We start from the raw sequence: 115343 nt of genomic DNA, 5'->3' as shown, positions 1-115343 counted from the left end.
CCAGATTTTCACCAATAAAATAGGAGCCATGTTTTTCTTTGATTGAATAACATGACTCCTGAACTTTTACTTGATTGTGTCAAAATCGATGATAAAATACCAATAAAAAACGGTTGAAATTTCCCTCTGAAAAATGGTACACTCTTTCCGAAAGGAGAGAGCTATGGAACAGACAGAGGAGATGTTTATGATAAAAGATATGAGAAGTAAAGGGATGTATATTAAAGATATTGCAAAGCTTACTGGTAGAGATCCTAAAACCATTAGAAAATATATAGATTCAAAGGACCTGCCTGAATATAAACGAAGTGTCAACAAAGAATCAAAACTAGATCCATTTAAAGAATATATCTTAAACAGAATGCAGGAAGGCTGCGTTAATGCAGTAGTGACTCAAGAAGAAATAGAAGACCTGGGCTATACAGGAAAGACTACAATTCTACGGGAATTTATGAAACCCCATAGAGAAAAGAGTTTGGCGAAAGCCAGCATTCGGTATGAAACCCCGCCAAGGAAGCAAGCCCAAGTAGATTGGGGTGAATTCACTGTTGAAGATATCAATGGGAAATTAAAAAAAGTACATGGATTTCTAATGATCATGGGCTACTCAAGACAAAAGTATCTGGAGTTTACGGAAGATGAGAAGATAGATACCCTCATCGGGTGCCATGAAAGAGCTTTTGGGTTCTTCGGTGGTGTTCCTGATACAATTCTCTATGATAACATGAAAACCGTTGTAAGATATGCCCATCAAAAGGGAGAAAACAAATGGAATGAGAAGTTTTTAGCCTTTGCTAAGCATCAAAGATTTTCCCCCATTAGATGTAGACCCTACGCTCCGCGGACCAAGGGAAAAGTAGAAAATGGTATTAAGTACATAAAGAAAAACTTCTGGGTAAGGATTAAGTCCATTAGCAGCATAGCAGACCTTAATCATATGGCACTTAACTGGATTGTTGAGAAGGCAAACAGGCGAGTCCATGGTACAACAAAGGAAGTACCTGAAGAAAGATTTAAAAGAGAAGTCTTAAATCCTTACAATCCTGCACCTTTCCTACTGGAGTATCATGAGAAAAGAAAGGTAATGAATGATTGCATGATCTCCTACGAGAGTAATCGTTACTCCGTACCCTATCAATATGTGGGGAGCTACATTGGTGTAAGGGACTTAAGAAATGGAATATTGGAGTTTTACGATGGTTCTGGAAAGTGTATTGCAAGGCATGAAAAGCTAGTAGGTAAAAACAAAAGCAGCTACAATAAAAAACACTTTGAGAATATTGTGTCAGGGAGTCAGAAAAAGGTTGCCGGCACAGCACCAAAACTCAATCCTGATACAACACCCAAAGTGCAAGAACGCCCGCTTGAAGTGTACGATAAGTTTCTTTGTCGGGAGGTGATCTAATGCTCATCGAACGACTTAAAAGTGCCTTTGATGAACTAGGATTTATTCATATTCCTCAAGTATATGATCATCTTGCAGAAGAAGCATCTAAAGGAAGTATACCTTATTTGGAGTTTCTAGACAAGCTTTTATGGGAAGAAATTGATGCAAAACAGCAGCGAGCAATTAAGACCAATATGAAGCTGGCAAAGTTGCCCTATGTTAAAACCATAGAAGAATTTGAATTTGATTTTCAGCCAAGTGTAGATGAAAAGCGTATAAAAGAGCTTATGACCCTGGCATTTGTGAATCGTAGTGAGAATGTGATACTGTTAGGTCCTCCCGGTGTAGGGAAAACTCACTTAGCCGTAGGCTTGGCAGTCCATGCCATAAAGAACAGACACACGGCTTACTTTCTTAGTGCCCATGAGCTGATTGGAATGATTAAGGACAGCATACGAAGTGGTAGAATCAGTAGAAAGATCAAGACCCTTCAAAAGCCTGATGTACTAATTATTGATGAGGTCGGTTATCAAGCTATGGAGGCTGAAGTCGCCCATTACTTTTTTCAAATCGTTTCCGAGCGATATGAAAAAGGCTCCATCATACTGACTTCTAATAAGTCCTACGGACAATGGGGTGAGGTGTTCGGAGATCATGGTGGCAACAGCCATCCTTGATCGACTCCTCCACCGCTCCACAACCATCAATATCAAAGGAGACAGCTATCGAATCAGAGAAAAGAAAAAAGGATGATTTAAAGGAATTTTAAAACGTAATAGACACAACCTGGAACTGCTCCATCCTGACGCCACCAAGGGAGCTGCCCTTCAGTGGATCACAGAAACCATCGGGATCTCCCGGGAAGCAGTGATGGCGGTGGGTGATCAGTTAAACGACCTTTCTATGATCAAATTTGCAGGCCTGGGGGTAGCCCTGGGCAACGGTGCAGCACCAGTGATTCAAATTGCTGATTTATCGTTAAGACCAATGAGGAGCACGGCGTTGGCCATCTTATTCAAGAAAAAATTTTATCCCCCAGAAAAGAATTCATCTAACACAGAAAATGCCCCTACGGTAGTGGAAAGTTCCCTTTACCGCGGGGCATTTATCTAATTAGTCATAAAACTATTACTAATTAATTCACTTTTCTGTATTATTTTCAAAGCTGTTTCTTGGTCTAATCTTCTCCAATGACCCTCTACTTCTTGTGAATATACCTCAAACTCAATTAGTTCTCCATCATTAAAAGCAGGTTTACATATGATGTATCTTTGTTCATCTTCCTCTAAAATTAATAGCACATCCTTTGACCCATCTTCACTTAAAAATAATCTATTTTCCTCAGTAATATTATTTACAGATGCTACACCATCGATAAAAAAATAATTGCTTCTGATCATATAGGGCCATCTTAAACTTTTACTTACTTGTAATATTATCTCCCTTGGCTTGTCATCAGCATATAAGGTATTTAATTGATTTATTAATCCTGCTCGATAGAAGGATTTTACACCTAAGAATAATACTAATACAGCAATTAAAGAAGCCACTATTTTATAAGGCTTTTTAAACAATAGGATTGAAAGCACGGAAAACATTAAAGGCATTAGTATCCATAATTCAAATGTGTTGATTATGTGATATGATAATTCAGATTGAGTAATAGGGTAGATAAGGGCAACGCCATTGTGAAGAAAATCTAATAATATATGGCCAAAGACTACTGAAAGTAAGTAACTTAACCACAAAATTCTAAATCGAAACTCTTTTAGCAATAAATTACTTAAATAAGCTATTGGCAACACAATTATAGGTGCTATCAGAAGGGAATGGCCCAATAAATCGCCGAAATATTTGGTTATGTCAGGTGTAATTGCAGCAAAAGCACCTGAGACTAGAAGAACCGATTTCTCCTTTATCGTTAAACTGTTTCTTTTGTATCCTGCAACCATATACGTAATGCATATCCCCGCAGTTGCATGGGTAATTATGTCCATAATTATGTTCATCCCTTTCGTCATGATGGAATACCATAGAAAATACTATCTAAATTACTTTTAAGTATATAAGACATGTACAACAAATCTTATCTTTGACTAACAATCCTATACGTTAAAGTCCATATATTTAGTCTAATATTATAACTTACAAATGGTGTACAAAAATTATTATTATATTAATATACAAAGAATCCTTATTTTTCATTTCAAACAAATTTTAAAGGAATTAACTCTTTCTTCAAGAATCTCACCACGTATTTAGTTTATAGTTTTTGTTAATTCATTCTTCACAAATTCAAAATAATTATCAATTGATAAATCATTAAATATATAATCATATGTGTATTTAGATACTATTTCATTAAACTCATATAATTTTTCTGCATTGACTATTGGAAGAGTCTGCTCAATTACATTACCCTTACCATAGAAAACACTAAAATCAAACTCATAATGTTTATTCATAATACTTTTAGAACCATCTTTGTACACAGGAAACCATCCATAAGTACCCGAATCATACCTTTTGTAATAATTTCTTACTACATAATCAATAAATCTCCATGCTGCTTCTTTTTCATTACTATAATGAGAAATACATAGCATATCACCTGGTAATATATATGTATTAGTTTTTGCCTCATCAAAAAATGGTGCTTGGATAATATTGTAGTCAATTTCTGCAAAACTCTTCTTATCCCATGAATTGTTATAGAGGTCAAAGTCATAAAGTCCAACAAACGCCATTGCTGTATTGCCTTTGAAAAAATCTACCACTGAGGGTGCAATATATTTTCCTCGTATACCATCTTTCAAATAATAAATAAATGGTATAGCTCTATTTTCATTAATTACAAAAGAATTGTCCTTTATAATATAGAAAGAATCTTGTAATGGATATGTTAATATATTTAAAGTTTTAGCTAAATTGTTAACTTCTTGATTACTTAATGCTATTCCAAAATATTGCGATTTTTCTTTTATTTGCTTAGACAAAATCATAACTTCATCCCATGTTATTCCTTCATGAGGATACTGTATATTTAGCTCGTTAAAAATATCAGTATTATACGCAAGTCCATAGGAATAAAAACCCATAGGTATGGCATAAATATGATTATTTTTTTGTAAGGAATTATATATAGGTTCGAATATTAATGATGGATCAAAATCAGTAGTACTAAATAATTTATCTAGAGGAAATAACTTGTTCGAATCATATAGTGAAAAATATTGACTGAAAGTAATACCTAAATATACATCACTATTAGGTAAATTTTCTAAGATGCTTTCATTATAATCTAACTCAAAGTCATCTTTGAAATCATCATATAAATAATTAATCTGTATATCAATATCTTTATTATTTTTCTTAAAATCTTCTATTACATAAAATTCCAAATCTTCCTTATACTCTTTATATGGAACTGTAATAATTAGTGATTTCCTATTATTTTGAGCTTTGCTATAAGAAATGAAACATATTAAAAAGAATATTAAAACAATACCAATAATTAAAATATTCTTTTTATTTTTTGTAAATAATTGCATAATGTGTTACCCCTTTTTTATATTTATTTCATTAACTGAACAGAATATCATTTAATCCACAACTCAACACGAACTATAATACTATATTATTAATTAATAGTCCGTGTTGAGTATTAATGAAACTATTTAATTAACTATTTAATACAACTATTGTTTATAAACATCACCCGTAACTTTGATCATTGTTGGAGATGGAGTTAAGCGTCCGTCATAGTTATTTAAATTCCACATACGTAAATGAGCATCAATTCCAGTACCTGCATTGCTCCCAACTTCTAATACAGCTGTTTTCAATGAATAATCTATCCCAGATGTATTTTTAAATTCCAAAAACTGCGATACATTTATATCATCTTTTGGATCATTAGCTTTATCGCCTTTATTCACGAAAACATATTCTACATATAAGTTAGGGTAATCTTTGTTATTTGTTTTCTGTTTAGCTCTAAGGTCTATCTTATCCCCTTGTTTAACTCGTATACTACTTGATGTATAGATTAAATGATTAAAGTTACCAGAATAACTAAACATATAAGTTGACTGAGTAGAATTTTGAGATGTAGTATTCATCGACTGTAAATCATTATTGGCTTTGCTTATATCATAATAATCTGTTGTATACTGAATATCATAAATATCAACTTTTTCTTGTGCATATGAAAAGTTAAATAAATTAAAACTTAAAATTAAAGTTAAAGTTAGACTTAAAATTACTATTTTTTTCATTATATAATCTCCTTTTTTAGTATTTAGGCTCCGACGTCGATTCAACCTATATCCATATTAACATCATAAACCTAATATGTCAATAAATTAAATATAAGTAAAAAAAAAGCAAATACAAAAACAAAGCAGTCTATAAAACTATCCTTATATTTGTTGCATTTGTAATTTTTAGCAGATACGAGTTACCTAACATTGTAATGAGTAGTCCTTATTCTGCTATACCCATTCGTTTATCGAAAAGAAATCATTAGAAACCGTTGCAAACCTTGTTTTGAATTCTTTTTTTATTTTTGCCATGGGCGGTAGTCCTCCTTGATAAAAAAATACACCTGCTTCTCTTGGAAACAAGTGTATTGAAAATCATTATTCAGTTATGGTTATATATCTACGCACTCTACCTCGATTACTACGGACACTTCGATTGAATTATTAACCCTCTTTTGCTTGCTATTTTCACCAGTTTGTATAAAGGTAGCATACCTCTCAACATATTGAAAACAAAGGATTTCTAGGTATCTTTCCTTTGCATTCCTATTACGCACTCCACATGCGGTGTATGCGGGAACATATCAACACACCTCCCCTGCTTAATTTCATAGCCTCCCTTCACCAGCTCCTTTAGATCATTAACCAGCGTTTTGGGGTTGCAGGAAACATACACAATTCGCTCTGCTCCAAAGCTAATAACATCCTGCAGGGCCTGGGGATGAATACCGGCCCTGGGAGGGTCGAGAATAATTAAATCTGGCCTCTGGGGTAGCTCCTTTACCTTTTCTCGAACATCACCAGCAATAAAGTGACAATTTGTTAAGCCATTCAGTTTGGCATTTTCTTCGGCGGCGGCCACAGCCTCCGTTACAATCTCGATGCCTATGACCTCCTTAGCCTTGGGAGCCACCAACTGTCCAATGGTGCCTGTACCGCAGTAAAGATCAAATACCCTTTGGTCCTGGGCATTGCCGACGAAGTCCCTCACTACCTCATAGAGCCTTTCTGCCCCCAGGGTATTGGTTTGAAAAAAGGAGAAGGCAGAGATTTTAAAAACCATACCCAGCAGCCTTTCCATAATATAATCCCGGCCAAAGAGAACTTCGGTTCGGTCACTTTGAACGGTATCAGACAAATTGTCATTCAAAGTATGTAAAAAGCCGACCATAGTACTCTTTAGAGGCAAATCCCTCAGCCCTTCAACCAATTCTTGAAGGTCAAGGGTTAATTGGGTGCTGGTAACGAGATTCACTAGAATTTCCCCGGTATAATGGGCCTTTCTCACCACCAGGTGACGCAAATATCCTTGATGTCTCATGCTATGATAATAAGGAATTTTCTTTTCTCTGAAATAGGTCAATATATACTGTAAAATCCTTCGATAATCTTCATCCATAATCATACATTCATTAACGGTTACAATATCATGGTGCTTCCCCCTTTTGTGCATTCCCAAACTTAACTGCCCGCCCTTTTCTTCATCACCAAAGGAAAACTCCATCTTGTTGCGGTATTCAAAGGCTTTAGGACTGCCTTCTATGGGCAGCCATTGAAAGGTATTAAGGTTTGCCTCTTCAAAGAGAGCCTTTACCTGACGTTCCTTTTCGCTTAACTGATCCTGGTAGTCTACTGCCTGTTGAAAGCAGCCGCCGCAGGCCCCAAAATGGCTACAGGTCTCTTGATTTTCCAGGGGAGAAGGTTTAACCACCTCTAAAATTTTTCCTTCGGCCTGATTTTTCTTTATTTTTTTGATCACAGCCCTTACGGTCTGACCTTTAATACCATGCTTTACCTTAATTCTTACACCATCCACCGTTCCTTCTGCCTTACCGCCAAAATGTGTATCTTCAATTGTAAATTCTACAATATCCTTTCTTTTCATCAAGCATTCACTCCTATAATTTTTATGGCTTAATCCTATTGTCTGCAAAAATAAAAAATATAGTGACCGTCCTTAAGTCACTATATTATATCCTATTTTATTGTTCAAATCAAAGGCCTTATTTTACAGCCTTGATCATTAGGCTGGGCATTAAATTCCCTTTTTATCCTATTTAAGAGTCTTCCTTTAATTGAGCCAGCTCCTGATTAGTTAATTCACGGTATGACCCCAATTCAAGATCAGGGTCTAGGGAGAGGGGGCCCATTGAAACCCGCTTTAGGTAAATCACCTGTTTTCCCAGGGCTTCAAACATCCTTTTAACCTGATGAAACTTTCCTTCATAAATAGTTAATTCAATTTCTGAAACCTCGCCCGAATCAACTATATTTAATTGCCCTGGCAATGTTCGGTAGCCATCATCCAAGGTTACTCCGGCTTCAATAGCCAATTGGTCTGCCAACGTTACCCTTCCCATAATCCGTGCATAGTAGACCTTAGCCACATGTCTTTTAGGTGACAATAATTGATGAGCCAGTTGGCCATCATTAGTCAGCAGCAGTAGGCCTTCGGTGTCAATGTCTAGTCTTCCTACGGGAAAAACTGAAAAGGATTTGTATTCTGAAGCCAGCAAATCAATAACAGTTTTATGCTTCAGGTCCTCAGTGGCAGAGATTACGTCCTGGGGCTTATTCATCATTAGATAGACAAACTTCCGATACTGTACAACTTCTTCCCCCACCTTAATTATACTAGAGGCCGGGTCTACGTGCTGGCTGCTGTCCTTTACGGTGTCCCCGTCTACGGTAACCACCCCTGCTTTACACAGTCCTCTGATGTCTTTACGGGACCCGTAGCCCATATGGACTAGTATTTTATCTAACCGTTGTGTCTTTGCCATTATACTGCCTCCAAGCTAAAAGTGGCTACCATTTTCATAATAGTTTTCCCTTTTAAAATAGGTAAAGGCCAGTTCTACATCGGCAAAGCCCAGATCATGAACATATCTAGTGATGATTTTGGCAGCTTGATCCTGTAGCTCCTGTCCTCGATCGAACCAGGCAATTTCTACAAAGGGTGCTGCTGCTTCAATACTACCCCCTCTGATGGCTAAGCTTTGAAAATATTCCAGCTCAAAATGATCCTTGGGACAATCAATCAGCTGAGCCAATTCTTCAATTAAATTCTCACCAATTTGACATAGTTTTTCTGGTGAAATACCCCTTACCTTGATTTGCGGCATAAGTAAAGCCTCCTTTAATATTTTTCATTTACATAGTTTTCTATCAAAGAGCGCTTGATTCCCTCTTTAAAAATACCCTCCTGCTGCAATCGATTCAAGAGCCATTGACTGGTTGAATGGAGTATGACCTCTTTGTGATCATGGAAAATGATTTCATATAGTTTGTGCTTCAAATGCTTTGAGCTGACCTGAATGTAGTAGGCCTCTACTCCCCAATATTCCAATACCTCAATGGCCCTCAGGGTGGCTCTATCCTTTTTATAATAGTAGTCATCCACCAGACCTAAAAACTCCTTATACTTTTCCATGTGCTTTCCATAGGCCTTTATTTCGTTAGCCTTCAAATAATAATATTTTGCCATGGTATTATAATACTGGTAGTTAAATATGGCCTTTTCAAAGCTGTCAACCCGCTTAAAGGGCTTTATATTCAGTCTTTGGATGTCTAAAAAACCCTCCTCTATATACTCCTTCTTGGAAATATCCCCCTTTTTAAATTGCTGTATCAAACCTTCCTTTGCCTTAAAGAAAAGCTGAAAGATATTTTCCCTCGGTTCATATTTCAATGTCAACACCCTTTACAACGATACTTGTTTAGTTTTAGAAAGCTTGTTGGAATAATCCTACTTTAAAAAGCCTAATACTATAGGTTATACCTGCTTAAAAATTGTATTCTTACTTTTAATGCTATTTAAAAATAAATCAAGGCTCCCGCAGGAGCCCATGGCTATCTTTTTTTCAGTCGGATTTTTTTACTGATCATGGAATAAGATAAGAAAATCATAATCATGACTATCAAATATATATTCACCGTATAGTTTATGGAGTAAAGGGTCATAAGTGCAACGACTCCCCCACTGATGGTGATGGGTATTCCCATATAGACACCATCAAATTCAACGATATTGAATTTTGCTAACCGATAGGCACCACATAGGGCAAACAAAATAATAATTAATGTGCCTACAAAACCAAAATCTGCCAGCTTATAGCTCCATATTAATATGGCAGGTGCAACCCCAAAGCTAATTAAATCACAGAGGGAATCCAGCTCTTTTCCCAATTCACTCTCTACATCCAGCTTTCTGGCAAGCTTGCCATCAAAACGATCCATAAAGGCAGCCAGGAGAATTAATAGTGCGGAAGCCCTGTAGGCTTCTCCTAAAATACTTATAATTGCTAATATTCCCAGGGATAAATTTAAAAACGTAAACATATTGGGTATATGTGCCTTAACTTTCATCCTCTATCACCCCAATTCTAATTCTTTAAGTATAGCGTTTTATACTTAAAAATAAATTTCTTCATACCTACCCACTTTATCAACTTCTTTATTTTATTTTACTTTATTTTGGATAAAAATAATAGTGACAAACTATAAAAAATTGATATTATTTTTACAAAAATAACGCAACATTAAAAATAATGGTATCATTTTACCATAAGTCGCTGTAGAATAAATTTATCAAGGTCGACTAATTGACTGCATTTCCTATAATATGATAAAATTTAGTAATACAGACCCTTTTATATTTGTTCAGACCTAGATATAGATACATAGCAGAGGATTAAAAAACAAACTAGGAGGAATACCCTATGCCATTAGTAACCAGTACTGAATTATTTAAAAAGGCCTATGCAGGAAAATATGCCATTGGTGCCTTCAATGTCAACAATATGGAAATTATCCAGGGAATTGTTGATGCCGCCAAGGAAGAGGCTTCACCATTAATTTTGCAGGTTTCAGCCGGAGCAAGAAAATATGCCCATCCTACCTATTTAAAAAAGCTGGTGGAAGCTGCTGAAATTGACTCTGGACTCCCTATCGTACTTCACCTGGATCATGGTGACAGCTTTGAAATTTGTAAGCAATGTATCGATGATGGCTTCACTTCGGTCATGATCGATGCTTCCCATCACCCCTTTGAGGAAAATATTGCTCTGACAAAAAAGGTAGTGGATTATGCCCACAGCAAGGGCGTAGTGGTGGAAGCAGAGCTTGGACGCTTGGCCGGTGTAGAGGACGATGTCAAGGTAAGTGAAAAGGATGCGAGCTATACCAATCCTGAACAGGCTCAGGAATTTGTAGAAAGAACCGGTGTAGACTCCCTGGCCATTGCCATTGGTACCAGCCATGGTGCCTACAAGTTTAAAGGTGAACCAAAACTGGATTTTGAGAGATTAGAAGAAATTACTCGATTGCTTCCAAACTTCCCCTTGGTACTTCATGGTGCTTCCACCGTATTGCCTGAATTTGTTGAAATGTGCAATCAATACGGCGGCGATATTCCAGGGGCCCAGGGTGTACCGGAAGAAATGCTTCGTAAGGCTTCTCAATATGGGGTGTGCAAGATCAACATTGATACTGACCTAAGGCTCGCCTTAACTGCCGCCATAAGAAAATCCTTAGTAGAAGACCCAGGGAACTTTGACCCAAGAAAATATTTAGGCGTTGGTCGAACTGCCATAAAGGAAATGGTTAAGCACAAGATCAAAAATGTGTTAGGAAGCAGCAATACCCTTTAATTCAATATTTGATGGATATCCTCAAACCACACTCAATAGGGTGTGGTTTTCTATTGGGTTTTTCTTTAACTTAAGATGGAATGGTTTAAGGAAATTAGGCAATGCTAATAAGGAATATTTCTTTTAAGGAGGGGAAAATAAATGAAAGCATTGCAAAAAACCTTGCTGACCCTGGCCCTGACGGTGTTTTTTTTAGATCTGCTAAATCAATTGGGCAGCCTGGGGCTGCCTAACAGTTCCCCCAATCGATTACCTACTTTTAATTGGTCTTTCCACTGGAGCTATCTACTGGCTTTTTTGATTGGTTTACTGTTGTCGGCTATCATATGGAGCCTCGAAGTTCATCGTACTGCCATTGGTATATCCTTTATTTGGACTTCCGTTATTTATGGCTGCCATACTCTATTCTCAAGCCCCGAAGCCCGATTAGTTCTTAATTGGTTTCATGGAATAGCCGTATTTATCAACGTAACCCTGCTTTTTCTGGTACTGGCTGAATCCACCAAACGAACCGACTTTCGATCTGAGCTTTGCCAGATCGGCTCATTTCTGATTATACCAGGTGTATGTATTTTAATGGCCGCCCCCTGGTTATCAAGTCTATTAAATAATCAATGGAATCTTTACGGACTAATATTTTTGTATGCCTTTACAGGGGCTTTGCTGTTATTTTTAGCAGGCTATTGGAATCACCCAACCCTAAAGATTAAATTACCAAGCAGCAAGATTAATTTCAATACCGTGGGACTGTCTTTACTGGCCGTGATAACAGCCACCTTTACCCTGGGCTTTTTATATCAGCATCTTATTCTGGACGCAAAGGAAAGTCTTTGGGCTAATTTTTATGCCTTTTTGTTTTTATCCATTTTAGGCCTATCCTTGAACACAAGGCTAGGTAGAATAGCCGAGATAATAGGAAATTCAAAGGGAATTTTAATGGGATTTTTACTATTGGCCTTTTCCCTAAGTCTTTTCACCTTAAGCGGAAGCCCCTACTTCAAATTAATCCCCACCGGCCTTGTGGGAGCTGCCTACGGCCTTCTAATTCCCTGTCTGTATGATTCTCTTTGGGACTTTTTCTCCAGCAGCTATCGGGTTATTTTTATAGGCGTATTCCATCTATTAACCCCATTGGGAGGTTTACTGGGCCTTGTTTCAGCCAAAACCATTGAGGTCTCCCTTTTTTCACCCTATCTCTTTAGCTGTTTAATCGTCATTAGTGTCTGTATACCTTACATTAGAAAAATTCATCAAGAGGCCGTTCTTTATCAATAATTGGGGCCAATATCATCTATAGCCATAGGTTTCCTCCCGTAACCCGCAGATCAAAGATATCCTTAGCCAGAATATAGGGGCTATAGGTAAAGGTAATAAAGACTAAAAATAAAGTAATACAAAGGAGCGCCAGCTTCAGGCTATTTTCATTCTTCCTTTCATAACGGTATACCCCCGTCAATAGCAGGCTAATTATGCCAAATACCACTGTAATCAAATAATGGCTTCCTTTAATGGAAATTAATTGAGGCCAAAGAATGGTAAAATCATAGGTAAAGAGATTGCCCAGAAGCACAAGATATAAAATAATGGTTCCTGTCAAAGCAATGATGATAAATGTCCGTTGCTTCAGAATTTCACTAAATTTAACCTGCAATATTAATAGCAACACGAATAAGGCTATTATCAGAAAAAACAATGAAATAGTCAGCATCTGCAATGATGAGAAGATATTATTGAGAAATGCCAGTATGAAATCCTTTAATGTTGGCTTAATCGCCTCCTGAGATACCACTGAAAGGCTTAAGCTGTATCTTGATTGCCAGGCCAATATAGCTATCATTATGGTAAAAACTGAATAGCCAAAGAGTACAGGTGTATCTTGAAGCCAGTTTTTAAGGAAATTCTTTGATGGCTTAGACTTCTTGATCAGCCAATATTTATAGAGTCCCAGGGTAATACCGAAAATTAAAATACCAGCAATATCCACTATCATATATTTAATCTCGGTGAAGGGTTGAATAAAGCCAATTTCCTGTAAATGATAAAATAGTAGATTACCGATAGATCTAATCTGAACAGGGTTAATTTTATTGCTGGTATCTGCAAGGGTTCCAATGGGCCAATGCTCACCATAGGTTATATTGGCTGCCAAAACCCCCTGGTTTCTAAAGGCCATATATTGGCCGGTTTGAAGGCTGGTATTGCTTTCATAGGGAATTCCCATTACTTCCAGGCTTCTCTCCAATTCCCATAACATAACCCCCGCATTGGTACGTTTAATCACTGGATTTAAAAAGGTACCAATCAACAAAGCCTCCTCTGTTTGAGGAACAATTTGATCGAGAAAAATCACCCTGGTCTTTTCCGGTGGAAAAAGCCCTTGGCTGAAATAATATTCTACCCCCACATTCCCCGTATGCTTTCCGTTAAAGGCAGCGAAAACCGTCGTAGCATCCAGCCTTAGTTCTCCTTCCTTCATGGCCCGGGCCAGCTCCAGCATTAGGGCTGTGGCGGCGGCATTATCTGAAGCCCCAGGATAATGCTCCCCCCTGCTGTTTAACCCTAAACCATCAATGGAGGTAGCAATGATAATATATTCTTCGTATAAAGGATTTTTCCCAGGTATGATTCCATAGATATTTTCCGCCCTGGCATCATAAAATTCTACGGGAACCTCAATGGTTACTCCATAACCTGCCTCTTGAAAGGCCTTTAACTGGCCGAAGACAGCATCATTTACCCCCAGCTTAATGATGCCTTTATCCAGGATCTTTTTATTTTTACTTCCTAAATCAATTCTGTACCTTTGTACATCATCCTCCCGATAGATGATGGCTCCTGCCTTTTCTGCCTCCAGTCGGCTTCCGATTTGCTCCTCGCTATATTGTATTTGATTAATGGCGGGGTCAGCAAAATCAATTAATACCGCCTGTTGACTAAACATATCTGATGTTGTCAAAACCTCCCGGCCATTTTTAACCTGAAGCAGCCCTCCCTCAAAGTGACCGCCATAGCTGTTATGATCCAGCCTGACAATAAAATCCTTTCCTTCTTCGTATACTGCAATCAAGCTTCCCTGCTGATCAATTACCTGTAAAATAGGCTCCCCCTTCCATTGAAAGGTGGCAGCAGGATAATCCCTTTTATAGGTGCCGTCGGTCAACGGGGTTAGTCCAATGGCTTGAAAGTAGTCTTCAATGTAGTCCACAGTCTTTTGATTTCCCAATGTTCCCACCATTCTTCCCTGGAATTCTGGCGAAGTCAATATGTCGATATGGGCCATGATTTGCTCCTCTGAAAGGGAAAGTACAGTATTTTTCTGTTGACGGCAGCCCGATAGCATCATAACCAATAAAATCAGAAAAAAGTAAAGCAGACAATTCCTCTTACCCATGCCATTATCCTCCGTTTAAGTCAATTTCTATTTAAATTATATTCACCAAGATAAAGGATTTTCCTGCTATCAATACAATATAAAACCACTGCTCAAAAAACAGTGGCTTTCTATAAAATAAATTAATATATATATTTTTCCAGGGAAGGCGATACCCCCAGGGTTGATTTCAATCGTTGATATTCTTCCATCGCCCTTGAGTCACCGTAACCCGTTTTAATGGCCCTTAAAAGTAAGTTTTTTGGAGTTTCCAGGGGCGAAATATACTCCACAATGGAAACTCGATAGCCCTTGGCCTCAAGCAGCAGTGCCCTTAGTCCATCTGTCAAAATATCTGCCATTCTGGCCTTAAGTATTCCATGCTTTAATATAGGCTGAAGGGGTTCATAATGATATTGGTTTAATATTTCCTTCTGGCAGCAGGGCACCGATACAATTGCCTTGGAATTACATCGTATTCCCAGGGCCAGGGCCATATCTGTGGCAGTATCACAGGCATGAAGACTGATTACCAAATGGATATCCCGATCTGGAATATAATTTTTAATATCCTCTTGGTAAAAGGTCATATTACGATACTTTAAAGCCTGGGCCATTTTTTTTGAGGATTCAATAACTCCGGCAGAGTAGTCTAGCCCGATAAAATGACATTTTTTCTTCATCACTTCCGTCAGGTAATAATTTAATACAAAGCTCAAATAGGACTTGCCGCAGCCACAGTCCAATACCGTAAGCTCTTCTTCCTCATCCATTTCCTCTAAAAGGTCTTTGATTAAAGCAACAAAATGATCAATTTGATTATATTTTCGAATCATATCGTTTTTGATTTTACCATTTTGACTTAAAATTCCAATTTCCCTTAAAAGATCACTGGCAGGCCCCACTTTAATTAAGTAGTCTCGATCGGTAATTTGGGCCGTTGAAAAATGCTCTGGTGATTCCTTTGTCTGCTGATCCTCATATTTAATTTTTACGTTCTTATTGTCTCCCTTAATTAGAATCGTTGTGCCTCTCTCCCGATAATGAATTTCCATTTCATCGTACTGGGAGGCAATTGACAATATTTCATCCATTAAAGATATGGGCGACAGCACCTTGGTCACTCCATTAAAGTTAAAGGAGATACCCTGAGGTACCGGTGTTCCCTTCCCCTTAAATTTTTTTAAACCAGAAGTACAATTGAGTTCCAATTCCAGGAAAATATCATAGCCTTCCTTTAGTCTTTCTTGAAGGCCCGATAAAAAGAGCTTCAGTTTCATCAAATTCTGTTTATTCATTCTTTGCTTCCAGTCCTTTCCTTTGCTATTCCCTTAATAAGCAGTGCAAATTAAAGTTTAAGTAGTCACAGGAAATTAAATTAAATTGAATCCCTTGATAGTTTCCCTTCAGCCCAGCATCGTAGGCATCTTCACCATGAAGGTGGCCGTAGACCACCTGTTCTACCTCAAATTCCTGACAAAGGTCTGTAAATAAAGAGGGTTCCAGTTGATCGTTGGTGGGAGGATAATGGAGCATCACAATTTTGTTCCGATAGCCCGCCCGATGGGCCTGTCCCAGGGATGCCCTTAAACGCTGCACTTCTCTTAAATATATCTTTTCATCCTGCTCTGTAAACCGTGATTCATTGGGGCAAATCCATCCACGGGTACCGCATATAGCATAATCTTGATAGGGATGGAAGCTATTTTGAAGAAAAATCATGGACTCAAAAAGTTGATTCAATTTTGATATACTGCCCCACCAATAATCATGATTCCCCTTAATCAGTATTTTTTTACCAGGCAGCTCCTGAATCCATTCTAAGTCCACCATAGCATCCTTTAGCTTCATGGCCCAGGAAATATCTCCGGGAATTAAAACTGTATCATCAGCCTTTACTCGACTCATCCAGTCTTCTTTAATTTTCTCATAATGCTTAAACCAGTGGTCTCCAAAAATATCCATTGGCTTTGGCTGATCAAAGCTCAAATGCAAGTCTGCAATACCATATAATGCCATCGTTATTCTCCATTTCTATTGATTACATCGTCTATTCAAATACTTCATATCGCTCACTATAGGCCCCAATTTCCTGCGAGAGCTTTTTCAATGCCCGAACATCACCCTTATCCCATACTGAATTAAAGCGCTCTTGAAACTCCGCAGCCTCCTTTGATTTTCCCATTAAATAAAGAAGCTGAATATTTCTTAAAATACTAGAGACGGTATTAGACTTAACCTCAAACATTTTTTGAGCCTGTCTAATTTCGTGGCGTATTTCAGACATCTCTTGATCCAACTGAAAGGCGGCGTCGGCAGCCTTCTTCAGCCTGTCATTAATATGCTCCGGTATATTATGCTTATACTTATATTTTAGTGAATGTTCTATGGTTCCCCAAAAATTCATAGCCAGGGTACGAATTTGTATTTCTGCTAAAATTTTTTTGGAACCAAGGGCTGTTTGAATAGGGTATCGAATAATGACATGATAGCTTCGATAACCGCTCTCCTTAAAATTGTTGATATAATCCTTTTCGGAATGAATTTCTAAATCCTTTCCGTCCCGTTCCCTTATGTAATCTACCACGGTATAAATATCCTCAACAAATTGACACATGATACGGATTCCTGCAATGTCTTCAATCTTTTCTTCGATTTCATCCATATCTATATCCAATTTTTTGGCCTTTTCCAATATACTTGAAACCTTTTTTACTCTACCGGTTACAAACTCAATGGGTGAGTACTCACCCAAGGTTAAAAGCTCGTTTCTGATGCTTTTAAATTTAACCTTTAATTCCTCTACGGAATGTTCATACGGTATTAAAAACTTTTTCCATTCCACATACTGCATCTAATCACCCCACTACCCGATTCAATCAATATTTTTATGCTTTTGGGCTTTTATCCAATACCCCTACTATTATATCATTAATTCTATCTTCTGGGAAAAGCATCTGGTGTTAAATTTAACGTTAAAATTGAATTTTCATGATCAATTTTTTATTATACTGTTAATATTATTAAAATGCTTTATTTTGTTTAAATTATACTTTCTGTTCATTTCGCCAAAATAAAAGGAAAAACTGCTATGGAATCCCCGATAGCAGTCACAGATCCTATTGATTGCCTACATAGGCGGCCAATTCCAACAATCTATTGGAATATCCCCACTCATTATCATACCAGGCCACCACCTTCACCATTTTATCCTTTACCAGCATGGTTGATAATCCGTCTACAATAGCGGAACGAGGGTCTTTTTTATAGTCTACCGATACCAGGGGCAGCTCAGTGTAGCCCAATATCCCCTTCATATGACCTTGAGCCGCAGATTTTAAGGCATGATTCACCTCTGCCACCGTTACCGCCCGCTTTAACTGAGCCACTACATCCACAATGGAAACAACAGGAACGGGAACCCTCATGGCTATACCATTAATTTTCCCCTTCAGGGATGGTATAACCAGTTCTACAGCCTTGGCTGCCCCGGTGGTGGTGGGAATAATTGATTCTGCTGCCGCCCTGGCCCTTCTTAAATCTGAGTGGGGTAAATCTAAGATACGCTGATCGTTGGTATAGGCATGAACAGTTGTCATTAATGCCGACTCTACGTAAAATGAATCATGAAGTACCTTCACAATGGGCGCAAGGCAATTGGTGGTACAGGAAGCATTGGATAAAATATGTTCAGTTTCATTATGATAGCTTTCAACATTGACACCCATTACAATGGTTTTAATCCCTTCACCCTTACCAGGGGCAGATAAAATCACTTTCTTCGCCCCTCCTTGCAGATGCCTGGCGGCGGCTTCATAGCTTAAGAAGTGCCCTGAACATTCCAAAACAACCTCTACCCCCAACGAAGCCCAAGGAATGTCAGCAGGGTCACGATGGGATGTAAAGGGTATCTGTTTTTCTCCAATCCTTAATAGATGATCCTGGGCTGTCACCTCCTGATGAAAAACACCATAATTTGTATCATATTTAAATAAATGGGCATGCTTTTCGGGGCCACTGGTACTGTTGATGGCCACAATTTCTACCCCCATATTCTTTTCCAAGGAAGCCCTCAGGGCTGCCTTTCCAATTCTACCAAATCCATTAATTCCTATTTTTATCATTTTTTAGCCTCCTCATTCATTATCCCATAATATTATATAGCATATTTCTTATTTATTACATACTTTTTTCTATTTTTTTGGAATAAAAAACTAATAATATTTAAGTATACAACAATTAATCACACCTTAAAAAACAAAAAAGCCATCCTTTAAAAATAAGGACAACTTTTTAGAGTCTAGGGTGTGTCTGAATACTCCGAAGGGTGCAGATTTTACTGAATTTTTGTTCCAAGCAAGGCGCTTTTTTGAAGGCATACCAGGAGTACGTCAAGGAAAAGCAACGCTGCGTGGGACAAAAAAGCGGTAAAAGATGCCCTTGAGTGGGTTTTCAGACACGCCCTAATTTAATAACAGAAAACTTTTATAGAAAATAAAAAAAGATAGCCTCCAAATAGCTATCTTGAATTGATGCTTCTTTATAAAAGCCCTTTTTATATTTTTCATTCAGCCTTTACTTCATGAAGCTTATATTGATGCAAATAATCCGGTACTGTCTCTTCCATGGGAAGGGTAAAGGTAAAGTTGACATTATATTTCAGCTCAAGCCTTCCCAGCTTTTGAAAAAAGTCCTCCAGCTCCAGTGGAGATGAATTAGTGATTTCATTAAGACCGTCTACATAGATGCCCTCAATATCATAGTTTGACGCTATTATACCACTCAAAAAACCGTAAAACCCTGCATGATCGTTAATGTGATAGTCCTTCATGCCGGTAAAGCGAATACGATAATCGATTTGAAACATATGATTGTTGTTCCGATCAATGTATACAATATGACCCTTGGCCCGCTTAACAGCCTCGTTTGCCTCCTCTATCAGCTGTCTGGTCTTTCCTGAACCCATTTTACCAATAATGATTTTTATCATCAGCCCAACCTCCTCCAAAAATATCCTCATAGCAATTGTTAAAATATTCTATTTATTTTTACAATTCGATATTCCTTTTCGGTTTCCTGCTGGTAAATCATTTAATTAAATGCTTTTCCCCCCAAATAATCTGCCTTTTTTCCCTGAAATCGCCCCTGCTGCTGCATTTTTGAATGAATTTCATCTCGAATTCGCCACCAGCTTTGATTCCAGTTGACAAATAGGGCATTTTCTTCTGGGGCTCTGCCAATTAATCGTTGAACCGCAATGGAAGGGGCTAAATATTCCAAAAAGACCATAACCCTTTCCTGGTACTCCTCCACAGAAATCATGGTAAACTCCTTATTTTGATATTGATCACCCATAACGGTATCAGCCATGATATAAAGGGCATGAAGCTTCACCTGTTGTATTTTCAGGGCTGAAAGAACCTTGGCATTTTCTATTACATCCTCCATGGTATCCCATGGCAAATTCAAGATTAAATGGGCGCAAATTTCAAAGCCATAGTTCCTAATTTGAAGTACCGCATCGATGAATTCTGCCAGGCCGTGGCCACGGTTTATTTTTTTGAGGGTATGATAATTTACGGTTTGTAGACCCAGTTCAATACTAATGGTAATTTTATGCTCTTCGCTAATTTTTTTTAATACAGCCAGATGATCACCCGTAATGCAATCGGGTCTGGTTGAAATACATAGCTCTACAACATTTTCCAAAAGGGCTTCCCTCATATACATTTCAAAATCTTTTACAGGCAGGTAAGTGTTGCTGTAATTTTGGAAATAAGCAATAAATTTTCGAGCCTTATACCTTTTTCGAATGTACTCCATATTTTGTCTAAGCTGAGCTGATACGGAAAGGCAATTAGGTAGATTTTCAAAGCCTGCTCCAACTTCACCGCAAAAAGTACAGCCCCCTTTCCCTAGCTTTCCATCACGGTTTGGACAAGTGACCGGGAGGTTTACGGGGAGCTTATATACCTTTTCCTTATATTTTTCCTTTAGATAGGCGGAATAGGCCCGATAGGGCAGGCCTCCACGATTCATATTCATATTCATCATCTCCGAAACGTTATCTCTTTTTATCCATGGTTAAAGGTATTTTATTTAACCCAGTTATAGGAACCTTTTTTACACAATGATTCATCATATAATATGTCGCTTACATCATAATTATTCAAAGCCATGTGATTTCAAGCATTGGTACGCATCTTTAAAAAGCCAGGATCATTGGCATTTTTTCATTGCCCTTTGATCACTGGCTTTTTTGCCTTTTCATGTACAGGCTATCTTACTCTGTTGGGATCACCAAAATTTTAACATCATCTCCCAATTTTTTCTCCAAACGGACAATCATGTTGCTCTCCGGCGAAGCCTCTAGGGATTCGCCCATAATGATTCTGGCAACGTTGTTTTTATAACAAAAATCTGTAATGGTTTTTTCTACATTAGTAGACCTCAATACGGTCATTTCTGCTTCAACGGATTTGGAAATATCAAACAAATATTCAAGGGCTTCATCTTCATGGGTATTGCCCAGTATATTGTAGCCCTCAGGCGCCACATGGACAACCAACAGGTCGCCTCCCAATTTTCTTTTTATTTCCTGACCCTTTTTAATTAATCGTTCGCAGGTCTTTTGCTGTGTTACGCATACCATGGTATGCTTTTTTAAATCCATAGCCTTGGTCCCCCTTAGTGGTTATAGATCATTAATAGGTTAGCGATAATACGGCTAAATTACATTTCTATTATACTATATTTTTTGTCTCTATAGCTTAATTCCTTAAATAGATTTAATATTTATCATTTTATTGTAAACAATGGCAGCATCTCTGATTGTATTTCTCCAATTCGCCATAGGGAGACTCCCTTTATCCCATAATACTTTGCCAATAATACCTTGCTTTTTAAACTATGGTAGTCTTCATACCGAATTTTGTTATTTATTTGAGTCGTTTCATCATAAAATGCAAAGGTTGGTGTCATGGTCTGGTAATCAAAGGATTGCTGCCCCTTTCGTTCCTTCAAAGCCCTATAAATAGTACTCATAGAAGGGGTATGAAGGGTGGCTGATTGATTGCTGTCAATTCTGAATTGGGTTCCCCCGGCGATTTGAAGGGCTAAAATGACCTTTTCCTTTGGTATATCCTTTAAGGCATCTGTAAGGGCCTCCTTCACCTTCAAAAAAGGTGCGTGATCGGTTAATTGGCTGGTGCTTCTTCGATCATAATAATCATGGGCCATTATAATTACTTCATCGGCAATCTCACCAATGGCCTTATAGTCAAAGCCATCATAATAGCCTACCACATTCCTGGGCTGAACTGCGACAGTAAGCTGATAATTGTGGGGCTCAAGTGCTTTCTTTAGATTCCTCAACAGATCAGCATAGGCCCTGGCATATCCCTTTTCTGTATTTCTTATATTTTCAAGGTCCATTACAATACCCGTAAAGCCATACTGCTCCAGTGAATTAACAATGGCGGTAATAACTTCATTTTGGGCCTCCTGATCCTCTAATAATTGATAAATTAGATCAGTTCTGGCTTCTGTAAGCATCAAGGTTCTCTTTACACCAGACTGAAGGGCAAAGTCCAGGGGCTCCTGATAACCATTAGGCAATCGATGGCTGCTTTCCCTGCTATTCATGGTAAAGCCAACCTTGCCATCTTCATTTCTGATCAAGGCACTCCACCCGAAGGCCACCTCCTGGAACTCTTTCACAGTATCTAGCTGCTTATAGGAATCAATGGCATAGAAGCCTGTTTTTTTCAATGAATTAATTTGCTCCATGAGTCGAGTAATCATCAGAGCAGCCTCTGCCCTGGTGGCAGTCCTGCCAGGTCCAAAATATGTTCCCTGGGCTGCTTCATAACCATTGATAATACCTCTTTCAACGGCATAGGCCACGAAGGGTCTTGCCCAGGCGTCAATTTCATCTTGATCAATAAAGCCTGTCTCATTAGCGGTTGCATCAGGCTTCTGAAGGGCCCTGGCAATCAGAACAGCTATTTCCTGACGGGTGATGGGCTGCTGAGGTCTAAAATAGCCCTGATAATCGGCTGTCTGTAATAACCCCCTTTCGATGGCTTCTTCTATATAGGGGTGGGACCAGCGATCCCCTTCAACATCATGAAAGGAAATCCTGCTAAATTCTTTCTCCTGTATGGGGCCAAGGGCAGTGATCAATATTTTTACAAATTCCTCTCTCGTAATTTGGTTATCAGGTCGAAAGCTGCCATCGGAATAGCCGCTAAAAATCTGTAAATGCTGCAATAAATACAAATCTGCCTGATAATCCTTTATCCAATGCTTGTCAATATCAGACATCATTAAGATCCTTTGGCCGCCACTGACATAGCTGCTGTTGGCCATTATCAATAATAGAATCAACAGATTTCCAATTATTTTTTTCATCCTCATCCCTCATTTGCTATGTATTGTCATTCGTCCTTTATTATAACATAAAGTAGCCTTCTCTAGGGATTTATTGATATTACAGGTTTTTTACAAAAAATATCCTGCGGCTTTACCGCAGGATCATTTTTTTATTGCCGTTGCTGACTGATTCCAAGGGAGCCCTGCAGAAGTCTTGAGCCCGTAGGTTCTTTAGGGTTTAAGGTTTTTTCTGCAGTTACAAGGATTTGCGTATAACCCTCAAAATTTGAATTGAATTTTTCATATGCCACTTCAATGCCCGGTTCGCCACTGAATTTTAATTCAATTGGAAGATAACTTTGGCTGTCTTTAACAAGCCAGGCTCGATAAGTACAATAATCCGGGTTGATTTCAGCCGGGGCAGGCAAACCAAAAACCGCTATCCACAGGGTAAGTTCAGAGGAATCTAACAAGGCTACTCCTGTGATTTTATCCTGCCTTAATGGCTCCAAATCAATTTTAGAAATTCCTGTAGCCTGTTGCTTCAGAATCACTGGAATGCATACCCGCTGACCCACTTGAACCAAATTGGGATCTGCAATTTGAGGGTTAGCCTGTATCATCTGCTGAACTGTGATGCCATAATTCCTGGCAATAGAGAATAGTGTATCTCCCCTTTGTATTGTATAAATTGTTCCTTCGGTACAAAAGGGTACCGGTGGAGGCGGCGTAACAATGGCAGGAATACACAGTTCCTGACCTGGATAGAGAATATTGGGGTTACGCACCTGAGGATTGGCGATAAGTAAGCTTTGCAGACTAATAGTAAATTCATTGGCTATCCTAAACATTGTATCGCCGGGTCTGACAGTATAAATCGTGCCGCCAGGGCAATCTGGCACAGGGGGTAGCTGCTGCTGCGTCGTAACGCTATATGGGTAGGGATAAGAATAGTAATAGGTCACTTAAATCCTCCTTTCAGTGGTATGATTACATTATATGCATATTATAATTTTTGGGGATTTTCTTTTTTCCACAACAAAAGGACAGTAGCACTGTCCCTTTTCCCAATCTATTTTTTAAGAAAGACCTTTAGTAATGTCAATAGTCCCGATAGGCCGATTAAAATATACACCAGTCTGCCAACAGGGCTTCTTCTGCCTCTGAATAATCCTTCAACCATATCTAAATTAAATAAGCCCACTAGTCCCCAATTAAGTGCCCCGATAATCGTCAGTATTAATGCAATCCAGGTTAGCACATGAATCCCCTCCCCTTGAAATTTGGATCAAAATCTTATTCAGTCCATATATATGAGGATAAACATGCCATTATACCTGTTAAGGCCTTAGAGACTAATAGCCTTTATTTAAATTGACTACATTAAGAAGGGGTTCATTGTCTTTAAACCGCCTCATATTTTCAAGGATTGTCTGATATTTCCTTTCGTTTCTCATCTCGGAAACCCAGGAATTATGGGGTGAAATCAAAACCCTCTCCATTTGCCACAGGGGGTGATCCTGGCTTAATGGCTCTTCTTCAAAAACATCCAGGGCAACACCTAGAAATTTCCCACCCTCAAGGGATTTTACCAGGGCCTGTTGGTCAATGATGCTTCCGCGACTGACATTAATTAAGACTGCTTCTTCCTTCATTTGCCCTAAAGCGCTGAAATTAATCAGGTGATGGGTTTTAGCCGTATAGGGAATAGTAATTACGACAACATCACTAATTTTTAGAACATGATTTAGTTCATCAATGCCATAGCAGTGATGGAAAAACTCAGTACTGTGACCGTCAGTATTGACTCCTATTATTTCTACTTCAAAGCCCTGTAATCGTTTAGCAGCTTCTTTGGCAATGCTGCCGGTTCCAATGAAGGCAACCTTTTTTCCATAGAGCTCTAAAACATCTTTTTCCAATCTCCAAAGAGCTTGCTGCTGCTGCCTGTAGAAAACATTACTTTTCTTATAGATTTCAAGGATTTTTGATATAATCCATTCACCCATGGGAATACTGTACCCTCCCCGATTATTGGTGACAATAATTCCCTGCTTTTCAACCGCTTCCCTGGGAATTTGGTCAACCCCTATGCTGGACAGTTGAATCCACTTTAAGCCTTTCATTTTCGTAATGTCAAGGGTATCAAAGGGATTATAGCATACCAGTACATCGACATCAGGCAGCTTACTGTATTCAGCCGCCTCTTTTTCTCTGACAACGTCTAGCTCATAACCTAATCGGGCAATCGCCTCCATTTGTTCCTGACCATAGTCATATGTAAATAACGCCTTCATCACATCACGCTCCATATATTACTTTTTCTATTAATCTATTTTATTATATAACCACAGGTATAGTAATTAAACCTATTTAATAGTTAATGAAGGAATTTTATCTATTGACACAAAAATAACCCATTGACGCTTTTTCATAGCCAATGGGTCGAAATTTATCTATTATTTTCTTAATGAGATTTCCTTCAATACCGCATTTTTATTTCTTTCCTTAACCCTTTCAATGGACCATTCATTTTGGAACAGCAGCACCGGGTGTTCGTCCTCATCATGAACAATCATTGTATCCATGGTGACACCGAAGGTATCGGGTTCAAAGCCCTCCATTTCTACCCATCGTATGTATCGATAAGGCAGTCTATCCATAACGATGTCGACACCATATTCATTCTTTAAGCGATATTCCAGCACTTCAAATTGTAAAACACCCACTACACCAATGATCAATTCCTCTACTCCAATATTGGGTCTTTTAAAGACCTGAATGGTTCCTTCCTCGGATAATTGATTAATTCCCTTTAAAAATTGCTTTCGTTTTAAGGAATTTTTAGCAAATACCTTTGCAAAATGCTCAGGGGCAAAAACTGGAATCCCTTCATATTGAATTTTTGATTGATCCTCACAGAGTGTATCACCAATTTTAAAGATTCCAGGATCATGAATTCCAATAATATCACCGGGATAAGCCGTCTCTACCACGACTCTGTCCTGGGCCAAAAATTGCTGGGGCTGGGCCAGGCGTACCTTTTTATTTTCTTGAACATGATTGACAGTCATTCCTTTTTCAAACTTGCCTGAGCATATTCTTAAAAAGGCAATCCGGTCACGATGGGTTGGGTTCATATTGGCCTGTATTTTAAATATAAAGCCTGTAAAGTTTTCGGTTTCAGGATTGATCACCCCTAAATTGCTTTCACGACCAAGGGGTGGGGAGGTAAGGCTTAGAAAGGACTCTAAAAAAGGCTGTACACCAAAGTTAGTCATGGCACTACCAAAGAAAACCGGCGTTAATTCTCCCTTCTCTATTTGACCTAAATCAAATTCATCCCCTGCCATATCCAACAATTCTATTTCCTCTTGAAGCTGCCGATGAAGGGCTTCGCCCAACAGCTCCCTTAATTTTTCATCGGCTAAATCCCCCGAGACGATCTCAGCAATAGATTGCCCATGGTTTCCGTCATTGAATAGCTCTATTTGTTTTTTTCTGCGGCTATATACCCCTTTAAAATTACCATCGGTGCCAATGGGCCAATTCATAGGATAGGACCTAATTCCCAATACCTTTTCGATTTCCTCCATCAGCTCAAAGGGGTCCTTTCCGGCTCTGTCCAGCTTATTGATAAAGGTAAAGATAGGTATTCCTCTCATCTTACAGACATGGAACAGCTTCTTCGTTTGATCCTCTACCCCTTTGGCACAGTCAATTACCATTACCGCACTATCGGCCGCCATAAGGGTACGGTAGGTATCTTCACTAAAATCCTGGTGACCGGGTGTATCAAGAATATTAATACAAAATCCATTGTAGTCAAATTGAAGTACACTGGATGTAACTGAAATCCCCCGCTGCTTCTCTATTTCCATCCAGTCGGAAACCGCATGTTTTTGCGCTCTTCTGGACTTAACCGACCCTGCTAAACGAATAGCGCCCCCATATAATAATAGCTTTTCTGTCAAGGTGGTTTTTCCCGCATCGGGATGGGAAATAATAGCAAAGGTTCTTCTTCTGCGAACCTCTTCAATAAAGCTCAGCTTTTCTTCTGACATTTTTCCTCTTCCTTTATTATGTAATTTGAATATCTCAATTTATTTGCCTTTTTGATTTTATCTTTTTATTGTTTTTCTGTCAATTCCAAAGCTGGAATTAAACCTAATCTACTGTATTATCTCCACAAAGAAAAAAGATATGGCCTATCGCATATCTTTTTTCCCAACTACTTTGCAGCATATTTCTTTAAATATTTTGTTTTGGCAAAGCCTATTCCTATCGGTACAAACAGTAAAGCCCCTCCAAAGCCCTGTAGCAGATTGGCTGGTACACTGGTCAACGATACCAGGAAGCTGCCCTTTAGGGCGGCACCGGCAATAAAATAGCCAAATACCATCCAGAGGGCCCCAACCAATAGGGCTGTTATATTTCTAATCTGCAGTAATTGATCTTCATTCTGCCGGGCAATGGCCCCTACCCAATAACCCATTAATCCTTTAATGACTAAGGTTGGTAAAGCCCAATGGGTGTAGCCCAATAAAATATCGGCCAAGGCAGAACCAAGCCCCGCTGCTATGGCCCCTTTTCTTTTTCCAAAGATGATCGCAGTTAAAAAAATCATACTGTCCCCCAAATGAATAAAGCCCTCGGTACTGGGAACAGGAATACTGATAATCATTGTCGAAACCGCCACCAGGGCTGTTAATAGCCCCAATAGGGTTAAATCTTGTACTGAATTTTGCTTCATATTTACTCCCCCAATAATAATTGTATGTATATTGTACTTATATACCATTACAATTATATTTTATCATGAAGCAAAACTCCTGTAAATCTTTATTTTTCAGTAATTCCAATGTTCGATTGTACCAATACAATTATTTAATAAGAGAAATCCTTTCCAACGGAGCATAGGTCAATTTTCCATTGATTCTTTTGCTTTCCATCAGGGCAATATGATCTATTGCTATATGCATCCGTCTATAGGGCAATATTTGCCTCACTTCTTCAACTTCTTTGGTCATCACCAGCTCCCTTCCCAGGGTAATATGGGGTCGGTAGGGTCGCTCCTCTTGTGAAAAGCCCTGCTGCTCCATGGCACTTTCAAGGTTTTGATAGAATCGCTGGAGTTCTTGAAGGGGCGTAACCCCCAACCAGAGAATATATTTATTTTTCTTTTTAAAGGTTCCTATTTCATCGGTGCTTAAAAGAAAACTGCCGGTCTCTGAAGCTGCCTGCCCCATGGCTGCTACAATTCTATTTTTCTCATTTTGAATCTCTCCTATAAACCGAAGGGTCAAGTGAAAATTATCGTAGTCAGTAAAATTGCCTTTTAACACATAGGGTTTAATATACTCCTGCAGCTCCTTCAGGTAATCTCTAATCTGAATAGATAAAGTAATGGCCGTAAAAACCCTCATGGCTTCCACCTTAGCCCTGCTTCATGGATCGCTTGCCGGTGATATGTTCCATCTTAATTGCCAGCACGCAGGTTTTATCGTGGGCCCTTTCGATGTATTGCTTTCCCGCTGTAATAAAACCAGGGCTGTATTTCTCAACCAATAGCTCCAGTGCCCTAATTTTTCTATCCCCTGTTATTTCCTCGGCGGTTCCAAATACCACTACACTTTCATAGGTAGACGTAAAGCGGTCAGGAATCACCTGATTGGAACCATAGACAGTGAAGCATACCCGATTATTTCCTTTAATATTATCCAGCTTATGACCTTCTAAAGCACAATGAAAATAGATATACTCATGATCTGATGCATAATTAACTGGTACACCGTAGGGTTGACCTGCTTCATCAACGGTTGACAGGACACCAACTTCCCCTGAATATAAGATTTCCTTAGCGGCTTCCGTTGCAATTTCTCGACTTTCCTTTCTCATCTTTCTCACGATTCATCCTCCTTACACCTTTTTCAAATTTAAAGTAAAGGTTTTTATTTCACATATTATCCATGCCCACCCCAGAAAGATAAGCAGGTCTAAGGGTGGCCACAGAATTACTGTCTGAATAGCCTGCATTGTTATAAATAGTATAACAGTAATCAATATCAAAACCAATAGCGGACCTTGCTTGAAAGCAACATTTCTGTCCTTCAAGGGAATAGGAAAAAGTCTTAGAAATTGATCATCCTTTAAGGCATGCCAAATGGAAAAAAGGAAATTACCCATCAAAAAAATTCCAAATAAGATTAAAGCCCCTATGGCTTTGGGCTCTTTAATGAATATAGTTAAACCAATTAAAACTCCTAGAATAGAAAGAATAATTTTCAGGTTTCCACTTCCTCTTAACAGGATTCGATAGTACAAGAGCAGCATACCACCCTTTTGGTTGAAGGGTTCCAACAGCCTACCGTTAAAGGCAGGCAAGGTTTTTTTAAGGTAACTACGCCTTTCACCTATTCCCTCCTGAAGAAGAAGGGCCATACTTTTTGACCTACTGCTTACCTCTTCGGTTATCCAGCGAATCCATTGAGGGCGAATTTTCAGTTTAATGATCAATGTTAGAAGCAGCAGCATAATCAATGTAATAATTAACTTTATATCTGAGGCTAATCTGTAATTTACTAATAAATAATAGGTTAAGGCCCAGACTGTTAGCTGACTCATAATTTTTAAAGGTCTTATGATCCATCGTTTCGGAAGGTGGAAAAGGACATATTTGATATTCATATTAATTAGTTTAATCATCATTCCCATCAACCATATGCTTTGTAGGGGACCAAAGATTTTCCTCCCCAGATTTCCTGCGATTAGTGCCACCAATCCCAAATACAGACTCCATAGCCCTATTTGTAGAACTATTGAAAGATAACTGGAATAGGTAACAAAGGTTTTTCTAAGGTGATAAAAGGGAAGCAGAAAAACCTCATCGGCGATTCGCAGATACCCTCGATAGCTCCCTCCTGTAATCATAGCCGTAGTAGTAAATAAAATCAAAGAGCGCCAGGGTTCCATATAAATTTGTTTTTTTATTTGAAGCATTAAGGGAAAGTAATTATAGCTTATCAAAAATAAGAATAGCATCGTGTAGAATATTATTATCCAATCAAATTGAAAGGCCACAAAGCGATAATAGGTTTTGACTAAATATTGTATCCTTTTCTTCCAAAGTAATTTAACACCGTTCATGACTGAGCCTCCACAAATATATCGAACAATTCCATTAAATTTGCCTCTTTATTTTGTGACTTGCTTTGCATCTGCTCCAGGGTCCCAGAAAAAATCACCTTCCCATGGTTAAGAAGTATGAATCGATCACATAATCTCTCTGCCGAATCGAGTACATGGGTACTGAGTAGAATCCCCATTCCCTGATTTTTATAACGATATAACAGCTTAATAAACTGGTTAATGGCCCGAGGGTCAAGTCCAATGAACGGCTCATCTACAATCAACAGACTTGGGTTTTGAAGCAGGGCACACATTACCATAACCTTTTGCCGCATTCCCTTTGAAAAGGAATGGGGGAAATGATTCAATTTTTCCTCCATTTGAAACAGGATAAGCAATTCCTTTACCCGTTGCTTATAATCCCCTTCACTTAATCCACAGCACATGGCAGTATATTGCAGATGCTCTTTAAGGGTTAATTCATCGTATAAATATGGAATTTCTGGTATATAGCCCAGGCTTTCCCTACAATTATTTTGCCTTTCATCAGATAGTACGCCATTTAATTTTATGCTTCCCCCCATGGCGGGCAATAGACCTAAAAGGGTTTTCATCAGGGTTGTTTTTCCTGCTCCATTGGGTCCGATTAAACCCACAATTTCTCCTGAAGCCACCTGTAGTGAAATATTATTAATGATTTTTTGATTTTCGTAGCCACCGTCTAAACCGATGGTCTCTAACCGATTCAAAATATTGACACCTCTATTCTAACCTTTTGTTTTTGAAACTCACAAAATTAGCACTATCCTTTATACTGCCAAGACCAGTGAACTATATCCTATCCTATTTCAAATGAATAGTCAACGGCCTGTATCACACCAAGACCGTTGACTTGAATAGGACTAAAACTCCCTCGTACGATAGAATAACTGAGACAATATAATGGAAACAACCGTAATGATGATTAGTAAGAAAATCCAGATCAATAGCAATTGTCCATCTAAACCATGATTTATTAAGGTCCCCAGAGCCCTGCCGAATTCAGCTCCTTTCTTTGCCCTCTCTAGCAGCAAGGAAGGACTGAAGGTTAGAACCATGAAAAGTAAAATACTGACAATCCGTCCCTTATGATAGCCCAGCTTAAAATAAATAGGAAGATATATACATACCTGCAGCAGGCTTACAGAAAGGGCTAAAAATACGTCTACTGGTTGAATCAGTTGTATACCCGGATTTACAAAAATAGAAAAGATGAATCCCATCAGGCTCAAAACAATCAGGTTGATCCCTACAAAGGATAAGCCCGAAAGGTATTTTGCCATTACCAGCTCTGTACGACTGACCGGCAAACTGATGAGAACCAGTTCACTTTTATTCTTTTCATCCTGTATACAGGCATTTTGTAATAATATATAGGTAATTCCCACAGCGCCCATTATATAGATATTGGCGACTTGAGGCATGAAAATGAAGATAAAAATACAATAAACCAAAACGGTAAGAAAGGTTTTCTTTTGGACCATATAATCCTTTAGTACCAACTGTTTAAGCATATTTATTCCCCCTAACTGTATAGAGCATTATTTCTTCCAAGGTAGGTTTCTCAACTATTACATGATTTCTTAATTGTTTGTCTAAATAACCTTTACTGACAATCAACCCCTCAAAGCCATAATGATGCTGTTGAATCCCAATAAACTCCTTTTTCATTTCATCATTAATCAGCTCGTTTCCTCCCTTTACAAGGCGATATTTCTCGATGACCTCATCCTTGGGTTCAGAAAACAATAGCCTTCCCTTGTTCATAAAGGTAATGTAGTCTGCAATCCGGTCCAGGTCTGTGGTAATATGGGTGGAAAAGAGCACGCCGACATTTTCGTCCTGTATCAGCTCATACAATATTTCCAGCAATTCATTTCTAATAATTGGGTCCAAACCTGATGTAGGCTCATCCATTACAATTAATTCTGCCCCATGGGAAAGGGCAATGGCCAGGGAAAACTTCATCTTCATTCCCTTGGAAAGCTCTTTAATCCTTTGATCAGGCCTTAATTGAAATTGTTTTATATAATTCTGAAAGGTACTTTCATTCCACTTTTTATAAAAGGGAGCCACAATTTTTCTCATTTCATCAATTCTTAAATCTTCATAATAGTAGTTTTCATCATATACAAAACCAATACGATTTTTTATTTCTTTTTCATTTTTATGGTAATCCTTTCCAAAAATTTTAATTTCTCCCTGATCCTTTAATAAAAGATTCATAATTAGCTTAATAACTGTACTTTTACCCGCCCCATTTGGGCCTATTAATCCCATTATATAGCCCCTGTTCAGGGTAAAGCTTACGTTATCCAGGGTAAAGCCCTTAAATTTCTTTGTCAATCCCTTTACTTCCAATAGGGTGTCCATTTACATATCCTCCTCAAATAATATATCCACCATATTTAAAAGCTCTTCTTTTTTCAAACCAATTAGCTTTGCCTGCAAAAAAGCTTCTACTAGTATTTCTTCTATTAGCTTTAGTTTTTTCTCCCTCATAAGCTCTTTATTCTGAACTGCTACAAAGGAACCCTTTCCAGGTACGGTTTCTATAAACCCCTCCTTTTCCAATTCCTCATAGGCCCGTTTGGTGGTGATCACACTAATTTGGAGCTCCTTCGCTAAGCTCCTGATGGAGGGCAGCATTTCTCCCTCCTGTAATTCTCCTGAAAAGATGTGCTGCTTCATTTGGTTGCATATTTGCTCATAGATAGGCTGTTGTGTAGAATTTGATATCAAAATTCTCATATACTAAACTCCAATCTGTATATAGTGTTTATATTGTTTATATACAGTGTATACTTTCTTAAGCTAATCGTCAAGAAAAAATAATTCAATGTTAGTGCTGTTTATTTCCCAGGAAAAATGCTGTTAATAATTGAAATCTCTTGATTTTTCATTATATTCTGTCTATAATAGTGTTAGGTCTATACTTATGGGGAGGTTATTATGGCGATCAAAAAGGGTAAGGGCGTATTACTGGGTAAAGGACTCAGGCTTGACATTGATAAAAAACAAATCACAGTACAGAATCAAAATAGGAATCTTCGTATTACCTTGAATCCAAGGGGTATACAGGCTACAGCAGGCATCCCTAAAACTGATTTGAAATATTCTCAAAGCTTTACCTTTCAAAGAGGGAGCAAAAATCGCCCGGCGTTACAGGTTACTTCAGAGCCTTCTGCTATAGAACTTTTTAATCACATTGATTCGAAGGGCATGAAAGCTCCAAGTCCAGTTCTTTTAAGGTTTTTGGGGATCGTTGGAATCGTTGCTATTTTTCTGAGCTATCGTTTTTCAATTTTATTTTTTATAGGCGCCCTTTGTATTCTGTTGACTGCCCTTTGGCGAAAAAAAGCAGACCCCATGGCTGATTTGATTAAGACTGCCAGGGGGCTTTATCAGAGAAAAAAATATACGGAGTGTATTCAACGACTTGATGAAGCCCTAACCTATCCCAATGCCAATCGGACCCTTTTATTAATTAAGGCTGACTGCCAACTAAACCTAGATAACGCTTCCATGGCCTATTCTACCTATCGAGAATACTTTAAGCTCCATGACGGGCCTCAGTTTTTTCATTCTGCTTATTGGGGGCCTGCCCTCAATGGAATTTTTTTAGCCCTTGATAATAAGGACTACGATTTTGCCTTGAACCTCTGTGAAAGCCTCGAGGGCTTTAAGGAGGAAATTCAAGACATGACTCTTTGGAGGGGGTATTTAAAGGGATTGGCCTTTATGGGAATGGAGCGCCTTGAAGCTGCCATAGAAGCCTTTAAAGATGCGCTGGGCAAAAAACGTAGTATGGACCATCCTTATGTAGATATCCATTATCAGCTGGGCATAGCCTACGGTCTATTGGGAAAAAACAGCTTGGCCCGGCAACGATTTACCAGAGTTTACAGCTGGAATAGCAATTATAAGAAAATATCGGAGATTATGGATGCTATTGAAACAGGACAAGACTATACTGTATTCTTCAAAAACTCTGTAACAGAATAAAATGATAATAAAAACCCCATCCTAACAATCTACGGTTAGAATGGGGTTAAAATTATTCTCCGATAGCTTTTTTAAGCCTTTGAATAAATTTATGATCCTCTTCGATGACCTGTTCTACATTGGCAATAAATTGCTTCATAGTTTCTTGAACTGATTTAATTTCCTTTAAATCCTGTTTAATGGTCTCTAGCTCTTTGAAAATTCTTTGGTTGATTTCCTGCTGCTCTTGCTTAAATTTCCGCAGCTCCTGCTTCATCCCCTGCTGCTCTTGCTTCAATTCCCGCAGCTCTTGCTTCATCCCCTGCTGCTCTTGCTTCAATTCCCGCAGCTCTTGCTTCAATTCCCGCAGCTCTTGCTTCATCCCCTGCTGCTCTTGTTTCATCTCACGCTGCTCATTTTCAATATTATCCAGCTTATCTAGGATCAGTTTTAACAAGCGTTCCTCCAAAATATCAGCTCCCCCCAAAATGATTATTTTCTTAAGTTATTATAACATTTTTAAAGGATAGAGAACAAGCCTGGCGCCATTTAAAATTAACTTATATTTCCATAGACAGTTCAATAAAATGTTCAATGTCCCTTTCAAGAATTGCCAAGGATTCTTTCCAAAATCCCTCATCAGTCAAGTTGATGTCTACAATCTTGGCAACTTCTTCTACCGACATTTTGCCTGTTGCTCTAAGTAGTTCCTCGTATCTGGCAGGGAAGGTATTCTTGTCCTTAAGATATTGTCCAAACAGCCCCTTTGCAAAAAGGAGTCCAAAGGCATAGGGAAAATTGTAATAATGTCTTTCAGGATAGTAATAATGGACTTTATTTACCCACATATAGGGATGCAGCACCTGATGATTCAGCCCATCACCGTAGGCAAGCCTTTGGGACTGCAGCATAATTTCATTTAGCTCTGCCACAGTCAGGCCATGATCCTGCCTTCTCTCAAAGACCTCCTTTTCAAACAAATAACGACTGTATATATCAACGATCAATTGGGTTGCATGGGAAATGGTATTTTCCAGAATCCAAAATTTTTCTTCATCCGTTCCACTTTCAATACTTTTATGCACCAAAATGGTTTCGGCAAAAATGGAGGCCGTTTCAGCTAAAGGCATAGGATAGCTGCAATTCAATACACTTTCATCCTTTAGACAATGGCCGTGGAAGCCATGACCCAGTTCATGGGCCAGTGTCATGACATTTTTAAAGCTTCCTGTAAAATTTAAAAGAATTCTGCTTTGCTTGATGGGTCTAATAAAATAACAAAAGCCTCCGCCCCTTTTTCCTTCCCGGGGCTCAACATCAATCCATCGGCCTTCATAGGCCTGCCTGGCAAAGCTGCCCAAATTTTCACTAAAGGTAGTAAAGTTCTCAATTACATAATCCATTGCCTGGGGAAAGGAGAATTGCCGGTCTAATTTTCCTATAGGAGCAAATAGGTCGTAGAAGGGCAAACCAGCTTCATGGCCTAAAAGCTTTGCTTTTTGTTTAAGATATCGACGAAAGGCAGGTAGACTTCCCTCCATTGCCTTGAGCATAGTATCCAGGGTTTTGCGACTCATTCGAGAATGGACCAGACTTTCATCCAAGGGTGAATCAAAGCCTCTCATTTTCCCAAGGATAATGGACTCCCCCTTAATCCCATTGATCGCAGCCGCTGAGGAATCAGCAATTTTTTCATAGCTTTTCAGCTCCGCCTCAAAGGCTTTTTGCCGAAGGGCTGAATCAGCATCATAGGCCATATTCCGAACCACAGAAAGGGGTAGGGCCCTTTCCTCCCCCTCCAGCTCAATATCCACCAACAGGGTCGAAGTCAACAGCTGCTGGAGCTTTGACCAGGCCTTAGCACCGGTGTGGGTCAGCTTTGCAGCCAAAAGCTCCTCATCGTCGCCCAATCGATAACGCCCCTTGGCAATGAGTTCCATTATGTAAAATCGGTGAGTTGATAAAAATTCTGAGCAATCAATCCTTCGCCCCACTTCCTCTACCTCTAGAAGCCACTTCTGAAACCGGACATGGGCCCTTTTCAGTTCAGCATATCGAGATTCAATTCTTTCCAGGGCCCTGGAAGCCTCTGGATTTTTGGCATCCACACTTTTTGACAAGGTAGAATAGCTTGACAACTTTATATAGCTCTCTTGAACAGCTATCAGCATTTCCAGATAATCAATGATTTTTTCCCCTTCGTTTCCCTGAGATTCAAGGTTCTCCTCTGCCCATTGATTTAGCTGTTCAATCTGCTTAAGCAGTAATTCATAGTCCCTTTGAAAGTCCTTATCCTCAAAGGATTCATAGAGATCCTTCAAGCTCCATTTTAATTCAGTATCCATTTCATCATCCCCCAACATTATTTGATAAGAATATTATCCTCCTTCTTGAGAATTATTTCAACTCCCGAAAGAAAACAGCCGCTCTTTATGGGTTAGACTCCCGGCGGCCTACTTTTATCATAATCATCGTTTTATAATAGTCGTATTCCCTGATCCAGCTGTTCTATTTTCCTTTCCTTTAATAGTTTTCCCAATGCCCGCTTAAAGGCATTTTTACTGGTGGCCATATATTTATTAATGTCCTTTGGGTCACTTTTATCATTAAGGGGCAAAAACCCTTGATGCATCCTTAACAGCTCCAATATTTTCTCTGCATCCTCATCCCGCTGCTGATAGGCCAGCTTTTTGGTAGATAGATCAATCTTTCCATCCTCTCTGGTTTTTACAACACGAAAGGTTGCCTGATCCCCTATTTCAAAGGGCTTGTATATTTCTGACCTGTGTACCAGGCCAAAGTATTGATTTTCCACGGCAACAAAAGCACCAATTCTGGGATTGACACTATAGACTGTTCCCGTTACCATTTCCCCATTAGTAAAACCATTGGTTGTTTTTAGATGATCCTCAATTTCCATTGATCCACATAATCGATTGCTTTTATCCACATAAATTTTGACAAGATATTTTCTTCCCTTCTTAACTCGGGTAGTTTGCTGACTAATCGGCAGCAATAGATCCTTCTCCAGTCCCCAATCTAAAAAGGCCCCTATGGCTGTTGTATCTGCCACTCGAAGGTATGCCAGCTCTCCCACCTGACCCCGGGGACTTTTCAGGGTCGCAACCAGTCGATCCCGTGTATCACGATAAAGAAATACCTCTATACTGCTGCCAGGCTTCATTTCTTCGGTTACTTCTTTTTGAGGAAGTAAAACCGCTTCATCCTTTTCTGTTCCAGATTCACTTAGGTATGCACCAAATTTAGTCAGCTTTACAATAATAAGTCTATTGATTTTTCCGATTTGTAAGCTCAAGCCTTTACACCTCTTCTTATATATTCTTATTGCCTTTTCATTTTATCATATAATTTCCTGAATAGCTTATCTTTTCCTTCATCCCCCATAGTATCTTTGAAAACCTCATTTTACGAAAAATTGATGCAATCACTATGAAAATCTGATAAAATATACCATGCTACACCAAAAAAGGAGGGAATTTTTATGAATCAACTAATATTAGAATGGATCGGTTATGCAGCATCAATATTAATTGCCATTTCCTTATTAATGAGCTCCATTGTTAAGCTTCGCTGGTTAAACCTGATTGGCTCCCTTTTGTTTAGCATTTACGGTTTTGCAATTGGAGCTATGCCCGTGGGTTTTATTAATCTTTTTATTATCTTTATTAATTTGTATTATCTGTATAAAATTTATTCTGAACGGGAGTATTTTAAAATTATAGAAATCGGTCAATCCGATAAATACCTGATGGAATTCTTAAATTACTATAACAATGATATCAACCATATTTTCCCCTTATTCCAAAGAGAAAAGCTCAATGAGGATATAATTGGGTTCTATATATTACGAAACCTGGTTCCTGCCGGGATATTCATTGCTTCCAAATACGATGACACAACATTACTGATAGAAATTGACTTTGCTGTTCCGGCATATCAGGATTTCAAAATAGCTAGTTATATTTTTAACAATAATCGTGAATATTTTTTGAAATTGGGCTATCAACGATTCATTACCTACTCGCAAGACCAAAAACACTTGAATTATTTAAATAAAATGGGATTTACTTCTTCTCAAATATCCGGTCAGACCATGTTTGTAAAAAATATATAAGCTTCAGCACCTCTAACTTACATTTTACTATTCAAAGATTGTTAAAAACTACACATAAAAACCACATAACGATTGACACAATTTAGAATATATATTAAACTATGGGTACAAGCCTATCTCCGAGCTAATTTCTCTAAGGAATACAATTGATCTATGGGAAATCAGCCTATAGGGTGTTATCGGAAACGATAACGCCTCCCAGGGTGGAAAGGAGTCATATTGATAACAAAGGTTTTGGTTAATCTTTGTTTATAATTATGATGCCTTCGCAGGCATTTTTTTTATGTCTCCTCCATCAACCGATAGCCTTAGAATCTATTGGCCGGATGATTTGTTTGATAATAGTTTTACAAATTATTTTAAGGGGGAAATCATTTTATGAAATTTTCTTTCAGTCAAAAAAAGAATATGTTAATGGTAGTTCTTTTACTGGTTTTGAGCTTGACATTGGGAGCCTGTAGCAGCGATAACACCCCAAGCTCCTCAAATCCGCCTGAAACACCCAAAGCTGAAGCTTCTGAAATTATTTTATCAACCACCACCAGTACAGAAAACAGTGGTTTGCTGAACTTCTTACTACCTCAATTCACTGAAGAAACCGGAATTGAAGTGAAGGTTATTGCCGTTGGTACAGGACAAGCCTTAAAAATGGGTGAAGACGGTGAAGCAGATGTACTATTGGTCCATGCCAAGGCTTCAGAGGAGGAGTTCGTAGCGGCTGGCCATGGCTTGGAGCGTTTTGATGTTATGTATAACGATTTTATTTTAATCGGACCTGCCGATGATCCGCTGGATCTAGCCAACCAGGCTAAGGAAGATATTTTAGGGGCCTTTACATTAATTAATGAAAATGTTGGAAACGCAAATATCAATCCAATATTTATTTCCAGAGGCGATGATTCGGGTACCCATAAAATGGAGCTGAATCTTTGGAATGAAATTGGCGTTGAGCCCGAGGGCGACTGGTATATTTCTGCGGGTCAAGGTATGGGAGCCGTTATTCAAATGACTGATGAAATGCAGGGCTATACTCTGACAGACCGGGCTACCTATCTTTCCATGAAAAATGAACTGGACTTGGCTGTATTGGTGGAGGGTGATGAAAAGCTCTTTAATCAATATGGCGTTATCGCTGTCAATCCAGATAAAAACTCAAAAATTAACCACGATGGAGCCCAAAAATTCGTTGAATGGATTTTATCTGAAAAGGGGCAGGCATTGATTGGTGAGTTTGGCGTTGAAGAATTTGGTCAATCCTTATTTATACCGAATGCAAAATAGCAGGGGGGTAATGGTGTGAAGGAAATCTTAGAGGGCTTCAGAAGTGCAATTCAATTGCTGATTTCAATGGATTCCGAAATATACGGGGTCGTTCTGCTTTCCCTCTACGTTTCTTTGAGCGCTGTGGTGATATCCAGTCTATTGGCTGTTCCTACAGGGATCATTATTGGCACCAAAACCTTTCCTCTAAAAAAATTGTTGGTTAGGTTTCTATACACAATGATGAGTCTTCCCCCTGTAATTGTAGGCTTAATTATCTATTTACTATTATCACGCCGGGGTCCCTTGGGTGGATTGGGGTTAATCTTTACCCCCACCTCGATGATAATCGCCCAGGTATGCCTGGTAACGCCTATTATTACAGGGATCATCTACAACGGAACCAAGGAAAAGGGAAATGAAATCAAGGCTGTAGCCAAGACCCTGGGAGCCAGCTCCTTTCAAACCCTGTTAATCTTAATTAAGGAATTGAGGGTCATTATCTTTACTGGTATCGTATCCGGCTTTGGCCGGGCAATTTCAGAGGTGGGGGCAGTAATGGTTGTAGGCGGAAACATTAAGGGCCATACCCGGGTTATGACCACAACCATTGCCATGCTCCGCAGCATGGGCGATTATGAAACCGCCATAGCAATCGGCATTGTGCTGCTGGTTCTGTCCTTTCTAATCAACTCAATCCTGTATCATTTTCAGCAAGGAGAATAACTATGGAGCTTCGTATAGAAAACATAACCAAATCCTATGAAAATAAGCCGGTGCTAAATATTGAATCCTTGAAAATTCCCCAGGGGTCCTTTTTAGGAATAATTGGCCCCAATGGAGCAGGAAAGAGTACCCTGGTCAAAATTATGGCAGGTATTGAAGCTGCCACCTCTGGCGATATATATTATGATGGGCAGCCCCTTCATTCCAGCCTGATGAAGCAGATGACATTAATTTTTCAAAAACCCTACCTGCTCCGAACCTCTGTATTTCAAAATATAGCCTATCCCCTTATTTTAAGGGGCTTTACCAAAAATGAAATTAATAAAAGGGTAAAGGAATTAATAGACCAGATGGAGATAAACCATATTAAAAATCAAAAAGCCTGGACCCTTTCCGGGGGAGAAGCCCAAAAGGTTGCCCTGGCCAGGGGCTTGGTTTTTCATCCAAAATTGCTGATCCTTGATGAGTTTACTGCCAATATTGACCCTGCCTCAATGCTGGTAATGGAAAATAATATTAAAGAATATTATAAAGCCCAATCTCCTACCATTATCATGGTAACCCATAATATACAGCAGGCAAAACGCCTTTGCAGTGAAATTGCCTTTATGAACCATGGTACCATAGAGGAGATGGGGGCCGCCTTTGATATGTTCCATCATCCCCTCCATCCCAGTACGAAAAGGTTCATTTCCGGTGAAATCGTCATATGATCAAATTTAAAAAAACATTGTCATAAATAAAAGGAAGTCAGCAGCCCTGGTTTTATAGCGATCATGGGGCGTGCTGACTTCTTGTAATTTTATGATTATCATTCTGATTGCTCAGCTTATTCTACGGTGTAATAACATCTTTTGGGTGAAACAATTTTTCCCTCATTCTTTAATGTCTTAATGGCTTTATCCACCTCTTTTTTATCGATACCTGTAATTTCTGCAATTTCCCCTGCCTTTAGGGGATCTTTAGATTTCTTCAAAGCTTCATAAATGGCTTCATTAGCACTCATTTAAAATTCCTCCTAATGTTTAATTAATACACTACATTATATTATACCTACTCTATCGAATCATAAACTAGATTGATTAAAAAAATTGTAATAGCAGCTATTATACAGTAATGATATTCCGACAGCCATTTTTTTCAGCCAGATTAGCAAGCCTCTCCATGGTTTCATTAGAAGGTGTTCGTCCCTTCACCATTCCCTCCCTTACCCCCAAGGGCCTGTACTTGATCAGCTTATAGCCTATATGGGGGTCCAGGGAAGCAATAAGACGACTGGTTTCATCGATGGTTTGTTCATTATTCAGAAGCCCTTCCACCACCACAGTCCGTACCTCGTAGAGCTTATGCCGCTCTGCTAAAAAGCTTATATTTTTGATGACATGATCGTTATCGGTTCCCGTCAGCATGATATGTTCTCTCCGGTCGAAGGCCTTAAGGTCAACCATGGCCATATCAAATGAGTCTAAAAATGTCTGATCATGCCATAGGGGTATAGATCCATTGGTGTCGATAAAAACAGATAAATCCAGCTGTTTTACTTTGAAGAAAAGCTCCTTTAAAAAATCCATTTGCAGGGTACATTCCCCACCTGATACAGTAATACCTGATATAAAGGGCTTAACCCGATTGATTACTTCCATTATTTCGTCAGCCGTCATTACCTTTACCTTGGGAGAGCTACAGCTGCCACAGGCCTTAAGACATTCATCACAGCTTTGACAGATGCCTTCATTCCAAGTGACCTCCCCTTCGACAAGGTTCAAGGCTCCATAGGGACAATGACTGATACATTTTCTACAATGGCTGCATCGATTAATGGTTTCAGGATTATGACAATATAGGCAATTAAAATTACACCCTTGTAAAAAAATGGCTGTTCGATTACCCGGGCCATCAACAGAGCTAAAGGGTAAAATGCGATTAACATAGCCCCTAATCATTCTCCCTCACTCTTCTTTCCAGGACCCGTTGGTTCTTAACGGCACCCAATCCCAGTACAACTGAATCGTGCAATACCTGTTCACCTAAATCTAGCTTTTCCATATCGGAACGTTTCACCAGATAACCGGTTATTCTGATGACATCACAGTCACTGGAATAGAGTGAAAAATATCTTACTCCCCGTTTAAAGGCCCCCTTGATGATATCTATAATATACTGTGGGTTCCTTTCGGTGGTGGAATCGAAGGTAAAAATATCACCAATACCAGAGGGGAAATAGGGGTGAAACAGGCTGGAATGCATCAGATGCTCTAAGATTTCAGGCTCCTCACCTATTGGAATACGACAGCCCGGACTGGTATTCTGATCTGTATCAATTCCCACCTGGGCATGTAATAGATAATGACCTCCTGATACTTGACAATGGGGATTATGATGCTGTTTCACAACCTCTTGCATTTTTTCTATGATTTCTACCCCCAGGTCATTGGCCTCTTTACCATGACCAAAGCGTTTTTCCGGTTCATCAGCCTTCAATAGGTAATTAACAGCCTCTGCCAGACCAAACATACCAAACATGGCAGTAAAGCGCTCCTTCTTAATGAAGCCCTCCTTCACCAGGAAATGGTGTTCAAAAAAACCACTATCTTCAACTAAAAATTTCACCCTGGCATCCATATAGGCCGCCATATGTTTCATTCCCTGGGGCAGTACTTCCTTTATAAAATCCTCGGGGCCCCTGGCCTTTTTAGCAAGGGCAGCAAGATTTAGCCGAACCAGGGTATAGCTTCCCCCTGCAATGGGCAATCCATTATAGCAGCTGGCAATGCCATAGGCTTCTCCCAGGTCAGAAACAAACATTTCATGGTTGGCAAAGCTAGGCTTAGCAACCTTTAGGGCAGTTTCAACGGCTAGACGAGCCAGCTCGTCTGGGGTTTGATGGCTATATTTTAATGTTATATTGGGTACAGCATTTCCCAATTCCTTTTCGGCCCTTAAAATCAATCTTCCCGCCCTGGTGTCAGAGGGGCCGATATTGGCATGACAAAAAGAATCCGTTAAGGTTCGATCAATATGGGTTAAAAAGAGCCTAATGGCTTGGTAGGCCTCTTCTTCATTTTCAATAAAGGGTTCAAGTAATGTATCAATGTTCCCTACATAAACAGGAAATGAGGTAATGGAAGGTACATGCTTATAAAAAATCAAAAGGGTGTTAACGGCTTCCCAAATATTTGTAGGTGGTGTTAATCGTAAAAATTCGCACCCCTCCTTCATCAGCTTATCATAGTCAGGAACAATATATCTAGGCCGATAGGGCGCATTTCCCTCAAACAGATCACAAATGATTCCCGCCTTACGATCAGCCTCAATGGTATCATCAAGCTGAAATACCTGTAAACTGTTTTCAGCAGCCTTGGCAAGGGCTATTACTCTTTGTTCGTAGGTTAAAGTGCTGTCTTTAATTATACTTAGTACATTGTCCATTTTTTTCACTCCATTTCTTTTAAACCCGATGGGTTCCTTAAGATCATTATATAACAATTTAAAGTAATTATCCATTCCATAGATTTGCATTTCGATATTTGACCCATTATTATTAATTACAAATTAGAACAAAGTCTTCCCTGGGAGGATTTAAAACAAGGGAGTACCTTCCTATAAATGATAAAAACCGAATCTGAACAGATTCGGCTTGTAGGTTTACTAAATTTTGCTATGCTTTCCATCGTTTCAATGAAGGCAAAAGGTTTGTTATAATACTTCTTGCTGCTGATTCCTCTATTCCTTCCTTTACCATGTGGGGAATACAGATTTCAATCATTTCTTCCATAGACGTATCAGAAGTAAATTCCCCTGTTTGAAAACAGTAGGTACAATACTCTTGATTGGGGGTTAAATCTTCATTTGTTCCATAATCCTTAGGGTCATCCATTGGCATTCCACAGCTTTGACAAATTATCTTATTCATGATTAAAAGCCTCCTTTATTTGATTTCCTCAGTTATCATTATAAAGGAGCAATAACGACAACAGTCTGTCTTATTTCTGATATTTTTTAATCATTTTTTCTGCCCGTTCCATTAAAATAGCTTTTATGTGCTGGGGCTCCAGCACTTCCACCAGCTCCCCAAAGCTCAAAAGCATCCCGTAAACCCACTCGTCTTCAGGGTAATGAACCGTTACATGAATCATCCCCCTTTGGTCATAGGTCAGTTCTTCTAAGTCAAAGTAGGCTTCTAAACGATTTAAAGCCTTGGGGTGAAATTTTAAAACCAGCTTTGTTAACGGCCGTTCATCCTTGTCCTTCAGGGATAGCGGCGGAATTTCCGAACGGGGTAAAAAGTGATCCCCTGTCAGTTCCAGGTTTGTGACCCTGGACAGCTTAAAGATGCGATAGGCTTCCCTCATCTGACAATAACCGTAAAGATACCAGTTATTTACCTTTAGCAGCAGGGTATAGGGCTCAACACTGCGGCGAGTGGCATCCCCACTCCAGTTAACATAGTTAAAGCTTACCATCCTATTTTCTTCAATCCCTTTTTTAACCAGGGCAATTTTTTCTTTTTTTCTGGCCGTCTCTCCCCATGAGCTAAAGTCAAATACCACCTTCTGACCAATATCGGCCTTTGGTTGCTTAATCACCATGAGCTTATTAATCATATTTTGCAGATTTTTATCTTCATAGGCCTGATAAACACCCCTTAGGGCTGTTAACATCATCTGGTACTCTGTATTACTCATAAAGCCCTTATCTATTTTATATTCCTTTATAATTCCATAGCCTCCCCTGGATCCCTGATAGGAAACCACCGGTATTCCTGCCAGATTAATGGCCTCCATATCTCTTTGGATGGTTCGGCCAGACACCTCAAAAATTTCTGACAGCTCCCTGGCTGTTACCCTGTCCCTGTTCATCAAGAGCATCACAATAGCCAGCAAACGCTCCAGCTTCATTATTTCCCCCCTAATTCAAATTTTCTAAATAATCATCTAAAAAGGCCTGTACATTTTCAACAGAAATGGCTAAACTAACATTCTCAGATTCCATTACCCTAAAGGTATTAATTCCTATTAGCTCCCCCCGGGTATTTACAAGGGCACCGCCAGCGCTTCCCGGAGAAAGGGACGCAGTATTTTGGATATAGGCTACACCATCTATTTTTTTAAAATCAGAAATCAATCCCTCTGATACGGTATTCATTAATCCCCTGGGGCTCCCTATGGCCACAACCTCCTCCCCTACTTTCAGTTTTGAAGCATCTCCAAGGGGGATCGTTGTCAGCTCAATCCCCTCTGGCAGCCTGTCCAGTTGAAGCAAAGCCAGATCCATCATTTCATCATATTGCAAGACCTTTGCCCTGAACGCCTCCTTATGATGATTTTGGAAGAAAGTATTCACCGTTTCATTCCCCTTTACCAGATGCCAGTTAGAAATAACATAGCCTTCTCTGCTAATGATAACACCTGATCCCTGACCAGAGGCAGTCTCTATTCTGACTACCTCTGATTTTAACCCGGCAAGCTCTTGAATTGATTTTTTCGCCGTACCACCGCCAATTTCATAAAGGGCCCCCAGCATTTCATTATCATCAGCCCCAGGGCTCTGGGCCATAATTGATTCAGCTTCCCCTTGGTCTTCAATGGAACCATGGCTTCTTAACTGGTCTCCATAAGTATCCAGGGCATAATCCATCAGTAAATATGTTGCCAGCCCCGTTACCATCAAAAGCCCTGCCAATACAAGGAATCCTACCATTTTCAGTAGCTTTCCGGAACCTCGTTCCTGTATGATTTCAGTCTCATCCTTTACAGTCAATTACAAATCCTCCTATCATCCTATAATTAAAAATAAAAAACAGAATCGACATTTTTCAATTAAATTCTATCACAAATATTACCATAAAAAAACACCCCTGGGCTCCTCTTCCCCAGGGGCTTAAGCCCTATTTCATTTTAATAAAGAGATGAAAGGAAACATGATCTATTTTCCAGGTCTCACTTGATTGATTTTGAACAATACCAATTTCTTTAAATAACAGCTCTACCTTCACCCTCTCATTTTCATCCCAATAGCTCATCTTATCCCTTGAGAGTACAACATTCCCTAGGTTTTGTCGATGTATTTCATCAACAATCTCTGTCAGATCCTTTTCATAAATGACATTTTCGATATTTAATACCTTCAAACGATCATTGGAATAGTCGTATCTAAGTTCGCCCTCTTGGGAACTGCTGTTTTTCTCTCCCCCGAAATATTGAAATGAAATGAGATAGTCGTAATCCCTTACAGTTAAGATATCCGGATCAGTTTCCAGTCTATAGCTGTAATATTTCCTATCATTGACATAACCATAGCTGTCTTCATAAGGAAAGCCCATGAGACGATCCATATCGGAAAGCTGAAAATCCTTCGGTAAAACAGTTACCTGGGTAAGACTATGATTTCTTTTGAAATAGTCAAGGATACTGCTGATCTCCCGGCGGTCTTCCAGAGAAACATTGTCGTTAGGCCTAATGAGCTTTCTGTCCTCCAGCATCTGCCAGGTCTCCAGAAATCCTATCAGCCTTTGATTCTGACTATACCTTGAGACAGAATAAGCACTCCATGGCCCCAGCACCGATAATACCATAATAGCACTAAGGCTGATGGCAATTACAATAGGTCTGGCCTGCTTTCTTCTGAAAACCAGATAAAGCATTGAAATCATGATCCAGAGCCCGCCGGCCACAACAAAATATCGATTTTCCGTTACCCCATAGTCACCAATTCTCATTCCCATGGAAATAAAAAGCATGACCACCAGGGGCAGTAATCCCTTGGGAAACCAATTTACAAACCCCTTAAACCATTGATTATTAAGCCTTAAGGGGTAGATTGCCAAAAGCACCAGGGTACTGATGATGGCAAACCATAGAATCAGGTGAGAAATCATTTGTATAGGCCATTGTCTTTCCATAACGGTTTTAATGATATATAGGTACAAAATTCCTCCATAGACCACCAGTAATGGCATCACAATAAAATTCAGCAGCACCTGGAATACCCTGGGATATTGATCCTGGGAAAGAACTTCATCATAGGCAGGTATTCCTGAAAAAAAGTAAGCCGGGCCAAAAACCCCCACCACAATGACCCATATATCCAGCAAGACCTTTGTAGGAATATTGGCTGAAAAAAGCAGATTAATTGTTAAAAGAATGGCTGCCAAACCAAGGTATAGAATCATGGCATAAAAATAAGTAATACAGAAGTCTACTAAAAGTCTAATAACATAGAGCTCAAAGCCCTCTTTTCTTTTAAAATAAGGCATCACCACAAAGGACAGATACAAAGCCAACGTAAGGGCAATATACCGGGTAATGGCCACCATTTCAAAATCCTTCAGCATGTATCGATAGTAAAAGCCCAACAGGATAATCCCAAGGAAATGGGCAGCAAGACCAAAGCCCTTTCGACCTTTAATCCCCTCAATTAATACTTGGATCGTTAAAAAAATCGGAATTCCCAGGGCAAAAATCATGGCTAATCTTGTCAATATTTCATCAAGGGATTGCCTTTGGGGGTATTCCAGATGATTTAGATAGATTAGTACTGAAACTGTAAGGACAGCCATCAACAGCGCCCCTGGAAATCTCCTGATACCAATTAACAGCTTCTCTCCTATATTTTTAATTGATGCTTTAAGCTTCATTGTATCCCCTCAATCTTATTTAATATAGAAACTATCATCATTATATCATATTCACGATACCTCTGTTTAAGAAATATCCTCTCTGGGATTGTAATGCCCCACCTGTTTACAGATGGGGCTTATTGATTAAGATATGGATTTTTGAGAAGACATTGGTACGTTATTCAAATTCCCCTCACTACGGTCATCTAATGCCTTAAGAATTCTTTTGTACTCAACCGGAATCACCCTCCGGAGGCTTAATTTCAACTGATTCCATTGATCCAGCAGCTGAGCGGCCCTTTTACTGCCTGTGTACAAGTAATGCCGTTCAATCATTTTTTTGACCCTTTCCTCTTCCTGCTGCTGAAGATCCTCAATGGCAACCAGCTCTTGATTACACTTTGCTTCAAGGGTCTTTTTCTCATCTAATACATAGGCAATTCCCCCAGACATGCCGGCAGCAAAATTTCTGCCAATGGCACCTAAGATCACCACGTTGCCCCCCGTCATATATTCACAGCCATGATCGCCGATGGCCTCCACCACAGCATTGACACCACTGTTTCTCACACAGAACCGTTCCCCAGCGGCACCATTAATGTAAGCTTCACCTGAGGTGGCACCATAAAAGGAAACATTGCCTGCTATGATATTTTGAGAGGCTTCGAAGATTGAATCTGCCGGGGGACGCAGGATTATTTTCCCGCCAGACAGGCCCTTCCCAATAAAATCATTGGCATCACCCTCCAGCTCAAGGGTAATTCCCGCCGGAACAAAGGCTCCGAAGCTTTGTCCCGCTGATCCCTTAAAGCTCAGCCAAATGGTATCCTCCGGCAGGCCTTTTCCTCCATGATGGGCAGTAACAGCACTTCCCAGCAGGGTTCCCACAGCCCGGTTGGTGTTTTTAATCGGCAGGCTTAGCTTCACTTTTTTTTGTAATTGTACTGCCTCCATACATTCCTTTAATAAAATCTCTTGATCAAGGCTGTAACCAGAAAAACCCGATTGTTTTTTTATTGAATGAAGGGATTTCCCCCCTTTAAGGGGCGGAGAATAAAGCATGGCAGATAAATCTACATTTCTTGCCTTCCAGTTGGTAATGGTGCTTTTAACCTGCAGCTTATCCATTCTGCCAACCATCTCATCAACGGTTCTAAAGCCCATTCTGGCCATCCATTCCCTTAAATCCCTGGCAATGAACTGCATAAAATTAACCACGTGCTGGGGATCCCCTGCAAATTTCCTCCTTAAATCAGGGTTTTGAGTAGCAATTCCCACCGGACAGGTATCCTGATGACAGACCCGCATCATCAAGCATCCCAGGGCCACCATGATGCCCGTGGCAAAGCCAAATTCCTCTGCCCCCAAAAGGGCTGCTATAGCCACATCCTGACCCGTCATCAGCTTGCCGTCGGTCTCTAATACAATACGATCCCTTAAGCCATTTAAGAGCAGGGTTTGGTGAGTCTCGGCCAGTCCCAGCTCCCAGGGGAGACCTGCATGCTGTATGCTCGTTCGGGGGGAAGCCCCAGTCCCACCGTCGTAGCCGCTGATTAAAACCCCATTGCCGCCTGCCTTCACCACACCGGCGGCAACCGTACCCACCCCCACCTCTGAAACCAGCTTTACACTGATATTGGCCCGGGGATTAGCATTTCTTAAATCGTAAATCAGCTGGGCCAGGTCTTCAATCGAATAGATGTCATGATGAGGCGGTGGGGATATGAGGCCGATTCCAGGTGTGGCATACCGCACCCGGGCGATCCAGGGATACACCTTTTTCCCCGGCAGCTGTCCCCCTTCCCCCGGCTTGGCCCCCTGGGCAATTTTAATCTGAATTTCTCTGGCATGTAAAAGGTATTCACTGGTTACCCCAAACCGCCCCGAAGCCACCTGTTTGATGGCGCTGGAACTGGAATTCCCCTTTTCATCGGATTGAAAGCGCCGCGGGTCCTCGCCCCCTTCCCCCGTGTTGCTCTTGCCACCAATACGATTCATGGCAATGGCAATGGTTTCGTGGGCCTCCTGGCTTAAGGAGCCATAGGACATGGCCCCGGCCTTAAAACGTCGAACAATCCTTTCAACAGTCTCAACCTCCTCCAGGGGCAGGGCCTCCTCTTTACATTTCATTTCCAGCATTCCCCTTAAGGTAGTGACTCTTTGAGACTCTTCGTGGATGAGCCAGGCATACTCCCGGTACAGCTGATAGTCATTTTCCCTGCAGGCCCGCTGTAGGCGAAAGATGGTATCTGGATTATATAAATGATATTCACCATCCCTTCTCCATTTATAAAACCCGCCTGCCTCCAGTCCTTTTCCTCTTTCTGCCTCATTAAAGGCCTTTTCATGCTTCATGGCTGCCTCCCGTGCAATTTCCTCCATCCCAATTCCTTCAATTCTTGAGGCGGTTCCGGTAAAATATTTTGAAATAACCTCCTTATTCAATCCGACGGCTTCGAAAATTTGGGCACCAATATAGCTTTGCATGGTCGATATGCCCATTTTAGATAATATCTTAATAATGCCTGCATGAATGGCCTTCAGATAATTCCTCTGGGCTGTCTTTAAGCCCATTGCCGGCAATAATTTTTGATCGTGCAATCCCCGCAGGGTTTCAAAGGCCATATAGGGATTAACAGCATTACATCCGTACCCCAGAAGCAGTCCAAAGTGGTGAACCTCCCGAACCTCGCCGGATTCTACAATCAAACTTACCCTGGTTCTTTTTTTCCTACGAATCAGATGGTGATGCAGCCCCGAAAGGGCTAGCAGGGATGGAATAGGAGCCATTGATTGGCTAACTCCCCGATCTGATAAAATAATCAGATTCTGGCCCTCGTCAATGGCTCCTTCGGCCTGGCTAAACAACCTTTTCAGGGAACCCTCAAGGCCCGACGCCCCTTCGGCAACCGGGTAGAGCATGGAAAGGGTAATGGCACTGAAGCCCCTCTCCTTTATATTCCTCAGCTTTTCTAAATCTTCATTAGACAAGCAGGGGCTTTCCAGCTGAATTCTTCTACAGCCCTCCGGCCCAGCTTCCAATAGATTTCCCTCTGTTCCCAGGCTGGTGACGGTGGAGGTAATAATTTTTTCCCGAAGGGCATCAATGGGAGGGTTCGTTACCTGGGCAAAAAGCTGCTTAAAATAGTTAAACAGACTTTGGGGCCTTTCCGAAAGCACCGCCAGGGGTGTATCCATCCCCATTGAGCCGATGGGCTCTTCTCCATCCCTGGCCATGGGCAACAGGTTCATCCTCAAATCCTCTGTAGTATAGCCGAATACCTTCTGCCGCTCCAATAGCCCCAGAGGCTCTTGTCGCTTTATATCAACAGTTGCTAAGCTTTTCAATGGAATCAAATTATTCCTTATCCATTCCCCATAGGGAGCGGTGGCGGCAACCTGCTGCTTGATTTTTTCATCATGAACAATTTCTCCTGCTATGGTATCTACCAGAAGCATTTTCCCCGGTGAAAGACGTCCCTTTTCTACAATGGTGTGGCTGGGAAGCTCTAAAGCTCCCACCTCGGATGACAAAATCACCCGCCCCTCCTTCGTAACATAATATCGAGCCGGCCTTAGGCCATTTCTATCCAGTACCGCACCAACCCTGGCGCCATCGGTAAAGGCAATGGCAGCGGGGCCGTCCCAGGGCTCCATTAAACAACTGTGGTATTCATAAAAGGCCCTTTTATCAGAATCCATCTCTCCCGTCAGGGTGCCCCAGGGTTCAGGTATGGTCATCATGATCCCTTGGGCCAGGGAACGGCCAGATAAATATAACAGCTCCAGGCAATTATCCAGCATGGCCGAGTCGCTCCCTTCGGTGTTAATAACCGGTAGCACCTTTTGAAGACTCTCTCCAAAAACCGTTGACATCAGGCTTGATTCCCTTGCCTTCATCCAATTGATATTTCCCCTTAGGGTATTGATTTCCCCGTTATGGATTAAATAACGGTTAGGATGGGCCCGGCTCCAGGTAGGAAAGGTATTGGTGCTGAAGCGGGAATGGACCAAAACAATGGCACTGGTCAGGTCCTTTTCAGATAAGTCTGGATAAAAGCTCCTTAACTGAGTGGCCGTAAGCATTCCCTTATAAACGATGGTTTGGGAGGACAAGCTGCAAATATAAAAATATTGATGGGCCTCTGGAGCTATATACTCAATTCTTTTTTCTGCCAGCCTTCTGACGATATACAATTTCCTTTCAAAATCAATGTTGACCTTTAAGTCTTCCGATTTTCGAACAAAAAACTGCATTATCCAGGGCATTGACTCTCTTGCTGTCTTTCCCAGGTATTTCGCCTCTATCGGTACCTTTCGCCAGCCGATCAAGCCCAGCCCCTCCTCACAGACAACAGACTCTAATATCGATTTGCATTTTTCTGCCGTCTCCTGATGGGGTGGCATAAAAACCATTCCCACACCATACTGTCCTGCTTCCGGCAGAGAAAGCTCTTTTCCGCAAACCCGTTTAAAGAAAACATCTGGAATTTGCAGCAGAATTCCAGCACCATCCCCCGTATCTTCTTCGCTGCCCTGACCTCCTCGATGGTTCAGATTTTCAAGTATGGTGAGGGCATCCCTCACATTCCCATGGGATTTTATTCCCTTCACATGGGCGATAAAGCCAATGCCACATGCATCATGCTCCCTTTCAGGGTCATAAAGCCCCTGGGCGGGAGGTAAACCATAAGTCCCCATAACATTCGTCCCCCTTGTCAATTTTTAGTTCAGCAGAGCATTGCCCTGCAATGATTTAGTCATTTACGTCTGTCCACAAAATATTTTCTAGAATATTTCGACTATTAAATTAATGTATTCAGTATTATATCATTTTTATAGAATTATTCAATAGATAAAATTGCATTTTTCTTAATTTTCTATATTTTTTGAAAATGTTATCGTTTTCATTTTCTAGCTATTTTACGTAGGCCTATGGGATAAATAGGAGGACTAAGATGTTATTTAGGTTAAACCATAGGGCTGTAATGAAATAAATAGCTTTTTATAAATCATTTGTATTTTATTGAGAATATGTTATAATTAAAATAAAAATATCGCTAGGGGTGCCATTGGCTGAGAGGAGCTTGTCCAACCCTTCGAACCTGTAGGTTAATACCTGCGTAGGGAAGCATTTCAACGTCTATTTAACGTGAAAGGATTTCCTTTCACGTTTTTTGCATCCAAGCGATGGAAGAAAGGATGAATTTTTTACATGTTTGCAAAGCTATTAGAATTAAAACCGGTAACCTGGGCAATCCTGCTGGCCCTTATGGGCAGCGCAGGCCTTCTTATTTATCTTGGAAAAAACCGTAAAAATACTACCTTCAATACAAGAATTATTGTTTACGGCAGCCTTTGTATTGCCCTTTCCTTTGTATTATCCTATATTAGACTCTATCGCTTTCCCCAGGGAGGCAGTATTACTCCCGCCAGTATGCTGCCCATGTTTATTTTTGCAGTGATATTCGGGCCTATTCCCGGTATTATCGCCGGCTTTGCCTATGGCTTTCTACAATTGATTCAAGACCCCTATGTCATTCATTGGGCCCAATTATTTCTCGATTATCCCCTGGCCTTTGGTGCCATGGGCCTGGCAGGGCTTTACCGTAAAAACTTGAGCATTGCCTGCTTAATTGGAGGATTTGGAAGGTTTGTCATGAGCTTTTTATCTGGAGCCATTTTTTTCGCAGATTACGCCCCCGAGGGGATGAATGTCTTTCTATATTCCTTGATCTATAACGGTACCGTTATGGGGGCCGATACCTTACTTTGTCTTGTAATTACTCTAATTCCTCAATTTAATACTGTTTTCAGGCAATTAAAAGGGCAGGCTGAAGTAAAGGCATAATTTATGCCCAAGGCAGACCAGCATCTGGAATCAATCCTGGATGCTGGTTTTTTTATATAAATTTAAGATTTAAAGGGTTGTATGGAGGGACCTAGCAGGGGTATACTACAATTATGTTTCGTATTCAAAAATATTTTAATGCAAAATAAATTGAATCAACAGATTTTTTTCTGCCCGTTGGGTTTAAATCCCTGTGAACCGTTGTTCAGCTTGCATTAAAATAATATAGTTTACATCATAATATTGTCAGGAGGCCAAAGCGTGATTAACGATACGGGAAGAAAAATATTCTATTTATTGAGGGATATTGATTATTTGATTAAGGATAGCATGAAGCATACCTTCAATAAAGGCGGTTTAACGGCTCCTCAGGTGATGGTATTGGCCAACTTAAGTAAAAATGGGCCCATGAAGATCAGTGAATTAAGCCGGGCATTGGGCCTATCCAACAGCACCATTTCCGGCATTGTAGACAGATTGGAAAAAAACAATTATGTACTACGTACAAGAGGCCAGGATGATCGCCGTGTGGTACAGGTTTCTATTGTTAAAGAATCAGAGGAAAAATTTCAGGCTACCTTCCATGAAAAATTGGAAAAAAAATTTAGTGATAAATTTCTACAAACTGATGAAAAGAACCTCAAACAGATTGTAGAGGGCCTTGAATCCCTAAAGGCTTTATTACAGAAATAGTATAAGGCTAACTTTTATACTGACAGGAGAGGATATCATGAAAAAATTATTAAAATATTTAAGGCCTTATGGATCATGGATTGCAGCAGTTTTAGGCCTCATACTGCTGCAATCCATTTCCGAGCTGTTTCTACCAACTCTGTTGGCTGATATCGTAGATGTCGGCATTGTTACCGGCAATACAGGATATATTCTGCGGATTGGAACAATTATGCTATTGGTGGCTGCCGGTGGTGTTCTCTGTGCTATCCTGGCCAGTTACCTGTCTTCAAAAATTGCAACGGGCTTCGGCAGGGACCTTAGAAACATGATTTTCACTAAGGTAGAGGACTTCTCCCTACAGGAATTTGACAAAATCGGGACAGCTACCCTGATTACAAGAACAACCAATGATGTCACTCAGATTCAACAGGTTCTGATGGTTATGCTTCGTCTAATGGTCAGTGCCCCCTTGATGGCCGTCGGCGGAATGATCATGGCCGTCTCTAAAAACCAATCCCTTTCTGTTGTGATTGTGGTGGTCATTCCCCTGCTGGCGGCAGTCATAGGGTTGGTGGCAGCCAAGGGGGTACCGTTGTTTAAGTCGATGCAGGTGAAGCTGGACAAGTTAAATTTAGTGCTTCGGGAAAACTTGACCGGTATTCGTGTTATTAGAGCCTTTAATCAGGTGGATTACGAAAAAAGGCGCTTTAACGAAGCCAATACAGATCTAACGGACACCGCTATTCGAGTCAATAAAATTATGGCCGCCCTAATGCCCTCCATCATGATTATCATGAACTTTACCACCATTGCCATTATGTGGCTGGGCAGCAATCTTATCAATCAGGGCCAGCTCCTGGTAGGAGACCTGATGGCCTTTATTCAATATGTGATGCTGATGATGTACTCACTTATTATGGTTTCCATGATGTTTGTTCTCATCCCCAGGGCTTCGGCTTCTATTCAACGGATTAATGAGGTATTGGAAACGAAAAAAGAAATCATGGATCCAGAAAAGCCAGCTACACACAGCAATCAAAGGGGCTTTGTAGAATTTAGAGACGTTAGCTTCACCTATCCCGGCGCTGAACAGCCTGCCCTTCAAAATATTAGCTTTTGTGCAGGCCCTGGGGAAGTAACCGCCATTATTGGTGGAACAGGATCAGGTAAATCCACCCTCATCAATTTGATTCCCCGTTTTTATGATGTCAGCCAGGGAAGTATATTGGTGAACGGCATTGATATTCGAGATATGACCCAGAAGGAACTTCGTAATAAAATTGGATTTGTTCCCCAGAAAGCTGTCCTGTTCAGCGGCTCGATTGCAGAAAATATCCGCTTCGGCAAGGAAGACGCCAGCCATGGTGCTGTTGAAGCAGCTGCTCGGGTGGCCCAGGCATCGGACTTCATTCAAAATATGAAGGAAGGCTATGACTCTCCCATCTCCCAGGGAGGCACCAATGTTTCAGGGGGGCAAAAACAGCGTCTTTCCATTGCCAGGGCCTTGGTTCGAAGGCCGGAGGTTTATATCTTTGATGATAGTTTTTCTGCCCTTGACTTTAAAACCGATGCAAAACTAAGATCTGCCCTGAAAAAAGAAACCAGGGATGCCACAGTTTTAATTGTGGCCCAAAGGGTTAGTACGGTTATGGATGCTGACAGAATTATTGTGCTGGACGAGGGAAAAATTGCTGGTATGGGTACCCATAAGACATTGCTTGATACCTGTGGTATTTATCGTGAAATTGTTTCGTCCCAGCTGACCGAGGAGGAATTGGCATGAAAATAAGAAAAAAAGCTAAATTGAATGGCGCCTCAAGGGGCCCCATGGGAGCGATCGGCGCTCCTGTAGAAAAGGCAAAGGACTTCAAGGGAACACTAAAAAGGTTGTTGGCATATTTAAAGCCCCGAAGGCTTCAATTGCTTTTGGTATTGATCATGGCCATTCTAAGCACTGCCTTCAGTATTATTAGCCCTAAGGTATTGGGCTTGGCCACTACAAAGCTCTTTGAAGGTTCAATGGCAAGATTGCAAGATTCCTCCAGTGCCGTCGTAGACTTTCAATATATTGGCGGAATTCTAAAGATTTTAATGGGCCTATATCTTGTCAGTGCCTTGTTCAGCTATATTCAACAATTTATTATGGCGGGTATCGCCCAAAAAACAGTCTATGATATGCGTAATGATGTCAATCATAAGCTGGCAAAGCTTCCCCTGGGGTTTTTCGATTCAAGAACCCATGGCGAAATATTGAGCCGTGTTACCAATGATGTGGATAACATCAGCAGTACCCTTCAGCAAAGCCTGACCCAGCTAATTACCTCGGTCGTTACCCTGGTGGGCGTACTGGTGATGATGCTGACCATTAGCCCGCTCCTTACTCTTGTTACAATGGTTATTCTGCCCCTAAGTGCTGTGGTAACAGCCAAAATCGCCAAGCGATCCCAGGTGCATTTTGCCTCCCAACAGAAATCCCTGGGAGAGCTTAATGGTCATGTAGAGGAAATGTACACCGGTCATAGAATTATCAAGGTTTTTAACAGGGAATCTGATTCCATTGATCAATTTAAAAAAATTAATGACGAACTCTATGAGTCCGGCTGGAAAGCACAATTTATTTCGGGAATCATTTTTCCCCTGCTGACCTTTGTCAATAACATCGGCTATGTTATTATCTCTGTGGCGGGAGGTATTATGGTTACCAGGCGAACTATTACTATTGGTGATATTCAAGCCTTTATTCAGTATGCAAGGCAATTTACCCAGCCCATCGCCCAAACCGCTAATATTGCTAATATTCTTCAATCTACCGTAGCCTCTGCTGAGCGGGTTTTTGAATTACTTGACGAGGAGGAGGAGATTCCTGATGAAATAAATCATCAGATTATTGAGCTGCCTAGGGGAGCGGTTCAATTTGATTCAGTAAACTTTAGCTATAAAAAGGATGAAAAGCTGATTGAAGACATGAACATTAAGGTACAGCCCGGTGAAACCATTGCCATTGTTGGCCCTACCGGGGCCGGCAAAACTACCCTGGTAAACCTGCTGATGCGTTTTTATGAAATAGATCAAGGTAAAATTACTGTAGACGGGGTCGACATAAGGGACTTGAAGCGAGAGGATCTTCGACGTATATTCGGGATGGTATTACAGGACACCTGGCTTTTTAATGGTACAATCGAAGAAAATATTGCATACGGACGACGGGGAGCCAGCCATGAGGATATTGTCAATGCCGCCAGGGTCGCCCAGGCAGACTATTTTATCAGAACCCTGCCAGATGGCTACCAAACTGTTTTAAATGAAGAAGCATCCAATATCTCACAAGGTCAGAAGCAACTGATTACCATTGCCCGGGCCTTCTTGGCGGACCCGGCTATTCTGATCTTAGATGAGGCCACCAGCAGCGTTGATACTAGAACAGAAATTCATATTCAAAGGGCCATGGTAGAATTGATGAAGGGAAGAACCAGCTTTGTGATTGCCCACAGGCTTTCAACCATAAAGAATGCCGATTTAATTCTGGTAATGAATGAAGGCCGAATCATTGAAAAAGGAAGTCACTGGCAGCTGTTGAAGCAAAAAGGATTCTATGCAGACCTGTATAACAGTCAGTTTACCAGCAATGGCTATTCCAGCGAGGCCATCTGATGGGATGATTTAAAAAATAATGCTTTTACAATGCCCTAATCCTGAAGTGGATTAAGGGCTTTTTTATTTTTGAATCCATGATCAGGAACTGTTCCTATAAATTAAGTTATTCTTATAGGAATGAAAAATACATTGCTGCAAAAACTAAGAAAAAAAGCGAGGTGTTATTATGCATACAATGTGGAAGGGCACCATCAGCTTCGGATTAGTCAGCATCCCCGTAAAGCTGCATGCTGCCACTGAAGACAAGGATGTTAAGCTGCGGCAGCTCCATAAAAAGTGTAAGAGTCCAATACGTTATAAGAAAGTATGTGAGCATTGTCAAGAAGAGATTAAGCCAGAGGATATTGTAATGGCCTTTGAATATGCACCTGACAAATTTGTTGAGCTACCGCCGGAGGAATTGGAAAAATTGAAAAAGGAGCAGGAGGCTAAAGCGGTGGATATTATCAACTTTGTTAAGCTGGAGGAAATTGACCCCATCTACTTCGATCGTACCTACTACCTTAGCCCTGGTGATGGCGGCGTCAAGGCCTACAGTCTCCTACGAAGCTCCTTGACCAATACAGGTAAAATCGGATTAGCAAAAATTATGATTCGTTCTAAGGAAAGGTTGGCTGCCATTAGGCCCTATGAAAAGGTTTTAATCATGGAAACACTCCATTACCCTGATGAGGTTCGGGCCCTGGAGGAGGTTCCCAACATTCCTGACAATATTGAGCTTTCTCCCAAGGAAATGGATACAGCGGCTCTTTTAATTGATCAGCTCACTGAAACCTTTGATCCTGAAAAATATATAGACGAATATCGAACAGCCCTGATGGAATTAATTCAAGAAAAGCTGCAAAATGAAAAGGGTGTTGAGGCCATGAAAAACGATAATGTAATTGATTTAATGAAAGCCCTTGAGGAAAGCATAGAGAAAACCAAGCCTGCTAAAACACCCCGCAAGAAAAAAAATATACCGGGGCGAAAAAAGGCTTAGTTCATGTTTTTTCCTTTAATGCTCCTTAAAACTGCCCCCGGCCCCTTTTCCTCAAAGGACTATATTTTCGAAAGAAAATTTGATGGAATTCGAATAGAATATTCTAACATAGAAGGACCACAGGTTTTTACCAGGAATCAGTCCCTGGTAAATCATCAATTTCCTGAGCTGCTTTTCCCCTTTGAAGAAACCATGATTTTAGACGGTGAGGCTGTGTCATTGGATGACCAGGGAAATGAAGATTTTGAACGAATCATCAAACGATTTTTTATGAAAAACCAAACTAAAATACAAAAAAATGCCAGGGAAGCCCCCGTTACCTATCTTGTATTCGATGTTCTCTATTATCGCAATCAAGACCTTAGAAATGTACCGCTATTAGAAAGGAAAGCCATTTTACAGGAAATACTGCTGCCCTATTCTAATATTTCAATTATTCCCTTTATTGAGGATGAAGGTCTTGATTTTTTTGAAAAAATCAGAGAGGAGAGCCGGGAAGGGGTTATTGCAAAGAAGAAAGATTCCAGCTATGTCGGAAAACGTTCCTCTCAATGGATGAAAATCATTAACTGGGTAGAAACCGAAGCCCGGATCACAGGCTATCGAAAAAAGGACCGTGGACTGCTTTGTACCCACATGGATGGAAAACCCCTGGGGGTAATCTTAACTGGTTTCGACAGTGTTCAACGACAGGCCTTTTTTAAGATTGCTGAAGGAATCTATTTAAACGAAGATCGAGAGTTTGTCTATCTGCAACCTGTTTTAAAATGTAAGCTGCGGGGCAGAGGCTTTGTCAGCAGCGGTGGGCTGCGTTCAGCCAGCTTCGTTGATTTTATATTATAGCATCAATTGTTGGATTAAAATTTATGGAAGGAGCTATGTCAATGGCTAAGCTAAAGGAAAGATATACTGTCAGTATTGAAGGACAGCAGGTGGATGTTACCCACCCCACAAAATTAATATGGCCCCATATACAAAAGCTGGCATATCTTCAATATTTAATTGAGGTATCCCCTTATTTACTGCCCTATTTAAACAACAGGGCCTTAACAACCATCCGATATCCCCATGGGGTATCAGGGGAATTTTTTTATCAAAAAAGCTGCCCCTCCTATGCTCCGGATTTTGTTGACACTCATTATTCTGATGATATCAATTACATTGTCTGTTCAAGCCTTCCCACCCTGGTATGGTTGGGAAATCAAGGGGCTATTGATCTGCATGTTCCCTTTAATACCATTGATTCCTCCCGCCCTGCTGAAATAGTATTTGATCTGGACCCTCCTTCCAGGGAATATTTTCATCTGGCCATTGAAGCGGCCCTTATCTTAAAGGAGGTATTTGACCGTTTAAAGCTAGTTTCCTTTGTTAAAACCTCTGGAAATAAAGGGCTACAGCTTTATATTCCCCTGCCTGACAATCAGTTTACCTATGATGAAACCCGAAGCTTTACCAGCTTTGCGGCTCAATATGTAGTTGGCCTGGAGCCCCGCTGGTTTACGACTGAAAGAATGAAAAAGAAACGGGGGAATCGACTTTATGTAGATTATCTGCAGCATGCTCCCGGTAAGACGATCATCGCCCCCTATTCCCTCCGTGGTAACGACGAGGCCCTGGCGGCGACTCCCCTCTTCTGGGATGAAGTGACCCGGGAGCTTAGGCCTGAAGAATTCCCCATGGAGGTCATTATGGATCGTTTAAAGAAAAAGGGCTGTCCCTTTGAAAATTACACCGCCAGTAAAACACAACAAAATTTTACTGATGTTTTAAATCAACTGAAGGAAACCATTGCACCTCGTCTTAATTAAACCTTAACCAGGAATGATCTATCTCCTATAGATGCCGCAGTATTAGGTATAAAACCAAAGTAAAAAACGCTTCAGCCAATGCTCCTTATCCTTCTGGTCTTGATCTGGCAAGGTTAGTCCCAGCCTTAATTCTTCAAGATTGTGGATTTGAAAGGAATCAGCATGTATTCCCCGTTCCAGATTACTATAGCCACTGGGGGTAAATAAAATAATATCGAAGCAGCAAAGCTGCAAAAGGGCAATCATGAAAAAGTCTTCCTGGGTAAAGGCCGTATCGGCTCCGTCATAAATCACCAGCTTGGGAATATGGGCAGAAAAATCAAATTTTTGTATTAGATTTAATATTTGTCTATCCAGTCTGAACAGCCCATACAGGGCTTTATATTTCAATTCCTCTGTGATGATAAATTTAAAGATATTCTTCGATTGAAGCAGTTTATTTAGCTTCAACAGTAATAAATCCTGAACCGACTCCTTTAAGAAACCCAGGGTATAGGCCTTTAGCCCCTTCACCCGATCAATATGGAAACAGCCTTCATCATTTAATAAATTGGCATCTTGCTCCCATTTAACGGGAGCCATCATCGGTATCCCTTTAATGAAAACCGTTCTTTCCTGGTTTTCTGTTAATTTAATTAAGTCATGCCAGTAATTTTTTAAATTACGGTGGGTTCCGCTGATTTTTGCAAAGAGATGGGGAATATAGATTTTTTGATCTTCTATGAGAAAGCCTTCTCGAAATCTGGCCTCCTCCTGCCACAGAATAAAAATTTCTTCATAGGTGGTTTCCAGGGTAACAGGTATGGGCAAATACGCTGCATATTGCCATGGTTCATACAGCCCGCCTTCATCATCATGAAGAATTCTGTGGATTTCTCTTGAGGCTTGAAACGCAGTGGTTTTTCTTTTCCTCTTATCTTGATTCTCCATATTTCTCCTCCTATCAGCCATTCCTGTTTCCCGTGATTAAGAATTTATGGAAATTATAACATATTGCCTTCCTTCCATCAATATCGCCCGCCAGAGAAAAACCCTGGCCAAAGGTTTTTGACCAGGGTATCGTATAACCAACATCTTCCACTAGCTATTCTTCTTTCGGGTCGAAATGTCTACCCAAACAGCCAGAAGCAACACCAGGCCCCTTACAATCAAACGCTGGGTTGTACCTACATCTAAAAGCAGCATTCCATTATTTAAGGTAGACATAACCAATGCCCCGATAATGGCCCCCACAATGGTTCCTTCTCCCCCCAGGGTACTGGTTCCGCCAATAATGGCAGCTGCAATTACATCCAGCTCCATGCTTTGTCCTGCTGAAGCCGCCGCCGATCCCACTCTGGCTGTATAAACGATACCGCCAATGGCACCCAATATTCCTGATGATATAAAAATCCAAAGGGTTCTATTTCTTATGTCAATTCCAGAAAGCTTTGCCGCTTCCTTGTTTCCTCCGATGGCATAGACATGACGGCCAAAGGTTGTCTTGGTGGTAAGGAATGCATAGCCTCCGCCGATGGCCATTAAGAGAACAATAGAATAGGGAATTCCCAAATAAAAGGCCATAATACCAAATACTGCTGTAATCAATAGACCGATCAGGGTTATTTTTAATATAAACAGCGACTGGGGCAACACGTCGAAATCATATTTACGACGTTCTTTTCTCTTTTTAAATTCTGACCAAAGATAACCAGCCAATACAATGGCCCAAATTATAACGGTTGTATCATGGGGAATCAGGTCCCTCGGTGTACTATCAAAAAATAGGGTTGGTAAATAGCCCTGACCAATTTTATTGAAGGCAGCACCCGTAGCAATGGTTTCTCCCTTTGTTACCCCCAGAAGCATACCATTGAATATCATCATCCCCGCCAGGGTAACAATGAAGGCCGGTACCTGTCGGTAGGCGATCCAGTAGCCCTGCCATAATCCAATAAGGGCCCCAATGGCCAATGTAATTAAAATTGATGGTACAATTCCAATCCCAAACCGGGCAGGAAGGATCGCTGCGATGGCTCCGGTCAGCCCCACCACGGCACCTATTGACAGATCAATATGACCTGCTACAATCACCAGTACCACACCACATGCTAGAATGGCGATATGGGCCGTTTGTAAAAATAAAGTAGATAAATTTCTTGGTGTAAAGAAAACATCACTGAAAAGTGAAAATATGATCATAATACTGATTAATGCTATAAACATAGTGTATTGCTTAATATTATTGCGTAAGGATAGCTTTATGATTTCTACAGGACTTTGCTTTTCCATTGTTTTGCTGCTCATTTGATTAACCTCCTTTATTGGATCTTAAGACTGCTATGCCCCACCAGTTGCATAATGCATTATTTTTTCCTGGTCGCTGGCCTCCCAGTCTAAATCTGCTGTTAATTTTCCTTCGTGCATTACCAATATCCGGTCACTCATTCCCAAAATTTCCGGCAGCTCAGAGGATATCATAATGATGCTGACGCCCTGCTCCACCAGTTCATTCATAATGTTATAAATTTCATATTTTGCCCCAACATCAATTCCCCTGGTGGGCTCATCTAATATCAATACCTTGGGAGCAGCCATGAGCCATTTGGCAATAACAACCTTTTGCTGGTTTCCACCACTTAGGTTCCTGGTCTTTTGCTCGATAGAGGGAGTCTTTATTTTTAACGCATCTACATAATGATTAGATACCTTGATTTCTTCATTTTCATTGATTCCTGATACACCTGAAATTTTATCCAGGCTTGCCAGGGTAATGTTCTCTTTAATATCCATCATCAATACAAGGCCTGTTTTTTTCCGATCCTCTGATAAATAGCATAGGCCCCTTTCAATGGCCTCTCTTGGATTTTTAATGGCCACCGGCTTTCCATCAATGAAAATTTCACCTGATTTATTGATACCATAGGCACCGAAAATACTCATCATCAGTTCAGTACGCCCTGATCCCATTAATCCTGCAATTCCCAGTATTTCACCCTTCCGGGCCTGAAAGCCGACTCCATCAATGATCTTTCGATCGGGCAATTCTGGGTTATAGACAGTCCAGTCCTTAACCTCCAATACCACATCTCCCGGTGTATGAGGCTTACGAGGAAATAATTGTGTCAGTTCCCTTCCCACCATTCCTGTAATAATTCGATTTTGGTTAACGACTTCATCATTGGGGAAGGTCTCAATGGTTTTTCCATCCCTTAAAACAGTAATTGTATCGGCGATGGCCTTTACTTCCTTCAGCTTATGGGAAATATAGATGCAGCTAATTCCTTCTTCCTTCAGCTTACGAATTATATTCAACAGATTTTCACTATCATCCTCGTTCAGGGCTGCAGTGGGCTCGTCTAGTATTAGAATACTTACATTTTTCGATAGGGCCTTGGCGATTTCCACCAATTGCTGTTTTCCAATTCCCAGGTTTAATATTGGCGTATCTGGATTCTCTGACAAACCCACCTCCTTTAATAGCTGCTGGGTATGGGCCGATGCCTGATTCCAATTGATAACACCATATTTTTGATACTCATTACCCAGGAAAATATTTTCGCAAATACTCATTTGCTTTACCAGGGTTAATTCCTGGTAGATAATTCCCACCCCTGCAGCTTCACTGTCCTTAATATTTTGAAATCGCTGCTCCCTTCCATTAATCATAACTTTTCCTTCGTAGGTGCCGTAGGGGTATACCCCACTGAGTACCTTCATGAGGGTCGATTTTCCGGCGCCATTTTCACCCACCAAGGCGTGGATTTCTCCTTTTTTTACCTTTAGATTAACATGATCAAGGGCCTTTACCCCTGGGAATTCCTTTACGATATCCTGCATTTCTAAAATATATTCACCCATAGACGATCCACCTTTCTAAAATAGGAGGAATAACCTGGGCTATTCCTCCTCTAACTATATAGCAATACAATTATTATCTTAGATCGGCCTCGGTAATATATCCACTGTCAACCAATACTTCTTGAATATTATCAGCAGTTACAACCGTTGCCTCCAGTAATACAGAGGGCACATTAACTGAGCCGTTATCAACCTCTCCATTGGTAGATATGTTTTCACCCTTTGCAAGCTGAACTGCAATTTCAATGGCCTCTTGACCTAATTCCCTTGTATCCTTGAAAATTGTCATTGATTGCGTCCCCTCAACAATTCTCTTTGCAGCTGACTTTTCAGCATCTTGACCGGTAATGGGTACTTCACCTGCCAATCCTTGTGCTGCCAAGGCTTGAATGGCTCCGCCAGCAGTACCGTCATTTGGTGCCAGTATGGCATCTACTTCATTATTATTGGCCGCCAGGGCAGCTTCTACTATTCTTAAGGCATTCTCTGGTACCCAGTTGTCAACTGCCTGTTCTGCAATCACTTCAATTTTTCCACTGTCAATCAGCGGTTGAATATATTTCATGGCACCCTCTTTAAACAGCTTGGCATTGTTATCGGTAGGTGCTCCAGACATAATGATGTACTTACCTTCAGGCACCTGTTCGGTTATATATTGTCCCTGAAGCTCTCCAACCTTGACATTGTCAAAGGATAAATACACATCCAGCTTATCGGTATTAGTAATCAATCGGTCATAGGAGATAACCGGCACACCCTCCTGATGGGCCTTTTCTACCAGAGAAGCTGCTGCTGAGGCATCGTGGGGTGCTAAAATCAACACATCAATTCCCTGGGTTAACAGGGCTTCCACCTGGGTAATCTGTTCCTGCATATTGGCATCGGCAACCTTAACCAATAACTCAATCCCCATTTCCTCTGCCACGGCTTCCATTTTTTCCTTATCCCTTACCCATCTTTCTTCTCTTTGGGTAGGCAGTGATAATCCCACAACAATCTTTTCATCTGTTGCTCCTTCTCCGCCGGTTTCTTCATCCGCAGGCTGGCTGCTGCACCCTGCAAACAAGCCAACAACCAAAACAAAGGCCAGCAGTAGCGTAAAGATTTTGCGCTTTTTCATTTAATTCGTCCCCCTTATTATTTTCTATGGCTCATCCAAAGGATCAGCCCTCTTAAGGAATCAGGAAGGATAAAAACGTTTTCCCAACCCTTATTAATTATTATACAGGAAGACATTGAAGGAAAGGCCTGCTTGTTTCTGTAACATTTTATTTTATTCTTTCTTATTTTGTTTCTTTTCACACTTTAGCCTATTGAGTAGTAATATTTTGTGATAAAAAAATCCAGTAGTCAGCTTCTACTGGATCTAAAACATCAATTTTCATTGATTCGGCAGATTTCGATAAACCTCATCAATCATATGAAAACCATCTTTGATAACCGTTTCCTTCATATTATTTTGATCCACCACAACGGGCTCCAGAACATAATAGGGTATATCGTAGCTTCCATCATTGATGGTATATTTAATATTGGCAAGCTCTTCTCCTTTAGCCATTTGTACTGCAATACGGGCTGTGGCCTCTGCCAGCTTTTCGATAGGCTTATAGATTGTCAACAATTGAGTTCCCTCAACAATACGCTGGCAGGCCGCCAGGTCGGCATCCTGGCCCACTACAATGGTTTGACCAGCCAGCCTGTGTTGTGAGAGGGCTTCTATCACCCCATCGGCCAAACCATCATTACCTGCAATCACTGCCTCAATGGTATGGCCTTCCTTAAGCAGCTGGTCGGTGACGGTAAAGGCATGCTCCTTCATCCAATTCTGGGCCCATTCCTCAGCAACCAGTTTAATATGGCCGGCTTCAATGCTTTCCTGCAATACCCTGTCATATCCTTCTTTAATCAGTCTGGTATTATGATCGCTGGTGGCACCATTTACAATTAGCAGGTGGCCCTGGGGCATATGGGCTAAAACCGATTCGGCCATCAGCTCCCCCACCCGGGTATTATCAAAGGAAACGTATAAATCTACATTGGCATTTAACACCAACCTGTCATAGGAAATTACCTTGACGCCATTCCGTTTAGCTAATTCAACAGCTTCATTGGCTTTATGATGATCATTTGGCACCAAAATTAAAACATCAATATCCTGGCTGATCAAATACCTTACCTGCTTTAACTGATCCTGATCATCGTTGTTGGCATTCTGTACAATAATTTCCCCTCCCAATTCCCTGATCTTTGCCATCAGAATGTCCCGATCCTTAAGCCATCTTTCCTCCTTAAGGGTACCTAAAGAAAATCCAACCTTAATTTTTTTCTGTTCCTCCTCCAGTCCGTTGGGCTTTGTACTGCCCTTCCGTTCTATGTCAATTACCTTGATGATTTGAAGGGTAAGGGCTACCAAAACAATTAAGAGAAGTACCGTTACAATTGTTTTAAGACCTTCCAGTTTCTTCAATCCTTCATCACCTCTCCTGGGAAATGGCATAATTTCTAAACTCTGTAGGAGTCATTCCTGTGGATTTTTTAAATATTTTACTAAAGTAATTGGGATCGGTGTAGCCAACCTCGTAACAAATTTCTTTGATATTAATGGTCTTATCCTTAAGGATCTCCTTAGCCTTTTCAACCCTAAGCTCTGTCAAATAGTCAACAAAATTCTTTCCTGTAGATTCCTTAAAAAATTTACTAAAATGATGGTAGCTCATATTGATCTGCTTAGCCACATCATCCAGACCAATATTATCCCGGTAATTTTCCTCTATGTATCGAAGGGCACTTAATATCAGGCCGCTTAATTTACAGTTTTTAGTTTCTTCAAGCCTTGCTAAAAGGCTCCTCAAATAATTTATATAGGTGATGTTCAAATCTTTAATATCATTAATTTCCAATATCTCTAATAAATAATCCCGCTCCCCTGGCTCCCTTTCACCTACCTCATAGGGGACCACCCTTTGGGTTAGAATAAAAAGCTCCAGCAATTTAGATTTCATTTTTTGGCAATTATCTCCATAAACCCTTGAAAGCCATTGAAATATCTTTGAAAAGGCTTCTAATGCGCCCTTTGTATCTATGACCAGTATCCGGTCTAAAAAAATCTTTTCCAGCTCATGGGGATAATCCTCAAGGGAAGCCGGAAGCAGGTGAACATCCTCATAATGGGTCACAGTATCTTTATGATATATCGATGCCGCCATATGGGCCTCCTGATAGGATTTGGAAAAATGTTCAATGGGATAGGCCCTTCCCAAACCAAATTGATAAGGAAGCTGAAGACTTTTATTAAGCTTTGAAATAATCCCCTTGGCCAGGCCTATGGCATTATTCTTAATCTCATAGGCATCCATTGTGGAGTCAATGGGGATATAGGCCACAATTCGATCCAGATGGGGCAGCCCAACCAGACAATCGCTGGCATTCTTTAACCTCATGGTGAACAATTCATAGAATTGCTGCTTCAATAGGCTATTTTTTAAGCCCTCAGCCTTTACCGCCGCTTCAGGGGCTTCAACTACTGCCATCATCACATAGCCGTAACTTAAATCCATTCCAAATATCTCTTCATAAAAGGATAAATTCTTCTGACAGCTGTCGTTAAAGAGCTGGGATAGTATAAACTGTCCTTCCATGTGGGGCAAAATGTTGTTGATCTTTTCCATTAATAGCATTTCTCTTTTTACAGCCTCACGCCTTGCCTCAATTATTTGACAGATCTCGTCGATCACCTTAATCAGCTTATTTTTATTCAGGGGCTTCAACAGATAATCCTGAACCCCCAGCTTTACGGCCTCCTTGGCATACTGGAAATACTCGTATGCACTGATGATTACAAAAATAGCATCACAGTGGGATGCCTTGATATGTCGAATGGCTTCAATCCCATTTATACCCGGAATATGAATATCCATCAATATGATATCGGGCTTCAAGCTAAGGGCCTTTTCAATGGCTTCACGGCCAGACCTGGCCGTTCCAACAACCTCCACATTGGGGACATGCTTTTCAATAATGAATTTAACAGACTCAATGACAATATATTCGTCATCTGCAATTAATAGCTTAATCATCTATGACCTCCTTTCCCACGGGCAGCTTCAAGGTTACCTTTGTTCCCTGCCCCGGGCTGCTTTCCATCTCAAATACCTCTTGAATATCGTCTATGTTATAGAATAGCCTGAGTCGATCAATAACATTATTGATTCCAATACCGCTGGCATGCTTCCTTATCTTTTCTTCGCTGCCATCGGCCTTCATAATGGCTTCTATTTTTTCTAATTCCATGCCAATTCCGTTATCCTTAACTTCCACTAAAATAATCTGATTTTCTTCCTTCACCTTCAGTTGTATTTCACCGTTTCTTTCCAGGTTTTCAAGGCCATGAATAAAGGCGTTTTCAACAATTGGCTGAATAATGGTACAGGGAACCTTGACCATGAGCAGTCCCTTGTCAATCTCTGTCTTAAACTCTATCTTATCACCAAATCTCGTTTTTAAAATATACATGTAATTTTTAACGTAATTAATTTCATCCTTTAAAGTAACGGGCCTGTCCAGACTCCTTAAATTATAGCGGAACAGCTGGGCAATATTCTCTATAAATTCTGAGGCCCGGTCGGCCCCCTCCATCATAGCCAGTTGCCCTGCAGCATTAAAGGTATTAAATAGAAAGTGAGGATTGATCTGGGACTGAAGGGCCTTAAGCTCGGCATCCTTTAAAAGGCTTTTCATCTTGAAATTCTCCATTTCCTGTTCCTTTAACCGATTTTCAACCTCTGCCTGGGTCTTAATGTCATCGATATGGCTTTTAATATTAACGACCATTTTATCAAAGGCCTTGGCCAAAATTTTAATTTCATCATCTGTATGAATTTGAACCGGATCAATATTAAAGTTTCCCTGGGAAATCTTCTCTGCCGAATGGGCCAGCTCGATAATGGGCTTCGTCAGCCGATAGGTGAAGATAATGGCCAGAATAATATTTAGGGTTACCGCCCCCACAATAATTGCGGCATTGACATAGCTTACAAAGGTCATATTTTTTGTAATGATTCCATATTGATCTGAGCCCTCCTGAAGCTTGTTATTTAACAGCTGCGTAATATATTGCTTCACATATTCACTAATTTCATAGGAACGGGTAAAATGAGCATTATACTCATTACTAATTCTGCCTCGCTTTGCCTTCACTGCACTGTCGGCCTCCAAAAGTAAATCATCTATTAAATATCCTATGTTTTTCATCATCAGACTGTCCATATGGTAGGTGGCCTCCCTGGGAATGTCCTTTGATTTTTTATCCAGGGTGTCGTAGATTGTATAGTAATTCAAAAGGGCATTGGAGGATTTGGTAGTTAAGTATTTCTCTACCTCTGTCATTAGCAGATCAACATCGTTATTTAAATCATTTAAATAGACATAATCGGTGATGATGGTCTTGAGCTTTGTCAGCACCAACTTGGCATTATAGTAGGAAAATACACTGGTTAAGCCAATAATCAAGGTGATAATTAAATAGTATATAATTAACTTTTTTCTGATTCCCGAAAAATGAAACAGGTTTTTTTTCATATTAACCACCAACTGCTTCCTTTAGACTATTGCTGCTGCCCTTCTTCATAATCATAGGTATAGTCATGAATGTTCTCCCTTGTAATGACCTTAACGCCAGTATCAATAAAGGTAGAGACATTATTATTGTCCTTAATATCAATTAACGCCTTGACCGCCTCATAGCCCATCTGATAGGGGTCACTGATCACTGTCCCATAGATAATATCCATCATAATGTATCTTAGAATATTTTCCAAATCGCCATAACCCACCAGACAAATACTGCCCACCTTATTCCTGTCTACAATAATCTGGGCGGCCCCCAGGGTATCAACGGAGCTGGTGGTTAAAATGGCATTGATTTCAGACTGATGATTGATGATATTTTGAGTAATTTCCTCAGCACTTAAAATTCCCAATTGTGAGGTATATACCTCTGCCACCTGCATATCGGGATATTCCTTGATTGCACTTAAAAAGCCATTCATTTTAAGGTTCTGACTGGCTGAATCCAGGTCCAGATCACTGTTAACAACGATGGCAACCCTTGCCCTTCCATTGGTTGCCTCAACCATCAATTCACCGGCCTCTTTTCCCAGAAGAAAGCTGTTAGTACCCACAAAGGCATTTCGATTACTATTTTTGTTATCGTTTTCAATCGTCACAATGGGAATTCCTTCGGTGTAGCCCCTGTTAATTAATTCAGTGGAACCCTGGACATTGGAAACATGGGTAATAATTCCATCTACCCGGGCACTGATGGCCATATCAAGATATTTTAGCTCCTCGGCGGGATTATTGAATCGAGGTGAATTAAATTCCACCACCACATTATAGTCCTTGGCAGCATCTTCAACACCCCTTCGAATTTCCTTCCAATAGGGGTCCACCGAGTTCTGGCCCACAAAATAAAAATGATAGTTGGGGCTTTCAGAATAAAAGGGGACATTTCGTTGCTGAAGCCAGTATAAAAACAGGCTGTTGGCAATAATTAGTACGACTAATATGACAATGATATTTTTTTGAATAAACCGTATCACTTTTTTCATATAATGCCTCCTGCCGGGAGAATTGTATCGGTTGTTTAAGTTTTACTATTCGATAAGGGTGACAAAGTTCCTTCTTATGGAAATAATTCCCTTGAAAAGTTTCTATCGATTCTTACACTATCTTCATTATTTAGATGCGACCACCAAAGTGATAAATGCCTTAGCCAATTGACCCATCGGCAATGGCTAAGGCATTTTAAGTTCTAGCGATATTGAATTCTGCACTTCTTATGATTACTCTCAAGGGCCAGTTCAATTACTCTGATGACATTCCTTGATTCCTGGGGTTTAACTAAAAGGGCTTCTTCCTTCATGATGGCCCGGCAGACATTTTGATAATAGGCACTGTAATCCCCTGGTATACTTTCCACCCTTCCTCTGAAGTGAACACCGTTAACATTGGTATTCAGTATTCCCCATTGATCCTCGGGTTCCCGACCCCAATCCTCCAGGTCCTTTGGCGTTAGTCCCTTTTTCAGAGCCGCCTCCTGAACATCCATACCATATTTCACAAAGGAGCCCTGTTCACCCAACAATATGAAATGGGGCAGGGGCTCCCTTACAAGACTGCCGGATTTTAAGGTCACCTTCAGCTGGGGGTAATAAAGAATAATTTCAAAATGATCGTCGACCTTTGCTACGGGTCGTTGAACCCTGATATCAGCATAAATTTCCTGGGGTGTACCGAAGAGAACCAGGGCCTGATCAATTAAATGACTGCCTAAATCATATAGAATTCCTGCCCCCGGTTGATTTTCTTCCCGCCAGGCATTCTCCTTAAGCCTGTTTCTAAAGCGATCATAATGGGCCTCATACTCCACCAGCCTTCCCAGCAGCTGCCCCTCTATAATGGATTTTACCGTTAAAAAATCACTGTCCCACCTTCTATTCTGATGAACCGATAAAATTCTTTGTTGTTTGCCAGCCAATTCTATCAGCTCATCGGCCTCCTGGGAGGTAATGGTGAAGGGCTTTTCCACCACCACGTGCTTGCCCGCTTTAAGGGCTTTCGCTGCCAGCTCCTTATGGGAGGTATTGGGGGTTGCCACCACCACCAGCTCAATTTCTTCATCATTTAATACTGCCTCTGTCTCCCGTACCACCTGACACTGGGGGTATTGGAGACGGATATATTCAGCAGTTTTTTCATTACCAGTAACTATTTTAGAAAGCTGAAGCTGGAGCAAGCTGTTGATCACCGGAGCATGAAACACCCTACCGGCCATTCCAAATCCTATGATACCTACCTTGATTACTCTTTCCATTACTAAGCTCCTTCCCTTACCTTTACAAAAGTTTATTCCATCTGCCTAGGGTTTTAATGGATTCCCATAATGATTTATATGTACTCTATCAAATTTCAATTCTTCCTCTGAATGGGGGTTTTTCTGCTCCCCTTTATGGCCCACTGCAATGATGGCCAAGGCCTGCTTGTGGGAAGGAATTCCCAATTGCTCCTGAAGAAAGGTACCGGCAGTTTTGCCTTCCCCATGCTGTCTTTGTCTGATTTGAACCCAGCAGGAGCCGAGCCCCATTGATTCTGCCGTTAAGTGTAAGATCGTGGCGGCAATAGAGGCATCCTCAATCCAAACATCACTTACATTGGAATCAGCCACAACAACTATGCCCAGGGCTGCGTTTTTTAAAAAGCCTGCCCCCTGGGGTTTAGCCTGGGATAGCTTCTCCAGCAGGGCGGCATCATCCACCACAATAAAATCCCATGATTGGGAGTTCTTTGATGTGGGGGACAATAGGGCCGCCTTAATCAGTTGCTTTACCTGCTCCTCGGTCAGCTTTGCTTCTTCATATGCCCTGATGCTTCTTCTTTTTGTTAATAATTCCAGCATTTTCACTGCCTCCTTATAAAAATAATCATTTGCTTTTATTATACCAAATCTGTTATTCATAGGAAATTATAAAAAAAAGATATTTAACAGCCCTATTTATGACTAGTAAAATCGATTCATTCGCCATTAACAGGATGGAAAAAAACAGTAGATTATTATATAATGATGACAGAATCTTACTTAGGTACAATATTTATACAATAACTATAGGGTGTGAAAAGGTGTTGGATTTAATTAAAGAAATGAAAAACCATAAAATCATCAATGGGGAAGATATCAATAAGTTAAAACAATATATTGCCAAGCGCTTTCCTCAATACCATGAGGCCAGAAGAAAGGAAATACTGGAAAACACCCTGGGGGAAATCGTTAGTCGCCACCTGACAAAGATTCCTGCCGTATATCGTGTACCGATTATCAGAAGACTGCAGGAAAAGTCCCCCCTGGCTGACCAAGGGGAGCTTGTTTTTTATGATGTTTTAGAGGTAGCCCTAACCCTTAAAACAATTAATCAGGAATTATTAGAATCCTTATGCCATTGGCTTCAAGACCACGTGATCTACCCTGTTGATCAGGATATCATCAAACAGTTTCAACAGAATATTAATTCGGCCGCTAATGCCAAACAATGGCTGCTCCAAGAACCCAGCCCCAATAGGCCAGAAACCAGTGAAAAATCCCTAAAGGGCGGCCGGCTGCCCCTGGTATGGGAAGGAAATCTATCGGAGCAGTTGGAATCAAAGGTGAAATTTGCCGGTATCATGCTGCTATGTCTATTGATCCTCTTTATTAATCAAATCTATATTCAGCAGTCGGTCAAGCTAAAGGCAACTTCTCAGCCCATGGTTTTTGAAGCCATTGCAAAGCCTCAGCTGCCCTCGGATTTTCACTACAGAGAAATAGACGAAGAAAAACTCCGGGCCTATTTAATGAGCCGTAATTCCATTTTGGAACAGGAGCCCTATTTTTCAATTATTGTTTCCACTGCCAGGGAATTTGACCTGAACCCCCTGGTATTATTTGCCATAGCTGGTCATGAGCAGGGGTTTGTTCCTAAGGATCATCCTAATGTTCTAAAAATAGCCAACAATCCCTTTAATGTATTTACCAGTTGGCAGCACTATAACACTGATATTTCAGATTCAGCCGCCATTGCGGCCCGAACCGTAATCAATCTCGCAGCAGATTATCCCGCCGATGTGGACCCCTTTCAATGGATTAACCGAAAATATGCAGAGGATGAAAATTGGTGGAGGGGTGTTCGTTCAATTTTCAATCGTTTAGAAAGGGAGGTGGAATAAATCTACCTCCCTTTCTTTTTTATTTCCTCAACAGTCTTCCGGTGAGCCTCATTCCCCAATACCTCCAGGGGATTTTGAGGCGGTTTTTCCTCCCAGAGGCCACGGTCATATTTTACTGATAAAATTCTTCGTACGGAATCCAAAAGGCGATCCTCTGGGATCCTTCCCTCTTGAACTGCCTTTAGCAGCGCTTCATAGCCTTCCTCAAGGGATTCGGGCATCAGCAGAATATCGGCCCCTGCCTCAAAGGCTAGTACGACTGCCTCCCCTGAGGTGTAATGGTCCGAAATGGCCTTCATTTCCAGGGCATCGGTAATAATCAGCTTTTTATGCCCCAGCTCCTGCCTGAGGAGCCCCATAATTTCAGGAGAAAGGGTCGACGGTAAATTAGACCCTGTAACCTGGGGAACCTGAATATGGGCTGTCATCACCCCATCAACCCCCGCTTCGATTCCCGCCTTAAAGGGGATCAGCTCAAGCTGTCTGAGCCTTTCCAGATCATGCTCCACCTTCACTGCCTCGTGGTGAGTATCCTGGGCAGTGTCTCCATGCCCTGGAAAGTGCTTAACAACTGCACTTACATTTTCCTCCTGCATTCCTTCTACCATTTTGGCCACCATTTCAGCCACCTGATGGGGCTCTTGACCAAAGGATCTTCGGCCAATTACAGGATTTTTTGGGTTTGAATTGACGTCAGCCACCGGGGCAAAGTTCATTGTGAAGCCCAGGGCCGATAATTCCCTGCCCAGGATTTTACCTACATCGTAGGCCAATTGGGGATCGTTGGCCTTCCCAATGGCATCATTTCCCGGCAGCTTCGTGGCAGGAATTTTTCCACTTTTATGAAGCCTGCTGACTGCTCCCCCCTCTTCATCGATACCAATAAACAGGGGAATCCTGCTGACCCCTTGCAATTCTTGAATCAGTGAAATGGTTTGATCCACCGTATCAATATTTTCAGTAAATAGAATTACACCTCCCACGGGATAGGTTTTAAGTGTGTTGCTAGTCGTCTGATCGACCCTTAGAATCGGCTTATTTTGCTGATTTTTTCTAAAGGCCACCATAAAAACCTGTCCAACCCTTTCTTCAAGGGTCATGTTATTGATCATTTCATCAATTTTTTCCCATTTTGAATCCACCACCGGTAATGGCTCCTCGGGCTCCTGCTGATCCATCGACGAGGGTACCTCATCAGGATTGGCAGGTTTAACAGGGGTACAGGCCGCCACTAATCCAATGATTAATCCAAAAATAATCAGTAATCTTGTTATTTTCATAGACATTCCCTTCATCTCTTTTTTCTTATTATATCAAATTCAAGAAGTAGTATTCAAAGCCATACATTGGTAAAGCCCGCCTGCCATTCAACATGGCATACGGGCCCCTTCAAACTATATAAGATTGGCTGGGACAATCCTTCCCTTAACCAGTGATTCCTTCACATTGATAATCCTTTGATTAGCCGAGCCTATAAACCTTAAATCAGCTCTGATCTGGTCGGCCTCAAATTTGCCATCGACCAGTAGATCAGTATTGTTCAGCAGCTCATTCCAGCCCCTTCGACGGTGTCTTTGGCTTAACAGCACCTCCATTGTATAGCCTGTATAGGTAACTACATTCAAACCAAGGTCCTTTACGGCCCCAGCCAGGCCCCCGAAGGCCAACGCCTGCTCAAAGGGATCACCACCGCTTAGGGTAAGCCCGTCTAAAAGGGGATTTTGCCTTACTTTTTCAATGACTTCTTCTATTGTTACCTCGTAGCCCCCTGTAAAGGAATGGGTTTGGGGGTTATGACAGCCGCCGCAGCGGTGTCTGCACCCCTGGGCAAAGACCACCAGCCTGATGCCTGGTCCATCTACAATGGATTCACCAGCAATGCCCGCTATTCTCATGTTCACCTTGCTTCCCTCTTTCTACAAACTGACTATAGGTGCTTTACTCGATCCTTTTCCTCTTCCTTCTTGGCATCGTTAAATCGATCAAGGGTTCCTACCAAATAGCCTGTAATTCTTCTAATTCGATCAAACTTTACCTCGCCTTCCCGGCGTCCGCATTGGGGACAAATATCTTTAATTACACCCGTATACCCGCAAACAGGGTCCCGATCGACAGGGTGATTAATAGAACCATAGCCGATTCCCATTTCCTTCATGGTTCTGATGATTTTTTCAAAGGCCTCCAGATTGTTGGAAGGACTTCCATCCAGCTCAATATAGGTAATATGACCGGCATTGGTCAGCTCATGATACGGTGCTTCGAGTCTAATCTTGTCATAGGCATTAATTTTGTGATAAACCGGTACATGGAAGCTGTTGGTATAATACTCTCTGTCGGTTACCCCTGGGAGCTTACCGAAAATTTGTCTATCCATCTTGACAAATCTTCCGGCGGTTCCCTCGGCAGGGGTAGCAATCAATGTAAAATTCATTCCATACCGTTCACTGGCCTCATCCATTCTTTTTCTCATATGACCGATAATTTCCAGACCCAGCTGCTGTGACGCCTCCGATTCACCATGGTGGGCACCCCTCAGGGCCTTCAGACATTCTGCCAAACCTATAAAGCCCAGGGTCAAGGTACCATGCTTGATGACCTCCCGTATTTCATCCTCTGCCTTAAGCTGGTCAGAGCCCAGCCAGACTCCTTCTCCCATTAAAAAGGGAAAATTTTTCACCTTCTTGGCGGCCTGTATTTCAAACCGCTCTAAAAGTTGCTGAATCACAGAGTCAATCATTTGATCCAGCATTTCATAAAATCTGGCCTCTTCTCCCCTGCTTTTGAGGGCCAGTCTGGGAAGATTAATGGTGGTGAAGCTCAAATTCCCCCTGCCAAAGGCAATCTCGTTGTTGGGGTCATATTGATTTCCCATTACCCTGGTTCGACAGCCCATATAGGCTACCTCGGTTTCAGGACGCCCTGCCTGATAGTATTTTAAATTAAAAGGAGCATCAATAAATGAAAAGTTAGGAAATAGCCGTTTGGCACTTACCCGGCAGGCCAGCTGAAATAAATCGTAATTGGGCTCACCGGGATGATAGTTAATCCCCTCCTTCACACGGTAGATCTGAATGGGGAAAATGGCCGTTTCTCCATTTCCAAGGCCGGCTTCGGTGGCTAACAACAGGTTCTTTACCACTAACCTTCCTTCGGGTGATTGGTCAAGGCCATAATTGATTGAGCTGAAGGGCACCTGAGACCCGGCCCGGCTGTGCATGGTATTTAGATTATGAATAAAGGCCTCCATGGCCTGATATGTCTTTTTATCGGTTTCCTGAAGGGCATTTTTCAGAGCAAAGGCCTGGATTTTTTCGACGATCGCTGCATCCTCAATATATCGCTCAAGCCGTTCCCTCTCATATTCCTGGTATCCGTTATTGTTGGCCATTGATGGCAACAAGCCCTTTTCCCCTTCTATTTCCTTTATTATTGTTTCCACCAGGTAATCGATATCCTTCAATGAAGTTAAAAGCTCCATTGCTTTAAATAAATTCCGCTTGTATTCCTTAATAAAGGTTTTAGTCACCCCTGGTGCCATACCATAGTCAAAGTTTGGTATACTTTGCCCTCCGTGCTGGTCATTCTGATTGGACTGGATAGCAATACAGGACAGGGCTGAATAGCTGCTGATATCGTTTGGCGTCCGTAGAGAGCCATGGCCTGTATTAAAGCCGCCCCTAAAGAGTTTATCAATATCAATTTGGCAGCAGGTGGTGGTTAGGGTTAAAAAATCAAGGTCATGAATATGGATATCCCCCTCCTTATGAAGCCTGGAATGGGCGGGGTCCAATACATACATTTCGTAAAAGTGCTTGGCACTTTCAGTACCATACTTCAGCATGGTACCCATGGCCGTATCGCCATTGATATTGGCATTTTCCCGCTTCAGGTCATTATCCTTGGCTTCTTTAAAGGTGATTTCCTCCATTACCTTCATCAGCCGGGTATTCATTTCCCGAATTCTTGTTCTTTCAGCCCGATATAATATGTAATTTTTTGCAATTTGTGGCGAATTATTGGCAATGAGCACCTGCTCCACAATATCTTGAATTTCTTCAACACTGGGAGCCGCCTCATGATATAGCTGTGATAACTGGTTTACCACCTTTTCCGTCAGTTCTACGGCATGGGGATAGTCATTTTGCCCCGCCGACATACTGGCTTTATAAATGGCATTGGTGATTTTTTCAATATTAAAAAATACTTCCCTTCCATCTCTTTTCCTAACTCTTGTTACCATGGTCAACCTCCTAAATATGGATGTACAATAAATAAAACCCCTTGATTCCAAGGAGTATCAAACCTCAACCATCACAACATATGGTCATATTTATTATACCACATACTACATATAGTGCAAATGTTTTCTGTCATCAATTTTGTGAATGAAGGAGGTGCTGGGGACCAAACCCTCAGCAAATAGCCATGTTTCTCTCTCTGTCAAACAGAAAAAGGGCCATGACCACGGTTTTAGGAAAGTAATTCCCCAGCGGCTCACACATCATCCATTTAGCAATAAAACAGCCCCTCCTATGCAGGAAGGGCATAATGTCTCGTGATAAACAAAAGCAATGCTTCTTTTATCAGAAATAAAAATAACACCCCTCATCCCCGTGAGTTTTAGTATTGTTACCATTGGCAGGTCTCCTGACTTAGCCGTAGCGAATCCTATCCCTTCCCATACCTTGGTACAGTGGTTTTGACAGGCTTCTAGGACATTACAGTGGCGGGACCGTACCGGAATTTCACCGGGTTTCCCTTTTAAGCAATCCTCAAGGGGAATGCACCAATAGCCTTTTTAATTTACCAAATTATATCATGCCCATCAATTGAAGTCAAGGGATTTGCATCCCGCTGGAGTCCCCTTCCAGCCGTTCCATAAAAAACAAATAATACGGTTCCGCCTCCTGCTCCATCAAGGGATTTTTTAAAGTAATGAAGTTAAACTCCCTTTCTATCACAAAGTCCTTCAGGTGAATTTCTGCCACCTCTCCCCTGTTAATCTCCTCCAGGGCAGCATCCCGATACATAAAGCTTAAGCCTGTTCCCGACTTTACCAAATTTTTTATCACGTTGACATTACCAATTTCAACAACCTTTTGGAAATTATCCAGGGTATAATTTTTATCATAAAGGCCCCTCTCCAGTATGGCCCGAGAACCCGACCCCTTTTCTCTGATAATAATGGTCTCATTTTTTAAATCCTCCAAAAATACAGCCTGATTCTTCATAGGATGGTTTAAGGGGGCAATTAAAGTGAAGGGGGCCCGTTTATACAGCCGGGTTGAATAATCGGCCTTATTAAAAAGCCCCTCCACCAGGGCAAAGCTGATTTTCCCCTCTGCAAGCATTTTTAGTACCCTTTCGGTATTATAAACATACATTGTGATATCGTATTGGGCAAATTGTTTAATAAAATCCCCCAGGATCGGGGCCAGGGTAAATTCACCTATGGTCAGGGTGGCGGCAAAGGCCAATGCTTTTCCTTCACCAGCCTCCTCCTTTAATTTCCGAGCCAAAACCTGCTCATTGATCCTTGAATTTTGAGCATATTGGTAAAAAATCTCTCCAGCCCTGGTGAGCCTCAGCTCCTTATTGATGTACTGAAGCAGCTTTAAGCCATATTGCCTTTCCAGGGCCTTGATGTGCTGCGTAACAGCCGGTTGGGTTAGGCAGAGTTCCTCAGCGGCCTTTGTGTAGCTTTTATGCTTCCATAGGGTTAGAAATGAAACCACCTTAATATCCAGCATTTAATCACCTTTTATTAATTTTTATTATAATCATATAAGTAATTATAATTAGATTTTATAACTATTCAATGATAAAATCAAGGGGGACTGACAGAAAGGAGTTGATTATATGACCTTCATTCGAGAATATACCTTCGGAATTCTCTCTACAGCCATTCTGGCCCTGGCAGCGGTCCATGGCAGCGGATTCATCCCCAACCACCTAATTGGGGCGGGGGTTTTGGCACTCTTGATTGGTATGCTACTGAATCCCCTTGTGGCGGGTCGTCAATTATTTGAAAAAGGAATTAATTTTACATCAAAGAAGATTTTACGCCTGGCCATTATTTTAATGGGCGCCACCCTTAGCTTTGCCCAGGTGGTGGAGGTTGGCAAGTTTTCCCTCTTTGTAATGGTCTTTACACTGCTATGTGCCTTTGGGGGCGGTTATTTATTCGGCCGGCTTTTTAAAATGGACTGGCGGCTGTCAAGCTTGATTTCGGCAGGAACGGGAATTTGCGGGGGATCTGCCATTGCGGCCCTGGCCCCGGTGATTGACGCTGAAGATAGCTATATTGCCTATGCCATTTCGGCCACCTTTATTTTTGATATCATCATGGTGGTTCTTTTCCCTATTATGGGCAGCTATTTTCAAATGAGTGATCTGGGCTTCGGGCTTTGGACGGGAACCGCTGTGAATGATACCTCCTCTGTGGTGGCGGCCGGCTATGCCTTTTCTGACATTGCAGGGAGCTATGCTGTCATCGTCAAGCTGACAAGAACCCTGTCGATCATCCCTGTGGTACTGATTTTTTCTTATATCAACCAACGCCTAAAGACCAAGTCAGAGGGCCAAGTGACTCCGGCGGACAAAAGCCCGGCAGGGGAAAGGGTGAATCTTCAAAGGATCTTCCCCTGGTTTATTCTTCTTTTTCTTGCTGCGGTAGCCTTCAAGAGTACAGGACTGATTTCGCCAGATCTAAGCCTTAGGGTTTCGGGCATCAGTAAATTTTTCATGGTGATGGCCCTGGGGGCAATCGGTTTAAAAACCAATTTTAAAAGCCTCAGCAAATCAGGCTTCGCCCCGATGGTTCATGGATTTATTATTTCGTCCCTGGTTGTAATTGTCTCATTTTTAGTTCAGGGTATGATTGGTCAAATCTAAAAGACAAAGGACCATAGAGAAAATATATATCTCTCTATGGTCCTTTTCACGGGAACTAATGCTCTAACACCCTTTTTCCTTCCTCTTCAAGGAATTGATTGGTGTAAAGCCTGTAGTAGTAACCCCTTTTCTTGAGTAATTGCTGGTGGCTTCCCTCTTCAACAATTTCACCCTTTTGAATAACCAATATACGGTCTGCCGAGCGGATTGTGGATAGCCGGTGGGCAATAATAAAGCTGGTTCTTCCCTTTAACACCCTTTGAATGGCGTTTTGAATAATTTGTTCCGTTTCTGTGTCAATAGACGAGGTGGCTTCATCCAATACAAATATTTTAGGATTGGCCAATACTGCCCTGGCAAAGGAAATAAGCTGCTTTTGCCCTGTGGAAAGAAGACTGCCCCCTTCTCCCACCTCTGCATCATAGCCCTTATCAAGCTTCATAATAAATTCATGGGCATTGACCAGCTTGGCGGCACGAATGATTTCCATCTCGCTGGCCTCCAGCCTGCCATAACGAATATTATCCTTTATGGTACCGCTGAAAAGATGGGGATGCTGCAGTACATAACCTAAATTGGAATGGAGCCATAATTGAGACCTTTCCCGATAATCGATTCCATCAATTAATATTTGTCCCTGGGTTGGCTCATAGAACCGACAGGCCAGATTCACAATGGTACTCTTTCCAGATCCGGTTTCACCTACCAGGGCAATGGTTTCACCGGCCTTGATCTTCAAATTCAATTGGTTTAAAATGGGCTCCTCCTCTTTATAATAAAAAGATACATTTTTAAACTCAATATCGCCCTTTAATTTCTCCCAGTTTTCCCTTTTGGGATTGAGCATGTCTCCGTAAATTTTCATGACATCCTTTGTATCCTTGATTTCCGGCTCTGTGTTAATCATTGATATAACCCGCTCTGCCGAAGCATGGGCTGATTGAAACTCAGCAATGACCCGGGCCAGCTCCCTTACCGGCTCGAAAAATTGAATGGTATAGGAGATAAAGGCCACCAGGGTACCATAGGAAATAGTTTCCAACATAACCCCTCTGCCCCCGATGACCAGGGCCAGGGCCGTACCAAGGGCCCCCAAAGTCAACACAATGGGTAGGTAAAGGGAAGAAAAGATGGCTGCCCGAATGGAGGCTATTCTCATTTCCCCTGTCATCCCTTGAAACTCTGCTAAATTTTGCTTCTCCCTGACTAGTACTTTAGTGGTCTTGGCGCCGGTGATCCCTTCGTTAAATCCACCGGTGATTTTAGAGTTTATTTTTCTAACCTTTCTATATTCTCTCAGAATCTTTCTTTGAAAATATAGACTAATACCACCTAAAACAGGTATAACAATTAGGGTGATCAAGGCTATTTTCCAATTGAGATAAAGCATTACTCCCATAATGGCAAGCATTTTGGTAATTCCCCATACCATATCCACAAGCCCCCAGGATATAATCTCACCTAGCCGAGTAATGTCAGAGGTCATTCTGGCCATCAGCCAACCCACTGAACGATTATCAAAATAGGAAAAGGATAGCTCCTGCAGCTTTTTAAAGCCTGCCTGACGTATGTCGTAGCATATGCCGGTTTCGATTTTCCCTGCCAAGGCAATTAACAGCCATACCATTACAGCAATCATAATTACCGCCACTCCATAGATTACAGAAAAGGTTAGTAAGCCCTCAGTCTGTTGGGGAATAATGAATTGATCAATGGCCAGCTTGGTCATGTAGGGAAGCCCTGCCTCTAATACTGCAATTAGCACCATTACAATGCCCAGGCAAATCATATAACCTTTATAGGATTTTCCATAGGCCATTATATTTTTCCAAAGGCCCATATCAAATTTGTCTTGATAATCCTGCTCTTTTAATTCGCTCATTTTGTCACCTTCCTTAATAGGTCATGGGCGATATCGTCCAAAAATTCCTCCTCCAGTGAATTTTGAATCTCCCATATTCTTCGATACATTCCAGGCTGCTTCATTAGTTCCTCATGGTTACCGATTTGCACAATTTTTCCATTATTCAGTACAAAAATTCGGTCTGCCTCTGACAGGGTGGAAACCCGATGGGAAATAATGAAGGTGGTTGCTTTTTTCTTTCTTTCTTGAAGGGCTTTACGGATGTAGGCATCTGTTTCGGTATCAACGGCACTCAGGGAATCATCAAAAATAATGATGGGTGTATTGTTAATTAATGTTCTGGCAATGGCCACCCGTTGTTTTTGTCCCCCAGAGAGGGATACCCCCCGTTCACCCACCAGGGTTTCATAGCCCTTGTCAAATTTTTTAACCACCTCATGAAGGGCTGCAACCTTAGATACTTCATAAACTTCATGATCCTGGGCCTCTATCCTGGCCAGGCGAATATTTTCCTTTAGGCTTTTGGCAAAGAGGAAGGTTTCCTGTAATATAAGGCCTACATTTTTTCTAATCCATCCCTTATCCAGATTCCTTAATTCTATACCATCAATCTTGATAGAGCCCTGCTGATAATCATAGAGCCTCGCCAGCAAATGCATCATGGTGGTTTTGCCTGCCCCGGTGGCCCCCAGTATGGCAATGGTTTCTCCTGCCTTTACATCAAAGGATATATCTGTTAAAACCGGGTCCCCCTTTTCATAGGCAAAGGAAACCCCCGAAAAGCTGACATTCCCTATAATTTCAGGTCTTTCACCGGTTTCATCCAATATTTCAACCGGAACCTTCATAATTTCCTCGATTCGTCCCATGGCTACGGTGGCCTTACCCATATCGGTTAAAACCCTTCCCATCTGTCTGACGGGCCATAAAAGCATCCCTATATAGGTATTAAAAACAACCAGCGTACCCAGCGACATCCTTCCTGAAGCAGTCCAAAAAATCCCCACTAAAAGCACCAGGCCGATCTGTACAAAGCAAAGAAAATCTGAAATAGACCAATACCATGCCAGTAGCCTGATCAGCCGATAGGTTAAATCCCGGTGATTTCGGTTTTTTTCCTCAAATTTTTCCAGCTCGTGGGCCTGTTGTGCAAAGGCCCTAACAACCCTAAGGCCTGATAAATTTTCCTGTAGGCCGCTGGACATGATTCCTTCGGCCTCATCGGATAATTGAAAGGCATTTCTGATTTTGACAAAAAAGATTACAGCAAATAAAAAAATCACCGGCACCACGGCCAGGGCAATAATGGTCATGGTTACATCGAGCCTAACCATAATGTAGCCCGCAATCAACAGCATAAATAGGGCACTGCCAATTTCAACGAATTGTGTTGCAAGAAATTTTCTGATGGTATCTACATCAGAGGTGCATCGCTGAATTAAATCGCCCGTTTCGGCTTTCACGTGGTAATCATAGGGAAGATGCTGCAGGTGATTGTAAACTTTATTTCTCATATTCTCTGCAACTGATTCTGCCGTTACAGCCGACCATTTTCCCTTTAAATACAGAAATATTCCTCGTATGCCGGTCATCATTACAAACAACAGACCGGGAATCCAGATATGGCTTCTTAAGTATGCTACGCCCCCCAGGCTGTCTATCACCCGAAGGAGTCCATCGGGCCCGCTGATGGGCTGTTCACCGATAATGGAATCAATGGTGGTACTAATAATTAAAGGTCCTATCAAACTAAAGAGTGTACCAAGGCCAATGCTCAAAATGGCTCCTAGATAATATAGCCTGTACCCCTTCATATACTTCCAGATTAATTTAATATTTTTCAATGGTGTCACCTGCCTCTTCTAGTATTGAAATTCTAAGCAGTATAAACCCTTTAACTGACAATAGCCTCATGGGTATCATATTCCCTCTCCTTCCTTTCTTTTCTGCCCTAAATCTATACCCATTAATCAATAATCCCTTGCCCTACATCATAAGTGCCTGATTAGGCAATAAAAAAACCCAGAGAAAGCTCATTGCTCCCTGGGAAATGATACAATTACAAAAACAACAATAAACCCAGGCAAGCGGCTCCTTACCTGGGTAATATACGATCCTGAGGGTAAAGATTGTCACTTTCCTTTATTAAAACGGATATTCAATTTTGGGCAGATTTCCCCCTGGGAAGAAATGCCTTTTGGTCCAGATATAAAAATGCCATTCAAGCTGATTCCGTTTAATAAAGTAAAAGCTAACATCTTTTCACCTCCTAACTAAATTTTACAGTAAGATTATACCATATAAAAATGAAAAACACAAAGAGTTTTTTTACAACAATTTTAGTTTCTTGCAATCTTTTTCTATGTGACTTATGATTATTGTAGACTGCTTTTGGTAATAAAAAAATAATAATGCATATAAGGAGGGCTTCCATGATCAAAAAAATTAATTATAATTCCCCTGTAATACTGACCTACACAATTATTTCCTTTATATCCTTATTATTGGGATACTGGACTCAGCTGGGCACAACCCGCTTGTTTTTTTCAGTCTATCGCAGTTCTCCTGTAGACCCTCTGTTTTACCTGCGATTATTGGGACATGCCGTGGGTCATATTAATTTTGAACATTTTCTTTCAAACTTTATGATCATTTTAATCATTGGTCCCATGCTGGAGGAGAAATATGGTTCTAAAAAATTATTATTTATGATGCTCATTACTGCCGTTGTAACAGGTTTAATTAATATCCTTCTATTCCCTACGGCACTGTTGGGGGCCAGCGGTGTGGTTTTTATGTTCATTGTCCTCAGCTCCTACACGAATCAGCTCAAGGGAAGGATCCCATTGACATTGGTGATTGTCATCCTCTTTTTTATCGGCCGGGAAATATACAGTGCTATCTTGATTAATGATAATATTTCACGATTAACCCACATCGTCGGCGGCGTACTGGGAATGGCCTTTGGCTATGGGTTGAGTAACCGAACGAAGGGGGAGTTTTCTCCCAATTACAGATAATATATTTATTCACCGCTTAAATCGGCTATTCAATATTAAGGATTGATATAAAAAAGCCTTAGGTGAGCTAATATCCCTTATAACCGTGGTCCTGCCTTGATTTCTGGAAAATAGGCCGATAGTCCTGCTCAATATGTTAAAATAGGCCTATTGTTTATTTGTCACAATCATGTTATTATTTGGAAAAACAATATGACCTGGTATCTTTGACTATCTTCCTTACTTGGTACATATTGTTTACCAAATTTATAGGAGGAATGATAGTGAATGATAAGGGAATGGTCATTTCAATGGGAGGACAGCACCTACAGCCTGGCCTTGCACAGCTTTGGCTTGATCAAATCTAAAAAGCTGTATTTTCAATCACAGCTTGTAGAGCCCACTGGTATAGACAATCAATATCAGTTTAATTTCAAAGGCCTTAGGGCAGTCTGCAGCGTGAATAAACAGGGGCGGAATTACACCCTGGATCTAACAATTGACGGGCAAGCGGTTCCCCTGGTGCAGGAGGTCAGCTTTAACAGCTTAACCGGTAAGATACAAAGGGAATCCGATGCCATCCAAACCATTAATGATGTTTCAGCTTCCTTCCTGGTTTTTAGCGGGCTATCGGCAGTAGTTTCCATACTTGTATTAAGTAACATATTTGCAATCTTTGATTTTGTATTATTCGCCGCTTTGTCATTGTTGTTAAGAAAATTCAAAAGCTTGATTGCTGCCATTATTTTATCTTTATTTAGCTTAATCAGTGTCGTTAACACCATATTGGTCATGGCTGGTGTTGTTGAAGGAGGGAGAAATATTTATATTGCTCTTCTGCTATTTTGGGGAAGCATTAAGGCCCTGCAGGCTGTACTCTTCCTGAGAAAGCAAAAGAAGCAAGCCACCCAGGCCCAGCAGTTATAACAAAAATATCATCTTTACATTAACAAGCCACCCCGGAAATAAACCCCAGGGTGGCTTTTAACATTATACTCTAAAATTTCTCATCATATCCTTTAGCCTGGCGGCCAATTCCGCCAGACGATTGGTGGAGACGGCAATTTCTTCTATGGAATGGGTCTGATCTCCTGTAGAGGCCGCTACCTGCTGGGAACTGGCTGCATTTTCCTCTGCAGTCAAGGAGAGGTTGTTAAAGGCGTCTATAATTTCAGTACGGTTAGCGCTAATTTGGCCTTCAAGGGCTTTTAATTGCTTTACCCCCTCTCTGGATGCGGCAATTTCCTTTGCCAGAAGGGAAAATACATTCTTCGTATCCTCTACTGAAGCTGTCTGCTCATTAATTAAAGCCTTTACCTTTTTCATGGTTTCCACCGTTTCATCAGATTGAACCTGAAGTTCGGTAATGATATTTTGAATATCTGCAGCAGAGGCTGTAGATTGCTCCGCCAGCTTTCTGATTTCCTCGGCCACAACCCCAAAGCCCCGGCCCGATTCCCCCGCCCGGGCAGACTCAATCGAAGCGTTTAGGGCCAGAAGACTGGTTTGACTGGCTATGTTGTTGATTACTGTAATGATTTCATTTATTTTTTGAGCATTTTCATTGGTTGCTTCAATCATTTTAAACACATTTTCAATGGAGGCATTACTGATTTTTGATTTTTCAGTAACCCCTTCATTTGCCTTAAGTCCTGTATTTTTTAAGGCTTCTATCTTTTCTGATATATTGTTTAGATCCTGGGTCAGGGAGGCCAGCTGCTCAATGTTATCGCCCAAGCTACGGGCTTTATCGGCACCAGCTTTAATATCATCTGCCTGCTTCAAGGAGCTTTGGGCAATCCCCTCCACCACCTTGGCCACCTCCTGGGCGGTATGGGTCAGCTGATTCGAGGTGGCGGTTAATTCTTCACTGCTGGCCGCCACCGTTTCAGCAGATGCCGATACCTCGTCAATTAATCCCTTCATACTGGCAACCGAATGATTAAAGCTGTTAAAAATCATCCCCATTTCATCCTGCCCGGTGGCAGGAATTTGCCTTGTCAAGTCACCGGTACTGACGGCCTCCAGCTCCTTTACAAGTACTTTCATCCTATGGGCGATCAATTTTTTAAATAATATGTATACCCCCAGGATCACCAGCAATAGGCTAATAGCGGCAAAAATCATGGAAAGCCGCTGAACAGACCAGGCCTTGGCCTTTACCTCTTCAATTCCCATGGCTGCCACAATATAAAGACCCATCCTTTTTTCGTAGATTCCATGATAGGCCACACCATTTTCAATAAAATCTATTTCACCCTGTTCATTTTCCACCACTGTTTTTAAAAAATCCTGGTTTTCAATAAAGGTCCGTAGCAGCGTTTCATTGGAGTGAACCTTTATATCGCCCTGACTATTAAAGGCCATTACCAGGCCGGTTTCACCAATTTTGGTTTGCCCAATAGAATTTTGCGGGCTTGATTCTTCAAAGACATTTTTCTGGGGAACAGAGCTAAAGCCGATCTGTATTACTCCGCCAGCCCCCTGTCTTGGTAAAAAGCCATACTGTATAAGGTTTGTCCCTAATACCGGTGCTGCCTCCAGCACTACTTCACCTTTAAGGGCCCTTTCAAAATAGTGCTTTTTTTCGCCGGCTCCCAGGTCTGTTCCTATAAAGGAAGCCCCTGAGCTTTCAATAATTACGCCGTTTCCGTCGCTAATATGAATTTCTACGGCTCCCATTTCCTTGGCTATATTCTGCAATTCCTCTGGGGTATAAAACCGGGCCTCCAGTGAATTGGCAATTGCCTTTGCGATAATCATGGTCTGGTCATCCATGGCACTTTGGGCAGCCTGGTTTGTTATACTGGCCGAGGTAAAGGTATCATAGACGGTAGCATGGGCATTTTTCACTTTTTCCAGCTCCATATCATAGACAATATTTTCAACAAAGGAAAATAGGGTTGCCTGAGAAAAAACCGATACGAAAAAGTAAATTATTGTTGTCGCCGCAATCATTTTAGTCAATATACTTCTGTTCTTTAAAAATCTCCCTTGTTTTAGATGTAATTCATTGGTCTGCTGCATCTTTTTCCCTCCACTTTTGCTTGTCTTTTCCTGGGTTTCATTATTTGTCAACATTCTAAAATCTTTTTTATTTTTTCAATCACTAAATCCTCTTGAAAGGGTTTGACAATGAAGTCTTTGGCCCCCGAACGTATGGCTTCCACCACCATGGCTTCCTGGCCCATGGCAGAGCACATCAGCACCTTTGCATTGGGGTTCTTTTTATGAATTTCCCTTAGTGCTTGTATGCCGTCCATTTCTGGCATGGTTATATCCATGGTTACCAGGTCAGGCTTAAGCTCATTATACTTCAAAAGGGCCTCTATTCCGTTTTCTGCTTCCCCCGCCACCTCCAGGCCATGGTTTGTTAATATGTTTTTTAAGATCATCCTCATAAAGGCTGCATCATCTACAATTAAAATTTTTGACCCCATCAGCTCATTCTCCTATCTAACTAAATTACTTCAGTAAAATTTACATGTAAAACCAAAGGCTATCATTATTTGAATTGACTAAGCCTGCCTAACAGGCTTAAATAAATTTGTTGTCGGGGATTATATTACCCACCTCCGTTTACTAGTAACAACTTAAATAAAATTTTACACAAAAAAAGCCAATAATTAGCTCACTAATCATTGGCCGGTTGCACCACTAGCTCTGAATTCTCAAGGTGCCCAGATAAGAGAATTCTTCTTTGCTTCCAATTTTCATTGCATAATTTGTTGTTTTAATTTATTCGCTCCGCTAAGGCAGGGCTCCTGCATAGAAGTCACAACCTATATGATAAAATCATATCAGACTTTGGTACAAATTTCAAACAAACGATAGGTAAAATAAAATAAAAAAGGGGACGGTACTTGATTATTGTTTTTTGAAGTTATATAATAACAATATAAAGGGGGGTGATTGCTCTGCCAAGGTCAGCCAGAATAAAGGATGAATATGGTATTTATTATATTACCCAACGGGGTTCATCAAATAGAAAGCTTTTTGAAAATGAAGGAGATCGAGATAAATTTCTAACCATTTTAATGGAGTCTAAGGAAAAAAACGGATTCAAGCTGTATGGCTATTGTATTGCAAAGGACAATGAATATCATCTCATTATAAATGCCAATGGTTCCGATATTTCAAAAATTATGAAGGGAATTAACATATCCTATGCAATGTATGTTGATAACAGCACCGGTAACTTGTATCGAGATCGATATAAAAGTCTTCTCATACAAGATAAATTTACCCTAATGGAAATTTTATCAAAAATACATGCAGTTGGAAGGCAGAACAATAATAAATACAACAGCTATTGTATTTATCATAAAGAGCCGTTGTTCGACAGTCAGCTGATCGACCAGGAGGATTTGACCCTGCTGGAGGATGAAGAAAACTGTCTTTATCGGAAGGATAACTGCCGATGCTGCCTCAAGACACCCTGGGAAGCCAAAAATAAGCTGCTGCAAATTGCAGAATCCAGAGGAATTACACTGAAGGAGCTTATGAAGGATAAGGACTACCGAAATCAATTAATTCGAGATTTTCGTAAAAACTCTATATTATCGTTAAAGGAACTGGGGGAGGTTTTTGGTGGCCTTTCAGAATCTTCTATCTGTAAAATTTTAAATAATAAATAAAATTATTTCACCCTTTAAGAGGAAAAACCATATGCTATACAAAGACCTGTTTAGAATAAGGGCCTATTGGCTTTCCTCTTTTTTAAACAGCAAATATTCAAGTACCGTCCCCTTTATTAATGGAGGTGTGATATTAATGAATTTAAATCTGGATTTTAATTTGAATTATGATGTTGAAAAAAGTAGCCCTTCCTCCCTGGGTACCGATTCTATTTATGATTTGCTGATCATTGGCGGTGGCCCTGCCGGCCTGAATGCCGCCCTTTATGCTAAAAGAAAGGGGCTTCATGTCGGTATGATTACCACTGGTCTTGGGGGGCAGGTGACCAACACAAGCCTGGTGGAAAATTACCTGGGCTACCCTGAAATTGAAGGGAAAGCCCTGGTTAGCCAGTTCATTTCCCATGTTGAAGGGCTTTCTGTACCCATATTGGGAGAGGCAACTGTCTCATCTATTGTGGCTTCCCCCTATGATGTGATTAAGCAGGTCTTATTGACAAATGGTGATACCTATCGGGCAAAGACCTTTATCATTGCCACCGGGAGACAGCCAAAAAAGCTTGGTCTTCCTGGTGAAGGAAAATTTACTGGCAGGGGCATTGCCTATTGTGCCATTTGTGACGGTCCCCTCTTTAAAGACCGTGAGGTGGCTGTGGTCGGCGGCGGTAATGCTGCCCTGGAGGCCGCCATTGATCTTTCTAAAGTAGCCAAAAAAGTCACCTTGATTCACCGCAGTGAATTAAGGGCCGATTCTATTTTAGTCAACCATTTGAAAAACCGTTCAAACGTAACAGTTCTCTTGAAAAATCAATTAACAGAAATACTGGGTAATGAAAGTATGACAGGTATTCGTGTACTTAATTCAATTTCCCAGCAGGAGATTTTTATCTCTATTGAGGGCTTATTCATTGAAATCGGTTCGATCCCCAACAGCGAAGCCTTCAAGGGAATATTAGACCTTAATGAAGGTGGTGAAATTATAGTCGACGGCCACGGCCGCACTAATTTACCCGGGGTCTTTGCAGCGGGTGATGTAACCAATACCCCCTACAAGCAGATTATTGTAGCTGCTGCAGACGGAGCAAAGTGTGCCCTGGCAGCCAATGATTACCTTAATAGTATTCATTAAATAAATCAAATTCAAGTTAAGGAGGCTTTTTATGAAATTACTAAATGAACAAATTACCAGCCAGCTTGTAAATGTCTTTAAGGAAATGAAACGGGATGTTACCATTGCTTTATTCACCAAGGCCGACCCCTGCGAAACCTGTACAGAAACAAGGCTATTCATGGAGGAATTGGAAGCCCTTACCCCTAAACTTCATCTAAAGCATTATGATCTGGAAGCCGATGCAGAAAGAGCCGCCCAATATAAGGTGCAATTGGCCCCCAGTATTGCTCTGCTGAATGAAAAGGAACAATATCTTGGCATCAAATTTAACGGTATTCCGGCGGGCCACGAAATTAATTCTATCATACGGGGTATTTTAGAGGTTTCAGGAGCAGGCAAAAGGCTGCCGGAATCGATTGAAGAAAGAATTCATAATATTCGTAAGCCAGTTAATATTAAAGTCTTTGTAACCTTAGGCTGCCCCCATTGCCCCGGCGCAGTAGAAAAGGCCCACAGGCTTGCCCTGGAAAATCCTCTGATTGAAGCCGAAATGATTGAAGCCCAAACCTTTCACGAATTATCTACCCACTTTAATGTTTCAAGTGTACCTAAGATTGTCATTAATGACCAATATGAGTTTGTTGGCAATCAACCATTGGAGGCCTTTATACAGGCCATAGAAAAAGCCCAGATACATTAAGGAATTAACCAGCAAAAAAGCCCCCCAGGAGTTTTACCAGCTCCATTGGGGGGCCATGCTTAGGATTTTTTGTCTTCAATTATTGTCGCATCTTCAATATCCTTTGAGATTTTATTGGCATGACCTTTAAATTCGCCTATGGCCTGGCCCATGGCCTTTCCGATGGCCGGCAGCTTTGAAGGGCCAAAAATCACCAGGGCTATAATCAAGATTAAAATCAGCTCCATGGCTCCAATTCTTCCAAACATTTTGACAGTCCTCCTTCCCTCCAGGGTCCTTTAATCCTTCCAGCTGGTTAAGGATTTTCAAAACGAAGCACCTCTGTCCACTCAGCAATGGAGGCGGCCTGGGCCTTTTTCATCAGTCTGTCAGAGTAAAGATATATGGCCCCATTGGAAGCCTTTACCTCTTGAATATCCTCATATTCCTGCCTTTTGGCAAGCTCCTTTATTAAGCCTTCGATGGTCTTATGATCAAGGTGAAAGGGCGCCAGGGTAAAGAGCTTTATGGTTGTAGGCCTTGGATAGGTCTTCGATTCATGCCTTACGGTTTCGGCAACCAATTTCAGTAAATCCTTATCCTCAACCATGGCCAGCATTCTGGCATAATTATCAGTAATATCCTGGGAATCATAGTAATACCTTGTTTGAGCCCCTTTAATCTCCTTGATGTCAGCATATTCTTCCCGAGCTAACTCCTCAGGAAGTGCTTCAACCACCTGGGCATCAAAGCTATGAGGTTCCTCTAAAAAGCTGTCCAAACGGGTTAACCTGGCTTCCTTGGAATTTTCTCTGATGACGGCAGCCGCCATTTCCACAGGCTTTAGCTCTTGATGATTTTCTTCTTGACTAACCAATCCAATCACCTCTCTGTAGCGTATGGTCTATGGAAGCAAATTTAAAGCCTCAAGCTCATCTGCAACATCCTTCATGCCTAATTTTTCCAAAGTTTCCCTGGTGGGGGCACCGGTTTTTTCATCCCATCCGTACTCCCGATAAAGCATTGTTAAGCCCAATTGCATATCTTCACGATCCATCTTAATCGTACCGGGTGTAAAGGGTTCTACATCTGGGTCCACATCAAAGAGCCAATCTGGCATCATATCATGTTTGTTCCTCATATCAACAGTATTCATATTCTTTACCGTCAAGGCCCGGTGCAGGGTTGCTATTCTTTCAGCAGCGAGGTCCAGCTCCTCCTCGGTGGTATCCATTCCTGTTGCCATGCTGAAGAATTTTGCCTCCAGGGCGGTGTCTCCCCTGTAATTACGGCTCTTGGAGGGGGATACCACCATAGGCCACATCCAGTTACATAGGGTAATGGAATCGTGCAGGAAGTTTCGATCCAATGACCATTTGGCAAATTTAGCCTTATATTCATTCATTGGTGTGTAGTTTTGCGGTTCATCCAAGGCATCAGGGGAGCCCCATACTTCACCGGCAATCTCTTTTAATATTTCAATGGGCAGACCCGCACCAATAAAGTTCATGTGAGAATGGGACTGGCAGTCTCGATTAAACATACAGTTAATCAAGCTTCCCACCTGAGCCCCTGCTTCATTGCTATGATGTTTTGGGAACCCTAAACCAGACCACAGGGAATAGGATGGATCCTTAGCAAAGTCTTCTTCAAAGTTCCATTTCTTGGCTACCCAGTAGCTTCCCTCTCCCAGTGTAGCAAATTCCCCTTCCTTTAGGGCAATTCTTCTATAAAATTCAATCAGAAATTGAGGTTCACCCTGTTCAATTAACTCCCAGGGAATACTGTTATATTCTTCTTCAGGCAATACCTTTTTCAATATTCCGGTGGTAAAGGCATATTTAAAGTCCTTTGGCAGCTGCATATAGTTGCTCCATACCCCGTAGTCGTCAGCCAATCTTGCTCCCAGACTTTTTGCTACTAAGGCCGTTACTCCATTCTTTTCACCATCAGAGTAGCCCTTCAGCATTACTAGCCCTGGCGAGGAGTAGCCGATACACGTACTGGTGCCGTAGGGGGGCAACCCATATTTTTCAAGCTCCGGTACATACATATTACTTTGACATCGTATAGGACAGGAATGGCAGCCTCCCATTTTAATGGTTCTTGATTCTGCCACGGGCCCCAGGTCAAATACTGCCTTCTGGGTTCGAAGCCCCACCTTGTTGGTTTCCCCTGGAGGACACTCTCCGGTTTCCACCTTAGGGTTGGCAGCTCCCCAGAACAAGCCGTTTTGGGCTGTCCATCGAACTGCTGGATTATGGTACTCCGCCCAGGATTGGGGACTGTTGGGGACGACGTGCTGATTATTGGCCCCTACAATTTCGTCGGTAAAGTACTTATTTAGCTTCAGCCATTCCTGGGCCTTGCCCTCTGCTATGCTAACCGCCTGGGTTCCCATTACACCAATGGCCTTCAAATTTTTAGAGCCTAAAATTCCGCCGTGGCCCCCTGCTGAATGGGAAATACTATTGACAATCAATGACAGGTTAACCATGTTTTCACCGGCCTGGCCTATGGAGGCCACACAGGAGCCTTCACCCAATTCCTCCGTCAAGGTTGCATTGGTTTCAACGGTTCCCTTTCCCCATAAATGTGAAGCGTCTTCAATGCTGACTTGATCATCCTCAATTTTGATCCATACAGGGCTGCTGGCCTTTCCCTCGACGATAATACCATCCCAGCCAGCAAATTTTAATACTGGCCCAAAGTTTCCTCCCATATGGCTATCTGATACAGCATGATAGGGATTTGACGGAAGTAAGGATGTAATATTAGTTCGGCCGCTACAGGGAGCCCCGGTACCGGTAAGGGGCCCAACGGCAAATACAATCTTATTTGCCTCATCATAGGGCTTTGTTCCCTGGGGTACCTCATCAAACATTACCTTGTACCCAATTCCTGCACCACCTATAAAATCTTTATATTTAAGGGTATCCTCCACAGTAATTGCGCTTGTTGTTAAATTAACTCTTAATAATTTTCCTGTCCAACCAGTGATTTTTGCCATCTATCTTCTCCTCCTTTTCTGGTATTAAGCAAAGCTGTATCCGTGCTTCTTCATTACACGGCTTACTTCTTCCCAGGGAATAACTCTCAATGCTCCCGTACAGCAATGCTCGGCGCAGGCACCGCATAAAATACATTTTGTAGACTTTCCTGTTTCTGAATCAACAGTGGGTAAATGCCATGGGCACGCCTCTGTACACATACCGCAGCCTACACATTTTTCAACATTGACTACCCTGGTACCAGTATTTGGGGCAGCTTCAATGGCACCAACAGGACAGGCCTCGCCACAGGCAGGCTCACTACACTGCTTGCAGGTTTCTGGTGTCATTAGGAAGTTTCCAAAGTGTCCATCCTCATAACGATAGTTGCTGCTGGGCTTTTCGGTGGTACCGAAGTAAAAGCTTCGGCTTACCTTAACCCTGGCAAGTTTGGCACTGGCCTTTCCATCATTGGCAACGGTACAGGCCATTTCACAGCGCTGACAGCCGGAACAGCGGCTTCTGTCTGCAATTAATAGTCCTGTAGCCAGGGCATAGCCCGTTACATCCTCCTCCTTGGGTGAACAGCCAAACAGGCTAAGGACAGAATAGGATACAGCAATACCCGCCATTCCCTTTCCTGTCATTTTCAAAAACTCTCTTCTTGTGCTGGTTCTCTCCAGAAAGCTCTTTTTTTCGTTTTCTAACATCATATCTCTCCCTCCTATTTATTAAATTCAACCCTGTTCCTGCTGAAGGCAATTTTGTTAATAAAGTATTAACCTTACTGCCCCCTATTTATATAATGCCTATTACGGCATACCCCCGGGGAAGCTATTTATTGTCTTTAGGCCTTTCCAAAGCCGCAGACCGGATAAGTACATGGATTACAGTGGGTACACAGTCCACCATGTCCTAGTCTTGCAATATCTGCTTTTGTAACTGTTTCACCGGCTAATAACCGGGGAAAAATCAAATCGAAAATAGTTGTTTTGTGATACATACCACAGCCAGGTATACCAACAATGGGAATTTCTCCTTGATAGGCCAGCATCAACATGGCACCAGGTAGCACCGGAGCCCCATAGCTTACCACCCTTGCACCGGTTAACCTGATTCCATCAGGTGTGACATCATCTGGGTCCACCGACATGCCTCCAGAGGTAATAACCATTTCACAGCCCGCCTCTATTAATTTATTAATGCCTTCGGCTATCAATCGGGCATCATCTGGTGCATAAATTATTTTTTCAAGGGTTGAACCGTAATGGTTCACCTTTTCCTGAAAAACCTTTGCAAACCGATCTTCGATTCTGCCATAATAGACTTCGTTGCCTGTTACCACTGCTCCCACCCTCATGGCCCTATAGGGTTTTACAGCAATTATTTCCTTCCCATAGCAAAGGTCCTCTACAGCCTCAACCTTGCTTTTATCGGTTACCAAAGGAATGATTCTGGTGCCGGCCACAATCTGATTTTTAGCTACAGGGGTATTATTGTGAAGCACAGCCATGCAAACATCCTCGATATTGTTGATTTTATCCAGCATTTCAACGTCTACCTTTAACAGGCCGTCATATTCTGCAATGAAGTTTACCTTCCCCTCACTGGGGTCCTGAAAACGTATACCTACCCCACCTGCTGACCGGGCCATTCTGACGGCGGCTTGATTTTCATGAATTTGATGATCCCCCAGCTCCAGAAGGTAAATGTACTCCTTGCCCATATCCTTGAGCCTTTCAATGTCTTCATCCTGTATAATGTGGCCCTTTTTAAAGGCAGCACCCTTAAATTCACCTGTAATTTGGGTTAAATCGTGGGCCAAAACCATTCCTACACTTTCTTCCACCTTCACCTTCTTCATTGCCTACCTCCTATTGCTATTTACTCTTTCAGGCAGTTAACCTTTTGGGGAGACTTATTTTAACAATAAAAAAGCCCCTTTATCATTGCATAAAGGAGCAAGCCTGCCTTAATGGCAAACTAACATACTGATCTGGCTCCTTTCCTCAGGGGAGGCATTATCGTTTCCAATAATACCCTATCGGCAAACCAACCATGGAGGTAACTCTACAGGCAGGAGTGCTCGGAGTAATTGATTTTTATTTCAATTGAGAAAAATACTTCTATAATACTTATGTTAATTTATTAACTTTATTTTGTCAATCTTTAATTTAGTGTGGTCTTATAATCCAAGGGGTTCAATGGCCACCTGCATCACACCACCACACACCATCCCTTCATCTTCAGCCATTTGACCTGTCATATCTACGGTTTTAAGCATATATTTTCCCTTATCAATAGCCCCATAGGCTGTTGTAATCACCTCTGCCTCGCTGCAGCCTCCACCAATACTACCCAGTGTTCTGCCATCGGGCCATACAATCATTTTTGCCCCTGCCTTTCTGGGTACCGAGCCCTTGGCAGACAAAATGGTGATCAATGCCCTGGGCTGATCCTTTTTTTCTATTAATTCCCATAGCACCTCTCGGTCATATTCGGGCCAGTTAATTTTTTCTGCCCTTAGGTCCTCTGGCTTTCCACCCCTTCTTCGGTAGCTTATAACCTCTGCAATAATGGCAATGGCAATTTCATCAGGGGTTACGGCACCAATGTCCAACCCAATGGGGGCATTCACCCTACTCACCTGTTCTTTGTCATACCCCTCCTCCAGAAGCAGTTCCTTAACACTCTTTACCCTTTTCTTGGAGCCAATCATCCCCGTATAGGCTGTTTGGTACTTCATTACCTCTTTTAGGCAAACAAGGTCGTGCCGATGGCCTCTGGTAACGATTACAACATAGGTCGACCTATTTAATTGCAATTGTTGGAAGCAGCTTTGAAAGTCCTGGCAAATTACCTGGTCAGCTAAGGGGAATCTTCCCCTGTTGGCAAAGGAAGGACGGTCGTCTACCACTGTTACCACAAAGCCTGCACGATTTCCCAGTTCAGCCAGGGGCTTTGCAATATGTCCCCCACCCAATATAATGAGCCGTGGCTCCGGGTAATAGGGTTCCGCCAGTATGGCCAATTTCTCATCATATTGCAGTTTTCCTGTGGTTAAGGCGGCCTTAGCCATCGCCAAGGGCTCCCCTTCGGCTATTGCCCCTGGATTCAGTATGAAATCCTCCTCAAAAATTACCTTTTGAATGGAATCCCGCTCATTTTTTTCACCTTTTTTTATCTGGGTGACAACGACCGCCTTGCTGCCGTTGTTCAAGGAATCCATCAGAGTTTCATAGATATTTGATGTCATTTCTTTTTCTCCTCCTTCTCTTGATCCTGATTAAAAAAAGAAAGCTGTTCAGGTACAATTTCATCGGTTAAATTTGATACAGCCAATCCAATCAGCCTTATGCCCATTTCAAGGCTGATTCCAGCCAGCAGGGCCAGGGCCACTTGATAAATCTCATTTTTCTGATCGGTATAGGTCATCAATGTTTTACGCTTTGTATGATTCTCAAAGGCGGCAGTTTTGATCTTTAGTGTTATGGTTTTAGCAGAAAGGCAATGATTTTTCAAATAAGTGGAAATTTCCTCAGAAAAGGCCAATAGATGACTTTTAAGCAGTTCCCTGTCCTGGGTATCTTGATCAAGGGTAGTTTCCCGACCAATTGATTTTCTTTCACGGCTGGGCTCTACGGGTCGATGATCAATACCCCTGATTCGATCATATACCTCCTGTCCACTTTTTCCGAGGTAATGAATCAGATAATCCTGTGGCAGCTGCATTAAATCCTCTATTGTAAATATTCCTATTTGATTTAGCTTATTGGCTGTTTTTACTCCAATTCCATGGACCTTCTGAATGGGCAAAGGCAACAGCAATCCTGGAATCATATCCCTTGTAATAACAGTAAAGCCATTGGGCTTGTTCCAGTCGGAGGCCAGCTTAGCTAAAAATTTGTTATAGGATACCCCAACGGAAATCGTTAATCCGGTTCGCCTTAAAACCTCTTTTTTGATCCTTTGACCCAGGGTCTCTGGCTCTAATGACAACCCTGACACGTCTAAATAGGCTTCATCCAACGACAAGGGCTCTACTTGATCGGTTATTTCATAAAATACAGCAAAAACCTTCCGGGAAGCCTCTTTATACCGCCTGTGCCGTGGAGGAATAAAAATGGCATGGGGACACCTTTGCCTGGCTAAATAGGTTGGCATGGCAGAATGTATCCCAAATTTCCTGGCTTCGTAGGAACAGGTGGCCACAACCCCTCTTCCACCAGTTCCCCCCACCACCACGGGCTTACCCAAAAGGGCCGGATTATCCACCTGTTCCACAGAGGCAAAAAAGGCATCTAAATCCACATGTATAATTGATCTCAAGGGGTACTCACCTCTTTAATTTTGATTTGAAAAATTTAAGAAAACCCCCTCTATCCTTCGACTTTGATTCTACTTCTTTTTTCAGTGGCTGTCAAACCTAACCGATTGAAAAGGTACAGCAACTTTATGATCAAATAGTCTCATTTTTTCTTGAAATTTTCTGTAATGTATTGTCGATATTTTTTTATTAGGTCTTTTGTAATATAATAGTATAAAAGGCTTAGCTATCAAGGTGGTGACAAAGGTGAACGAGAAGCTTTACAAGCTAAAAAGCATGGTTTACGGCTTAGAAAGAAACCCCGATGCCGACTCACGAATTAAGCTGCTTCAAGATATTATTAGCTGTGCGGAGGCCTTTCGAGAGGATTTGGTTAAAAAGACCCATCAGAAGGCCACTTCACCAGAACAGCAGCTTAAACTAGAAAAGATTTCTGAGGAAGTTTTTTTATATCGGCCTGTATTAGTAAAAAATTATTATGAGGGAGATTATTTAGAGCGATTTTCCGCCATTAGAACCTCTGATTTGAAAAGCAGCGGTACACTTGATACCCATAATAGGTTTTGGGAGGCCCATGAGGTAATCAACGGTAATATATTTGCTTCGGTTCCTCTAGCCCTCTTAAGTCATGCCCAAGCCCCCAGGCTAATGGGCTTTCATTGGGAAAAGGTCCACGTAGATGTTTATGAGATTGGAAAAGCCGGGCAGTTAAGCATGTCAAAGACTGATATTATTAACTCAGTCAGCAAAATGTTTGAGCATTATTTACTGGTCAGGGAAAAATATGGTGATATTTTCATGGTACTCCATTATAAAATATAGTTAATAAAAGACAGTCTACCTCGCTTCTATCGGTAGACTGTCTTATTAGTTTTTTTATTTTTTAGCCCTCGTAGACCAGCCCTGGTTGTCCATTATCTTTTAAATATTCCCCCCTGGCCTCCCTAACGGCTTCTGTCAGTTCGCTAAAGCTCATATTCATCCCCTTATGATGATTCTCCTTCCAAACCCAGGGCAGCCTTCTTTGAATACTGGCTGCCAAGCTTTCCATTGCCTCTTCTTTATTAGTTCTAAATTGATGATAGCGATTATCTGCGGTTCTGAATATCACCATAGGGTTTTTTACTCTTATAAATAGATTGGTTCGAAGGGTGCTGACCTCAGGAAATACACAAACCACATCCTCTATTTTAATAGCGGTTCTATAAAGGGCCAGCTTTTCTGCAATAATAATCCAGTTTTTTGTCACCTTCAGCTGATCCTTATAATTTAAAATAGGTTCTTCGGCCATTTCTCGATCAAAGGCTTCTGCCTCCCTGGGGCTGGTGACATACTTTTCCACCTGCCTTCTGAATTTTTTAAGATTCTTCATGGTTCCCAGGACTACTATTATGATTAAAGTTAACAGTATAAAAACCAAGGTATAGACCATGGCATTTTCTGCCCCTGGGGAAGCTATAGGCGCTCCGATATCTAATACATAGGGCCAAAGGAGCTCATCTAATTGCTCGCTCGATAAGCTTCTACCCATGCTGTAGTTGATGTATTCATGGGCAAACCCCTTCAGCTCAGAATTAATAGCCATGATTCTGCCTGTGGTATTCATGATATAGGCTTCAGGCAATTTCTCCCCCGTATAATTGATAATTTGCTGAGCTTTTCTTGAATCGTAGGAGGGGATTTTTACCGTCACCAGCTTATCGCCTAAAAAGGTCAGACTGTAGCGGGCTGTTCCGTCTGTATCCTCTGCATAAAAATCTGACAGGATGCCAATGGCCATGGTAAAATATTCACCCTTGGCTCCTGCTATGTCAGACTGTGAATTCAAGTCAATAAACTTAGCTTCTTCAGTAGCTCCAGCGGCAAAAAAAATAATCAATCCAACCAGAATAATAACAATTGGAGACAATCTTTTTACTTGTTTTTTAATAATTCCTCTTTCATAATCCAGTACATAATTCGACATAATGGCCTCCTGTTTTTAATTTAATTATTGCCAATCTAACCTTTAATCCCAATTAAAATTTAAAGATATTCGACTCAAACCAAATATATATTTATTATTAAATGATATATTAGTTTTTTCTCGGATGTCAAGTTTTGTTATAAACTCTATATACGTTGGGTTTTATCCCTGGTTGATGAATACCTCCTCTACCTTGTGCCAAAAAAATTGACTCTGGCCTTATCTTTCAGATGACACAAGATACAAGAAAATACTGTTGGAAAAGCGAATAAACTCAAGGGCAAAACTATTTAATGTCAGGAACGCAGAGCGATAGGATCTAAGGTATAGATGATGCACTATGATAGTCTAGCTGCCAGAAGTCTAAATAAAGGCCTGCCCTTTTTTATATGAGGCAGGCCTTTATCGTAGTTACCGTTTAGGTATCAATACCATGCTTTTGCTATTACTCGTACAAGTTATTTTATAATTATTGAAATAGAATGATCTCTAACAGGCTCAGAAGCACTTTCTAGAGTATATATCAATCTAATTTTTATTTTTTCGTAGAGATAATTATCTATAAGAAGATTCTTTCTTCTATTGCATTCACCCACCACTATATTAGACTCCAAGGGTTTTGATTCTTTAGTGAAAAATATATTTGATACATCAATTTCATTTTCGTAATTATCAGATATAAAGCTCCATTTACCTGCAATAGTTCTATTTTCATGTAAAGAAATAATAAATCTACTTCCTTGTGGTAGTTGGATACTCGTTCCTTCATTTGGCGTATCTAGAATATATTTGCGAACCTCGTAATGTGAATTCTCATCAATTATAATATAGATAATTGTCTCATCATAAGAAATATCATATTCATAATCATTTAGAAATTCTTCCAATGTCTGTTCATCTTTTTTCTTAAAGGTTTCTGATATATACATACTCTTTGTATTACGCGGTAGAAACATCATCAGTAATATCACAGATAACAATAAGAATATTATTAATTTCAGTATATATTTCATTGTTCCACCAATTACCAATATGAAACAGTATAATTATAATACCAAGTATATCCTCCATATGTATATCTTGGTTTGGTAGTATTACGAGTTGACATTAATAAGTAGTTAGATGAATTTGGATCCATAATACTATAGTATATCTTACCACTATCATACGAATAACCTCTAATCACTACTGAATGTCCTAATGTAGCGTCATCTGGATCTGAGGTATCCGTTAGTAATGCATGAATTGGATAATCCGAATCAATACAATTTTTTATATCAGAATAATAAAAATTATAATATAATTCTGGAGTATAACCATAAGTGTCCCATGCATCAAATATATTTTCTATAGAACCGGAAGTGTTCGAATTTCCACCAATAGCGTTTACAACATTATTAGCAGTGAGCGACCTGTCTTCCTTATAGTTTATAATACTAGCTATTGAGGCTGCCCAACACCAAGGTCTACTACCTTGTAAAACAACTGGTACACTTAAATAATTACTTTCCGATAAAGGTAATATCGGGTCTAACTGAAACCTATCAGAAATAACCTTTGATTCTAAATCCACATTTTTAAGGTCAATAGAATTGTTAATTAACTCTAAAGGAGAACTTGACTTACCATCCTTTATATATAGTCCATCACCTTTAATAATAATTTTATATTTATTGCTTTTACTCTCATCTAAAAATCTGTTCATTTCCTCTGAAAAAGAAGTTCCTATCGTAGCTACGGGTTCTTCATCACTAAAATCAATTGTTAAAATTAAATATATTTTACCTTTTAAGGTTACTGGAAAATAATATGTGTCAGTATTAATATACTCGCCATTCACTTCTTTAGTTGCTTGCATTCCATCAAGTAATATAAGTTGATCAATCTCTTTCTCTGTTAAATCGAAAATTTGTTGTTCATTTTTAATAATGTTCTTTATTGACTTAAATTCATCTAAAGCATAATCATCTATACCTTTATTATAGTTAATCTGAATATCCCCTCCATAAACACTCGATCCTAGCAAGGAAAACATCATTATTAAAATGAGTATATGTAAAGTTAATTTCTTCATTTATAAACATCCTTTCATTTATTTTTACTCACCACTTATTGTTTTGGACAGTCAAAGTTCTTAAATCAATTGCTTTTTTTAATCAGGCCCTCTTATGTTCATAATATTCCTCCCTTATTAAAAAACTCTAATAACTTGTACTCCTTTAAGGAATTATTATACAATAATTGAAACATTTAGTGAATCGTTTCGACAAAAACTATCATCAAATCAAATTTTTCTAAAAACAAATAGGATCTCCCCGTATTTCAAAACACTCAGAAAGGAAGATCCTATCATGATTTACCACAAAACTTATGAATGATAATAGGTTTTCTTTTTTTAACATTTCAGTACCCTTTAATAATTCTACTGTATCTATAAAAATAAAATAACTAATGTCCTTTTATGTAATGAATGATTGAGTCTGAATACTAAAGAGGATTTTCCTTTACTTGTAATCGGTCTAAGGGTATATAATACTTGGTATAGCTTATGCCTGTTTTCAAATCTCGAAAGGGGCCCTTTTGGTCTTGTACCATTACCACTGCCCTCTTGTGAATACGATATAGTATTCCTTTCATTTCCTTGCCCTTCAGCTGAAAGCTGACCGAATCCCCCACCTTCAGCTTATATTTTTCAGCGGCAATTTGACGGAAGGTAGGCAATTGGTGATATCCGGCAGTATGATTAAATAAATGGCGGGCCATTTCTTTAAAAGGAGCTTTTTTACAATTAGACCGATTAAATAAGATAAATTCAACTACATGACATAGCTCATGCTCAAAGACCAGCTGCAATGCCTCAATACAATCTGAAGCCTTTATTCCGCAAACCAGCTTTTCCCCCTTAATTTCATCAAAATTAGTAAAAAAGTCAATGCCAATTCTAATTTCCATGGTACTAATGGCGGGCTTTGTAGTTTTTTTGCTGATAGAGCAAAGGGTCATGCCGGCACTTCTTGTCATTTTTCCTGAAAGGGAGAACTTTAATTTATCCTGTAGTTGACGCCCCAGCTCCCCTTGAAAAAATAAGCTGTCATATAAGGAAAATAGCCGTTGTAAATCTGCTATCGACAGCTTATACAGCGTATGACCAATATTGGTGACAAACTCCTTTCGAATCCCTTCTCTCTTTGCTGTAATAACATACTCCGGAGTCTTTTCCCTAATTAAATTAAGAATCGCTTCCTGATTCATAGACAATGGAGTTTACTCGATTTCTGCTGAAGCCAGTATTTCCTTCAGGCGTCTTAATTCTTCAGAATTCAATGTAACCCCTTTTCCCATTTTACTATGATCTGGTGCCCAATCCCTTAGATCGTACTTTGGGTCTTTATCGTTCCAGCTCACTAAATTAAGCTCCTTTTTCCACCCTTTGTTGGATTCAGATAACACGCCAATTGTCTCTAGAATTTTAAATTTAATTTCTGCCATGACAGTTCCTCCCCTATCTTTTTTAAGATAATCTTTTCATTAGCTTTAGACTAAAGCCAATTTCTTCTATTTCCTTTTGATTTAATATGATTCCTTCATCTGGCCTTTGATTAAGCTTAAATGCAATGGCCATTTGTCCTACCTGCTGGGTAAATTGTATACGATTCATCGTAATCGGTTCTTCCAACAGTCTGGCCATAATTATTGCCGTGGCTTCATGGCCAAGGGCTGAAACGAAACCATATTTTTTAATAAGGGCCCTGGCCTCAGATACACTGATATCTTCAATTGAATACAAGCCGTTGGTGGTGGCCACGGTTCCATTAAATAATGCAACGGGCAAATGCTTTTTCTCCATGAAGCTCCCCCTTGTCTTAATCGTTATTTAATTATTTTATCAAATTATGTTTCTTAATTAAAGAATAGTGGAGTAGATGGAAAGCAAAAACAAAAAATCAATATTTTGGCTTGGATAAATCCAACACAAAATATTGACTTCTTAATCGTAATATAATAAAATAAAAATAGTGTCCAAAATAACAAAACGCATACCTCTTCTATTTAATTGTATCACACATCAAGTAAAATGTCAATATTTTTTTGAAGGGTGGGATATTAATTTGTATTTTCTTGACCTAATAAATAAAATGCAGGGAACCCTTACAGATGAATTAGTTTCAGAGATCATAACTACCAATCTTACATCCAGGGAATACGGCCTGAGCCTGACAGTCGAAGCAGCCTTAGAAGTTGTTTCGGCTCGAAATCAAACCCTTAAGGATTATGGTCGTATTGAAATAAATTCTGAAATTACACAAAAAATCATTACAGCATTCTGCTCTTCCCCTTATATACAACAGGATGATTACGCAGCAACAATTATTGAGCTGATTGATCTGTTTCATTATATCAAAAATGAACTGGACGACACAATAGGAGATGAAGCACTTATTAAAAGACTGGCGGATTTATACAATTATAAATGTTTCGGTGAAATGGAGCTTTTAAAGGGCAGAGAGGCAGATAAAATAATTCGGAACTATCGCTTTGGTTATGACGAGGATGAAGATGATTATGATGATGAAGATGAGGAGGATAAACCTTGGGATCATTAATGACAATTGACCAGAAGCATTTAAACAGAGATCAATATTTTAACACGCTATTAGAGGAAGGTTTACGGTTAGGTACCATTAGCCATGATACCGCCCAGCAAATATCGTGGGAGCTGATGGCTGTCTTCAAGGAACTAATGAGGCAGTACACCAAAGGGGAAAGCGCTACCCTACGGACTGAGACGGCCCAATCCCTAATGGAATCAATTCTCTATGTAGTTGATCAGTTTCTAATGAGTTATCCGTTTCCCCAGGAGGCCTTAAGGGGTATCCAGGAAACCAACATGTCGGCCCTTTATGAAAGGGCCCTTGAGCATATTAAGGGCTTTGTCAGAGAAACAAAGGCTTTATATGATTTAATTGAGGAGAAAAGGATCTCTGTTCCCAATCTTGTTTATGAAGAGACCTTCAGAAAAGCCTTACCTGACTTTTTCCTGAAATATGATATTCGCTTTGCCGCCCACGATACTGTCAGTGACCTGGATTATCCCTTGACCTTTGATGACATGTCTATGAAGGGCATTGCATACATTTATCATTACCTGAAGGCCTTCCAGCTGGAAAATGATTTTTGCAGAAAATTCTCCAACGAAACCATTATCTCAATCCTTAAAGCCAATTGCCGGGCCCGGGGGCTAGATTACCGGGCTACCCCCATTAACCTATTTCAAATGATTTTTCACAATTTTATATTTTCGGCATTATTGGGGAAATATCAGGGGGATCTTTTTATCTCTCCTATTGAACTAGAGATTATCGAATCACAATTAAAGCCCTTAAACCAGGAGAAACTGCAGGAGGTTCTCTTAGAAGCACTGGAAAAGGCCATGGACTATCTAAAGTTTGAAAAGAACCTAGTTGTCCTGGCACGAAGCTACTGCACCTCTATCCTGCCACGACTATCGGAGGCCTTAAAAGCTGGAACGCTGGCCAACATGATGACCCTTGAGGAGCCGCCAGCTTCCGATGGCCATCGGCATTATAGCCCAGGTGCTAAAATGAGCAATCCTGCCTTTCGATTTGTATATAATAAAATCACTAAGGCCACCACTGTATCTGAAAAGCTTCAGATATTAAATAAATTCGTTCAATCCCTTTGGGATTTCCTTGATCTTCTCCGGGCAGACTGTTTCTTTAAGGAAGAGTATCTACAGGTCTTCGATAGCCTGGGAAACACAGAAATTAGTATACTGGCAGCCAAGGGATTAAAAAATTATTTATCCAGAGAAGAGGGATTAATGACCTTCATTGAAAAGAAGCAGGAATACAGTCATGATTGGGAATTGTATTTCGCACAGTGGCTTGGTCAGCTGGATCGAACACGGCTTCAGAAAATAGTGAAATTGGTAGATGAGCATTTTATGAAGGAAATGATCTAAATTTAAAAGTGGCAGCCGGTAAAGGACTGCCGCTTTTTTATCCCATTAAATTCTAAAACGATTGACCTGCTCCAGCATATTTCCAACCAGGGTATTCATTTCACCAGCTGAAGCTGATACCTCTTCTGACGAAGCTGCCATCTGCTCCGTAGCGGCCGATATTTCCTCAGATGAAGCAGAAACCTCCTGGGCAACGGCAGAGGCATCCTCTACTCTGGCTAAAATTGTGGATTTTTCATTATTGATATCAATAGATGCCCGGTTGGCAGATTGTATTTTGGCTCCAATCTCCTGAATGGCCTTGACAATCTTTCCATAGGATTCAATGGCACCATTGATCACATTGGCCTGGGTATTAAGCTCCTGATTTAACCCGTCTGTATTTTGAATAATCATCTCGGCATCACCGGTAATATTGACTATTAAATCATTGATTTTATGGGAGGAATGCTTCGACTGCTCTGCCAGATTTCTAATTTCATCAGCAACAACGGCAAAGCCCTTGCCGGCTTCCCCTGCCCGGGCTGCCTCTATGGCAGCGTTAAGTGCCAATAGGTTGGTTTGCTCAGCAATGCTGTTAATTAAGTTGGTAATTTCAGTAACCTGGTTAATATTTTGGCTGAGGCCACCGATTTTATCAGTGAAGTCCCTGAAGGCTGCCCCCATTAGATTAACAGATTCAATTAATAGCTGCATGTCTTCGTTCCCTCTATTAGACATGTCGTTAATTTCCTGGGAGCTTGCATCAATATCCTGTATATCCTTTACAATGGAATCTAGCCTTTCACCAAAGGTATACAGGGTCTCGTTAATGCTGGCGAGGGCCTCAGCCTGAGAGCTAACCCCCTGGGCCGTATCCTGAATGGCCATCGATACACTTTCAGAGGTGGCATACATCTGATTGGAAACATTGTTTAGATTTTCTGAATGCTTATTGACTTCCTCAGAAACATCTTTAATGGAACTAATCATAACCCGTACAGATTCCTGCATTTGAAACATGGAACGATAGGCGTCAGCTATTTCATCCCTCCGACTGCCCAATTCAATTATTTGGTTGGTACCAAAATCTCCCTTGGCGATAACATTCAAATGATCAGCTATGGCTTTAATTTGCCTGGCAAAGAAGCCGGTAATGAAATAAATAATAATCAGGCCAATTAATAGAAATAAAGTAGAGGAGATCAGTACACCCCCCTTTAAAGTAGTTAGGCTTGACAGAATTTCCTCCTTTGGTACTTCAATGGTCAAAACCCAATTGGTGTGATCAACAGGGGCGTAGGCAATGTATTTATCTATACCTTCATCATGATATTCACCAAAGCCTGCTTCCCCCGTTACCACCCTTTTAAAAATCCCTTCATGGTCAGTCAGGCTTGTATCATCGGCGGCCATATCAAGAATATTTTCACCCCTTCGAACAGCCCCCTGATCATAATGGGCAACGGTCAACCCCTCCCGATTGACCATAAAGGCCCTGCCTGTCAATCCCAGCTGAATATCATTGGTGATCGAACTAAGCTCATCACCATGTCTGGCACCAACCAATACCCCTGTAACCTTTCCACTATCATCTGTGATGGGAACGGCATAATTAACAATTAACGACACATTATCTTCTCTGCTGATAATAGGGTCTGTTACGGCAGGATTCCCCTTGAGGGCCTCCTGATAATAGGGCCGCTCCTTTAAATCAATCCACACGCCTGCCATGGTAACGGCGGCTCCGTTAACATCCCCCAAGGCAATTGAAAGGTAATCGCCCCTTTCAACCTCTTTCTTTATGTACTCCATTTTTTCCTCCATCGAAATATCAGGATTAGCAATAATATCTGTATTGGCAATGGTTAATAGCTGACCAAGACGAGCCTGAATACGTTCCTCCACCACCTTGGCCGATTCAGTGGCTGTTTTTATTGATAATTCCTCTGCAACTGTGGAAAGGGCCCTTGTAGACGTAACATAGGCAACAGAGCTCAGCCCCAGACAAACGACAAAGAGAAGTATTCCCAGAATGAGTGCAAATTTTGTTTTAATGCTTTTCATATCATTTCTCCTTCTTATTAATATTTTATCTAATTCTACCTTGGTTTTTCTATGCTTATAATTAGATTTTAAATTATATTAATTGCTTGATTATACCTCATTAATCCCTCCATATCACACTAAAGCCTTACTAGTAGTATACTACAAATTAAAGGATTTTTATAGTTTTACTGTTATATTTTGTAATATATTGTATACTTTTTCAACTGTTTTAACCCCTTTATAAGGTTATAATGGGCTGAACAGAGGCCCCTTGTTTAAAAATTTTCCAATTTAAAAAAGGACTTAAGTGCTAGTTTGTTTTGATGGCCCTTTCTATAATTAATTTGAAATTTTGTTATTAACCCACTTTCCTGTATAATAATATTAAATATAATTCAATTAAAATAAAGGAGATGAAAAAATGTCAACCGCTAACGGATTTTACAAAATCACACCGGAACAACTGAATAAAAGCCCTTTTCAATTAATTGGAAAGGAATGGATGCTGGTGACAGCTCAAAAAGAAGGTCGAGTTAATGCCATGACTGCATCATGGGGAGGCTTTGGGGTAATGTGGAATAAAAATGTCGCCTATATTGTCATTCGCCCCCAACGCTTTACGAAGGAATTTGTTGATCATGCCGATACCTTCTCTCTAACCTTCTTTGACAGCTCCTTTAAAAAGGAACTAGGCTACTTTGGTACCGTTTCCGGCAGGGACGAGGATAAAATCAAAAAAACCGGCCTAACCGTGGCCCATTCCAATGAAACGCCCTACTTTACCGAGGCAAATCTGGTTGTCATCTGTAAAAAAATCTTCGCACAGCCCTATGAGCCAAGTGCTTTTATTGATGAGTCAATCCATCAATGCTATCCCGATCAGGATTATCATACCCTATACATAGGAGAAATCACAGAAATTTTAGCCCGTAAGTAGAAGGATCCCTGACTGATGTAATCAGTTCAGGGATCTAATTTCTTTCAGATATTCCGTTGAAGGCGGCTGCAAATCGCCTAATCTCCATAATGCGATTCTTGGAAAGCCCAGCTCAATAGCGGTATTAATCCAATAGTCCAGGGTTTTTTCATCGGCATACCAAACTGTGCGCCTAATACCCCGTTCATCTAAATATTCAAAATATACGCTGCCACTGGCTTCATCCCGTTGGGGCTCATCAAGGCTTCTATCAGATAGCGCCCGGGCCTCTCCCTCTGTTAAGGCTGTAACTTTTCCATCCTCTCCCCAGGCAAAGCCACCGGTGGCCAGGGCCATATAATTATCTCCGGGTACTGACTCCATTTTATCAGCTAATTTTTTAATCAGACTGTAATCTGCCTTTGGTCCAGGCCCACTGTGGTATCCATATAGATTATAGGCCATCATCACATAGACGGGCCCTGCGGGCAGCTCCATTTCATCAACGGGGGCTCCCGGTTCCAGAATGATTCTCAGGGACTTATTTTCCTCCTTCAACCGACCATAGAGGGCCATATAAAAGGAAATATAATTTTTCCAGACAGCAGGCTCAATTTTTTCATAATCCAGCTCAACCCCCTGGAAGTCTCCCTGGCCTACCAATTCCATAATTTCATTAATATGCCTTTCTCGGCTCATTTCGTTGGCCATCAGCCTTGAAACCAACGAGGTATCTTTTTGTACTGCCCTTCCCGCTTCATCGAATCGATCGTTTACAATGGTGAGATAAAGCTCCTCAACCATGCCTCTATCCTTTAGCTCCATCAAATGAGGCAGCCCCTTGGTTATCTCCTCGCTAAGCTTAAGGTTGTCGTTATGGTCAAAGTTGGCACCAAATACCTGAACACTAGATAAGCCCCTCGCCATCTCAATGGCATTTTCTATTCCCGATTGCCAGTGCCAATCTACAAGCCATGCCGACAGCTTCACCGAATCAGTCCCTTTTTCCACCCATGGGGGCCGGATCATTAAATAAAGCAATATTACCAGGAGGGCAAGGATCAATAGAATGATAAATTGATAGGCTTTTCTAATACCCTTAGGGTTTTTTCTCTTTCTCATTTAATCTCCCCACTTTATTAAAAGGTATCGATGGCCCAATCAATAAGGGAGCTCACCAGTCCTTTTATTTTATTAATAAGTCCTTCAAGCCCTTGATAATCATTGGTAAACAGCAGCTCTTCCTTCCCCTGCTTTACAGCAAATACCTTTAATCCTTCAAAAACCCCGTCATAAATATCATCCTTTTCATTTAGAGGACTATAGGCTGCTTCCAGGGCGATTCCACCGACCTTAATTTTACTGTCTATTGATAGGTTATTGATCAATTCTATTTGATCTACCTTCACCGACAGTCGGTCACCTATAACCTGAAGCTCCAACTGATAGTCTCCCTGCATGTTTACGGGGTAAGCTCTGCCTTGGGCCTCCCTGTCAGGGTTTTCCTGATCAACCACATTAACGGCATCTCCCTGAAAAACAGGATCATATTCCAAATCAAGATGCCCTAGTTCCTCGCTGTAAATGATTTCCTTTGCCTGATTAGGGGCCTTCTGTTCTACAATTAGCTGATTATTGTCAATGGTAATGCTTACAAAGGAATTCATATGCTCATCGGCACGAAGATATACCCTTTGTTTACCAACAACGTTTCCCAAAAGCCTGGTACTTAAACTAATATCACCATAGTGATGGCTATTTTTTAAATAGAGTCGACCGGCCTGGGCAGGAGGTGACGTCAAGGCAATGATATTTTCTGTAAATTCTGCGGCGCCACTGATCAGCTGCCACTTTTCTGCCCGTTTTTCATCCCCCACCAGAAATGTCATGGGTACCTTGGTGTCTTGATTAATTTTCATTAAAAGGTGGTTGGTATACCAATAGGGGGCAGGTTGGAGCCTGGTTAGGTCGTAAATATCTTCATTGCTGCTATTGTAGCTGTTTCCTTCCCGGTTAAAATGAATTTTAAAGTGCTTCTCGATATTTTCATTATTTATATTGGCCACCAGCCTATTCATTCCATGGTTCAGGAAATTGGCATGCATAATCATATACACTTTGGGCATATCGCCAAGGCTTTTTTGATAAATCCGCTTCATGGCTTCGTAATCCCAGGTAATACGCTCCTCCATCTGGCTTCTGTCTTCCAGAGGAACCATGTCATGATCCCGAATGAAATCCATTAAATAGTGATTATAATATTGGGCCAGATTTTGATTCAAAAAGGAAGCTTCATCCCTTACCCCTACATAATTTCCTTCTCGATCAAATATATTGATGTAGGTCAGGCGATAGCCATTACTTCCCAGCTCCCAAAAACCATTTTTTGTCATTTTCAACAAATCTCTAGGCTGAAGAAACTTATTATCTCTGGTGCCGAGCTTATTGGCATAGGTAAGCATGGTGGCTTTAAAATTGTAGCGCTCCAGGTAGGGTTGCGCAAAAAGGCTGGAATCGTTTCTGCCATCCTCAAAGGAAAGAAACAGAGCCCGCCGGGGAAGGGGCTTTCCTTTATGATAAAAGTCCAGTATATCCTGCTGAGAGATGGTAACATAACCCTGGTTGTATAGTGCTTCAAAATGCTTCTTCAATTGATCCTTCCCAATTAAGCGGGAATTACCGGAACGGCCCACACCAAAATAGGACAGGGCAATAAAGCTATCTTCATTATCCCATTGGGTCTTGTCGGGTTCCTGATATCGATCGAGGTCAAAAACAGCATGAACTATTAGAAATAAAAGGAAAAGTAAAATGACAATTTGTAGGACGGTTCTGGCTTTCTTTCTTCTATTTTTTTTATGATAATCAAGGGCAAATTTTTCCCTGTTTTTCTTCATGGTATTTTCCTCACTGACCAGCACCCCATCAGGTTTTAGCTGCCATGGGGGTACTAAACTAATTTATTTAAAAAATAGCCTGATTCCCTTATTTCGCTTTTTTTCTTTTCTTTTTTTCTCCGCTACATCCTGGGGGGTTTCTCTGGTACCCCAGGTGGATTTCCAGAAGGTAACCCAGGCCACCGGCATTTGCCACAGCAGCACTGCCTCATAAAAGATACAAAACACAAAGCCAAAGATCCATAGCTTGCTTTTTTTAAATAAGAGATGAGCAAAACTCATTAATAATGCCATTAACAGAAGTCCCATTAAAAATGTTCCCGGAAAAATTCCATAAACCAGGGGAACATAGATCAGATTGTATCCCACCACAATAGGTGCCGCCACAGGAACAATTACTCCAATATAAAAGAACAATGCCATAAAGGGCTCCTTTTGCCATATAAAGGCCCCAGCCCGCAGGGATTCCCTCAACCAGGAGCGTTTCCATCGCATCTGCTGCTTCAAAAACACATTAATGTCTGAAGGAACAATGGTGGAACAGATGGCAGTATCCTGATAGGTGGTTCGATGGGTCTTCATGATAAAGTTGGTCATACTTCGATCGTCACCAAAGGTAGCCGGATGACCCAGAAATTTTTGATTTAACCAGGCATCCTTGTGCTTTAATACTAAATCCTTTCGATAGCAGGAAAGGGGGCCCGAAAGACACGTAACACAATCAAAGTAGGATTCCGCCGCCTTCATAATACGAAAGGCAATATAGTATCTGACCGCCTGCAGCTTAGTAATCATATTAGTAAATTTGTTTTCAACCTCTGTTCGCCCCGTTACGCCACCCATCTGAGGATCTTGGAAGGGTTGTACAAGATTTTTAATAGCCGTAGGCTCTAAAAAGCTATCGGAGTCTACAAAGACCACCAGGTCATGCTTAGCCAGGCTCACTCCCCTCACCAACGCTTCCCGCTTGCCTCCGTTCTGATCCATGGGAATAAACTTCAGGCGCTCTTTAATATCATATCGACCCGCCTCTTGATAAAGCAGCCCTACGATTTCATTGATTTTTTCCACCGACCTGTCGGTGGAATGATCATCCACTACAATGACCTCCAATTGCTCGAGGGGATAATCCTGATTAATACAGCTCAAAATAGTTCGTTGTATCCACTGTTCTTCATTAAAGCAGGGAATGATGACCGATACCCCCGGGGTATACTCAGGGTTAATAGGCACATGACGGTACATTCCGCCGAAAAAATATCGAGAAAGCAGAAAAATAGCAGTAATCAAGCTATAGAGATATAAAACGATATTGTATTTAAAATAGACGATACTCTCCACTCGCATCAGCATAATGATCAAAACAGCGATAAAGAGCAGGCTGCTGGCGGTATAAACTGAAAAGCCCCATCGCCTTTTCTTAAAATAAGAGGAAAGGTCCCTTTCAAATTCCAGGGCCACCATGGCTTTAGAATGGCCCTCGTGAACCTGGCTAAAGGATCGAACCACCCTTCCGCTGACCTTTACTTTAGATTCAAACCCCTCAGGCATGA

Annotated in this window: 103 protein-coding genes, 1 pseudogene and 6 riboswitches; of the genes and pseudogenes, 28 read left to right on the top strand and 76 right to left on the bottom strand. The window is 41.0% G+C overall.

What is annotated here, in order from left to right:
* Nucleotides 1–163 precede the first annotated feature (163 nt).
* The 3 genes and pseudogenes from istA (at nt 164) to ACYQ1I_RS12595 (ending at nt 2500) form a co-directional block, all read left to right on the top strand.
* Complete coding sequence (istA, locus tag ACYQ1I_RS12605; RefSeq protein ID WP_459765843.1) at nt 164–1405, top strand: IS21 family transposase; 1242 nt, start codon at nt 164–166, stop codon at nt 1403–1405.
* Nucleotides 1405–2140 (top strand): annotated as a pseudogene (gene istB, locus ACYQ1I_RS12600) (IS21-like element helper ATPase IstB). The gene istA and the pseudogene istB overlap by 1 nt, the downstream one beginning before the upstream one ends.
* Nucleotides 2141–2149: 9 nt before the next feature.
* Nucleotides 2150–2500, top strand: a complete 351-nt coding sequence (locus ACYQ1I_RS12595) for an HAD hydrolase family protein (protein ID WP_459768166.1) — start codon at nt 2150–2152, stop codon at nt 2498–2500.
* Here ACYQ1I_RS12595 and ACYQ1I_RS12590 read toward each other — a convergent pair.
* The 8 genes from ACYQ1I_RS12590 to pssA all read right to left on the bottom strand — a co-directional run bounded on the left by ACYQ1I_RS12590 (nt 2497) and on the right by pssA (nt 10017).
* Nucleotides 2497–3384 (bottom strand): metal-dependent hydrolase, encoded by an 888-nt coding sequence (locus ACYQ1I_RS12590; RefSeq protein WP_459765841.1) that lies wholly within the window; start codon nt 3382–3384, stop codon nt 2497–2499. The genes ACYQ1I_RS12595 and ACYQ1I_RS12590 overlap by 4 nt on opposite strands.
* A gap of 261 nt (nt 3385–3645) precedes the next feature.
* Nucleotides 3646–4938, bottom strand: coding sequence for an ABC transporter substrate-binding protein (locus tag ACYQ1I_RS12585; RefSeq protein ID WP_459765839.1), 1293 nt, complete (start codon nt 4936–4938; stop codon nt 3646–3648).
* Between the two features lie 147 nt (nt 4939–5085).
* Nucleotides 5086–5664 carry a hypothetical protein gene (locus ACYQ1I_RS12580; RefSeq protein WP_459765838.1) on the bottom strand — a complete coding sequence of 193 codons (579 nt, stop codon included), beginning with the start codon at nt 5662–5664 and terminating at the stop codon, nt 5086–5088.
* Nucleotides 5665–6172: 508 nt separating this feature from the next.
* Nucleotides 6173–7534 carry a 23S rRNA (uracil(1939)-C(5))-methyltransferase RlmD gene (rlmD, locus tag ACYQ1I_RS12575; protein ID WP_459765836.1) on the bottom strand — a complete coding sequence of 454 codons (1362 nt, stop codon included), beginning with the start codon at nt 7532–7534 and terminating at the stop codon, nt 6173–6175.
* Between the two features lie 172 nt (nt 7535–7706).
* Entirely contained in the window at nt 7707–8432 is a 726-nt protein-coding gene (locus ACYQ1I_RS12570; RefSeq protein WP_459765834.1) for a pseudouridine synthase, read from the bottom strand.
* Between the two features lie 15 nt (nt 8433–8447).
* Nucleotides 8448–8774 carry a DUF1904 family protein gene (locus ACYQ1I_RS12565; RefSeq protein ID WP_459765832.1) on the bottom strand — a complete coding sequence of 109 codons (327 nt, stop codon included), beginning with the start codon at nt 8772–8774 and terminating at the stop codon, nt 8448–8450.
* A 14-nt stretch (nt 8775–8788) separates the two neighbouring features.
* On the bottom strand, nt 8789–9349 hold the full coding sequence (locus ACYQ1I_RS12560; protein WP_459765830.1) for a DUF6648 family protein: 561 nt from the start codon (nt 9347–9349) through the stop codon (nt 8789–8791).
* A gap of 152 nt (nt 9350–9501) precedes the next feature.
* A complete protein-coding gene (gene pssA, locus ACYQ1I_RS12555; RefSeq protein WP_459765828.1) occupies nt 9502–10017 on the bottom strand; it encodes a CDP-diacylglycerol--serine O-phosphatidyltransferase in 516 nt (171 codons plus the stop codon).
* Between the two features lie 353 nt (nt 10018–10370).
* Between pssA and fba the strand changes: the two genes are divergently transcribed.
* Together fba and ACYQ1I_RS12545 are read left to right on the top strand one after the other, a co-directional pair.
* Entirely contained in the window at nt 10371–11300 is a 930-nt protein-coding gene (fba, locus tag ACYQ1I_RS12550) for a class II fructose-1,6-bisphosphate aldolase (protein WP_459765826.1), read from the top strand.
* A 141-nt stretch (nt 11301–11441) separates the two neighbouring features.
* Nucleotides 11442–12575: a hypothetical protein gene (locus tag ACYQ1I_RS12545; RefSeq protein WP_459765825.1), complete on the top strand. Its 1134-nt coding sequence runs from the start codon at nt 11442–11444 to the stop codon at nt 12573–12575.
* A gap of 16 nt (nt 12576–12591) precedes the next feature.
* Here the strand turns inward: ACYQ1I_RS12545 and ACYQ1I_RS12540 are convergent, their stop codons facing one another.
* The 21 genes from ACYQ1I_RS12540 to ACYQ1I_RS12440 all read right to left on the bottom strand — a co-directional run bounded on the left by ACYQ1I_RS12540 (nt 12592) and on the right by ACYQ1I_RS12440 (nt 32961).
* Complete coding sequence (locus tag ACYQ1I_RS12540; protein WP_459765823.1) at nt 12592–14691, bottom strand: M28 family metallopeptidase; 2100 nt, start codon at nt 14689–14691, stop codon at nt 12592–12594.
* Between the two features lie 122 nt (nt 14692–14813).
* The gene (locus ACYQ1I_RS12535; RefSeq protein WP_459765821.1) at nt 14814–15968 is read right to left on the bottom strand and encodes a class I SAM-dependent methyltransferase; all 1155 of its coding nucleotides are present in this window, start codon (nt 15966–15968) and stop codon (nt 14814–14816) included.
* A gap of 25 nt (nt 15969–15993) precedes the next feature.
* The gene (locus ACYQ1I_RS12530) at nt 15994–16689 is read right to left on the bottom strand and encodes a metallophosphoesterase (protein ID WP_459765820.1); all 696 of its coding nucleotides are present in this window, start codon (nt 16687–16689) and stop codon (nt 15994–15996) included.
* A 31-nt stretch (nt 16690–16720) separates the two neighbouring features.
* A complete protein-coding gene (yjbM, locus tag ACYQ1I_RS12525) occupies nt 16721–17524 on the bottom strand; it encodes a GTP diphosphokinase (protein WP_459765818.1) in 804 nt (267 codons plus the stop codon).
* Nucleotides 17525–17789: 265 nt separating this feature from the next.
* Nucleotides 17790–18794 (bottom strand): type I glyceraldehyde-3-phosphate dehydrogenase, encoded by a 1005-nt coding sequence (gene gap / locus ACYQ1I_RS12520; protein ID WP_459765816.1) that lies wholly within the window; start codon nt 18792–18794, stop codon nt 17790–17792.
* Between the two features lie 440 nt (nt 18795–19234).
* On the bottom strand, nt 19235–19660 hold the full coding sequence (locus ACYQ1I_RS12515) for a hypothetical protein (protein WP_459765814.1): 426 nt from the start codon (nt 19658–19660) through the stop codon (nt 19235–19237).
* A 101-nt stretch (nt 19661–19761) separates the two neighbouring features.
* A complete protein-coding gene (gene mnmL / locus ACYQ1I_RS12510; protein ID WP_459765812.1) occupies nt 19762–20715 on the bottom strand; it encodes a tRNA modification radical SAM protein MnmL/YtqA in 954 nt (317 codons plus the stop codon).
* A 238-nt stretch (nt 20716–20953) separates the two neighbouring features.
* Nucleotides 20954–21343: an adenine nucleotide alpha hydrolase family protein gene (locus tag ACYQ1I_RS12505; protein WP_459765810.1), complete on the bottom strand. Its 390-nt coding sequence runs from the start codon at nt 21341–21343 to the stop codon at nt 20954–20956.
* 125 nt (nt 21344–21468) lie between these two features.
* On the bottom strand, nt 21469–23082 hold the full coding sequence (locus tag ACYQ1I_RS12500) for an S-layer homology domain-containing protein (protein WP_459765808.1): 1614 nt from the start codon (nt 23080–23082) through the stop codon (nt 21469–21471).
* Nucleotides 23083–23213: 131 nt separating this feature from the next.
* Nucleotides 23214–24008: a LysM peptidoglycan-binding domain-containing protein gene (locus ACYQ1I_RS12495; protein WP_459765806.1), complete on the bottom strand. Its 795-nt coding sequence runs from the start codon at nt 24006–24008 to the stop codon at nt 23214–23216.
* Nucleotides 24009–24115: 107 nt separating this feature from the next.
* Nucleotides 24116–24304: a DUF378 domain-containing protein gene (locus tag ACYQ1I_RS12490; RefSeq protein WP_459765804.1), complete on the bottom strand. Its 189-nt coding sequence runs from the start codon at nt 24302–24304 to the stop codon at nt 24116–24118.
* A 94-nt stretch (nt 24305–24398) separates the two neighbouring features.
* Nucleotides 24399–25340, bottom strand: a complete 942-nt coding sequence (locus ACYQ1I_RS12485; RefSeq protein WP_459765802.1) for a phosphoglycerate dehydrogenase — start codon at nt 25338–25340, stop codon at nt 24399–24401.
* Nucleotides 25341–25502: 162 nt separating this feature from the next.
* Nucleotides 25503–27107, bottom strand: coding sequence for a peptide chain release factor 3 (locus ACYQ1I_RS12480; protein WP_459765800.1), 1605 nt, complete (start codon nt 27105–27107; stop codon nt 25503–25505).
* Nucleotides 27108–27274: 167 nt separating this feature from the next.
* On the bottom strand, nt 27275–27796 hold the full coding sequence (locus ACYQ1I_RS12475) for an ECF transporter S component (protein ID WP_459765798.1): 522 nt from the start codon (nt 27794–27796) through the stop codon (nt 27275–27277).
* Nucleotides 27797–27926: 130 nt separating this feature from the next.
* Nucleotides 27927–28469 (bottom strand): RNA 2',3'-cyclic phosphodiesterase, encoded by a 543-nt coding sequence (thpR, locus tag ACYQ1I_RS12470; protein ID WP_459765796.1) that lies wholly within the window; start codon nt 28467–28469, stop codon nt 27927–27929.
* A 10-nt stretch (nt 28470–28479) separates the two neighbouring features.
* The gene (locus ACYQ1I_RS12465; RefSeq protein WP_459768164.1) at nt 28480–28941 is read right to left on the bottom strand and encodes a pyridoxamine 5'-phosphate oxidase family protein; all 462 of its coding nucleotides are present in this window, start codon (nt 28939–28941) and stop codon (nt 28480–28482) included.
* A 21-nt stretch (nt 28942–28962) separates the two neighbouring features.
* Nucleotides 28963–30189: an ABC transporter permease gene (locus ACYQ1I_RS12460; protein ID WP_459765794.1), complete on the bottom strand. Its 1227-nt coding sequence runs from the start codon at nt 30187–30189 to the stop codon at nt 28963–28965.
* A complete protein-coding gene (locus ACYQ1I_RS12455) occupies nt 30186–30920 on the bottom strand; it encodes an ABC transporter ATP-binding protein (protein ID WP_459765792.1) in 735 nt (244 codons plus the stop codon). The genes ACYQ1I_RS12460 and ACYQ1I_RS12455 overlap by 4 nt, the downstream gene beginning before the upstream one ends.
* A 153-nt stretch (nt 30921–31073) precedes the next feature.
* Nucleotides 31074–31724 carry an ABC-2 transporter permease gene (locus tag ACYQ1I_RS12450; protein ID WP_459765790.1) on the bottom strand — a complete coding sequence of 217 codons (651 nt, stop codon included), beginning with the start codon at nt 31722–31724 and terminating at the stop codon, nt 31074–31076.
* Nucleotides 31717–32583 (bottom strand): ABC transporter ATP-binding protein, encoded by an 867-nt coding sequence (locus ACYQ1I_RS12445; protein WP_459765788.1) that lies wholly within the window; start codon nt 32581–32583, stop codon nt 31717–31719. The genes ACYQ1I_RS12450 and ACYQ1I_RS12445 overlap by 8 nt, the downstream gene beginning before the upstream one ends.
* On the bottom strand, nt 32584–32961 hold the full coding sequence (locus tag ACYQ1I_RS12440) for a GntR family transcriptional regulator (RefSeq protein WP_459765786.1): 378 nt from the start codon (nt 32959–32961) through the stop codon (nt 32584–32586). It lies immediately after the preceding gene.
* A gap of 201 nt (nt 32962–33162) precedes the next feature.
* Here ACYQ1I_RS12440 and ACYQ1I_RS12435 point away from each other — a divergent pair, with 201 nt between their 5' ends.
* On the top strand, nt 33163–34215 hold the full coding sequence (locus ACYQ1I_RS12435; RefSeq protein ID WP_459765784.1) for a tetratricopeptide repeat protein: 1053 nt from the start codon (nt 33163–33165) through the stop codon (nt 34213–34215).
* A 52-nt stretch (nt 34216–34267) separates the two neighbouring features.
* Here ACYQ1I_RS12435 and ACYQ1I_RS12430 read toward each other — a convergent pair whose 3' ends face one another.
* The 3 genes from ACYQ1I_RS12430 to ACYQ1I_RS12420 form a co-directional block, all read right to left on the bottom strand.
* Nucleotides 34268–34663 carry a hypothetical protein gene (locus ACYQ1I_RS12430; protein WP_459765783.1) on the bottom strand — a complete coding sequence of 132 codons (396 nt, stop codon included), beginning with the start codon at nt 34661–34663 and terminating at the stop codon, nt 34268–34270.
* Between the two features lie 91 nt (nt 34664–34754).
* Complete coding sequence (locus ACYQ1I_RS12425; RefSeq protein WP_459765781.1) at nt 34755–36539, bottom strand: M3 family oligoendopeptidase; 1785 nt, start codon at nt 36537–36539, stop codon at nt 34755–34757.
* A gap of 131 nt (nt 36540–36670) precedes the next feature.
* Entirely contained in the window at nt 36671–37510 is an 840-nt protein-coding gene (locus ACYQ1I_RS12420; protein ID WP_459765779.1) for a CvfB family protein, read from the bottom strand.
* 186 nt (nt 37511–37696) lie between these two features.
* Between ACYQ1I_RS12420 and ACYQ1I_RS12415 the strand changes: the two genes are divergently transcribed.
* The 4 genes from ACYQ1I_RS12415 to ACYQ1I_RS12400 all read left to right on the top strand — a co-directional run bounded on the left by ACYQ1I_RS12415 (nt 37697) and on the right by ACYQ1I_RS12400 (nt 41028).
* Complete coding sequence (locus ACYQ1I_RS12415; protein WP_459765777.1) at nt 37697–38329, top strand: hypothetical protein; 633 nt, start codon at nt 37697–37699, stop codon at nt 38327–38329.
* 105 nt (nt 38330–38434) lie between these two features.
* Nucleotides 38435–38559, top strand: a riboswitch (molybdenum cofactor riboswitch).
* Nucleotides 38560–38707: 148 nt separating this feature from the next.
* Entirely contained in the window at nt 38708–39610 is a 903-nt protein-coding gene (locus ACYQ1I_RS12410) for an ABC transporter substrate-binding protein (protein WP_459765775.1), read from the top strand.
* Between the two features lie 15 nt (nt 39611–39625).
* Nucleotides 39626–40315: an ABC transporter permease gene (locus ACYQ1I_RS12405; protein WP_459765773.1), complete on the top strand. Its 690-nt coding sequence runs from the start codon at nt 39626–39628 to the stop codon at nt 40313–40315.
* A 2-nt stretch (nt 40316–40317) separates the two neighbouring features.
* Complete coding sequence (locus ACYQ1I_RS12400; RefSeq protein WP_459765771.1) at nt 40318–41028, top strand: ABC transporter ATP-binding protein; 711 nt, start codon at nt 40318–40320, stop codon at nt 41026–41028.
* 116 nt (nt 41029–41144) lie between these two features.
* Here the strand turns inward: ACYQ1I_RS12400 and ACYQ1I_RS12395 are convergent, their stop codons facing one another.
* From ACYQ1I_RS12395 to gltB, 8 genes are all read right to left on the bottom strand, one after another.
* Nucleotides 41145–41321 carry an HTH domain-containing protein gene (locus ACYQ1I_RS12395; RefSeq protein ID WP_459765769.1) on the bottom strand — a complete coding sequence of 59 codons (177 nt, stop codon included), beginning with the start codon at nt 41319–41321 and terminating at the stop codon, nt 41145–41147.
* Between the two features lie 100 nt (nt 41322–41421).
* Nucleotides 41422–42258, bottom strand: a complete 837-nt coding sequence (locus ACYQ1I_RS12390) for a YjjW family glycine radical enzyme activase (RefSeq protein WP_459765767.1) — start codon at nt 42256–42258, stop codon at nt 41422–41424.
* Entirely contained in the window at nt 42251–43744 is a 1494-nt protein-coding gene (locus ACYQ1I_RS12385; RefSeq protein ID WP_459765765.1) for a YjjI family glycine radical enzyme, read from the bottom strand. The genes ACYQ1I_RS12390 and ACYQ1I_RS12385 overlap by 8 nt, the downstream gene beginning before the upstream one ends.
* 229 nt (nt 43745–43973) lie before the next feature.
* On the bottom strand, nt 43974–44228 hold the full coding sequence (locus tag ACYQ1I_RS12380) for a zinc ribbon domain-containing protein (protein WP_459765763.1): 255 nt from the start codon (nt 44226–44228) through the stop codon (nt 43974–43976).
* Between the two features lie 70 nt (nt 44229–44298).
* Nucleotides 44299–45213 carry a helix-turn-helix transcriptional regulator gene (locus ACYQ1I_RS12375; protein ID WP_459765761.1) on the bottom strand — a complete coding sequence of 305 codons (915 nt, stop codon included), beginning with the start codon at nt 45211–45213 and terminating at the stop codon, nt 44299–44301.
* Nucleotides 45214–45223: 10 nt separating this feature from the next.
* Nucleotides 45224–46075 (bottom strand): S1C family serine protease, encoded by an 852-nt coding sequence (locus ACYQ1I_RS12370; protein ID WP_459765760.1) that lies wholly within the window; start codon nt 46073–46075, stop codon nt 45224–45226.
* Nucleotides 46076–46202: 127 nt separating this feature from the next.
* On the bottom strand, nt 46203–47951 hold the full coding sequence (locus ACYQ1I_RS12365) for a DUF4153 domain-containing protein (protein WP_459765758.1): 1749 nt from the start codon (nt 47949–47951) through the stop codon (nt 46203–46205).
* 126 nt (nt 47952–48077) lie between these two features.
* A complete protein-coding gene (gene gltB / locus ACYQ1I_RS12360; RefSeq protein WP_459765756.1) occupies nt 48078–52634 on the bottom strand; it encodes a glutamate synthase large subunit in 4557 nt (1518 codons plus the stop codon).
* Nucleotides 52635–52985: 351 nt separating this feature from the next.
* A riboswitch (TPP riboswitch) is annotated at nt 52986–53080 on the top strand.
* A gap of 68 nt (nt 53081–53148) precedes the next feature.
* Here gltB and thiT point away from each other — a divergent pair.
* From thiT to ligD, 7 genes are all read left to right on the top strand, one after another.
* Nucleotides 53149–53784: an energy-coupled thiamine transporter ThiT gene (gene thiT, locus ACYQ1I_RS12355; protein WP_459765754.1), complete on the top strand. Its 636-nt coding sequence runs from the start codon at nt 53149–53151 to the stop codon at nt 53782–53784.
* A 261-nt stretch (nt 53785–54045) separates the two neighbouring features.
* The gene (locus ACYQ1I_RS12350) at nt 54046–54477 is read left to right on the top strand and encodes a MarR family winged helix-turn-helix transcriptional regulator (RefSeq protein ID WP_459765752.1); all 432 of its coding nucleotides are present in this window, start codon (nt 54046–54048) and stop codon (nt 54475–54477) included.
* A gap of 37 nt (nt 54478–54514) precedes the next feature.
* Nucleotides 54515–56242: an ABC transporter ATP-binding protein gene (locus tag ACYQ1I_RS12345; protein WP_459765750.1), complete on the top strand. Its 1728-nt coding sequence runs from the start codon at nt 54515–54517 to the stop codon at nt 56240–56242.
* Nucleotides 56239–58110, top strand: a complete 1872-nt coding sequence (locus ACYQ1I_RS12340; RefSeq protein ID WP_459765748.1) for an ABC transporter ATP-binding protein — start codon at nt 56239–56241, stop codon at nt 58108–58110. The genes ACYQ1I_RS12345 and ACYQ1I_RS12340 overlap by 4 nt, the downstream gene beginning before the upstream one ends.
* A 169-nt stretch (nt 58111–58279) precedes the next feature.
* A complete protein-coding gene (gene ku, locus ACYQ1I_RS12335; protein WP_459765746.1) occupies nt 58280–59095 on the top strand; it encodes a non-homologous end joining protein Ku in 816 nt (271 codons plus the stop codon).
* Between the two features lie 3 nt (nt 59096–59098).
* A complete protein-coding gene (locus tag ACYQ1I_RS12330; protein WP_459765745.1) occupies nt 59099–59938 on the top strand; it encodes an ATP-dependent DNA ligase in 840 nt (279 codons plus the stop codon).
* 41 nt (nt 59939–59979) lie between these two features.
* Nucleotides 59980–60903, top strand: a complete 924-nt coding sequence (gene ligD, locus ACYQ1I_RS12325; RefSeq protein WP_459765743.1) for a non-homologous end-joining DNA ligase — start codon at nt 59980–59982, stop codon at nt 60901–60903.
* Between the two features lie 42 nt (nt 60904–60945).
* On the opposite strand, the gene ACYQ1I_RS12320 is transcribed toward ligD, so the two are convergent.
* From ACYQ1I_RS12320 to ACYQ1I_RS12275, 10 genes are all read right to left on the bottom strand, one after another.
* Complete coding sequence (locus ACYQ1I_RS12320) at nt 60946–61833, bottom strand: YceG family protein (RefSeq protein ID WP_459765741.1); 888 nt, start codon at nt 61831–61833, stop codon at nt 60946–60948.
* Nucleotides 61834–61983: 150 nt separating this feature from the next.
* On the bottom strand, nt 61984–63189 hold the full coding sequence (locus tag ACYQ1I_RS12315; RefSeq protein WP_459765739.1) for a sugar ABC transporter permease: 1206 nt from the start codon (nt 63187–63189) through the stop codon (nt 61984–61986).
* Between the two features lie 33 nt (nt 63190–63222).
* Nucleotides 63223–64743 carry a xylose ABC transporter ATP-binding protein gene (locus ACYQ1I_RS12310; protein ID WP_459765737.1) on the bottom strand — a complete coding sequence of 507 codons (1521 nt, stop codon included), beginning with the start codon at nt 64741–64743 and terminating at the stop codon, nt 63223–63225.
* Between the two features lie 73 nt (nt 64744–64816).
* The gene (locus tag ACYQ1I_RS12305) at nt 64817–65863 is read right to left on the bottom strand and encodes a sugar ABC transporter substrate-binding protein (RefSeq protein WP_459765735.1); all 1047 of its coding nucleotides are present in this window, start codon (nt 65861–65863) and stop codon (nt 64817–64819) included.
* A gap of 261 nt (nt 65864–66124) precedes the next feature.
* A complete protein-coding gene (locus ACYQ1I_RS12300) occupies nt 66125–67210 on the bottom strand; it encodes a sugar ABC transporter substrate-binding protein (protein ID WP_459765733.1) in 1086 nt (361 codons plus the stop codon).
* A 7-nt stretch (nt 67211–67217) separates the two neighbouring features.
* Nucleotides 67218–68819 (bottom strand): response regulator, encoded by a 1602-nt coding sequence (locus ACYQ1I_RS12295; RefSeq protein WP_459765731.1) that lies wholly within the window; start codon nt 68817–68819, stop codon nt 67218–67220.
* Nucleotides 68812–70320, bottom strand: a complete 1509-nt coding sequence (locus ACYQ1I_RS12290) for a sensor histidine kinase (protein ID WP_459768162.1) — start codon at nt 70318–70320, stop codon at nt 68812–68814. Before ACYQ1I_RS12290 ends, ACYQ1I_RS12295 begins: the two co-directional genes overlap by 8 nt.
* 26 nt (nt 70321–70346) lie before the next feature.
* The gene (locus ACYQ1I_RS12285) at nt 70347–71351 is read right to left on the bottom strand and encodes a substrate-binding domain-containing protein (RefSeq protein ID WP_459765729.1); all 1005 of its coding nucleotides are present in this window, start codon (nt 71349–71351) and stop codon (nt 70347–70349) included.
* Nucleotides 71352–71554: 203 nt separating this feature from the next.
* The gene (locus ACYQ1I_RS12280; RefSeq protein ID WP_459765727.1) at nt 71555–72616 is read right to left on the bottom strand and encodes an oxidoreductase; all 1062 of its coding nucleotides are present in this window, start codon (nt 72614–72616) and stop codon (nt 71555–71557) included.
* A 45-nt stretch (nt 72617–72661) separates the two neighbouring features.
* Nucleotides 72662–73198 (bottom strand): nitroreductase family protein, encoded by a 537-nt coding sequence (locus tag ACYQ1I_RS12275; protein WP_459765725.1) that lies wholly within the window; start codon nt 73196–73198, stop codon nt 72662–72664.
* A 221-nt stretch (nt 73199–73419) separates the two neighbouring features.
* On the opposite strand from ACYQ1I_RS12275, the gene ACYQ1I_RS12270 reads away from it, so the two are divergent.
* Nucleotides 73420–74499, top strand: coding sequence for a hypothetical protein (locus tag ACYQ1I_RS12270; protein ID WP_459765723.1), 1080 nt, complete (start codon nt 73420–73422; stop codon nt 74497–74499).
* A gap of 2 nt (nt 74500–74501) precedes the next feature.
* Here ACYQ1I_RS12270 and ACYQ1I_RS12265 read toward each other — a convergent pair whose 3' ends face one another.
* The 4 genes from ACYQ1I_RS12265 to ACYQ1I_RS12250 form a co-directional block, all read right to left on the bottom strand.
* Complete coding sequence (locus ACYQ1I_RS12265) at nt 74502–75779, bottom strand: glycoside hydrolase family 3 protein (protein WP_459765721.1); 1278 nt, start codon at nt 75777–75779, stop codon at nt 74502–74504.
* Nucleotides 75780–75893: 114 nt separating this feature from the next.
* Nucleotides 75894–76394 (bottom strand): anaerobic ribonucleoside-triphosphate reductase activating protein, encoded by a 501-nt coding sequence (gene nrdG / locus ACYQ1I_RS12260; protein ID WP_459768160.1) that lies wholly within the window; start codon nt 76392–76394, stop codon nt 75894–75896.
* A 32-nt stretch (nt 76395–76426) separates the two neighbouring features.
* Nucleotides 76427–78739 (bottom strand): anaerobic ribonucleoside triphosphate reductase, encoded by a 2313-nt coding sequence (locus ACYQ1I_RS12255; protein WP_459765719.1) that lies wholly within the window; start codon nt 78737–78739, stop codon nt 76427–76429.
* A 380-nt stretch (nt 78740–79119) separates the two neighbouring features.
* Nucleotides 79120–79305, bottom strand: a riboswitch (cobalamin riboswitch).
* A gap of 29 nt (nt 79306–79334) precedes the next feature.
* A complete protein-coding gene (locus ACYQ1I_RS12250; protein ID WP_459765718.1) occupies nt 79335–80249 on the bottom strand; it encodes a LysR substrate-binding domain-containing protein in 915 nt (304 codons plus the stop codon).
* A 109-nt stretch (nt 80250–80358) separates the two neighbouring features.
* Between ACYQ1I_RS12250 and ACYQ1I_RS12245 the strand changes: the two genes are divergently transcribed.
* A complete protein-coding gene (locus tag ACYQ1I_RS12245; protein WP_459765716.1) occupies nt 80359–81393 on the top strand; it encodes a YeiH family protein in 1035 nt (344 codons plus the stop codon).
* Nucleotides 81394–81448: 55 nt separating this feature from the next.
* On the opposite strand, the gene ACYQ1I_RS12240 is transcribed toward ACYQ1I_RS12245, so the two are convergent.
* The 3 genes from ACYQ1I_RS12240 to ACYQ1I_RS12230 form a co-directional block, all read right to left on the bottom strand.
* Nucleotides 81449–83275, bottom strand: a complete 1827-nt coding sequence (locus ACYQ1I_RS12240) for an ABC transporter ATP-binding protein (protein WP_459765714.1) — start codon at nt 83273–83275, stop codon at nt 81449–81451.
* Nucleotides 83272–85101 (bottom strand): ABC transporter ATP-binding protein, encoded by a 1830-nt coding sequence (locus ACYQ1I_RS12235; RefSeq protein ID WP_459765712.1) that lies wholly within the window; start codon nt 85099–85101, stop codon nt 83272–83274. The genes ACYQ1I_RS12240 and ACYQ1I_RS12235 overlap by 4 nt, the downstream gene beginning before the upstream one ends.
* Before the next feature lie 288 nt (nt 85102–85389).
* Nucleotides 85390–85515: a hypothetical protein gene (locus ACYQ1I_RS12230; protein ID WP_459765710.1), complete on the bottom strand. Its 126-nt coding sequence runs from the start codon at nt 85513–85515 to the stop codon at nt 85390–85392.
* A 174-nt stretch (nt 85516–85689) separates the two neighbouring features.
* Between ACYQ1I_RS12230 and ACYQ1I_RS12225 the strand changes: the two genes are divergently transcribed.
* Together ACYQ1I_RS12225 and ACYQ1I_RS12220 are read left to right on the top strand one after the other, a co-directional pair.
* On the top strand, nt 85690–86277 hold the full coding sequence (locus ACYQ1I_RS12225) for a rhomboid family intramembrane serine protease (protein WP_459765708.1): 588 nt from the start codon (nt 85690–85692) through the stop codon (nt 86275–86277).
* Between the two features lie 267 nt (nt 86278–86544).
* Nucleotides 86545–87183: a hypothetical protein gene (locus ACYQ1I_RS12220; RefSeq protein WP_459765706.1), complete on the top strand. Its 639-nt coding sequence runs from the start codon at nt 86545–86547 to the stop codon at nt 87181–87183.
* 63 nt (nt 87184–87246) lie between these two features.
* Here the strand turns inward: ACYQ1I_RS12220 and ACYQ1I_RS12215 are convergent, their stop codons facing one another.
* Nucleotides 87247–89283 (bottom strand): methyl-accepting chemotaxis protein, encoded by a 2037-nt coding sequence (locus ACYQ1I_RS12215; RefSeq protein WP_459765704.1) that lies wholly within the window; start codon nt 89281–89283, stop codon nt 87247–87249.
* Between the two features lie 47 nt (nt 89284–89330).
* Nucleotides 89331–89696, bottom strand: coding sequence for a response regulator (locus tag ACYQ1I_RS12210; RefSeq protein ID WP_459765702.1), 366 nt, complete (start codon nt 89694–89696; stop codon nt 89331–89333).
* Between the two features lie 194 nt (nt 89697–89890).
* Nucleotides 89891–89973: riboswitch (cyclic di-GMP riboswitch) on the bottom strand.
* Between the two features lie 191 nt (nt 89974–90164).
* Here ACYQ1I_RS12210 and ACYQ1I_RS12205 point away from each other — a divergent pair.
* The 3 genes from ACYQ1I_RS12205 (at nt 90165) to pdo (ending at nt 92704) form a co-directional block, all read left to right on the top strand.
* On the top strand, nt 90165–90893 hold the full coding sequence (locus ACYQ1I_RS12205; RefSeq protein WP_459765700.1) for a transposase: 729 nt from the start codon (nt 90165–90167) through the stop codon (nt 90891–90893).
* A gap of 136 nt (nt 90894–91029) precedes the next feature.
* Nucleotides 91030–92022: an NAD(P)/FAD-dependent oxidoreductase gene (locus tag ACYQ1I_RS12200; protein WP_459765698.1), complete on the top strand. Its 993-nt coding sequence runs from the start codon at nt 91030–91032 to the stop codon at nt 92020–92022.
* 31 nt (nt 92023–92053) lie between these two features.
* Complete coding sequence (gene pdo / locus ACYQ1I_RS12195) at nt 92054–92704, top strand: protein disulfide oxidoreductase (protein ID WP_459765696.1); 651 nt, start codon at nt 92054–92056, stop codon at nt 92702–92704.
* Between the two features lie 59 nt (nt 92705–92763).
* Here the strand turns inward: pdo and tatA are convergent, their stop codons facing one another.
* From tatA to ACYQ1I_RS12160, 7 genes are all read right to left on the bottom strand, one after another.
* Nucleotides 92764–92952, bottom strand: a complete 189-nt coding sequence (gene tatA, locus ACYQ1I_RS12190; protein ID WP_459765694.1) for a twin-arginine translocase TatA/TatE family subunit — start codon at nt 92950–92952, stop codon at nt 92764–92766.
* A 47-nt stretch (nt 92953–92999) separates the two neighbouring features.
* A complete protein-coding gene (locus ACYQ1I_RS12185) occupies nt 93000–93560 on the bottom strand; it encodes a hypothetical protein (RefSeq protein ID WP_459765693.1) in 561 nt (186 codons plus the stop codon).
* Nucleotides 93561–93587: 27 nt separating this feature from the next.
* On the bottom strand, nt 93588–95693 hold the full coding sequence (locus ACYQ1I_RS12180) for an aldehyde ferredoxin oxidoreductase (protein WP_459765691.1): 2106 nt from the start codon (nt 95691–95693) through the stop codon (nt 93588–93590).
* Nucleotides 95694–95717: 24 nt separating this feature from the next.
* Nucleotides 95718–96386 (bottom strand): ferredoxin-like protein, encoded by a 669-nt coding sequence (locus tag ACYQ1I_RS12175; RefSeq protein WP_459765689.1) that lies wholly within the window; start codon nt 96384–96386, stop codon nt 95718–95720.
* A gap of 134 nt (nt 96387–96520) precedes the next feature.
* The gene (locus ACYQ1I_RS12170; RefSeq protein ID WP_459765687.1) at nt 96521–97537 is read right to left on the bottom strand and encodes a molybdopterin-binding protein; all 1017 of its coding nucleotides are present in this window, start codon (nt 97535–97537) and stop codon (nt 96521–96523) included.
* Between the two features lie 120 nt (nt 97538–97657).
* Nucleotides 97658–97777, bottom strand: a riboswitch (molybdenum cofactor riboswitch).
* Nucleotides 97778–97858: 81 nt separating this feature from the next.
* Complete coding sequence (locus ACYQ1I_RS12165; RefSeq protein ID WP_459765685.1) at nt 97859–98929, bottom strand: XdhC family protein; 1071 nt, start codon at nt 98927–98929, stop codon at nt 97859–97861.
* The gene (locus tag ACYQ1I_RS12160) at nt 98926–100002 is read right to left on the bottom strand and encodes a DNA polymerase IV (RefSeq protein ID WP_459765683.1); all 1077 of its coding nucleotides are present in this window, start codon (nt 100000–100002) and stop codon (nt 98926–98928) included. The genes ACYQ1I_RS12165 and ACYQ1I_RS12160 overlap by 4 nt, the downstream gene beginning before the upstream one ends.
* 244 nt (nt 100003–100246) lie before the next feature.
* Between ACYQ1I_RS12160 and ACYQ1I_RS12155 the strand changes: the two genes are divergently transcribed.
* A complete protein-coding gene (locus tag ACYQ1I_RS12155) occupies nt 100247–100822 on the top strand; it encodes a hypothetical protein (protein WP_459765681.1) in 576 nt (191 codons plus the stop codon).
* 61 nt (nt 100823–100883) lie between these two features.
* On the opposite strand, the gene ACYQ1I_RS12150 is transcribed toward ACYQ1I_RS12155, so the two are convergent.
* The 6 genes from ACYQ1I_RS12150 to ACYQ1I_RS12125 all read right to left on the bottom strand — a co-directional run bounded on the left by ACYQ1I_RS12150 (nt 100884) and on the right by ACYQ1I_RS12125 (nt 105813).
* Entirely contained in the window at nt 100884–101966 is a 1083-nt protein-coding gene (locus tag ACYQ1I_RS12150) for a DUF6709 family protein (protein WP_459765679.1), read from the bottom strand.
* Nucleotides 101967–102235: 269 nt separating this feature from the next.
* Nucleotides 102236–102326, top strand: a riboswitch (cyclic di-GMP riboswitch).
* A gap of 98 nt (nt 102327–102424) precedes the next feature.
* Complete coding sequence (locus ACYQ1I_RS12145; RefSeq protein WP_459765677.1) at nt 102425–102997, bottom strand: hypothetical protein; 573 nt, start codon at nt 102995–102997, stop codon at nt 102425–102427.
* On the bottom strand, nt 102991–104040 hold the full coding sequence (locus ACYQ1I_RS12140) for a C39 family peptidase (protein WP_459765675.1): 1050 nt from the start codon (nt 104038–104040) through the stop codon (nt 102991–102993). Before ACYQ1I_RS12140 ends, ACYQ1I_RS12145 begins: the two co-directional genes overlap by 7 nt.
* A 413-nt stretch (nt 104041–104453) precedes the next feature.
* Nucleotides 104454–105218: a hypothetical protein gene (locus tag ACYQ1I_RS12135; protein WP_459765673.1), complete on the bottom strand. Its 765-nt coding sequence runs from the start codon at nt 105216–105218 to the stop codon at nt 104454–104456.
* A gap of 12 nt (nt 105219–105230) precedes the next feature.
* Nucleotides 105231–105455, bottom strand: a complete 225-nt coding sequence (locus ACYQ1I_RS12130) for a YdbC family protein (RefSeq protein ID WP_459765671.1) — start codon at nt 105453–105455, stop codon at nt 105231–105233.
* A 22-nt stretch (nt 105456–105477) separates the two neighbouring features.
* On the bottom strand, nt 105478–105813 hold the full coding sequence (locus ACYQ1I_RS12125; RefSeq protein ID WP_459765669.1) for a YddF family protein: 336 nt from the start codon (nt 105811–105813) through the stop codon (nt 105478–105480).
* A 262-nt stretch (nt 105814–106075) separates the two neighbouring features.
* Between ACYQ1I_RS12125 and ACYQ1I_RS12120 the strand changes: the two genes are divergently transcribed.
* Together ACYQ1I_RS12120 and ACYQ1I_RS12115 are read left to right on the top strand one after the other, a co-directional pair.
* A complete protein-coding gene (locus ACYQ1I_RS12120) occupies nt 106076–106570 on the top strand; it encodes a DUF6323 family protein (protein ID WP_459765667.1) in 495 nt (164 codons plus the stop codon).
* A complete protein-coding gene (locus tag ACYQ1I_RS12115; protein WP_459765665.1) occupies nt 106558–107949 on the top strand; it encodes a DUF6179 domain-containing protein in 1392 nt (463 codons plus the stop codon). The genes ACYQ1I_RS12120 and ACYQ1I_RS12115 overlap by 13 nt, the downstream gene beginning before the upstream one ends.
* Before the next feature lie 45 nt (nt 107950–107994).
* Here the strand turns inward: ACYQ1I_RS12115 and ACYQ1I_RS12110 are convergent, their stop codons facing one another.
* Nucleotides 107995–109995 carry a methyl-accepting chemotaxis protein gene (locus ACYQ1I_RS12110; protein ID WP_459765663.1) on the bottom strand — a complete coding sequence of 667 codons (2001 nt, stop codon included), beginning with the start codon at nt 109993–109995 and terminating at the stop codon, nt 107995–107997.
* Between the two features lie 403 nt (nt 109996–110398).
* Here ACYQ1I_RS12110 and ACYQ1I_RS12105 point away from each other — a divergent pair, with 403 nt between their 5' ends.
* Nucleotides 110399–110914 (top strand): flavin reductase family protein, encoded by a 516-nt coding sequence (locus ACYQ1I_RS12105; protein WP_459765661.1) that lies wholly within the window; start codon nt 110399–110401, stop codon nt 110912–110914.
* Between the two features lie 21 nt (nt 110915–110935).
* Here the strand turns inward: ACYQ1I_RS12105 and ACYQ1I_RS12100 are convergent, their stop codons facing one another.
* From ACYQ1I_RS12100 to ACYQ1I_RS12090, 3 genes are all read right to left on the bottom strand, one after another.
* Nucleotides 110936–112015 carry a glycoside hydrolase family 18 protein gene (locus ACYQ1I_RS12100; RefSeq protein ID WP_459765659.1) on the bottom strand — a complete coding sequence of 360 codons (1080 nt, stop codon included), beginning with the start codon at nt 112013–112015 and terminating at the stop codon, nt 110936–110938.
* A 17-nt stretch (nt 112016–112032) separates the two neighbouring features.
* The gene (locus ACYQ1I_RS12095) at nt 112033–113790 is read right to left on the bottom strand and encodes a polysaccharide deacetylase family protein (RefSeq protein ID WP_459765657.1); all 1758 of its coding nucleotides are present in this window, start codon (nt 113788–113790) and stop codon (nt 112033–112035) included.
* 63 nt (nt 113791–113853) lie between these two features.
* Nucleotides 113854–115343 (bottom strand): glycosyltransferase family 2 protein (locus ACYQ1I_RS12090; protein ID WP_459765655.1); only part of this gene is annotated, 1490 nt, incomplete at its 5' end.

The organism is Alkaliphilus crotonatoxidans (genome assembly GCF_054658015.1).
Note: the sequence above shows the minus strand (reverse complement) of the source record. Positions and strands in the feature narration are given on the sequence as shown.

Bases quoted from the DNA above. Each gene is read 5' to 3' on its own strand.
- istA (WP_459765843.1), top strand. From the start codon at position 164: ATGGAACAGACAGAGGAGATGTTTATGATAAAAGATATGAGAAGTAAA.
- ACYQ1I_RS12590 (WP_459765841.1), bottom strand. From the start codon at position 3,384: ATGGACATAATTACCCATGCAACTGCGGGGATATGCATTACGTATATG.
- ACYQ1I_RS12585 (WP_459765839.1), bottom strand. From the start codon at position 4,938: ATGCAATTATTTACAAAAAATAAAAAGAATATTTTAATTATTGGTATT.
- ACYQ1I_RS12580 (WP_459765838.1), bottom strand. From the start codon at position 5,664: ATGAAAAAAATAGTAATTTTAAGTCTAACTTTAACTTTAATTTTAAGT.
- rlmD (WP_459765836.1), bottom strand. From the start codon at position 7,534: ATGAAAAGAAAGGATATTGTAGAATTTACAATTGAAGATACACATTTT.
- ACYQ1I_RS12570 (WP_459765834.1), bottom strand. From the start codon at position 8,432: ATGGCAAAGACACAACGGTTAGATAAAATACTAGTCCATATGGGCTAC.
- ACYQ1I_RS12565 (WP_459765832.1), bottom strand. From the start codon at position 8,774: ATGCCGCAAATCAAGGTAAGGGGTATTTCACCAGAAAAACTATGTCAA.
- pssA (WP_459765828.1), bottom strand. From the start codon at position 10,017: ATGAAAGTTAAGGCACATATACCCAATATGTTTACGTTTTTAAATTTA.
- fba (WP_459765826.1), top strand. From the start codon at position 10,371: ATGCCATTAGTAACCAGTACTGAATTATTTAAAAAGGCCTATGCAGGA.
- ACYQ1I_RS12545 (WP_459765825.1), top strand. From the start codon at position 11,442: ATGAAAGCATTGCAAAAAACCTTGCTGACCCTGGCCCTGACGGTGTTT.
- ACYQ1I_RS12540 (WP_459765823.1), bottom strand. From the start codon at position 14,691: ATGGGTAAGAGGAATTGTCTGCTTTACTTTTTTCTGATTTTATTGGTT.
- ACYQ1I_RS12535 (WP_459765821.1), bottom strand. From the start codon at position 15,968: ATGAATAAACAGAATTTGATGAAACTGAAGCTCTTTTTATCGGGCCTT.
- ACYQ1I_RS12530 (WP_459765820.1), bottom strand. From the start codon at position 16,689: ATGGCATTATATGGTATTGCAGACTTGCATTTGAGCTTTGATCAGCCA.
- yjbM (WP_459765818.1), bottom strand. From the start codon at position 17,524: ATGCAGTATGTGGAATGGAAAAAGTTTTTAATACCGTATGAACATTCC.
- gap (WP_459765816.1), bottom strand. From the start codon at position 18,794: ATGATAAAAATAGGAATTAATGGATTTGGTAGAATTGGAAAGGCAGCC.
- ACYQ1I_RS12515 (WP_459765814.1), bottom strand. From the start codon at position 19,660: ATGATAAAAATCATTATTGGTAAAATGGGTTCAGGAAAGACCAGACAG.
- mnmL (WP_459765812.1), bottom strand. From the start codon at position 20,715: ATGAATATGAATCGTGGAGGCCTGCCCTATCGGGCCTATTCCGCCTAT.
- ACYQ1I_RS12505 (WP_459765810.1), bottom strand. From the start codon at position 21,343: ATGGATTTAAAAAAGCATACCATGGTATGCGTAACACAGCAAAAGACC.
- ACYQ1I_RS12500 (WP_459765808.1), bottom strand. From the start codon at position 23,082: ATGAAAAAAATAATTGGAAATCTGTTGATTCTATTATTGATAATGGCC.
- ACYQ1I_RS12485 (WP_459765802.1), bottom strand. From the start codon at position 25,340: ATGAAGGCGTTATTTACATATGACTATGGTCAGGAACAAATGGAGGCG.
- ACYQ1I_RS12480 (WP_459765800.1), bottom strand. From the start codon at position 27,107: ATGTCAGAAGAAAAGCTGAGCTTTATTGAAGAGGTTCGCAGAAGAAGA.
- ACYQ1I_RS12475 (WP_459765798.1), bottom strand. From the start codon at position 27,796: ATGAAGCAAAATTCAGTACAAGATTTAACCCTATTGGGGCTATTAACA.
- thpR (WP_459765796.1), bottom strand. From the start codon at position 28,469: ATGAGGGTTTTTACGGCCATTACTTTATCTATTCAGATTAGAGATTAC.
- ACYQ1I_RS12465 (WP_459768164.1), bottom strand. From the start codon at position 28,941: ATGAGAAAGGAAAGTCGAGAAATTGCAACGGAAGCCGCTAAGGAAATC.
- ACYQ1I_RS12460 (WP_459765794.1), bottom strand. From the start codon at position 30,189: ATGAACGGTGTTAAATTACTTTGGAAGAAAAGGATACAATATTTAGTC.
- ACYQ1I_RS12450 (WP_459765790.1), bottom strand. From the start codon at position 31,724: ATGCTTAAACAGTTGGTACTAAAGGATTATATGGTCCAAAAGAAAACC.
- ACYQ1I_RS12445 (WP_459765788.1), bottom strand. From the start codon at position 32,583: ATGGACACCCTATTGGAAGTAAAGGGATTGACAAAGAAATTTAAGGGC.
- ACYQ1I_RS12440 (WP_459765786.1), bottom strand. From the start codon at position 32,961: ATGAGAATTTTGATATCAAATTCTACACAACAGCCTATCTATGAGCAA.
- ACYQ1I_RS12435 (WP_459765784.1), top strand. From the start codon at position 33,163: ATGGCGATCAAAAAGGGTAAGGGCGTATTACTGGGTAAAGGACTCAGG.
- ACYQ1I_RS12425 (WP_459765781.1), bottom strand. From the start codon at position 36,539: ATGGATACTGAATTAAAATGGAGCTTGAAGGATCTCTATGAATCCTTT.
- ACYQ1I_RS12415 (WP_459765777.1), top strand. From the start codon at position 37,697: ATGAATCAACTAATATTAGAATGGATCGGTTATGCAGCATCAATATTA.
- ACYQ1I_RS12410 (WP_459765775.1), top strand. From the start codon at position 38,708: ATGAAATTTTCTTTCAGTCAAAAAAAGAATATGTTAATGGTAGTTCTT.
- ACYQ1I_RS12400 (WP_459765771.1), top strand. From the start codon at position 40,318: ATGGAGCTTCGTATAGAAAACATAACCAAATCCTATGAAAATAAGCCG.
- ACYQ1I_RS12395 (WP_459765769.1), bottom strand. From the start codon at position 41,321: ATGAGTGCTAATGAAGCCATTTATGAAGCTTTGAAGAAATCTAAAGAT.
- ACYQ1I_RS12390 (WP_459765767.1), bottom strand. From the start codon at position 42,258: ATGATTAGGGGCTATGTTAATCGCATTTTACCCTTTAGCTCTGTTGAT.
- ACYQ1I_RS12385 (WP_459765765.1), bottom strand. From the start codon at position 43,744: ATGGACAATGTACTAAGTATAATTAAAGACAGCACTTTAACCTACGAA.
- ACYQ1I_RS12380 (WP_459765763.1), bottom strand. From the start codon at position 44,228: ATGAATAAGATAATTTGTCAAAGCTGTGGAATGCCAATGGATGACCCT.
- ACYQ1I_RS12375 (WP_459765761.1), bottom strand. From the start codon at position 45,213: ATGAAGCTGGAGCGTTTGCTGGCTATTGTGATGCTCTTGATGAACAGG.
- ACYQ1I_RS12365 (WP_459765758.1), bottom strand. From the start codon at position 47,951: ATGAAGCTTAAAGCATCAATTAAAAATATAGGAGAGAAGCTGTTAATT.
- gltB (WP_459765756.1), bottom strand. From the start codon at position 52,634: ATGGGGACTTATGGTTTACCTCCCGCCCAGGGGCTTTATGACCCTGAA.
- thiT (WP_459765754.1), top strand. From the start codon at position 53,149: ATGTTTGCAAAGCTATTAGAATTAAAACCGGTAACCTGGGCAATCCTG.
- ACYQ1I_RS12345 (WP_459765750.1), top strand. From the start codon at position 54,515: ATGAAAAAATTATTAAAATATTTAAGGCCTTATGGATCATGGATTGCA.
- ACYQ1I_RS12340 (WP_459765748.1), top strand. From the start codon at position 56,239: ATGAAAATAAGAAAAAAAGCTAAATTGAATGGCGCCTCAAGGGGCCCC.
- ku (WP_459765746.1), top strand. From the start codon at position 58,280: ATGCATACAATGTGGAAGGGCACCATCAGCTTCGGATTAGTCAGCATC.
- ACYQ1I_RS12330 (WP_459765745.1), top strand. From the start codon at position 59,099: ATGTTTTTTCCTTTAATGCTCCTTAAAACTGCCCCCGGCCCCTTTTCC.
- ligD (WP_459765743.1), top strand. From the start codon at position 59,980: ATGGCTAAGCTAAAGGAAAGATATACTGTCAGTATTGAAGGACAGCAG.
- ACYQ1I_RS12320 (WP_459765741.1), bottom strand. From the start codon at position 61,833: ATGGAGAATCAAGATAAGAGGAAAAGAAAAACCACTGCGTTTCAAGCC.
- ACYQ1I_RS12315 (WP_459765739.1), bottom strand. From the start codon at position 63,189: ATGAGCAGCAAAACAATGGAAAAGCAAAGTCCTGTAGAAATCATAAAG.
- ACYQ1I_RS12310 (WP_459765737.1), bottom strand. From the start codon at position 64,743: ATGGGTGAATATATTTTAGAAATGCAGGATATCGTAAAGGAATTCCCA.
- ACYQ1I_RS12305 (WP_459765735.1), bottom strand. From the start codon at position 65,863: ATGAAAAAGCGCAAAATCTTTACGCTACTGCTGGCCTTTGTTTTGGTT.
- ACYQ1I_RS12295 (WP_459765731.1), bottom strand. From the start codon at position 68,819: ATGATTAAGCTATTAATTGCAGATGACGAATATATTGTCATTGAGTCT.
- ACYQ1I_RS12290 (WP_459768162.1), bottom strand. From the start codon at position 70,320: ATGAAAAAAAACCTGTTTCATTTTTCGGGAATCAGAAAAAAGTTAATT.
- ACYQ1I_RS12285 (WP_459765729.1), bottom strand. From the start codon at position 71,351: ATGAAAAAAGTGATACGGTTTATTCAAAAAAATATCATTGTCATATTA.
- ACYQ1I_RS12280 (WP_459765727.1), bottom strand. From the start codon at position 72,616: ATGGAAAGAGTAATCAAGGTAGGTATCATAGGATTTGGAATGGCCGGT.
- ACYQ1I_RS12275 (WP_459765725.1), bottom strand. From the start codon at position 73,198: ATGCTGGAATTATTAACAAAAAGAAGAAGCATCAGGGCATATGAAGAA.
- ACYQ1I_RS12265 (WP_459765721.1), bottom strand. From the start codon at position 75,779: ATGAAAATAACAAGATTACTGATTATTTTTGGATTAATCATTGGATTA.
- nrdG (WP_459768160.1), bottom strand. From the start codon at position 76,394: ATGAGAATAGCGGGCATTGCTGGTGAATCCATTGTAGATGGACCAGGC.
- ACYQ1I_RS12255 (WP_459765719.1), bottom strand. From the start codon at position 78,739: ATGGTAACAAGAGTTAGGAAAAGAGATGGAAGGGAAGTATTTTTTAAT.
- ACYQ1I_RS12250 (WP_459765718.1), bottom strand. From the start codon at position 80,249: ATGCTGGATATTAAGGTGGTTTCATTTCTAACCCTATGGAAGCATAAA.
- ACYQ1I_RS12245 (WP_459765716.1), top strand. From the start codon at position 80,359: ATGACCTTCATTCGAGAATATACCTTCGGAATTCTCTCTACAGCCATT.
- ACYQ1I_RS12240 (WP_459765714.1), bottom strand. From the start codon at position 83,275: ATGAGCGAATTAAAAGAGCAGGATTATCAAGACAAATTTGATATGGGC.
- ACYQ1I_RS12230 (WP_459765710.1), bottom strand. From the start codon at position 85,515: ATGTTAGCTTTTACTTTATTAAACGGAATCAGCTTGAATGGCATTTTT.
- ACYQ1I_RS12225 (WP_459765708.1), top strand. From the start codon at position 85,690: ATGATCAAAAAAATTAATTATAATTCCCCTGTAATACTGACCTACACA.
- ACYQ1I_RS12220 (WP_459765706.1), top strand. From the start codon at position 86,545: ATGATAAGGGAATGGTCATTTCAATGGGAGGACAGCACCTACAGCCTG.
- ACYQ1I_RS12215 (WP_459765704.1), bottom strand. From the start codon at position 89,283: ATGCAGCAGACCAATGAATTACATCTAAAACAAGGGAGATTTTTAAAG.
- ACYQ1I_RS12210 (WP_459765702.1), bottom strand. From the start codon at position 89,696: ATGGGGTCAAAAATTTTAATTGTAGATGATGCAGCCTTTATGAGGATG.
- ACYQ1I_RS12200 (WP_459765698.1), top strand. From the start codon at position 91,030: ATGAATTTAAATCTGGATTTTAATTTGAATTATGATGTTGAAAAAAGT.
- pdo (WP_459765696.1), top strand. From the start codon at position 92,054: ATGAAATTACTAAATGAACAAATTACCAGCCAGCTTGTAAATGTCTTT.
- tatA (WP_459765694.1), bottom strand. From the start codon at position 92,952: ATGTTTGGAAGAATTGGAGCCATGGAGCTGATTTTAATCTTGATTATA.
- ACYQ1I_RS12180 (WP_459765691.1), bottom strand. From the start codon at position 95,693: ATGGCAAAAATCACTGGTTGGACAGGAAAATTATTAAGAGTTAATTTA.
- ACYQ1I_RS12175 (WP_459765689.1), bottom strand. From the start codon at position 96,386: ATGATGTTAGAAAACGAAAAAAAGAGCTTTCTGGAGAGAACCAGCACA.
- ACYQ1I_RS12170 (WP_459765687.1), bottom strand. From the start codon at position 97,537: ATGAAGAAGGTGAAGGTGGAAGAAAGTGTAGGAATGGTTTTGGCCCAC.
- ACYQ1I_RS12165 (WP_459765685.1), bottom strand. From the start codon at position 98,929: ATGACATCAAATATCTATGAAACTCTGATGGATTCCTTGAACAACGGC.
- ACYQ1I_RS12150 (WP_459765679.1), bottom strand. From the start codon at position 101,966: ATGTCGAATTATGTACTGGATTATGAAAGAGGAATTATTAAAAAACAA.
- ACYQ1I_RS12140 (WP_459765675.1), bottom strand. From the start codon at position 104,040: ATGAAGAAATTAACTTTACATATACTCATTTTAATAATGATGTTTTCC.
- ACYQ1I_RS12135 (WP_459765673.1), bottom strand. From the start codon at position 105,218: ATGAATCAGGAAGCGATTCTTAATTTAATTAGGGAAAAGACTCCGGAG.
- ACYQ1I_RS12130 (WP_459765671.1), bottom strand. From the start codon at position 105,455: ATGGCAGAAATTAAATTTAAAATTCTAGAGACAATTGGCGTGTTATCT.
- ACYQ1I_RS12125 (WP_459765669.1), bottom strand. From the start codon at position 105,813: ATGGAGAAAAAGCATTTGCCCGTTGCATTATTTAATGGAACCGTGGCC.
- ACYQ1I_RS12110 (WP_459765663.1), bottom strand. From the start codon at position 109,995: ATGAAAAGCATTAAAACAAAATTTGCACTCATTCTGGGAATACTTCTC.
- ACYQ1I_RS12105 (WP_459765661.1), top strand. From the start codon at position 110,399: ATGTCAACCGCTAACGGATTTTACAAAATCACACCGGAACAACTGAAT.
- ACYQ1I_RS12100 (WP_459765659.1), bottom strand. From the start codon at position 112,015: ATGAGAAAGAGAAAAAACCCTAAGGGTATTAGAAAAGCCTATCAATTT.
- ACYQ1I_RS12095 (WP_459765657.1), bottom strand. From the start codon at position 113,790: ATGAAGAAAAACAGGGAAAAATTTGCCCTTGATTATCATAAAAAAAAT.